94 protein-coding genes, 13 tRNA genes, 1 rRNA gene, 1 other RNA gene, 1 pseudogene and 1 riboswitch (1 of these 111 cut by a window edge) are annotated in these 114,541 nt (G+C 71.6%); of the genes and pseudogenes, 64 read left to right on the top strand and 46 right to left on the bottom strand.

Annotation, left to right across the window (positions count from 1 at the left end; genetic code table 11):
* The 6 genes in view from EOT10_RS08400 to EOT10_RS08375 are tightly spaced (at most 5 nt apart) and all read left to right on the top strand, a layout consistent with a single transcriptional unit that may run on beyond the window.
* Positions 1-138, top strand: partial view of a hypothetical protein gene (locus EOT10_RS08400; protein WP_127827451.1) — the 3' portion only. It extends 54 nt beyond the left edge of the window; the window shows 138 of its 192 coding nt (coding positions 55-192); its start codon lies off the left edge, out of view; its stop codon occupies positions 136-138.
* A gap of 5 nt (positions 139-143) precedes the next feature.
* Positions 144-389: a hypothetical protein gene (locus EOT10_RS08395; RefSeq protein WP_127827450.1), complete on the top strand. Its 246-nt coding sequence runs from the start codon at positions 144-146 to the stop codon at positions 387-389.
* Complete coding sequence (locus EOT10_RS08390; RefSeq protein ID WP_127827449.1) at positions 386-1,051, top strand: class I SAM-dependent methyltransferase; 666 nt, start codon at positions 386-388, stop codon at positions 1,049-1,051. Before EOT10_RS08395 ends, EOT10_RS08390 begins: the two co-directional genes overlap by 4 nt.
* The gene (repSA, locus tag EOT10_RS08385; protein WP_127827448.1) at positions 1,048-2,442 is read left to right on the top strand and encodes a replication initiator protein RepSA; all 1,395 of its coding nucleotides are present in this window, start codon (positions 1,048-1,050) and stop codon (positions 2,440-2,442) included. Before EOT10_RS08390 ends, repSA begins: the two co-directional genes overlap by 4 nt.
* Entirely contained in the window at positions 2,436-2,645 is a 210-nt protein-coding gene (locus EOT10_RS08380) for an excisionase family DNA-binding protein (RefSeq protein WP_189491340.1), read from the top strand. Before repSA ends, EOT10_RS08380 begins: the two co-directional genes overlap by 7 nt.
* Entirely contained in the window at positions 2,645-3,784 is a 1,140-nt protein-coding gene (locus EOT10_RS08375; RefSeq protein WP_127827446.1) for a tyrosine-type recombinase/integrase, read from the top strand. Before EOT10_RS08380 ends, EOT10_RS08375 begins: the two co-directional genes overlap by 1 nt.
* Positions 3,785-4,670: 886 nt before the next feature.
* Here the strand turns inward: EOT10_RS08375 and EOT10_RS08365 are convergent.
* Positions 4,671-5,579, bottom strand: a complete 909-nt coding sequence (locus EOT10_RS08365; RefSeq protein WP_127827444.1) for a bifunctional DNA primase/polymerase — start codon at positions 5,577-5,579, stop codon at positions 4,671-4,673.
* A 331-nt stretch (positions 5,580-5,910) separates the two neighbouring features.
* On the opposite strand from EOT10_RS08365, the gene EOT10_RS08360 reads away from it, so the two are divergent.
* The 9 genes from EOT10_RS08360 to EOT10_RS08320 all read left to right on the top strand — a co-directional run bounded on the left by EOT10_RS08360 (position 5,911) and on the right by EOT10_RS08320 (position 15,041).
* Positions 5,911-6,225: a hypothetical protein gene (locus tag EOT10_RS08360; RefSeq protein ID WP_127827443.1), complete on the top strand. Its 315-nt coding sequence runs from the start codon at positions 5,911-5,913 to the stop codon at positions 6,223-6,225.
* Between the two features lie 218 nt (positions 6,226-6,443).
* Positions 6,444-7,631, top strand: a complete 1,188-nt coding sequence (locus EOT10_RS08355; protein ID WP_127827442.1) for an acyl-CoA dehydrogenase family protein — start codon at positions 6,444-6,446, stop codon at positions 7,629-7,631.
* Positions 7,628-8,617 (top strand): bifunctional MaoC family dehydratase N-terminal/OB-fold nucleic acid binding domain-containing protein, encoded by a 990-nt coding sequence (locus EOT10_RS08350; RefSeq protein ID WP_127827441.1) that lies wholly within the window; start codon positions 7,628-7,630, stop codon positions 8,615-8,617. The genes EOT10_RS08355 and EOT10_RS08350 overlap by 4 nt, the downstream gene beginning before the upstream one ends.
* A gap of 1 nt (position 8,618) precedes the next feature.
* Positions 8,619-9,710 (top strand): acyl-CoA dehydrogenase family protein, encoded by a 1,092-nt coding sequence (locus tag EOT10_RS08345; protein WP_127827440.1) that lies wholly within the window; start codon positions 8,619-8,621, stop codon positions 9,708-9,710.
* Between the two features lie 23 nt (positions 9,711-9,733).
* Positions 9,734-10,252, top strand: coding sequence for a MaoC/PaaZ C-terminal domain-containing protein (locus EOT10_RS08340; protein WP_127827439.1), 519 nt, complete (start codon positions 9,734-9,736; stop codon positions 10,250-10,252).
* Complete coding sequence (locus EOT10_RS08335) at positions 10,249-11,415, top strand: lipid-transfer protein (RefSeq protein ID WP_127827438.1); 1,167 nt, start codon at positions 10,249-10,251, stop codon at positions 11,413-11,415. Before EOT10_RS08340 ends, EOT10_RS08335 begins: the two co-directional genes overlap by 4 nt.
* 52 nt (positions 11,416-11,467) lie before the next feature.
* Positions 11,468-12,454, top strand: a complete 987-nt coding sequence (locus EOT10_RS08330) for a glycoside hydrolase domain-containing protein (protein ID WP_127827437.1) — start codon at positions 11,468-11,470, stop codon at positions 12,452-12,454.
* 213 nt (positions 12,455-12,667) lie between these two features.
* Complete coding sequence (locus EOT10_RS08325; protein WP_127827436.1) at positions 12,668-13,282, top strand: SigE family RNA polymerase sigma factor; 615 nt, start codon at positions 12,668-12,670, stop codon at positions 13,280-13,282.
* A gap of 109 nt (positions 13,283-13,391) precedes the next feature.
* Positions 13,392-15,041: a long-chain fatty acid--CoA ligase gene (locus EOT10_RS08320; protein WP_127827435.1), complete on the top strand. Its 1,650-nt coding sequence runs from the start codon at positions 13,392-13,394 to the stop codon at positions 15,039-15,041.
* A 99-nt stretch (positions 15,042-15,140) separates the two neighbouring features.
* On the opposite strand, the gene EOT10_RS08315 is transcribed toward EOT10_RS08320, so the two are convergent.
* Positions 15,141-19,535: a PAS domain-containing protein gene (locus EOT10_RS08315; RefSeq protein WP_127827434.1), complete on the bottom strand. Its 4,395-nt coding sequence runs from the start codon at positions 19,533-19,535 to the stop codon at positions 15,141-15,143.
* Between the two features lie 287 nt (positions 19,536-19,822).
* The gene (locus EOT10_RS08310; protein WP_127827816.1) at positions 19,823-20,278 is read right to left on the bottom strand and encodes an SSI family serine proteinase inhibitor; all 456 of its coding nucleotides are present in this window, start codon (positions 20,276-20,278) and stop codon (positions 19,823-19,825) included.
* Between the two features lie 217 nt (positions 20,279-20,495).
* Between EOT10_RS08310 and EOT10_RS08305 the strand changes: the two genes are divergently transcribed.
* From EOT10_RS08305 to EOT10_RS08270, 8 genes are all read left to right on the top strand, one after another.
* Positions 20,496-20,586, top strand: a tRNA-Ser gene (locus EOT10_RS08305).
* A gap of 218 nt (positions 20,587-20,804) precedes the next feature.
* Positions 20,805-20,877 (top strand) — tRNA-Arg (locus EOT10_RS08300).
* A 121-nt stretch (positions 20,878-20,998) separates the two neighbouring features.
* Positions 20,999-21,898 carry a DUF2797 domain-containing protein gene (locus tag EOT10_RS08295; RefSeq protein ID WP_189491337.1) on the top strand — a complete coding sequence of 300 codons (900 nt, stop codon included), beginning with the start codon at positions 20,999-21,001 and terminating at the stop codon, positions 21,896-21,898.
* Positions 21,899-21,982: 84 nt separating this feature from the next.
* Positions 21,983-22,897: an amidohydrolase family protein gene (locus EOT10_RS08290; protein ID WP_127827432.1), complete on the top strand. Its 915-nt coding sequence runs from the start codon at positions 21,983-21,985 to the stop codon at positions 22,895-22,897.
* Positions 22,898-23,033: 136 nt separating this feature from the next.
* Positions 23,034-23,783 (top strand): response regulator transcription factor, encoded by a 750-nt coding sequence (locus EOT10_RS08285; protein WP_127827431.1) that lies wholly within the window; start codon positions 23,034-23,036, stop codon positions 23,781-23,783.
* Positions 23,780-25,357: a sensor histidine kinase gene (locus tag EOT10_RS08280; RefSeq protein WP_127827430.1), complete on the top strand. Its 1,578-nt coding sequence runs from the start codon at positions 23,780-23,782 to the stop codon at positions 25,355-25,357. Before EOT10_RS08285 ends, EOT10_RS08280 begins: the two co-directional genes overlap by 4 nt.
* A 26-nt stretch (positions 25,358-25,383) precedes the next feature.
* The gene (locus tag EOT10_RS08275; protein ID WP_127827429.1) at positions 25,384-26,718 is read left to right on the top strand and encodes a bifunctional glycosyltransferase family 2/GtrA family protein; all 1,335 of its coding nucleotides are present in this window, start codon (positions 25,384-25,386) and stop codon (positions 26,716-26,718) included.
* A complete protein-coding gene (locus tag EOT10_RS08270) occupies positions 26,715-28,844 on the top strand; it encodes an ArnT family glycosyltransferase (protein ID WP_127827428.1) in 2,130 nt (709 codons plus the stop codon). The genes EOT10_RS08275 and EOT10_RS08270 overlap by 4 nt, the downstream gene beginning before the upstream one ends.
* 31 nt (positions 28,845-28,875) lie before the next feature.
* On the opposite strand, the gene EOT10_RS08265 is transcribed toward EOT10_RS08270, so the two are convergent.
* Complete coding sequence (locus EOT10_RS08265; RefSeq protein ID WP_127827427.1) at positions 28,876-29,739, bottom strand: endonuclease/exonuclease/phosphatase family protein; 864 nt, start codon at positions 29,737-29,739, stop codon at positions 28,876-28,878.
* Between the two features lie 133 nt (positions 29,740-29,872).
* On the opposite strand from EOT10_RS08265, the gene EOT10_RS08260 reads away from it, so the two are divergent.
* Both EOT10_RS08260 and EOT10_RS08255 read left to right on the top strand, forming a co-directional pair.
* Positions 29,873-31,381 (top strand): MFS transporter, encoded by a 1,509-nt coding sequence (locus EOT10_RS08260; RefSeq protein ID WP_127827426.1) that lies wholly within the window; start codon positions 29,873-29,875, stop codon positions 31,379-31,381.
* 87 nt (positions 31,382-31,468) lie between these two features.
* Positions 31,469-32,263: a TetR/AcrR family transcriptional regulator gene (locus EOT10_RS08255; RefSeq protein WP_127827425.1), complete on the top strand. Its 795-nt coding sequence runs from the start codon at positions 31,469-31,471 to the stop codon at positions 32,261-32,263.
* Between the two features lie 5 nt (positions 32,264-32,268).
* On the opposite strand, the pseudogene EOT10_RS08250 reads toward EOT10_RS08255, so the two are convergent.
* From EOT10_RS08250 to EOT10_RS08230, 5 genes and pseudogenes are all read right to left on the bottom strand, one after another.
* Positions 32,269-32,367, bottom strand: a pseudogene (locus EOT10_RS08250) (PPOX class F420-dependent oxidoreductase); the annotation flags it as partial.
* Positions 32,368-32,441: 74 nt separating this feature from the next.
* Positions 32,442-32,912 (bottom strand): PPOX class F420-dependent oxidoreductase, encoded by a 471-nt coding sequence (locus EOT10_RS08245; RefSeq protein WP_127827424.1) that lies wholly within the window; start codon positions 32,910-32,912, stop codon positions 32,442-32,444.
* A 39-nt stretch (positions 32,913-32,951) separates the two neighbouring features.
* The gene (locus EOT10_RS08240; RefSeq protein WP_127827423.1) at positions 32,952-33,770 is read right to left on the bottom strand and encodes a YceI family protein; all 819 of its coding nucleotides are present in this window, start codon (positions 33,768-33,770) and stop codon (positions 32,952-32,954) included.
* Positions 33,771-33,959: 189 nt separating this feature from the next.
* Positions 33,960-36,422: an MFS transporter gene (locus EOT10_RS08235; protein ID WP_488803548.1), complete on the bottom strand. Its 2,463-nt coding sequence runs from the start codon at positions 36,420-36,422 to the stop codon at positions 33,960-33,962.
* Between the two features lie 91 nt (positions 36,423-36,513).
* Positions 36,514-37,008, bottom strand: a complete 495-nt coding sequence (locus tag EOT10_RS08230) for a MarR family winged helix-turn-helix transcriptional regulator (protein ID WP_127827421.1) — start codon at positions 37,006-37,008, stop codon at positions 36,514-36,516.
* A gap of 174 nt (positions 37,009-37,182) precedes the next feature.
* Here EOT10_RS08230 and EOT10_RS08225 point away from each other — a divergent pair, with 174 nt between their 5' ends.
* Positions 37,183-37,395, top strand: coding sequence for a hypothetical protein (locus EOT10_RS08225; protein WP_127827420.1), 213 nt, complete (start codon positions 37,183-37,185; stop codon positions 37,393-37,395).
* A gap of 31 nt (positions 37,396-37,426) precedes the next feature.
* On the opposite strand, the gene EOT10_RS08220 is transcribed toward EOT10_RS08225, so the two are convergent.
* The 9 genes from EOT10_RS08220 to EOT10_RS08180 form a co-directional block, all read right to left on the bottom strand.
* The gene (locus EOT10_RS08220) at positions 37,427-38,305 is read right to left on the bottom strand and encodes a hypothetical protein (RefSeq protein WP_127827419.1); all 879 of its coding nucleotides are present in this window, start codon (positions 38,303-38,305) and stop codon (positions 37,427-37,429) included.
* A 68-nt stretch (positions 38,306-38,373) separates the two neighbouring features.
* Positions 38,374-39,234: an RNA polymerase sigma factor SigF gene (locus tag EOT10_RS08215; RefSeq protein WP_127827418.1), complete on the bottom strand. Its 861-nt coding sequence runs from the start codon at positions 39,232-39,234 to the stop codon at positions 38,374-38,376.
* Positions 39,235-39,480: 246 nt separating this feature from the next.
* Positions 39,481-40,323 carry an RNA polymerase sigma factor SigF gene (locus EOT10_RS08210; RefSeq protein WP_127827417.1) on the bottom strand — a complete coding sequence of 281 codons (843 nt, stop codon included), beginning with the start codon at positions 40,321-40,323 and terminating at the stop codon, positions 39,481-39,483.
* Between the two features lie 162 nt (positions 40,324-40,485).
* Positions 40,486-40,779 carry a Dabb family protein gene (locus tag EOT10_RS08205; RefSeq protein ID WP_127827416.1) on the bottom strand — a complete coding sequence of 98 codons (294 nt, stop codon included), beginning with the start codon at positions 40,777-40,779 and terminating at the stop codon, positions 40,486-40,488.
* 31 nt (positions 40,780-40,810) lie between these two features.
* Positions 40,811-40,987: a hypothetical protein gene (locus tag EOT10_RS08200; protein ID WP_127827415.1), complete on the bottom strand. Its 177-nt coding sequence runs from the start codon at positions 40,985-40,987 to the stop codon at positions 40,811-40,813.
* Between the two features lie 184 nt (positions 40,988-41,171).
* A tRNA-Ser gene (locus tag EOT10_RS08195) sits at positions 41,172-41,256 on the bottom strand.
* A gap of 59 nt (positions 41,257-41,315) precedes the next feature.
* A complete protein-coding gene (gene tadA / locus EOT10_RS08190) occupies positions 41,316-41,747 on the bottom strand; it encodes a tRNA adenosine(34) deaminase TadA (protein WP_127827815.1) in 432 nt (143 codons plus the stop codon).
* Positions 41,748-41,870: 123 nt separating this feature from the next.
* Positions 41,871-42,422: a tRNA adenosine deaminase-associated protein gene (locus tag EOT10_RS08185; protein WP_127827414.1), complete on the bottom strand. Its 552-nt coding sequence runs from the start codon at positions 42,420-42,422 to the stop codon at positions 41,871-41,873.
* 164 nt (positions 42,423-42,586) lie between these two features.
* Complete coding sequence (locus EOT10_RS08180; RefSeq protein ID WP_127827413.1) at positions 42,587-42,781, bottom strand: hypothetical protein; 195 nt, start codon at positions 42,779-42,781, stop codon at positions 42,587-42,589.
* Positions 42,782-42,875: 94 nt separating this feature from the next.
* Here EOT10_RS08180 and upp point away from each other — a divergent pair, with 94 nt between their 5' ends.
* Positions 42,876-43,511 (top strand): uracil phosphoribosyltransferase, encoded by a 636-nt coding sequence (gene upp / locus EOT10_RS08175; protein WP_127827412.1) that lies wholly within the window; start codon positions 42,876-42,878, stop codon positions 43,509-43,511.
* 47 nt (positions 43,512-43,558) lie between these two features.
* Here the strand turns inward: upp and EOT10_RS08170 are convergent, their stop codons facing one another.
* Together EOT10_RS08170 and EOT10_RS08165 are read right to left on the bottom strand one after the other, a co-directional pair.
* Positions 43,559-44,206 carry a LytR C-terminal domain-containing protein gene (locus EOT10_RS08170; protein WP_127827411.1) on the bottom strand — a complete coding sequence of 216 codons (648 nt, stop codon included), beginning with the start codon at positions 44,204-44,206 and terminating at the stop codon, positions 43,559-43,561.
* A gap of 102 nt (positions 44,207-44,308) precedes the next feature.
* Positions 44,309-44,605, bottom strand: a complete 297-nt coding sequence (locus EOT10_RS08165) for a type II toxin-antitoxin system VapB family antitoxin (RefSeq protein WP_003955420.1) — start codon at positions 44,603-44,605, stop codon at positions 44,309-44,311.
* Positions 44,606-44,725: 120 nt separating this feature from the next.
* Here EOT10_RS08165 and EOT10_RS08160 point away from each other — a divergent pair, with 120 nt between their 5' ends.
* Positions 44,726-46,396 carry a helicase HerA-like domain-containing protein gene (locus EOT10_RS08160; RefSeq protein ID WP_127827410.1) on the top strand — a complete coding sequence of 557 codons (1,671 nt, stop codon included), beginning with the start codon at positions 44,726-44,728 and terminating at the stop codon, positions 46,394-46,396.
* A gap of 77 nt (positions 46,397-46,473) precedes the next feature.
* On the opposite strand, the gene EOT10_RS41210 is transcribed toward EOT10_RS08160, so the two are convergent.
* From EOT10_RS41210 to EOT10_RS08145, 4 genes are all read right to left on the bottom strand, one after another.
* Positions 46,474-46,629 (bottom strand): hypothetical protein, encoded by a 156-nt coding sequence (locus EOT10_RS41210; protein WP_189491413.1) that lies wholly within the window; start codon positions 46,627-46,629, stop codon positions 46,474-46,476.
* A gap of 58 nt (positions 46,630-46,687) precedes the next feature.
* Complete coding sequence (locus EOT10_RS08155; protein ID WP_127827409.1) at positions 46,688-47,065, bottom strand: hypothetical protein; 378 nt, start codon at positions 47,063-47,065, stop codon at positions 46,688-46,690.
* Positions 47,066-47,182: 117 nt separating this feature from the next.
* Entirely contained in the window at positions 47,183-47,785 is a 603-nt protein-coding gene (locus tag EOT10_RS08150; protein ID WP_127827408.1) for an HhH-GPD-type base excision DNA repair protein, read from the bottom strand.
* 77 nt (positions 47,786-47,862) lie between these two features.
* On the bottom strand, positions 47,863-48,624 hold the full coding sequence (locus EOT10_RS08145) for a sulfite exporter TauE/SafE family protein (RefSeq protein ID WP_127827814.1): 762 nt from the start codon (positions 48,622-48,624) through the stop codon (positions 47,863-47,865).
* Between the two features lie 108 nt (positions 48,625-48,732).
* Here EOT10_RS08145 and EOT10_RS08140 point away from each other — a divergent pair, with 108 nt between their 5' ends.
* From EOT10_RS08140 to EOT10_RS08120, 5 genes are all read left to right on the top strand, one after another.
* Positions 48,733-49,632 (top strand): LysR family transcriptional regulator, encoded by a 900-nt coding sequence (locus EOT10_RS08140; RefSeq protein ID WP_127827407.1) that lies wholly within the window; start codon positions 48,733-48,735, stop codon positions 49,630-49,632.
* Positions 49,633-49,752: 120 nt separating this feature from the next.
* Positions 49,753-50,088, top strand: coding sequence for a cupin domain-containing protein (locus EOT10_RS08135; protein ID WP_127827406.1), 336 nt, complete (start codon positions 49,753-49,755; stop codon positions 50,086-50,088).
* A 218-nt stretch (positions 50,089-50,306) separates the two neighbouring features.
* On the top strand, positions 50,307-51,134 hold the full coding sequence (locus tag EOT10_RS08130) for an isocitrate lyase/PEP mutase family protein (protein WP_127827405.1): 828 nt from the start codon (positions 50,307-50,309) through the stop codon (positions 51,132-51,134).
* A 34-nt stretch (positions 51,135-51,168) separates the two neighbouring features.
* Positions 51,169-52,002 carry a PP2C family protein-serine/threonine phosphatase gene (locus tag EOT10_RS08125; protein WP_127827404.1) on the top strand — a complete coding sequence of 278 codons (834 nt, stop codon included), beginning with the start codon at positions 51,169-51,171 and terminating at the stop codon, positions 52,000-52,002.
* Positions 52,003-52,068: 66 nt separating this feature from the next.
* On the top strand, positions 52,069-53,022 hold the full coding sequence (locus tag EOT10_RS08120; RefSeq protein WP_431313265.1) for an MASE1 domain-containing protein: 954 nt from the start codon (positions 52,069-52,071) through the stop codon (positions 53,020-53,022).
* A gap of 90 nt (positions 53,023-53,112) precedes the next feature.
* Here EOT10_RS08120 and EOT10_RS08115 read toward each other — a convergent pair.
* Positions 53,113-53,200: transfer RNA gene (locus EOT10_RS08115), tRNA-Ser, on the bottom strand.
* A gap of 121 nt (positions 53,201-53,321) precedes the next feature.
* On the opposite strand from EOT10_RS08115, the gene ffs reads away from it, so the two are divergent.
* The 6 genes from ffs to EOT10_RS08085 all read left to right on the top strand — a co-directional run bounded on the left by ffs (position 53,322) and on the right by EOT10_RS08085 (position 62,008).
* Positions 53,322-53,416, top strand: an RNA gene (ffs, locus tag EOT10_RS08110) — signal recognition particle sRNA small type.
* A gap of 67 nt (positions 53,417-53,483) precedes the next feature.
* Positions 53,484-55,736, top strand: coding sequence for a DNA polymerase III subunit gamma and tau (locus tag EOT10_RS08105; RefSeq protein ID WP_127827402.1), 2,253 nt, complete (start codon positions 53,484-53,486; stop codon positions 55,734-55,736).
* Between the two features lie 168 nt (positions 55,737-55,904).
* A complete protein-coding gene (gene purD, locus EOT10_RS08100) occupies positions 55,905-57,158 on the top strand; it encodes a phosphoribosylamine--glycine ligase (RefSeq protein WP_127827401.1) in 1,254 nt (417 codons plus the stop codon).
* Between the two features lie 247 nt (positions 57,159-57,405).
* Positions 57,406-59,280, top strand: a complete 1,875-nt coding sequence (locus EOT10_RS08095; RefSeq protein ID WP_431313264.1) for a hypothetical protein — start codon at positions 57,406-57,408, stop codon at positions 59,278-59,280.
* 184 nt (positions 59,281-59,464) lie between these two features.
* Positions 59,465-61,006, top strand: coding sequence for a N,N-dimethylformamidase beta subunit family domain-containing protein (locus EOT10_RS08090; RefSeq protein WP_223280885.1), 1,542 nt, complete (start codon positions 59,465-59,467; stop codon positions 61,004-61,006).
* Positions 61,007-61,111: 105 nt separating this feature from the next.
* Entirely contained in the window at positions 61,112-62,008 is an 897-nt protein-coding gene (locus EOT10_RS08085; protein ID WP_127827400.1) for a phosphoribosylaminoimidazolesuccinocarboxamide synthase, read from the top strand.
* A gap of 57 nt (positions 62,009-62,065) precedes the next feature.
* Here EOT10_RS08085 and EOT10_RS08080 read toward each other — a convergent pair.
* From EOT10_RS08080 to EOT10_RS08065, 4 genes are all read right to left on the bottom strand, one after another.
* Positions 62,066-62,141, bottom strand: a tRNA-Gly gene (locus EOT10_RS08080).
* Between the two features lie 295 nt (positions 62,142-62,436).
* Positions 62,437-62,512, bottom strand: a tRNA-Gly gene (locus EOT10_RS08075).
* A gap of 97 nt (positions 62,513-62,609) precedes the next feature.
* Positions 62,610-62,681, bottom strand: a tRNA-Gly gene (locus EOT10_RS08070).
* A 123-nt stretch (positions 62,682-62,804) separates the two neighbouring features.
* Positions 62,805-63,146 carry a histone-like nucleoid-structuring protein Lsr2 gene (locus EOT10_RS08065; protein WP_127827399.1) on the bottom strand — a complete coding sequence of 114 codons (342 nt, stop codon included), beginning with the start codon at positions 63,144-63,146 and terminating at the stop codon, positions 62,805-62,807.
* A 339-nt stretch (positions 63,147-63,485) separates the two neighbouring features.
* On the opposite strand from EOT10_RS08065, the gene purS reads away from it, so the two are divergent.
* The 7 genes from purS to purM all read left to right on the top strand — a co-directional run bounded on the left by purS (position 63,486) and on the right by purM (position 71,380).
* Positions 63,486-63,752: a phosphoribosylformylglycinamidine synthase subunit PurS gene (gene purS / locus EOT10_RS08060; protein WP_100598945.1), complete on the top strand. Its 267-nt coding sequence runs from the start codon at positions 63,486-63,488 to the stop codon at positions 63,750-63,752.
* Positions 63,749-64,432 carry a phosphoribosylformylglycinamidine synthase subunit PurQ gene (purQ, locus tag EOT10_RS08055; RefSeq protein ID WP_127827398.1) on the top strand — a complete coding sequence of 228 codons (684 nt, stop codon included), beginning with the start codon at positions 63,749-63,751 and terminating at the stop codon, positions 64,430-64,432. The genes purS and purQ overlap by 4 nt, the downstream gene beginning before the upstream one ends.
* Positions 64,429-66,678, top strand: coding sequence for a phosphoribosylformylglycinamidine synthase subunit PurL (gene purL, locus EOT10_RS08050; protein ID WP_127827397.1), 2,250 nt, complete (start codon positions 64,429-64,431; stop codon positions 66,676-66,678). The genes purQ and purL overlap by 4 nt, the downstream gene beginning before the upstream one ends.
* Positions 66,679-66,799: 121 nt before the next feature.
* Entirely contained in the window at positions 66,800-67,594 is a 795-nt protein-coding gene (locus EOT10_RS08045; protein ID WP_127827396.1) for a maleylpyruvate isomerase family mycothiol-dependent enzyme, read from the top strand.
* 52 nt (positions 67,595-67,646) lie between these two features.
* Positions 67,647-68,438: an META domain-containing protein gene (locus EOT10_RS08040; protein ID WP_127827395.1), complete on the top strand. Its 792-nt coding sequence runs from the start codon at positions 67,647-67,649 to the stop codon at positions 68,436-68,438.
* A gap of 307 nt (positions 68,439-68,745) precedes the next feature.
* Positions 68,746-70,272: an amidophosphoribosyltransferase gene (gene purF / locus EOT10_RS08035; RefSeq protein WP_127827394.1), complete on the top strand. Its 1,527-nt coding sequence runs from the start codon at positions 68,746-68,748 to the stop codon at positions 70,270-70,272.
* A gap of 34 nt (positions 70,273-70,306) precedes the next feature.
* Positions 70,307-71,380 carry a phosphoribosylformylglycinamidine cyclo-ligase gene (gene purM / locus EOT10_RS08030; RefSeq protein ID WP_127827393.1) on the top strand — a complete coding sequence of 358 codons (1,074 nt, stop codon included), beginning with the start codon at positions 70,307-70,309 and terminating at the stop codon, positions 71,378-71,380.
* 154 nt (positions 71,381-71,534) lie between these two features.
* On the opposite strand, the gene EOT10_RS08025 is transcribed toward purM, so the two are convergent.
* Together EOT10_RS08025 and EOT10_RS08020 are read right to left on the bottom strand one after the other, a co-directional pair.
* On the bottom strand, positions 71,535-71,792 hold the full coding sequence (locus tag EOT10_RS08025) for a DUF3073 domain-containing protein (protein WP_116512208.1): 258 nt from the start codon (positions 71,790-71,792) through the stop codon (positions 71,535-71,537).
* 290 nt (positions 71,793-72,082) lie between these two features.
* Positions 72,083-73,177, bottom strand: a complete 1,095-nt coding sequence (locus EOT10_RS08020) for a Leu/Phe/Val dehydrogenase (RefSeq protein ID WP_127827392.1) — start codon at positions 73,175-73,177, stop codon at positions 72,083-72,085.
* Positions 73,178-73,397: 220 nt separating this feature from the next.
* On the opposite strand from EOT10_RS08020, the gene EOT10_RS08015 reads away from it, so the two are divergent.
* Positions 73,398-74,279: a DUF8083 family protein gene (locus EOT10_RS08015; RefSeq protein ID WP_127827391.1), complete on the top strand. Its 882-nt coding sequence runs from the start codon at positions 73,398-73,400 to the stop codon at positions 74,277-74,279.
* Between the two features lie 489 nt (positions 74,280-74,768).
* A complete protein-coding gene (gene bldC / locus EOT10_RS08010) occupies positions 74,769-74,975 on the top strand; it encodes a developmental transcriptional regulator BldC (protein ID WP_003949541.1) in 207 nt (68 codons plus the stop codon).
* Positions 74,976-75,524: 549 nt separating this feature from the next.
* Here the strand turns inward: bldC and EOT10_RS08005 are convergent.
* The 3 genes from EOT10_RS08005 to hrpA all read right to left on the bottom strand — a co-directional run bounded on the left by EOT10_RS08005 (position 75,525) and on the right by hrpA (position 80,310).
* A complete protein-coding gene (locus tag EOT10_RS08005; RefSeq protein WP_127827390.1) occupies positions 75,525-75,725 on the bottom strand; it encodes a DUF6274 family protein in 201 nt (66 codons plus the stop codon).
* A 418-nt stretch (positions 75,726-76,143) separates the two neighbouring features.
* Positions 76,144-76,218 (bottom strand) — tRNA-Asp (locus EOT10_RS08000).
* 96 nt (positions 76,219-76,314) lie between these two features.
* Positions 76,315-80,310, bottom strand: coding sequence for an ATP-dependent RNA helicase HrpA (gene hrpA, locus EOT10_RS07995; protein ID WP_127827389.1), 3,996 nt, complete (start codon positions 80,308-80,310; stop codon positions 76,315-76,317).
* A gap of 121 nt (positions 80,311-80,431) precedes the next feature.
* On the opposite strand from hrpA, the gene EOT10_RS07990 reads away from it, so the two are divergent.
* Positions 80,432-81,583, top strand: coding sequence for an ABC-2 transporter permease (locus tag EOT10_RS07990; RefSeq protein ID WP_223280884.1), 1,152 nt, complete (start codon positions 80,432-80,434; stop codon positions 81,581-81,583).
* Between the two features lie 297 nt (positions 81,584-81,880).
* Here EOT10_RS07990 and EOT10_RS07985 read toward each other — a convergent pair.
* From EOT10_RS07985 to EOT10_RS07970, 4 genes are all read right to left on the bottom strand, one after another.
* Positions 81,881-81,954 (bottom strand) — tRNA-Phe (locus tag EOT10_RS07985).
* Positions 81,955-81,978: 24 nt separating this feature from the next.
* A tRNA-Asp gene (locus EOT10_RS07980) sits at positions 81,979-82,053 on the bottom strand.
* Positions 82,054-82,092: 39 nt separating this feature from the next.
* Positions 82,093-82,165, bottom strand: a tRNA-Glu gene (locus EOT10_RS07975).
* Between the two features lie 81 nt (positions 82,166-82,246).
* Complete coding sequence (locus EOT10_RS07970) at positions 82,247-83,836, bottom strand: metallophosphoesterase family protein (RefSeq protein ID WP_127827388.1); 1,590 nt, start codon at positions 83,834-83,836, stop codon at positions 82,247-82,249.
* A gap of 59 nt (positions 83,837-83,895) precedes the next feature.
* Here EOT10_RS07970 and EOT10_RS07965 point away from each other — a divergent pair, with 59 nt between their 5' ends.
* The 5 genes from EOT10_RS07965 (at position 83,896) to EOT10_RS07945 (ending at position 89,544) form a co-directional block, all read left to right on the top strand.
* On the top strand, positions 83,896-84,246 hold the full coding sequence (locus EOT10_RS07965) for a metallopeptidase family protein (protein WP_189491331.1): 351 nt from the start codon (positions 83,896-83,898) through the stop codon (positions 84,244-84,246).
* A gap of 176 nt (positions 84,247-84,422) precedes the next feature.
* Positions 84,423-84,953, top strand: coding sequence for a hypothetical protein (locus EOT10_RS07960; RefSeq protein ID WP_127827387.1), 531 nt, complete (start codon positions 84,423-84,425; stop codon positions 84,951-84,953).
* 359 nt (positions 84,954-85,312) lie between these two features.
* The gene (locus tag EOT10_RS07955) at positions 85,313-87,580 is read left to right on the top strand and encodes a DEAD/DEAH box helicase (protein ID WP_223280883.1); all 2,268 of its coding nucleotides are present in this window, start codon (positions 85,313-85,315) and stop codon (positions 87,578-87,580) included.
* Positions 87,581-87,794: 214 nt separating this feature from the next.
* Positions 87,795-89,339: an amino acid permease gene (locus EOT10_RS07950; protein ID WP_127827386.1), complete on the top strand. Its 1,545-nt coding sequence runs from the start codon at positions 87,795-87,797 to the stop codon at positions 89,337-89,339.
* A gap of 132 nt (positions 89,340-89,471) precedes the next feature.
* A tRNA-Lys gene (locus EOT10_RS07945) sits at positions 89,472-89,544 on the top strand.
* A 74-nt stretch (positions 89,545-89,618) separates the two neighbouring features.
* Here the strand turns inward: EOT10_RS07945 and mgtA are convergent.
* Positions 89,619-92,231, bottom strand: a complete 2,613-nt coding sequence (gene mgtA, locus EOT10_RS07940; protein WP_223280882.1) for a magnesium-translocating P-type ATPase — start codon at positions 92,229-92,231, stop codon at positions 89,619-89,621.
* Between the two features lie 212 nt (positions 92,232-92,443).
* Between mgtA and EOT10_RS07935 the strand changes: the two genes are divergently transcribed.
* The 5 genes from EOT10_RS07935 (at position 92,444) to EOT10_RS07915 (ending at position 97,092) form a co-directional block, all read left to right on the top strand.
* Positions 92,444-92,899, top strand: coding sequence for a tellurite resistance TerB family protein (locus tag EOT10_RS07935; protein WP_127827384.1), 456 nt, complete (start codon positions 92,444-92,446; stop codon positions 92,897-92,899).
* A 127-nt stretch (positions 92,900-93,026) separates the two neighbouring features.
* Positions 93,027-93,100 (top strand) — tRNA-Met (locus EOT10_RS07930).
* Between the two features lie 260 nt (positions 93,101-93,360).
* Positions 93,361-94,398 carry a PP2C family protein-serine/threonine phosphatase gene (locus EOT10_RS07925; protein ID WP_189491329.1) on the top strand — a complete coding sequence of 346 codons (1,038 nt, stop codon included), beginning with the start codon at positions 93,361-93,363 and terminating at the stop codon, positions 94,396-94,398.
* Positions 94,399-94,738: 340 nt separating this feature from the next.
* A riboswitch (cyclic di-AMP (ydaO/yuaA leader) is annotated at positions 94,739-94,884 on the top strand.
* An 11-nt stretch (positions 94,885-94,895) separates the two neighbouring features.
* On the top strand, positions 94,896-95,957 hold the full coding sequence (locus EOT10_RS07920; RefSeq protein WP_127827382.1) for a M23 family metallopeptidase: 1,062 nt from the start codon (positions 94,896-94,898) through the stop codon (positions 95,955-95,957).
* A gap of 190 nt (positions 95,958-96,147) precedes the next feature.
* Positions 96,148-97,092: an aldo/keto reductase gene (locus tag EOT10_RS07915; RefSeq protein WP_127827381.1), complete on the top strand. Its 945-nt coding sequence runs from the start codon at positions 96,148-96,150 to the stop codon at positions 97,090-97,092.
* A gap of 13 nt (positions 97,093-97,105) precedes the next feature.
* Here EOT10_RS07915 and EOT10_RS07910 read toward each other — a convergent pair whose 3' ends face one another.
* The 4 genes from EOT10_RS07910 to EOT10_RS07895 all read right to left on the bottom strand — a co-directional run bounded on the left by EOT10_RS07910 (position 97,106) and on the right by EOT10_RS07895 (position 102,206).
* Positions 97,106-98,476: a PrsW family intramembrane metalloprotease gene (locus EOT10_RS07910; RefSeq protein WP_127827380.1), complete on the bottom strand. Its 1,371-nt coding sequence runs from the start codon at positions 98,474-98,476 to the stop codon at positions 97,106-97,108.
* 54 nt (positions 98,477-98,530) lie between these two features.
* Positions 98,531-99,382: a tRNA (guanosine(46)-N7)-methyltransferase TrmB gene (gene trmB, locus EOT10_RS07905; protein WP_127827379.1), complete on the bottom strand. Its 852-nt coding sequence runs from the start codon at positions 99,380-99,382 to the stop codon at positions 98,531-98,533.
* A gap of 68 nt (positions 99,383-99,450) precedes the next feature.
* Complete coding sequence (gene lhgO, locus EOT10_RS07900; protein ID WP_127827378.1) at positions 99,451-100,674, bottom strand: L-2-hydroxyglutarate oxidase; 1,224 nt, start codon at positions 100,672-100,674, stop codon at positions 99,451-99,453.
* Between the two features lie 104 nt (positions 100,675-100,778).
* A complete protein-coding gene (locus tag EOT10_RS07895) occupies positions 100,779-102,206 on the bottom strand; it encodes an NsdA family TPR-like regulatory protein (RefSeq protein WP_127827377.1) in 1,428 nt (475 codons plus the stop codon).
* A 648-nt stretch (positions 102,207-102,854) separates the two neighbouring features.
* Here EOT10_RS07895 and EOT10_RS07890 point away from each other — a divergent pair.
* Complete coding sequence (locus EOT10_RS07890; RefSeq protein WP_127827376.1) at positions 102,855-104,960, top strand: asparagine synthase-related protein; 2,106 nt, start codon at positions 102,855-102,857, stop codon at positions 104,958-104,960.
* A 45-nt stretch (positions 104,961-105,005) separates the two neighbouring features.
* On the opposite strand, the gene EOT10_RS07885 is transcribed toward EOT10_RS07890, so the two are convergent.
* Complete coding sequence (locus EOT10_RS07885; RefSeq protein ID WP_127827375.1) at positions 105,006-106,958, bottom strand: sigma-70 family RNA polymerase sigma factor; 1,953 nt, start codon at positions 106,956-106,958, stop codon at positions 105,006-105,008.
* 278 nt (positions 106,959-107,236) lie between these two features.
* Positions 107,237-108,061: a TetR/AcrR family transcriptional regulator gene (locus EOT10_RS07880; protein ID WP_127827374.1), complete on the bottom strand. Its 825-nt coding sequence runs from the start codon at positions 108,059-108,061 to the stop codon at positions 107,237-107,239.
* A 382-nt stretch (positions 108,062-108,443) separates the two neighbouring features.
* On the opposite strand from EOT10_RS07880, the gene EOT10_RS07875 reads away from it, so the two are divergent.
* The gene (locus tag EOT10_RS07875; RefSeq protein WP_127827373.1) at positions 108,444-109,868 is read left to right on the top strand and encodes an NAD(P)/FAD-dependent oxidoreductase; all 1,425 of its coding nucleotides are present in this window, start codon (positions 108,444-108,446) and stop codon (positions 109,866-109,868) included.
* 199 nt (positions 109,869-110,067) lie between these two features.
* Positions 110,068-111,777 (top strand): ATP-binding SpoIIE family protein phosphatase, encoded by a 1,710-nt coding sequence (locus tag EOT10_RS07870; protein ID WP_127827372.1) that lies wholly within the window; start codon positions 110,068-110,070, stop codon positions 111,775-111,777.
* Between the two features lie 13 nt (positions 111,778-111,790).
* Here EOT10_RS07870 and EOT10_RS07865 read toward each other — a convergent pair whose 3' ends face one another.
* Positions 111,791-113,080: an MFS transporter gene (locus EOT10_RS07865; RefSeq protein WP_127827808.1), complete on the bottom strand. Its 1,290-nt coding sequence runs from the start codon at positions 113,078-113,080 to the stop codon at positions 111,791-111,793.
* 121 nt (positions 113,081-113,201) lie between these two features.
* Here EOT10_RS07865 and EOT10_RS07860 point away from each other — a divergent pair, with 121 nt between their 5' ends.
* Together EOT10_RS07860 and EOT10_RS07850 are read left to right on the top strand one after the other, a co-directional pair.
* The gene (locus tag EOT10_RS07860; protein WP_127827371.1) at positions 113,202-113,759 is read left to right on the top strand and encodes a MarR family winged helix-turn-helix transcriptional regulator; all 558 of its coding nucleotides are present in this window, start codon (positions 113,202-113,204) and stop codon (positions 113,757-113,759) included.
* Between the two features lie 660 nt (positions 113,760-114,419).
* Positions 114,420-114,541, top strand: a 16S ribosomal RNA gene (locus EOT10_RS07850); the annotation flags it as partial.

Here is a 114,541-nt window from a genome sequence, read left to right as displayed (position 1 = left end):
GCCTCCGCCAAGGTCACCCTCGGTGGACGCGACTGCCACGGCCACCTGCGCACGATCACGGCCCACTGCCCTGCCTGCCACGGCACCGGCACCGGCAGCACTCGCCCGGCCACTGCCCTCGTCAGCACGGGGCGGTGATCGGAATGGGACTCCTGAACTGGGGCTCCAGCCAGCACTACGACCACTCCGGCAACTGCGCCTGCACCCAGTGCGGCAAGCCCACCCCGATGCGCTCCCACGGCGGTGAGCCCGTCCACAAGGTGTGCGCGGAGGACTGGAACGACCGCAACCCGAGCGCCTCGCGCCACCAGCACGACGGCCGCGACCTGGGCACCAGCCGCTACCACTCCGACCCGCCCCGCAAGAGCCGCAAGGACGGTGCGCGATGAACACAGCTCTTCCCAACGGCCTGCGGGTCCTCGACCTCTTCTCCTGCCAAGGCGGCGCCGGCATGGGCTACCACCAGGCGGGATTCGACGTCACCGGCGTCGACCTCGCTCCGCAGCCCCGCTACCCGCTGCACTTCGTCCAGGCAGACGCGCTCGACTACCTGCGCTCGTACGGAGCGGAGTTCGACTTCATCCATGCCTCACCGCCCTGCCAGCGGTACACACTCGCCCAGCGCATCCAGGGCCGCGAACACCCCGACCTGATCGCCCCGGTCCGCGCCGCTCTCGAAGCGACCGGCCGCCCCTGGGTGATCGAGAACGTCGAAGAAGCAGCCGGCGAACTGCGCGCACCGGTGACCTTGTGCGCCGCAGCGTTCGGGATGCGCACCTACCGGCACCGGCTCTTCGAAACCGGCGGCGGCTTCACCTTCACCCCGCCCCGCCACCGCGTCCACACGACGCCGCTGACCAAGATGGGACGCCCCCGCGCCGCCGGACACTTCGCCCACTACGTCGGCAACTTCTCCGGCGTCCAGGAAGCCCGCGACGACATGGGCGTGCCCTGGATGAACCGCGACGGCATCCGCGAATGCATCCCCCCGGCCTACACCGAGTGGATCGGCACCGCCCTGCTCGCCTCCCGGCTGGCGGTTGCCGCGTGACCGACACCGCCACCATGGCGGGCCTGGACCCGGCCACCCTCGCCGACGTGCTGAGGGTTGCCGGGTCCTCCGGCTTCGACCGCCTCCAAGACCAGATCCGCCGCACCGGCGGCTGCTCCGACCCGATCCACCTGCAAGGCACCACGGTCACCCGCGACCGGACCACCGGACAGGCGCTCTTCTCGTACTCCACCGACCACGAACCCGGCGGCAAACTCCGGGTCGCGTGCGGCAACCGCCGTGCCTCGCGCTGCCCCTCCTGCGCCTGGACCTACGCGGGCGACACCTACCACCTGATCCGCGCCGGCCTCGTTGGCGACCCGGGCAAGGGCACTCCGCACACGATCCGTGAGCACCCCCGCGTCTTCGCCACGCTCACCGCCCCGAGCTTCGGCCCGGTCCACAACCGGCCCGGCAACCGCCCGTGCCGCTGCGGCACCCGACACCCCGAGGACGCACCCGAGCTGGGCACTCCGCTCGACCCCGAGTCGTACGACTACGCCGGCGCCGTGCTGTGGAACAACCACGCCTCCGAGCTGTGGCGCTACTTCACGATCTACCTGCGACGCGAGATCGCCGCCCGCGCCGGCCTCACCCAGAAAGCCGCCCGCGAACAGTCCCGGCTCTCCTTCGGCAAGGTCGCTGAGTACCAGAAGCGCGGCGCCGTCCACTTCCACGCCGTGATCCGCTTCGACGGCCCCGAAGGCCCAGACAGCCCGCCCCCACACTGGGCGAGCGTCGCCCTGCTCACCGACGCGATCCACGCCGCCGCCGCCCGCGTCCAGGTCGATGTGCCCGCCGCCGGCGACCACCCCGCCCGCGTCCTCGGCTGGGGCACACAGCTCGACGTGCGGCCCATCAAGGCCTTCGGTGACGGCTCCGAGATCACGGAACAGGCAGTGGCCTCGTACGTCGCCAAGTACGCCACCAAGGCCGCCGAGACCACGGGCACAGTCGACCGCCGGGTCGGGAACAAGGAAGCTCTCGTACTCCTCGGCGTTCCCGAGCACCCGCGCCGGCTGATCGAAGCGTGCCTCGACCTGCACTACGCCTACCCGGACCGCAAGCTCCGCGACTGGGCCCACATGCTCGGCTTCCGGGGCCACTTCTCCACCAAGTCCCGCCGCTACTCGACCACGCTCGGAGCCCTGCGCCAGGTCCGCGCCGACTACCGCGCTGCCCAGCAACGCGCCTCCCTCGGCCTGCCCGACCCCGACGACAGCACCGAGGCGACCACGCTCACGCTCGCCCACTGGACCTACGCCGGCCACGGCCACACCCCGGGCGAATCCTGGCTCGCCGCCAGCATCCGCCGCGACATCGCACAGAACCGCGAGACCGCCCGTGAAGAGCGCATGACCGACGTACCGACGACAGAGGGAGCGTGGTGACGGTGGACCGCCTGCTGACCGTGCAACAAGCAGCCGAGGCGCTCGGCACCGGAGTTCGGTTCCCGCGTCGGCTCATTGAGGAGCGACGCATCACCTTCGTGAAGGTCGGCCGGCACGTTCGTATCCCGGAGGGTGCGCTGGAGTCCTTCATCACGGAGCACACCGTCGAACCGGTCGCTGTGACTTACCGGAGGGCTGCGTAATGGCTGGTAGGCGTAAGAGTCGGCGGAACTTCGGCCGTATTCGGAAGCTGCCTTCGGGACGGTTCCAAGCTCGGTATCCGGGGCCCGATGGTGTGCTCCGCTCAGCTGGCAAGACCTTTGCCACGACCACTGATGCGGACCGGTGGTTGTCCAAGAAGCGCATCGAGATCGAAGAGGGTCGATGGCTCGATCCGGCTGAGGGCCAAACGACCGTGCGGGACTGGTCGGCTCGGTGGCTCGCTGCCGTATCCCCGCAGCTCAAGCACAAGACGCAGGCGTCGTACCGGTCATTGATCAACTCGCTGATCAATCCCACTCTCGGGGATCGTGAGCTCGCGAGCCTGCGGCCGATCGCGGTCACGGAATGGGTTGGCGCCATGAACACCAAGGGCCTCAGTGCGTCTCGGATCCGCCAGGCGTACCGGGTGCTTTCGCAGGTCATGCGGTCCGCTGTCGACAACGACATGATCGCGCAGACGCCATGCCGGGGCGTACGTCTTCCGAGGATGCCGCAGACGGAGCCGCACATCCTGACGCCCTTGGAGGCATCTCGGATCGTGCGCAGCGCGGCCAAGCCTCATGACCTCCTGATCGCGCTCCTCGCCTACGCGGGGCTCCGGGTCGGTGAGGCGTTCGCGCTCCGCCGTGCGGACATCGATGTGTCGGCCGGCCTCGTCCTGGTCGACGAGAACCTTGCCGAGGCCAACGGCAAGTTGGTGTTCGACACCCCCAAGTCTCACCAGAAGCGGCTTCTGCGTATCGGACCGTCGCTCGCAAAGCGGTTGGCCGACTACCTGGAGACGTTCGAGGGCGGGGATGACGCTCTCCTGTTCACCACGCCTGCCGGCAAGCCCCTGCGCTACAACCAGTGGCGCAAGGCGTACTTCGATCCGGCTGTCGCCGCCGCCGGCCTCACGGATGTGACTCCGCACGACCTTCGGGCGTCTCATGGGACCTGGGTCGCTGACCGCTACGGTGTCATGACGGCGGCTCACCGCCTCGGGCACTCGAACGCGAGCGTCACGACCCGGCACTACGCCCGTCCGGTCGCTGGGCGTGATGATCAGGTGGCAGAGGCCGCGGACTCCTGGCTTAGCGGCGAAGACGACGAGGATGGGTCTACCGCTGGAGCCACGTGAGGGAACGTCGGCCAATGCTCAGCAAGGAAGGAACGCCTTCGGATCAGGAGGGTCCGGAGGCGTTCCTTCGTTTTGCCCTGTTGCCGGGTGCCGCGCATGGCTACCGCGCGGATCAAGCCCCCGGCATCCTGTGCCTATGGCAAAGGGGCGGCGGCGCGCGATCGGTGGCTACAGCATGCTCACCCTGATAGGCGCCGGGGTGATGACGTGGACGGTGATCACAGGTCTCGCTCGGCTGGATTTGCTGGGCGAGGCTGTTCAGGTTCGGATCGCAGAGTGCCATCAAGAGGGCGGTGGGCGCGCAGGGAGCCACTCGGTATGCAGTGGTCCTCCGGTGGGCACCAAGACGCACATAGTGAAACTCCAGTACGAAGGCCATCAGGGGGCAGTCGTTCGAGCTGTTCGGAAGCCGTGGGGCAGCTACGAGCCTGTGGAAACAGGCTTTGTTGCGTGGGGTACTTGGGTGCTGATTCCGGTCCTTCCTCTCCTTGGGACAGTCGCGGCCGGGGCACTCACAGTCAGGGAAATACGCCGGGCTCGACGTGATGCTCAGCGGGCATGATTGCGCCTCTGGGGCACGTAGGGGGCACGACGACGATGACGACCGCTCGTCTGGCGCTCTCGCACCCGTCTGACCTGCGGCGGAGATCGAACCGCCCGTGATCGGAGAGAGGTCTTGAAAACCGTCGTGGCGCGAGTCACCGTGGGTTCAAATCCCACACCCACCGCTTGTACGCAGGCGCGTTGTAGGTAGGTGTTTGCCGCGTGGCGCTTGCTACGTGGGTGCTGCCGCGTAGCCGCTTGCTACGTAGGTGTCTGTAAGGGGCGTTCGCTATGGCGGGCGCCCCTTACGCGTGTCCGGGGAGAGGGTGGGTCGGCCCGTGTCCTAGGCGTCCGCGTTGTGCTGGGTCAGGCGGGCCGCCGAGGCGATCGTGGAGCGGGCCTCGCGTTCCGTCAGGCCCGTGCGGATCGCGGCCTCCACGAGGGCCTCAGTGAGGGTGTCGCCGAGGTCGCTCTCGTAGGCACGGCAAGCGGCCCAGAACAGACGGGTGTTGCGCTGGCCCGCGTGGGCCGCGAGCACGAACTGCACCAGGCCCTGGCCTTGTTGGCCCTGTTGACCGGGTCGGCCCTGCTGGTCGGGATGCGCCGGTGACCGGTGGTGTGCGCGTGGCGGGGGCGTGAGCAGGCGCAGGAGGGCCGGCGGGCAGGGCGCGACGGGCAGGTGGGCGGTGCCGGGGACCGCGCTGTACACGCCCTGGGCCGTGCGGGAGCCGGGGCCCACGAGGTAGCCGCCCGCACCCCGGATGTCGATGCCCGGCGCGAGGCGTCCCGCCGAGTTGGGGACCACGACGTCCGGCGGGCCGGAGAGCCACACATGGCGGCCGCCGCTGGGCGTGGCCACGACGACCGTGTCCGGGATGGTGAAGAGGTGGCGCAGGGCCAGTTCGCGCAGCGCGGCCGAGGAGTCCGTGCCGGACTTCGTGTCGAGGTCGATGCCGATGAGGTGGTGCGGGGGCAGGCCGCACGCGATGCCGTACCCGGTGGCCCGGGGCGCGGCCGCGAAGAGAGCGCGGATGCGGGCCGGGTCGGTCGTGGCGTCGTACACGCCGTGTCCGGGGCGGCCGCACTCGCCGTGGCAGGGGGCGGGGGCGGGTTCGTCGCGGTGCGGGGATCGCAGCGCGGGGAGTTTCGTGCGGGAGAGCGGGATCACGGCCAGTCCGCGCTCGGCGGCGGAGAGGGCGTGGGCGAGGGCCAGGGTCGCAAGGGGTACGGCGTGCCGGTCGGTGGTGGCCATGCCCTCCATGTTCGTACGAATGTTCGAGCAACGGAAGGGGGGCGCGCCCGGGTGAAGCGTATTTACCAAAAATGTGCCGAAACGCTTCGGCCCCTGTGGCGGCTGAACCGCCCGCGCCGGCCGGGCGCATTCCGGGCTGAGCTGGGGCTTTGGGGAGGTGAAGCAGGTTTATCGACATGTCCTCACGCTTGCGAGGGAATACCGCCTTCCGCCCTGGTTCGATGGGGATTCGGTGGGCAACTCTGATCTCGCGACGTCGTGAGCATCGACCGAGGCGGTCGGCCAACTGCCTTGGAACAACCCGTAGTTCCCGGTTTCTGGAGGAAAAGACATGGCACGTATCCGTACCGTCCGCGCCCTCGCCGCCGTTGCCGCCCTGCCCCTCGCGGCAGCCCTCTTCTCGGGGGTGGCGATGGCCGACAACGGGTCGTTCGCGGACAACGGATCGAACGCGGGTGTGGCGACCGTGAGCGGCAGTGGTGTCGGCGGCAGCAACCACGGCAACTCGTCCACCTCGCAGCAGCAGGCGGTGGGCTCCGGCGCCTCGAACCAGAACAACACGGCCCAGGTGAACGGGTCCGGGTTCACGGCGATCGACCAGTCGAACGAGAACGTCGCGGTGAACTTCTCCCCGCTCTGGTGGTGATCCGCCGGCTCCTGCAGGCCGGGGCCTTTCGAGGGGGTGGGTGACGTCTGTGCGGCGGTGCTTCGGCATCGCCGCACAGGCGTTTTCGCGTTCCCCCGACCCTCCTCGGGTGCGTACTGGTCTCTGTCCCAGGTGCGCGCTGATCTCTTGACACCCGTACCGAATCTGACGGACAGTCAGAAACCCTTGTTCGTACGAGGTCCGGGAGGGCCGCCGCCGTGTACCTCGCCCCTACCGCGCGCCAGCACGATCTCCGCGCCGAACTGCGCGCCTACTTCCGGGAACTGATGCCCGACGGGCCACCGGGCCACGACGACCGGGCGGGCCAGCGGCGTCTGCTGCGCCGCATCGGCGCCGACGGCCTCCTCGGCCTCGGCTGGCCCGTCGAGTACGGAGGCCAGGGGCGCGGGCCCGACGAGCAGTTCGTCTTCTTCGACGAGGCGTACCGCGCGGGCGCCCCGGTCTCCATGGTGACCCTGAACACCGTCGGACCGACCCTCATCAAGTACGGCACCGAGGAGCAGAAGGCGTACTTCCTGCCGCGGATCCTCTCCGGCGACCTGGTCTTCGCCATCGGGTACAGCGAGCCGTCGGCGGGGACGGATCTCGCCGCGCTGCGGACGCGGGCGGTCCGTGACGGCGAGCACTGGGCCGTCGACGGGCAGAAGGTCTTCACGTCCAATGCGCAGAACGCCGACTGGATCTGGCTGGCCTGCCGCACGGACCCCGAGGCCGCGAAGCACCAGGGCATCTCGATCATCCTCGTGCCGACCACCGCGGACGGGTTCACCTGGACGCCCATCGAGACCGTCGGCGGGCTGACCACCACCGCCACGTACTACGACGGGATCCGCGTCCCCGCCTCGAACCTCGTCGGGGAGGAGAACGGCGGCTGGGGCCTCATCACCAACCAGCTCAACCACGAGCGGGTCGCCCTCGCCGCGATCGGGATGCAGGCCGAGGACTTCTACGCGGCGGTGCTCGAAGCGGTTCGTTCACCCGATCCGGTGACAGGGGAACGGCGGATCGAGCTGCCGTGGGTGCGGTCTCGGCTGGCCGAGGTACATGCCCGTCTCGCGGCAACGCGCCTGCTCAACTGGCGTTTGGTGGGTGATGTGGGGGCCGGGCGGCTCGCGCCGGGCGACGCGAGCGGCGTGAAATTCATGGGAACGGAATCGGCGGTCGAGACGTATCGCATGTGTCAGGAGATCGCGGGGGACGTGGCGCTGGTGCGGGCCGGATCGCCGGGGGCGTTCGGGAGCGGGACGGGGAGCGGGGCGGTCGAGGGGGAGTTGGAGCGCATGAACAGGGCGGCGCAGATCAACACGTTCGGGGGCGGGGTGAGCGAGGTGCAGCGGGAGATCGTGGCGACGATGCGGCTCGGGATGCGGAGGGGGCGGCGGTGACGGGTGACCTGGCTCATGCGGCGCTCAAGGTCTTCGAAGGGCTTCCCGCGGCGACGGCGGGTGTGGGCAAGGACCTGGTCAACGAGCCGATGATCAGGCACTGGTGCGAGGCGATGGGTGACACCAGTCCCGCGTACGAGGGGCCCGACGCCATAGCGCCGCCGACCATGCTCCAGGCCTGGACGATGGGCGGGCTCTCCGGCCACCAGGGGCGCAGCGGCGCGTACGACGAGCTGTTCGCCCTGCTCGACGGCGCGGGGTACACATCGGTGGTCGCGACGGACTGCGAGCAGGAGTATCTGCGTCCACTGCGGCCCGGCGACGCGATCACCTTCGACGCGGTCATCGAGTCCGTCTCCGAGCGCAAGACGACGAAGCTGGGGACGGGGCATTTCGTCACGACGCGCATGGATGTCAGGGCGGACGGCGAGCTCGCCGGTACGCATCGCTTCCGCATCCTGAAGTACGCACCGACGGCCCGGCCACTGCCGGAGAAGAAGGCGGCCCGGCGTCCCCGGCCGGTGGTGAACAGGGACAACGCGGGGTTCTGGGAAGGCGTTCGCGAGCACCGTCTGCTCATCCAGCGCTGCTCGTCGTGCGGGACGCTGCGCTTTCCCTGGCTGCCGGGGTGCGGCGCGTGCGCCTCGCAGGAGTGGAGCACCGTCGAGGCGAGCGGCGAGGGCACCGTCTTCTCGTACGTGGTGATGCACCACCCGCCCTTCCCGGCCTTCGACCCGCCGTACGCGGTGGGCCTGATCGAGCTGGCCGAAGGCGTCCGGATCATCAGCAACGTGGTCGGGGTGCCCTACGACAAGGTCCGGACGGGGATGCCGGTGCGGCTCGAATTCATGCGGGTGGACGAGGAGTTGGAGCTGCCGGTGTTCCGGGCCGGTGATGCGGGTCCTGGTTCGGGCTGCGCTTCGGGTGTCGTGTCGGGCGGGGATTCGGGTGGCGTTTCAGGCGGCGCTTCGGGAGGTGAGGGCTGACATGGACTTCACGCCTACGCAGGACCAGGCGGCCGCCGCCGGGCTGGCCGCGCAGATCTTCGGTGACCTGTCGACGCCCGAGCGCCTCGCGGCGGCCGGCACGGGCACGGACACCGAGTTGTGGAAGGCCCTCGGCTCGGCCGGACTGCCGGGCGCGGTGGAGGAGACCGGGCTGCTCGGGCTCGTGCTGATGCTGGAGGAGCAGGGCAGGACGACGGCGCAGGTGCCGTTCGCCGCGAGTTGTGTGTACGGGCTGCTCGCGGTCGCGGGGCACGGGACCGCCGAGCAGCGGGAGCGGCTGCTGCCGGGGCTGCGGGACGGCACGGAGGTGGCCACGGGGGCGTTTCCCGGGCAGGCCGGCGTGCGGGTCGACGCGGTGGCGGCGGGCGAGGACGGGACAGGTCAGGGGCGGCTCACCGGGGTGGTGCCCTGGGTGCCGTGGCTCCGGGACGCGTCCTGGGTCCTCGTGGCGGCGGCCGACCGGAGCCTGTGGATCGTGCGCACGGCCGACGCCGGATGCGAACCGGTCGAGCTCACCGCACCCTGGTCGGCGGGCCGGCTCGTCCTCGACGGGACACCGGCGGAGAGACTCGGCGGGCCCGGCGCGTACGAGGACGTGCTGGCCTCGGCGCGGACCGCGTTCGCGGGACTCCAGGCCGGGGTCTGTGCGGGGTCGCTGGCGCGGGCCGTGGAGTACACGAACGAGCGGGAGCAGTTCGGGAGACCGCTCGCCGCGAAGCAGGCGGTCCAACTCCGGGCGGCCGACGCGTACATGGACACGGAGGCCATCCGCGTCACGGCCTACGAGGCGGCATGGCGGCGCGACGAGACGCTGCCGTACGCGAGCCATGCGCTGACCGCCGCGTGGTGGGCCTCGGAAGCGGGCCGGCGGGTGGTGCACGCCGGTCAGCATCTGCACGGAGGCATGGGCGCCGACCTGGAGCATCCCGTGCACCGGCACTTCCTGTGGGGCAGACAGCTCGACGCCTACCTGGGGTGCGGGGCCGAGCTGCTCGCGGAGCTGGGTGAGGTGATCGCGGTGGGTGAGGCGAGCGGCGCGGAGGAGGCGGGGGCGACGTGGGCGCGGGCGTGAAGGGAGATCCGGGGGGAGAGGGCATGAGTGTGGGAGTCGGTGGCGGTGCTGAGAGCGCGGTGGCGATCAGTGTGGGGGCCGAGCTGGCGCCACTGGAGATCGCGGTCACCCGGACGCTGATCGTCTCCGGGGCCATCGCGTCCCGTGACTACCAGGACGTGCACCACGACGCGGAGCTGGCCAAGGAGAAGGGCTCCCCCGACATCTTCATGAACATCCTGACGACGAACGGACTCGTCGGGCGGTACGTCACCGACCACTTCGGCCCTACGGTGGTCCTGCGCAAGGTCGCGATACGGCTGGGCGCGCCCAACTATCCGGGCGACACGATGGTGTTGACCGGGAAGGTCACCGCCGTCGAGCAAGCGGGCGGATCCGAGAGCGGATCCGAGAGCGGATCCGAGAGCGGATCCGAGAGCGGGGCCGGGAACGGGAGCGGGGGTGCCACGGCGGTGGTGCGGGTTGTCGGGGCGAACGGGCTGGGGGCGCATGTCACCGGCACGGTGACGGTCACCCTTCCGAAGTCCGGGGGGCAGGCATGAGTGTGCGGGCGAAGGACAGTCTCGGTGGGCGGGCGGCGATCGTCGGGATCGGGGCGACGGAGTTCTCCAAGGACTCCGGGCGCAGTGAGCTGAAGCTCGCGGTCGAGGCGGTGGGGGCCGCGCTCGACGACGCCGGGCTCTCCCCCGCCGACGTCGACGGCCTGGTCACGTTCACCATGGACACCAGCCCGGAGATCACTGTCGCGCAGGCGACCGGGATGGGAGACCTGTCGTTCTTCTCCCGGGTCCACTACGGCGGCGGTGCGGCCTGCGCCACCGTTCAGCAGGCCGCGCTCGCCGTGGCGACCGGGGTGGCCGAAGTGGTCGTCTGCTACCGGGCGTTCAACGAGCGCTCGGGACGGCGGTTCGGGTCCGGGGTGCAGCACCGGGAGCCGTCGGCGGAGGGGGCGGCGCTGGGCTGGGCGCTGCCGTTCGGGCTGCTCACGCCCGCGTCGTGGGTGGCGATGGCGGCGCAGCGGTATCTCCACACGTACGGACTGGGGCCCGAGGCGTTCGGTCATGTCGCCGTCATGGACCGGGAGTACGCGGCCACGAACCCGGCGGCGTACTTCCACGGGAAGCCGATCACGCTGGAGGACCATGCGGCGTCGCGGTGGATCGTGGAGCCGTTGCGGCTGCTCGACTGCTGCCAGGAGACGGACGGCGGGCAGGCGATCGTCGTCACCAGCGTCGAGCGGGCCCGCGACCTGCCCCACCGGCCCGCCGTGATCACGGCGGCCGCGCAGGGCGCGGGGCGTGGTCAGGAGCAGATGACGAGCTTCTACCGGGACGACCTGACGGGGCTTCCGGAAATGGGGGTCGTGGCCCGCCAGCTGTGGCGGTCGGCCGGGATGGGGCCGGACGAGATCGACGTGGGGATCCTGTACGACCACTTCACGCCGTTCGTGCTGATGCAGCTGGAGGAGTTCGGGTTCTGCGGGCCGGGTGAGGGGGCGGACTTCGTGGCGGAGCGGCGGCTCCCGCTCAACACGCACGGCGGGCAGCTGGGTGAGGCGTATCTGCACGGGATGAACGGCATAGCGGAGGCCGTCAGACAGGTGCGGGGCACGGCGGTGAACCAGATCGACGGCGTCGCCACCGCACTGGTGACTGCGGGGACCGGCGTCCCCACATCGGGTCTGATTCTGGGAGCGGACGGCTGAACGCGGGGTGTGTCCCGGCCGGACTCGCGCCCCCGGCCCCTTCACTCGCCGTATGCACCGCACTCGCCATATGCACCGCCGGAAGCTGGTCGTGGGTCTCGTGCTGTTCCTGACGGCGCTGACCGCTCTCCCCGCACCGGCGTGGGCCGAACCAGTCCGGCACGGGCCGGGTCCCAGCGGGGACGCCCACGCCGGTCCCCTGAGTGGCCTTGGTCTGCCCGACCTCGACCTGTCCGACGCCGTTTTCGACGAGCCGGCCACCGCCGCAGCCCAGGCCGGCGCGTCCGACGACCCGAAGTCCCTCCTGCCCGCACTCTCCGGGCCGCGGACCTTCCGCGGCCTGGCGTTCGACACCTGCACGGCGCCGTCGCTCGAGACCATGCGGCGGTGGCGGTCCTCGAAGTACGGGGCCGTGGGCGTGTACTACGGGGGCCGCGCCCGGGCCTGTCCCCATCAGCCCTGGCTCAGCCACCGTTGGATGCGCGGGGTGGAGCAGTTGGGATGGCGGGTGCTGCCGGTGTACGTCGGTTCGCAGTCGCCGTGTGTGGGCGCGGGACCCAAGAAGGGCTATCGGATCGGCCGCCACCCCTGGAGTCAGGGGGTGCGGGAGGCGCGGGACGCCGTACGCAGGGCGGCGGCCATCGGTATCCGGGCGGGCAGCCCGCTCTATCTGGACATGGAGGCGTACAGGTACCGGCAGACGAAGTGTGCTCGGACCACGCTCTCCTTCGTGCGGGGCTGGGACCGGCAGGTGAGGGGGGAGGGGTACGTACCGGGGTTCTACAGCAGCGCCGACTCCGGGGTGCGGCACATGCGGGCCGCGGCGCGGGCGGGGGTGCGGGATCTGCCGTCGGTGATCTGGTTCGCGCGCTGGCACACGCGGCCCCGGCTGGCGCGGGAGCCCGTGCTGCGACGGTCCGCCTGGAGCACGCAGCGCAGGATCCACCAGTACGCGGGGAACGTGAAGGAGCGGCACGGCGGGCGGAGCCTCGTCATCGACCGGAATCTGGTGCACGCTCCGGTGGCGCGCATCGGTTGAGCCGGAGGGAAGGAAGTCCGGGAATGGCTCTCAGGTCCGGGGAATGGCTCTCAGGCCCGGGGAATGGCTCTCAGGGATGAACCCTCAGGGGTCCGTACCGCGTCCTCCACCTTCAGGAGGTGGGGATACCACCACTCCTACAACCTGAGGCGGACACCGCTTCGGGACCTGCGGCCGATCCGCGAGGGTAGGGGTCGCTCCTAGCGTGGAGCCATGACCGCAACCTTGGCGCCTGTCTGCTCCAGTGCATCGGATGCCGCGACGCGCAGCGCGCCGCGAGCCGTGACTACGCCTCACCCCTCCCTGCCGACGCCGTACGCGCCGCACAAGGCGTATCCGTCGTTCGCGTCGTACGTGCGGGCGCGTCAGCCCGTGCTGCTGCGGACCGCCCGGTCGCTGACCGCGAACCCGTGCGACGCGGAGGACCTGCTCCAGACCGCGCTCACCAAGACGTATGTGGCGTGGGACCGCATCGAGGACCACCGGGCGCTCGACGGCTATGTGCGCCGCGCTCTGCTGAACACGCGCACATCGCAGTGGCGCAAGCGCAAGGTCGACGAGTTCGCCTGCGACGAGCTGCCCGAGCCGGAGACCGTCGAGGCGGCGGACCCGGCCGAGCACCAGGCCCTGCACGACGCGATGTGGGGCGCGATCATGAAGCTGCCGGCCCGGCAGCGCGCGATGGTCGTCCTGCGGTACTACGAGGACCTGAGCGAGGCCCAGACGGCGGAGGTGCTCGGGGTCTCCATCGGCACGGTCAAGAGCGCGGTGTCGCGGGCCCTCGGCAAGCTCCGTGAGGACCCCGGGCTGCGCCCGGCCAGGGGCTGAGCAGGCCAACGCGCTGATCGATCATTCCCCGGGCTAGTGACATACCGCGTGGTATGCGGCGAGAATCGGCGGACCCCTACTGCTCCGTAGCGCCCACCGGGAGGACGCCGTGCTGAGCACGATGCAGGACGTACCACTGCTGATCTCGAGGATCCTGACCCACGGGTCGACGATCCACGGCACGTCCCAGGTGGTGACCTGGACCGGTGAGAGCGGGCCGCAGCGCCGGAGCTTCGCCGAGATCGGCGACCGCAGCGCCCAGCTCGCCCATGCGCTCCGCGCCGACCTGGGTGTCGTGGACGACGACCGCATCGCGACGCTCATGTGGAACAACTCGGACCACGTCGAGGCCTACTTCGCGATCCCCTCCATGGGCGCCGTGCTGCACACCCTGAACCTGCGGCTCCCCGCCGAGCAGCTGGTCTGGATCGTCAACCACGCAGCCGACCGGGTGATCATCGTCAACGGGTCGCTCCTGCCGCTGCTCGCGCCGCTGCTGCCCTCCCTGACGGCCGTGGAACACATCGTCGTCTCCGGCCCCGGCGACCGTTCGCTCCTCGACGGAGCGAGCCCCCAGGTCCACGAGTACGAGGAGCTCATCGCCGGGAAGCCGGTCACGTACGACTGGCCGCAGCTCGACGAGCGCCAGGCCGCCGCGCTCTGCTACACCTCCGGCACCACCGGCGACCCCAAGGGTGTTGTCTACTCGCACCGTTCCATCTACCTGCACTCCATGCAGGTCAACATGACGCAGTCCATGGGCCTGACCGACGAGGACACCTCGCTCGTCGTGGTGCCGCAGTTCCATGTGAACGCGTGGGGCCTGCCGCACGCGACGTTCATGACCGGCGTGAACATGCTGATGCCGGACCGCTTCCTCCAGCCCGCGCCGCTCGCCGAGATGATCGAGAGCGAGCGGCCCACACACGCCGCGGCTGTCCCCACCATCTGGCAGGGGCTGCTCAAGGAGCTCACGGTGCAGCCCCGCGACGTGAGTTCCCTCGGCCAGGTCACCATCGGCGGTTCCGCCTGTCCGCCCTCCCTCATGAAGGCCTTCGACGAGCTCGGCATGCGCGTCTGCCACGCCTGGGGCATGACGGAGACGTCGCCGCTCGGCACGGTCGCCCGGCCGCCGGCCGCCGCGATCGGCACCGACGAGGAGTACGCGTACCGGCTGACGCAGGGCCGGTTCCCGGCCGGCGTCGAGGCCCGGCTCACGGGACCCGGCGGCGAACTGCTGCCCTGGGACGGCGAGTCGGCCGGCGAGCTTGAGGTACGCGGGCCGTGGATCGCGGGCGCGTACTACTCGGGCCCCGACAGCGAACCGCTGCGTCCCGCCGACAAGTTCAGCGAGGACGGCTGGCTCAAGACCGGCGACGTCGGCACGATCAGCCCCGACGGGTTCCTCACGCTCACCGACCGCGCCAAGGACGTCATCAAGTCCGGCGGTGAGTGGATCAGCAGCGTCGACCTCGAGAACGCGCTGATGTCGCACCCGGACGTCGCCGAGGCCGCCGTCGTCGCCGTCCCCGACGAGAAGTGGGGCGAACGCCCGCTCGCCACCGTGGTCTTGAAGGAGGGCGCGAGCGCCGACTTCGAGACCCTGCGCGCGTTCCTCGGCGAGAAGGTCGCCAAGTGGCAGCTTCCGGAGCGCTGGACGGTGATCTCCGCGGTGCCGAAGACGAGCGTCGGCAAGTTCGACAAGAAGGTGCTGCGCAAGCAGTACGCGGAGGGCGAGCTGGACGTCAAGAAGCTCTGAGGCTGGCTGTTTCACGTGAAACAGGGGCGGTCCCGAACGGGCCGCCCCTGTTTGCCAGTTACTGCTGCGAGCCTGAGCCCGAGCCGGGTTCCGGGTGACTCAGTTGGTGCCGATCTTCGCCAGCAGGTCCACGATCCGGCCCTGAACCTCGTCGCTCGTCGACCGTTCCGCCAGGAACAGGACGGACTCGCCCGCGGCCAGGCCGGGCAGTTCGGCCTCGTCGACGGCGGCCGTGTAGACGACGAGCGGGGTGCGGTTCAACTGGCCGTTCGCGCGCAGCCAGTCGACGATCCCGGCGCGCCGGCGACGTACCTGGAGCAGGTCCATCACCACGAGGTTCGGCCGCATCTGCGCGGCCAGCGTCACCGCGTCCTCGTCGGTGCGGGCCCGCGCGACCTGCATCCCGCGCCGCTCCAGGGCCGCGGTGAGCGCGAGCGCGATCTCCTCGTGCTCCTCGATGACCAGGACGCGCGGCGGGTGCTGCTCGCTGTCCCGCGGCGCGAGGGCCTTCAGCAGGATCGCCGGATCGGCGCCGTACGCGGCCTCGCGCGTCGCCTGTCCGAGCCCGGCCGTCACCAGGACGGGCACCTCGGCCGCCACGGCGGCCTGCCGCAGCGACTGGAGCGCGGTGCGCGTGATCGGACCGGTCAGCGGGTCGACGAAGAGCGCGGCGGGGAAGGCCGCGATCTGTGCGTCGACCTCCTCACGGGAGTGCACGGTCACCGGACGGTAGCCGCGGTCGCTCAGGGCCTGCTGCGTGGTGGCGTCGGGCGCGGGCCACACCAGGAGGCGCCGCGGGTTGTCGAGCGGCTCCGGAGGCAGCTCGTCGTCCATGGGCTGCGGCTGCGGCCGGTCGGCGATCTCGACGGCGCCACCGGGGCCGTCCAGCGGCTCGGGGCCCTCGTCGGCGTCCTGGTCGGGGGCGCCGATCGCGTACGAACGTCCGCGGCCCTCGGACGACGGCGACAGCAGCGACTGCGGCTGGCCGGGCTGCGAGGACGGGGAGGACGGGCCGGGCTGGGACTGGCCGGCCGGCGTCGTCGCCGACGGCTGGGCCTGTGACGGCTGTGAGGCGGTCTGGGGGTGCGGCCGGGCCCCGGTCTCCGGACGGCTGCCCGAGGGGTCCGGCGGAGTGGACAGCTTGCGGCGCCGACCGGAACCGCTGGGCGTGCCCTGGGCCGGAGTGGGCGTCTGCGTCGTTGCCTGAGCCTGCTCCTGCGGGGCGGCCGGGGGCTGCGGGACCTGAGGGGGCAGGGGGACCTGGAGCGACGGGTTGCCGCCGGTGGACTGCGCGGGCAGCGGCCCCGACGGCTGACCCACGGACCTGCCCACCGGCCGGCCGGGCTGCGCGCCAGGCTGGGGCTTCGCCGGAGGAGTAGCCTGCGCGCTCGGGAGCGCGGGGGTCGGCAGTGGCTGAGCCGTGCCGGGGGCCGGCGGCTGAGGCCGCGCGGGACGCTGCTGCTCGGCGATCTGACGGCCGAACGGAACGCCCTGCCCCAGCGTGCGCACGCTTATGGCGCGCCCCTGGGTCGAGTTGGGGTCGGCGGGCGCGGCCTCGGCGGGGAGGGGCTGCGCGGCGCGGGGCCCGGCACCGTTCTCGGGCGGGAGCGCGGCGCGGGCGCCCTGAGCGGCCTGTACGGGGTGCGGCTGCGGAGGGGTGTGGCTGTCGGCGGGGTGACGCGAGGCCGTGTCGTGGCGCTCGGCGTCAGCGTCGGTGCCTGCGGCGGCACCGGCACCCTTACCTGCACTCGTACCTGCACCCGTATCGGCGTCGGCAGCCGTACTTGCACCCGCACCCGTAGCCGTAGTCGTACCCGGATCCGTGCTCGTGGCAGGTTCGGGTGTCGTCCGGTCGGCTTCCGCGGGCGGCAGGGCGAACACGGGGCGTGGGGCACCGGACTGCTCGGCGGGCCGTTCCGCGGAGCTCCCGAGGGCGCGTCGCGCGCGGCGGCCTGAGGGGACGTTTTGTCCGGCCTGGGAGGTGTCGGAGGACTCGGGACCGGAAGTGCCGGCGGGCAGCGCGGCCTGCTCGGTGTCGCGTCGTGCCCGTCGGCCCGTGGCGGCTCCGGCCGGCACCCCCTGCGGCGGCACGGTCTCGCCCAGGGCGGGAGACCCAGCCGCGTGCTCGGCAGCGGTCACCACGGACCCCTCCGAGGCAGCAGCACCCGCACCCGCACCCGCGCTCGCACCAGCACCCGCACCCGCCGGAACCGCGACCTGCGCGACCTCCGCCGGATTCGGCCGCCCGCGCCGACGCCCGGTACCGGAAGTACCCGCATCGCCCGCGGCCGTCCCACCTGCCGGCGTCTCCGTAGCCTGCGCCGGCAGCTGCAGCCGCTCCTGCGCACCGGGCGCACCCGGCGTCGCGGACGCGGCTTCCGCCGTAGCTCCCTCGGCCCGCCGCCTGCGCCGTCCGGTCGGAGCGGCCGCACCGGCGCCCGTCTGACCACCGTCACCGGACGCCGAATCCGCGCCCCCAGCACCAGCACCAGCCCCAGCCGCCGTGCCCGTGCCCGTGCCCGAGACACCGCTCTCCAGGAACGAGTCCACCGACGCGCCCGAAGCCCGCCGGGCCCGGCGCCGGCCGCCGCGCGTGGCGGTCGCCTGCTCGGGCAGTTCCAGGGCGCCGGCCGCCGGAGATCCGGCGGGCGCGGCCAGGGAAGCCACCTCGACCTCGGTACCGGGAACGGTCGACGGGTCGACCGCCGCAACAACCCCGGCCCCGTCACCGATCGGCACGTCGAGGACGTACGCGCTGCCGTTCATGCCCGGCACCTCGTGCGTCTGCACGACGCCGCCGTGCGCGCGCACGATGCCGCGCACGATGGGCTCGTGCACCGGGTCACCGCCCGCGTAGGGCCCGCGTACCTCGATACGGACGCTCTCGCCGCGCAGCGCCGCCGCCACGACGATGGTCGAGTCCACGTATCCGCCGGCGCCCACGGTGGGCACGACGCCCATACGCGCGTTGCCGGTGGCGTCGATTCCGGCGACGTCGGCGACGAGGTGGGCGAGGGCGGTGGCCAGGCGTTCGGCGTCGACCTCGGCCTCGATGGGCGGGGCGTGCACGGCGAACTGCGCGCGGCCGGGCCCGATCAGCTCGACGGCCCCCTCGACGCCCGCGGCGACGACCGCGTCGAGCATCACCTTGGTGCGGGTGAGCCGCGCGTCGCCGGAGTCGAGGAGCTGGTAGCCGAGCACGTTGTCGACGAGCGTGGTCATGCGGGTGTAGCCGGCCGCGAGGTGATGCAGGATCTGGTTGGCCTCGGGCCACAGCTGGCCCGCGTCGTCGGCGGCGAGGGTGGTGAGCTGGCCGCGGAGTTCGTCGAGGGGGCCGCGCAGCGACTGGCCGAGGACGGCGAGCAGCTGCTCGTGCCGGGCGGCGAGGGCTTCGTAGCGGTCCTTCTCGCGCTCGGCGAGCGCGGCGATCCGGTCCTTCTCGGCGGAGAGTTCCTCGGTGTGCTGCTCGATGATGCCGGCGAGTTCGGTGGCGTGCTCCTCGGCGGCCCGCGCGATCTCGGCCGCGTGCTCCTCGGTGGTGCGCGTGAGGGTCTCGTCGTGTTCCTTGGTGGTGCGCGCCAGCGTCTCGGCGTGCTCCTCGGCGAGGCGCGCCGACTCCTTGTCCCGCCGGTCGATCTCCTCGGCGTGCGCGGTGACGAGCTCGTCGTAGGGCCGCCGGTCGGTGAACGTCATCACGGCGCCGACCAGTTGGTCACCGTCGCGCACGGGCGCCGTCGTCATGTCGACGGGCACCTTGTTGCCGCTCTTGGACCACAGGACCTGCCCGCGCACCCGGTGCTTGCGTCCGGAACGCAGGGTGTCGGCGAGCGGGGACTCCTCGTAAGGGAACGGCTCGCCGTCCGCGCGCGAGTGGAGGAAGAGCTTGTGCAGCTCCTGGCCGCCCAGGTCGCTCGCGCGGAACCCGAGGATCTGCGCGGCGGCCGGATTGACGAGCACGATGCGCCCGTCGGTGTCGGTGCCGACGACGCCCTCGGAGGCGGCGCGCAGGATCATCTCGGTCTGGCGCTGCGAGCGGGCGAGTTCGGCCTCGGTGTCGATGGTCCCCGACAGGTCGCGCACGACGAGCATGAGCAGCTCGGAGGCCCTGCTGCCGTAGCTCCCGCCGCCGTACGAGCTGTTGCCGTAACCGTCGACGGCGTCGCTTCCGTCGGCGAGATTGGCGCTGGTCACCTCTACGGGGAACTCGCCGCCGTCGGTGCGGCGGGCCATCATCCGGGTCGGCTTGGTGCGTCCGCGCTCGTCCGTGGTGTCGGGCCTGCGCATCGATCCGGGGATCAGCCGCGAGTCGAACTCGGGCAGCAGATCGAGCAGTCCGCGCCCCACGAGCGCGGTGCCCGGGGCCTCGAAGGCCTCCAGGGCGATGGTGTTCGCGTTGACGACGGTCCCGTTGGCGTTGACGAGCACGAGCGCGTCCGGGAGCGCGTCGAGTATGGCTGCGAGGCGAGCAGCGCCTCGGGATGGCCTGCTGCTCACGACGACGCTTCCTCCCTGGTTACCGCATCTTGCTGACCGCGCGGGCCATCTTGCTACGTGGCCCGCGGCATGTCACGGGAGGGAGTCTACGGGCAGAGGTTGCGGTCGCGACGCCGGATGAGAGGGAGGTCGCACGCGGAAGATGTGCCCTTGGAATGAAGACGGGTGGCGGCACGCCCCTCCTGAGCAGGGTGACGGCGGGGCTTGTGGGTGCATATGCCTGGTCACGGCGCCCGCGGCCACGGAACCGCGCCCGGGCCGTCACCCACGTGACGGCCCGCCGCTGTTCACCTGCCGGTCGCGGGCAGTACGGGAACGAGCCCCTGCCATCGCGAGATCTCACAGCCGTCGGTCCTCTTGTACGTCGCGTTCACGGGCCGGCCGTGCCACGTGCCGGTGATGCGGGCGGTCGCGGAGCCGCCGTACTGCATCGTGCACTGGGCGCCCTCCGGGAGCGGGGCGAACGGGTCGTGGCCGTCCGCGGACAGTTGGTCGAGGCGCGCGCAGGCGTCGGAGGGTTCCGGATGACTGCCGCCGGCGGGCCCGCACTCCAGGTCGTACGTCCCGTCCCGCCCGTCGCCCGCGTCGCTGACGGCGATCCGCAGCTGGTCCTGGCCGGCGGGCTTGCCGAGCAGCGGCAGAGAGGGGAGGCCGAGCGGTCCGGTGTCGGCGTGGGCGGCGGCGGGGACCGCGGACAGGGCGGCGGCAGAGGCGGCGACGGTGACGGCGAGGCGGCGCAGCAGCATGAGTGTTCCTCGGAGAGCGATACGGAAGAGCGGGACACCGCGTCTAACGCCGGGCGGCCCGTGATGTTGCGGTGGCCCGGGGAACACGAGGAGGAACAGAAGGGCTTTGCCCTTCGGCCTGGGCTCCTAGTACCGTGGGGGCCGATTGGTGACACCGCGCGCTGCTGTGTCATCATCTGGACGCACCACTCGCGCTCGCGCGGGGGGTCGTGCTGGAGGCGTCGCCTAGTCCGGTCTATGGCGCCGCACTGCTAATGCGGTTTGGGCCTTCAAGCCCATCGAGGGTTCAAATCCCTCCGCCTCCGCTTCACGATCGAAGCCCCGGTCCTCATGGACCGGGGCTTCGGTGCTTCCTGGCTGCTTCCCCGATGCTTCCCTGCTGTTTCCTGGCTCCAAAGTGGCGTTTGCCCAGGTCACAAGGGGTGGGGCTATCGGATTTCACATGGCGGCGGCAGTCATGTAATGTTCTTCCTGTCGCCGGGAACGGGCCGCAAGGGCCGGGAACGAGACAACAAAAGAACAAGCACTCGTAGCTTAACGGATAGAGCATCTGACTACGGATCAGAAGGTTGCAGGTTCGAATCCTGCCGAGTGCACATCATGAGAAGCCCCCCGGAGATCCTCCGGGGGGCTTCTTCGTGTCGTGCCCGGCTCCCTGTGTCGTGTCAGTTTCTCGGGGCGGCCGGGATGTCAGTGGCCGGGAGTAGCGTCCGGAGCATGACGTGGTGGTGCACCGGGGTGCGGTGGCGGGTCGGGGGCGGGCCCGCGCTGGGGTGGTACGGGGAGGGGAAGGGGGAGCGGGAGAGTCCCCTCGCCTTCGGGGACGTGCTGGCTTTCCGGGCCGTGGGCGGGCGCAGATGCCTCGGGGTGTGGCGGGGCGGGCGGCGTACGCCCTGTCCGGCGGGGGAGGCCGTGCCCGGGCGGGGGACGCGCGCGCAGTGTGCCGAGTGCGCCGGGATCGACCGGGCGCACTCCGTCGCCGCGGACACCGTGGCGGACGACCCGCGGCCGTACCACGTGTATCTCGCCTGGTTCGGGGACGGGATGGTGAAGGTGGGGATCACCGGGGTCGGGCGGGGTTCGGCCCGGCTGCTCGAACAAGGGGCCGTCGCGTTCACCTGGTTGGGGCGCGGGCCGCTGATGGCCGCGCGGCGTGCGGAGGAGCTGCTGCGCAGCGCGCTCGGGGTTCCCGACCGGATTCCGTACGCGCGGAAGCGGGCCGTGCGGGCGATGCTGCCTCCGGCCGGTGAGCGGGCCGGGGAGCTGGAGAGGGCCCATGCCACGGCGATCGCGCTCGACGGGTGGCCCGAGTCGCTGGAGCGGCTGCCCTGCGAGGTGGTCGACCACGCGGAGGTCTTCGGGCTCGCGGATGGGCTCGCGGACGGGCTCCGTGGCGGTGGCGCCGGGTGTGTGGTGAGTGAGTTGGTCGAGGGCGGTGTCGTCGCGGGGACGCTCGTCGCGGCGGCGGGGCCCGATCTCCATCTCCTGGAAGCGGGCGGGCGCGGGCTCGTCGTCGACTGCCGGCTGCTCGGCGGCTGGCGGCTGGAGCGGGTCTCCGGGGCTGTCACGTCCGTGCCGGTGAAGGAGGTGCCGGCGATGCAGGGCGGGTTGTTCTAGGCGTGGGCCGGGCCTGCTTCCCGTAGGGCGACGTCATGCGCGAAGGGTGGACACGGGACGGGGGCGGGCCCGAATGTGGGGGACATGAGTGATCAACCGGAAACTCCTGTCGGCGCCGCCGAGGTCGCGCGGTTCCGGGAGCGGCACGGGCTCGACGGGCCGGGCGGCCTGATCGACGTGCACACCCACTTCATGCCCGAGCGCGTGCTGGCCAAGGTGTGGGAGTACTTCGACGCGGCGGGGCCCCTGACCGGGATGGCCTGGCCGATCACGTACCGGGAGGAAGAGGGGCAGCGGCTCGACCGGCTGCGGGAGTTCGGGGTGCGGGCCTTCACCTCCATGCTCTATCCGCACAAGGCGGGCATGGCGGAGTGGCTCAACGGGTGGGCCGCCGACTTCGCGCGCAGGACCCCCGGCTGTCTGCACACGTCGACGTTCTTCCCGGAGCCGGGCGTGGACCGGTACGTGCGTGAGGCGGTCGAGGCGGGCACACGGGTCTTCAAGGCCCATGTGCAGGTGGGGGCGTACGACCCGAACGACGAACTGCTCGAACCCGTATGGGGCCTGCTCGCCGAGGCCGGCGTGCCCGTCGTCATGCACTGCGGCTCGGGGCCCGCCCCCGGCAAGCACACCGGGCCCGAGCCGGTCGCCCGGCTCCTCGCCCGGCATCCGCGCCTGCCCGTGATCGTGGCCCACATGGGGATGCCCGAGTACACGGACTTCCTCGACCTGGCCGAGCGGTACGGGGAGGTGCGGCTCGACACGACGATGGCGTTCACGGACTTCACCGAGGGCTTCTCCCCGTTCCCGCGCGCGGAGCTGTCCCGGCTCGCCGCTCTCGGTGACCGGATCCTGCTCGGCACCGACTTCCCCAACATCCCGTACCCGTACGTCCACCAGCTGGAGGCGCTGGAGCGGCTGGGGCTCGGGTCGGCATGGCTGCGGGCCGTGTGCCACGGGAACGGGGCACGGCTGTTCGGGCTCGACGGCACTCCGTAGGAGTTCTCGGCGGCACCTCCTAGGAGTTCTCGACGGTGCCCCTAGGAGCTTTCAACGGCACCCCCTAAGCGTTTTCTCAGGGAATTCACAGGAACGCGAAAGCCGGTTCTCAGGGCGGGCGCGCAGGGTGTGCAGCATGACCACGACCTCGCCCCAGGGGCGTACCGAACTGCTGAGGCCGGACGGGAGCCCCGTGCGGGTCCTCGTCGTGGACGACGAACAGTCGATCACCGAGCTGCTCTCCATGGCCCTGCGCTACGAGGGCTGGCAGATCCGCAGCGCCGGGGACGGGGCGGGCGCGGTGCAGACCGCGCGCGACTTCCGGCCGGACGCGATCGTGCTCGACATGATGCTGCCCGACATGGACGGCCTGTCCGTGCTCGGGCGGCTGCGCCGGGAGCTGCAGGACGTGCCGGTGCTGTTCCTGACCGCGAAGGACGCGGTCGAGGACCGGATCGCCGGTCTCACGGCGGGCGGCGACGACTATGTGACCAAGCCGTTCAGCCTGGAGGAGGTCGTCGCCCGGCTGCGCGGTCTCATCCGCCGCTCGGGCGCCGCCGACCGGCGCAGCGAGTCCGTGCTCGTCGTCGGGGACCTGACACTCGACGAGGACAGCCACGAGGTGTCCCGCGGCGGGGACGGCATCCATCTGACGGCCACCGAGTTCGAGCTGCTGCGTTTCCTGATGCGCAATCCGCGCCGGGTGCTGAGCAAGGCGCAGATACTGGACCGGGTCTGGAGCTACGACTTCGGCGGTCAGGCCAACGTCGTGGAGCTGTACATCTCGTATCTGCGCCGGAAGATCGACGCCGGGCGCGAGCCGATGATCCACACGCGGCGCGGTGCCGGATACTTGATCAAGCCGGCCGTCCCCGCGGTGACATGAGCGGGCAGCGGCAGCCGCGCGGCCCGCACGACAGGCAGCGGCAGTCGCGCGGCCCGCACGACAGGCAGCGGCAGTCGCGCGGCCCGCAACGCAGGCGGCGGCAGCCGCGCAGCCTGCGCAAACGCCTTGTCATCACGGCTGTCGCGCTGATCGCCGTCGTGTGCGCGGTCATCGGCACCGTCACCACCATTGCGCTGCACAGCTATCTGTACGCCCAGCTGGACAAGCAGGTGCGCGGCGCGGTCGTCCTGTCCACGGGCGGTCCCGGCCCGGGCCGGCAGGCGCAGGACCTGAGCTTTCTCGCCGGTCCCAGCCGCCCCGGCACCGTCGGCGCGATCGTCGGCTCCGGCGGGCACGTGACGGAGGCCGCCAGGAGCGCCGCCGACCGGGACGCCCCCATAGTCCCGTTGACCGGCGAGCAGACCACCGCCCTGCAGAGCGTTCCGCAGGACGGGGAGCCGCACAGCGTCAGCCTGCCCGGGCTCGGCGACTACCGGGTCTCCTCGAATCCGGTCGGAAACGGAAACACGCTGGTCGGCCTGCCGGAGTCCGAGGTCACGAACACGCTGAACACCCTCGTCGTCGTCGAGGTCAGCGTCACGGCCGCCGGTCTCGTCGCCGCGTCGCTCGCCGGCGCCGCCATGGTCGGCGTGGCCCTGCGCCCCCTGCGCCGCGTCGCCTCCACCGCGACCCGAGTCTCCGAACTCCCCCTGCACAGCGGCGAGGTGGCCCTCCACGAACGGGTCCCCGAGACCGAGGCCGACCCGCGCACCGAGGTCGGCCAGGTCGGCGCCGCCCTCAACCGCATGCTCGACCATGTGAACGGCGCGCTCGAAGCACGCCAGCAGAGCGAGACGCGCGTCCGTCAGTTCGTCGCGGACGCCAGCCATGAGCTGCGTACGCCCCTGGCCTCGATCCGTGGATACGCCGAACTCACCCGCAGGGGACGCGAGGAGACCGGGCCCGACACCCGGCACGCGCTCGGCCGCATCGAGTCCGAGGCCCACCGGATGACCGGTCTCGTCGAGGACCTGCTGCTGCTCGCCCGGCTCGACGCGGGACGCCCCCTGTCCTACGAGAGCACCGACGTCTCCCCGCTCGTCGTGGACGCGATCAGCGACGCGCGGGCGGCCGGGCAGACCCACACGTGGCGGCTCGAACTGCCGGACGACCCGGCCCTCGTACTGGCCGACGGGCCCCGCCTCCACCAGGTGCTCGTGAACCTGCTGGCGAACGCCCGTACGCACACGCCGCCCGGCACCACCGTGACCGCGCGCGTGCACCGGCGCGGGCCCTGGGTCTGTCTGGACGTGCGGGACGACGGGCCCGGAATTCCGCCCGAGCTGCTGCCGCACGTCTTCGAACGGTTCGCGCGCGGCGACACCTCCCGCTCCCGGGCGCACGGCTCGACCGGTCTCGGCCTCGCCATCGTGCAGGCCGTCGCGGCGGCGCACGGCGGTGCCGTCACCGTCGACAGCGTGCCCGGCCGGACCGTGTTCACGGTGTGTCTGCCGGCGCTTGCCGGACCCGTGACGCACTCACAGGCGGGCCACAGTCTCACCACACGGGCCTGACAGGGCAGTTGGTGAATGTCGGTGTCATGCGAACCGACTCTTCCCCGGACACCGACCCCTCGCCGGGAGTGCTGCCGGCGCGGGAACATCTACCGGCCGGCGCGGGCGACGCACCGGTCCTGGACGTGGTGATCCCGGTCTACAACGAGGAGCAGGACCTCGGCCCCTGCGTGCGCCGCCTGCACCACCACCTCGTCGCCACCTTCCCCTACCGCTTCCGCATCACGATCGCGGACAACGCGTCCACGGACGCCACCCCCGACGTCGCCGCGTCCCTGGCGGCCGCGCTGCCCGCGGTACGGCACGCGCGCCTGGAGCAGAAGGGCCGCGGCCGGGCGCTGCGCACTGTCTGGTCCGCGTCCGACGCGCCCGTCCTCGCGTACATGGACGTCGACCTGTCCACGGACCTCAACGCGCTCCTTCCGCTGGTCGCCCCGCTGATCTCGGGCCACTCGGACCTGGCGATCGGCTCGCGCCTCGCGCGCAGTTCCCGTGTCGTGCGCGGGCCGAAGCGCGAGTTCATCTCCCGCGTCTACAACCTGATCCTGCGCGGCTCCCTCCAGGCCCGTTTCTCCGACGCCCAGTGCGGGTTCAAGGCGATCCGGCGGGACGTGGCGAAGGTGCTGCTGCCGCTCGTCGAGGACAGCGGCTGGTTCTTCGACACGGAGATGCTGGTCCTCGCCGAGCGGGCCGGGCTCCGTATCCACGAGGTGCCGGTCGACTGGGTCGACGACCCGGACTCGACGGTGCACATCGTGAGGACGGCGACCGACGACCTCAGGGGCGTGTGGCGCGTGGGGCGGGCGCTCGCGGTCGGCGCGCTCCCCCTGGACCGGCTCGCCCGCCCCTTCGGCGACGACCCGCGCGACCGCCAGGTCCCCGGAGTGCCCGGCGGACTGGCCCGCCAGCTGGTCGGATTCTGCGTCGTGGGCGCCCTGTCGACGCTCGCCTATCTGCTGCTCTACTCGGGATTCCGTACGTTCACGGGGTCCCAGGTCGCCAACGCCCTCGCCCTCCTCGTCTCGGCCGTCGCGAACACGGCCGCGAACCGCAGGCTCACGTTCGGCGTGCGGGGCCGCGACCGCGCGGTCCGGCATCAGGCCCAGGGTCTCGTCGTGTTCGCCATCGGCCTCGCCCTGACCAGCGGCTCCCTCGCCGCGCTCGGCGCGGCCACCACGCACCCGGCGCACTCCACGGAACTCGCGGTGCTCATCGCCGCCAACCTCGCGGCCACCGTGCTGCGCTTCCTGCTCTTCCGGGCCTGGGTGTTCCCCGAGCAGTCCACTCCCCCCGCCCCCACCCGACCCACGTACGACCACGAGTCACCCACGTACGACCACGAGCTGGAGACCGGACGATGACCCTGCCCTCCCACCCGACCGAGGCGCCCCCGGTCCCCCCGCCCCCTGGCGCGCCCGCCACGCAAGGACACGGCCGTCCCCCCGAACAGCCCCCGCTCACCCGGATCTGGCGCGGGCGCGACGACGACCCGCGCTGGGCGCGCCCCGCGTTCCTCGGCCTGCTGCTCGTCGTCGGCCTCGCCTACCTGTGGAACCTGAGCGCCTCCGGCTACGCCAACTCCTTCTACTCCGCGGCCGTGCAGGCCGGGAGCCAGAGCTGGAAGGCGATGTTCTTCGGCTCGCTCGACTCGGCGAACGCCATCACCGTCGACAAGCCCCCGGCCTCCCTGTGGCCGATGGCGCTCTCCGTGCGGATGTTCGGCCTCGGCTCGTGGGCGATCCTCGTGCCGCAGGTCCTGATGGGTGTGGCGACGGCGGGCGTCCTGTACGGGGCGGTGCGGCGCCGGTTCAGCGCGGCGGCCGGGCTGATCACAGTGGCGGCGTTCGCGCTCACGCCGGTGGCCGCCCTGATGTTCCGCTTCAACAACCCGGACGCGCTGCTCGCGCTCCTGATGACCGTCACGGTCTACTGCGTGCTGCGCGCCATGGAGAACGGCCGCACGAAGTGGCTGGTGTGGGCGGGCGTCGCCGTCGGCCTCGCCTTCCTCGCGAAGACGCTCCAGGCGTTCCTGATCCTGCCGCCGCTGGCCGTCCTGTACGCGGTGTTCGCGCCGGGCAGGCCGCTCAGGCGGATCGGGCAGCTGCTGCTCTCCGGGCTCGCGACGGTCGTCGCGGGCGGCTGGTGGGTCGCGGCCGTGGAGCTGTGGCCCGCGTCGTCGCGCCCGTACATCGGCGGTTCCCAGGGCAATTCGTTCCTTGAACTGACCTTCGGCTACAACGGGCTCGGCCGCATCAACGGCGAGGAGACCGGCAGCGTCGGCGGAGGCGGTGGCCGGGCGGGCGGCGGCAGCAGCATGTGGGGCCAGACCGGCATCGACCGGATGTTCAACTCCGAGGTCGGCAGCCAGATCTCCTGGCTCCTGCCGGCCGCCCTGCTGCTGCTCGTCGCCGGAATCGTCGTCACGTGGAAGGCACGGCGGACGGACACGGCGCGTGCCGCGTTCCTCGCGTGGGGCGGCTCGCTGGTGATGACCACGGTCGTCTTCAGCTTCATGGCCGGGATCTTCCACCAGTACTACACGGTGGCTCTGGCCCCCTACGCCGCCGCGCTCGTCGGCATGGGCGCGAGCGTGCTGTGGGAGGAACGGGCCAGGTTCACGGCCTCGGCCGCGCTCGGCGTCACGGGTGCGGTGACGGCCGTGTGGTCGTACGTGCTCCTGAACCGGACGCCGGACTACGTGCCGTGGCTGCGCTGGGTGATCCTCGTCGGCGGCGTCGCGGCGGGACTCGGGGTCGCCCTCGCCGGCCGGATCAACCGTCAACTGGCGCTCGGGGCGGCCGGGTTGGGGCTCGTGACCGCGCTGGCCGGGCCGGCCGCGTACACGGTCAGCACGCTCGGCACCGGGCACAGCGGATCGATCGTGACGGCCGGTCCGGCGGGCGCGAGCATGATGGGCGGTCCCGGCGGGGGCCGCGGCGGCGTCGTTCGCTTCGGCGAGGGCATGCCGGGCGGAGGGATGCGATCGCCGGGCGGCGGTATGGGGCAGCCCCCGACCGGAGGGATGCCCGGCCAGCCACCGACCGGCCAGAACCAGGGCCAGAATCAGGGCCAGAAAACAGGCGCGCCCCGCATGGGTGAACGCGACGGCATGGGCGGGCTGCTCAACGGCGCCCAGGTCAGCGCCAAGGCCAAGGCCCTTGTAGAAAAGAACGCGGACGACTACACCTGGGCCGCCGCGGCGATCGGCTCGCAGAACGCGGCGAGCTACCAGCTCTCCACCGGGAAGCCGGTCATGGCGATCGGCGGCTTCAACGGCAGCGACCCGTCCCCGACGCTCGCCCAGTTCAAGCAGTACGTCGGAGACGGGAAGATCCACTACTTCATCGGTGGCGGCGGCATGGGCGGGGGCGGGACGGGCGGCGGCAGCGGCACCGCCTCCGCGATCCAGTCCTGGGTCGAGAAGAACTACACGAAGGTCACCGTGGGCAGCGCGACCTTCTACGACCTGACGAAACCGAAGGCCTGACGAAACCGACCTGACGAAGCCGAAGGCCTGCCTAACGCCTCGTCAGCATCAGATCCGCAACAACCGGGCGGTGGTCCGAGGCGAGCGTCTCGGCCACCGCCGCGTCGCGTACCCGCACCCCCTCGCCCACCGCGACGTAGTCGATCCGCTTGACCGGATTCAGCGCTGGGAAGGTGAACGCGCCCGGATCGGCCGGCGTCAGCTCCTTCCACAGCGGCGCGAGTTCGGGCGCCGTGGGCTCCGCGTTGAAGTCGCCGAGGAGGATCTGCCGGTCCGCGGGCGACGTGCGCTCCCCGGCCATGATCCGCCGCGTGTCGGCGACCTGCGCGGCCCGCACGGACGGGTCGGGCCGGTAGTCGAGGTGCGTCACGAACACCTGGACCGGCACCCCGCGCACCTTCAGCTCGGCCTCCCCGAAGCCGGGGGCGGGCGCCGGGACCGGGTGTGGGTCCTGCGTGGAGAGGCGGGTGATGTCGTGGTTGACGGCGGCCCGGACCGGATACCGGGACAGGACCGCGACCCCGTACTCGCGGCGCGGCCCGCCCGCCGTCACCGGGTCGAGGCTGTAGATCGGCGCGAACGACACGTACATCCCGAGGCGCGTCGCCAACTCCTGGGCCACGTCCCGGTTCTCGCTGCGCGCGCCCCAGTGGACGTCGACCTCCTGAAGCCCGATCACGTCGGCGTCGAGCGCGCGCAGGGCCGCCTCCTGCCGGTCGAGATCGAAGACGTCGTCCATGCCGGAACCGGCGTGGATGTTGTACGTGGCGATGCGCAGCGGAACGGGCGCACCCCCGGCGGCCTGGGCGGCCGGCGCGGCGGCGGCGAGGCCCGCCAACAGCCCGCCGGCGAACAGAACGTGCAGAACTCGCGGTGTACGGCGGTACGTGAACATCCGACCCCTCACTCGTCAGGTCACCCGTCAGTTTCTGGCGGGCACGCTAGCGCCGAAAAACGACTTGTACAGCGTACGAGGATGGCTTTACGGTGTACATCCCAATCGACGTACACCGTATAAGGAGTCCTGTATGACGGCGACGACCGCCGAGAGTTCTCCGGCCGCCACCGGCGGCGGCCACCCCCAGCGCTGGCTGATCCTCGGCGTCATCTGCCTGGCCCAGCTCACCGTGCTGCTCGACAACACCGTCCTGAACGTGGCGATCCCCTCCCTCACCCGGGAGCTGGACGCCTCGACCTCCGACATCCAGTGGATGATCAACGCGTACTCGTTGGTCCAGTCGGGTCTCCTGCTCACCGCGGGCAGCGCCGCCGACCGCTACGGGCGCAAGAAGATGCTCGCGGCGGGACTCGTCCTGTTCGGCGCCGGGTCGCTCGTCGCCGGAATGGCCGGATCCACCGGGCAGTTGATCGCCGCGCGGGCCGGCATGGGCGTCGGCGGCGCGCTCCTGATGACGACCACGCTCGCCGTCGTCGTGCAGATCTTCGACGACACCGAGCGGGTCAGGGCGATCGGCCTGTGGGCCACCGTGAACTCCCTCGGCTTCGCCGCGGGCCCGCTCATCGGCGGCGCCATGCTGGACCACTTCTGGTGGGGCGCGATCTTCCTGGTCAACATCCCGGTCGCGGTGATCGGCCTGATCGCGGTCATCGCCCTCGTGCCCGAGTCCAAGAACCCCCTCGGCGACCGCCCCGACCTGCTCGGCGCGCTGCTCTCCACCATCGGCATGACGGGCGTCGTCTACGCGATCATCTCCGGGCCGCAGCACGGCTGGACGTCCGCGCACGTCGGCGTCTCCGCGCTCGTGGGAGCCGCCGTGCTCGCCGCGTTCGTCGTCTGGGAGCTGCGCATCCCGTATCCGATGCTGGACATGCACTTCTTCCGCAACCAGCGGTTCACGGGGGCCGTCGCGGGCGCGATCCTGGTCGCCTTCGGGATGGGCGGCTCGCTGTTCCTGCTCACCCAGCACCTCCAGTTCGTCCTCGGCTACGGGCCGCTGGAGGCCGGACTGCGCACGGCGCCGCTCGCCCTGACGGTCGTCGTGCTGAACCTGACCGGCGTCGGCGCGCGCCTCCTGCCGAAGCTGGGCACCCCCGTGACCATCGCCTCCGGCATGACGTGCCTGGCGGCGGGCCTCGCCGCGATCGCGCTGCTCGGCGGGGACGGCTACGGGGGCATGCTGTTCGGGCTCGTCGTGATGGGCGCGGGCATCGCGTTCGCCATGCCGGCCATGGCGAACGCCATCATGGGCGCGATCCCGCCGGAGAAGGCGGGCGTGGGCGCCGGGGTGAACGGCACGCTCGCCGAGTTCGGCAACGGCCTGGGGGTGGCCGTCCTCGGCGCCGTCCTGAACTCCCGCTTCGCCGCCCTCGTGTCCGTCTCCGCGGCCTCGCTCCCGGCGGCGCTCGCCGCGGCCGGGTCGGGGGCGGAGCGGCGGCGGATCGCGGACGCGTTCGCCTCCGGTCTGGAGACCAGCCAGCTCGTGGGCGCGGTCGCCGTGTTGGTGGGCGGGCTGCTTGCCGCGGCGTTGCTCAGGCGGGCGGAGAGGGCAGACTCACGGGTGAAGGCGTCCGCATAGCTGCGCATAGCATCGGTGGTGGCGGACCGGGCAGTTCCGGTCCGCTGCCGGAACCGGGCCGGTACGAGGACTTTGGGAAGGTGCGCCATGGTGAAGGCGGGCGACGGCGCGGAGCGTGGGGAGCGTCCTGGGCGGACGAGCGTCTGGCTGGAGGGCAAGGCGCCGCGCACCCGGAGGAGCGACCAGCCCAGCACGCTCGACCGGGAGCGGATCACCGTGGCCACGGTGAAACTCCTCGACGCGGAGGGCCTCGCCAAGTTCTCGATGCGCCGGCTCGCGGCCGAGCTCGGCGTGACCGCGATGTCCCTCTACTGGTACGTGGACACCAAGGACGACCTCCTGGAGCTGGCCCTCGACCACGTCTTCGGCGAGCTGGACCTGCCCGAGCCCGGGGCGTCGGAAGGCGACTGGCGCACTCAGCTGCGGCAGCTCGCCGGGATGTACCGCGCGAACCTGGTGCGCCACCCCTGGACCTCCACGCTCACGGGCCACTTCCTCAACATCGGCCCGCACTCGCTGGCGTTCTCGCGCCATGTGCAGCGCATCCTCGCGGACACCGGTCTCACCGTCCCGGGCCAGCGGGGCGCGATCGCCGCCGTCTTCCAGTTCGTGTACGGGTACGGCACCATCGAGGGCCACTTCGTCCAGCGGTGCGCCGACGCCGGGATGACCCAGGACGAGTACTACCACCACGCGATGGGCGCGTTCAGCGAACTGGCGCCGGAGATGGCCGACGACTACGAGAACGCGCGGGCGCTGATGGCGGGGACCGAGGAGCACAAGGTGGAGGAGATCCGCGAGGGCGACTTCCAGGTCGCGCTCGACCTGCTGGTGGCCGGCATCGACACGATGGTCGCCGCCCAGCGGACCACGTCACGTTAGGAACGTCAGGCGAGCCGCGCCGGGAATCCTCCGGTGGCCACCGGACCCCACCGCTCGGGTGTGATCCGGATGATGGACTTGCCCTGCTTGACCATCGCCGCGCGGGCCGCTTCTTTTTGCGTCCCTCGCACTGCTTCGCAGGCTTCGGGGCGCTGCGTCGGACTCCGTCCGCCGGAATTTACTCGCTCGGGGCGAGAGATGCCGGGAATCCTCCGGTGGCCACCGGACCCCACCGCTCGGGTGTGATCCGGATGATGGACTTGCCCTGCTTGACCATCGCCGCGCGGTACTCGTCCCAGTCCGGGTGCTCGCCCGAGATGTTGCGGAAGTACTCGACCAGCGGTTCGACCGAGTCGGGTGAGTCGATGACCTCCGCGGTGCCGTCGACCTGGACCCACGGGCCGTTCCAGTCGTCGCTCAGGACGACCACGCTCACCCGCGGATTCCGCTTGGCGTTACGGGTCTTGGCGCGCTCGGGATAGGTGGAGACGACGATCCGCCCGGCGTCGTCGACCCCGCAGGTCAGGGGGGAGGCCTGCGGGGTCCCGTCGGCGCGGGCGGTCAGGAGGAGCGCGCGGTGGCGCGGGCGGACGAAGTCGAGCAACTCGTCCAGAGAGACACGGGTGTTGGAAGCGATGCTGGGTGCCATGCCCAGCACACTACGACCTGGACCCCGCTCCGAGCGGGTTCAGACCTGGGGCAGCGCGTCGCCCTGCACGGCCTGGATGTCGAGCTCCACCTTCAGCGTCGTGCCGATCGCGGAGATGCCCGCCTGCACGACCTGGTTGTAGTTCATCGCGAAGTCCTCGCGCTTCAGCTCGGTCGTCGCCCGGAACGCCGCCCGGGTGCCGCCCCACGGGTCCGCGCCCGTGCCGAGGTAGCTGAGGTCCAGGTCCACCTGCCGTACGACACCGTGCAGCGTCAGCTCGCCGTGCACCGTCCAGCGGTCCGAACCGGCCGGCTCCACGCCGGTCGAGCGGTAGGTGATCTCCGGATACTTCTCGACGTCCAGGAAGTCGGGCGTCTTCAGGTGCCCGTCCCGCATGCCGTTGCCCGTGTCGATGGAGGACGCCTTGATGACGGCCTCGACCCGCGACTTCTCCACGTCCTGGGCGATCTCGATGCGCCCGCCGAACTCGGTGAACCGGCCGTGCACGCTCGAAATGCCCAGGTGCTGCGCGACCGCCGCCACCGAGGAGTGCATCGGATCGATCGTCCACGGGCCGGGCGGCGGCAGTTCGGCCCCGCCCTGCCGGGCAAGCACCACCGTGCCGACGTCGGCACGGCCGCTCGCCGTCACCATCGCCGTGGAGGCCGTCGGCGCGTAACCGACCGCCGTCACGATCACCACGTACGGGCCCGGGGTGAGGGCCACCGCGTCGTGCACGGCACCCTCGTCGTCGGCCTCGGCCCGCAGCACCTGCGCACCCGTCATGTCGGTCACCGTCACGACGGCGTGCGGCAGAGCCCATCCGTCCTTCGTCCGGATCCGCGCGCTCAGTCCCATCCCGTTTCACTCCTTGCTCAAGTACATGCGAGTCATGTCCCCCACGTACGTCCCCCATGTACGCAGCGAACCCCGGCCCGGTGGCGGCCGGCCGTCCCCTGCCGTAGTGCCGCCACCGGTTCCGGGGTCCCTTTCCCACAACCGGGCGGGGGCGCGTCTCCGCTCGAAGCGCGCCCCCGCCCGGGGTCGTCACTCGCCGGGGTGGGCGAGCTCGATGTCGTGGCCCTCGACGCCGCCGCCGTTGACCGTCAGACCGGTGGCCACCGGCGGGTAACCGGTCGCGATGACCGTGTAGTCGCCGCTGTCCAGGTCGGTGAAGGCGTACGCGCCGTCGTCGCCGGTCGTCGCCGTGGCGACCACGTTGCCCGCCGCGTCGACGAGCGTGACCCGCGCGTCGTTCAGGGCGCCGCCCGCCGCGCGGACCACGCCGGTGAGCTGGGCACCGGAGTGCAGCTCGATCTCGACCCGGGTGACCCCGGTGCCGCCTACCTCGACGGGCAGGGCGATCGGACGGTGACCGGCCGCGTTGACCGCGACGGTGACCGGACCGGGGACGAGCTCGGCGAAGGTGAACTCGCCCTGCTCGCCCGAGATTCCGGTGGCCAGGACGTCACCGCGGACGTCGGTCACGATGACCATGGCGCCGGTGACCGGCTCCTTGCTGTCCACGGACCGCACGGCGCCGCTCAGCCCGCTGGTGCCGCTGAGCAGGATGTCGTACGTGACCGGCTCCTCGCCGACGACCACCGTGGAGGCCTGCGGCTGGTAGCCGTCGGCCGAGGCGATCAGGACGTAGGAACCCGCGCCGGGGGCGTCGAGGCCGTAGCCGCCGTCGCCCTGGGCGACCGCGCGGCCGAGCTGACGTCCGCCGAGGGAGATCAGCGTGATCGCGGCCCGCGGGACCGGGGCGCTCTCGGCGCCGCGGACGAAGCCGCGGACCGGGGTGCCACCGCCGGTGACGGCTGCCGGGGCGTCCCCGGCGACCGAGGCCACCGCGGCGAGACGCTGCGTCTGGTTGTCGGCGGCGGGCTCGGCGAGCGCCGGGGCACCCACCAGGCTCGGCACCTTCTCGCCGTTCGCCGAGGAGGCGGAGACGGCGGCCGTGGCGGGGGCGGCGCCTTCGCCGTCACCCTGGGCGGCCTGCTCGAGTGCGCCGGACGTACGCAGCGGAACCTCCTTGATGAAGATCGTGACGAGGAACGCCAGGAACGCGACCGGGGCGACGTACAGGAAGATGTCGGCGATGCCGTGCCCGTACGCGCTCTCCAGCCAGTTGCGGATGGGCGCGGGCAGCAGATCCATGTTCGGGATCGAGCCGCCGCCCATCGCCTTGCCGGCCGCCAGCTGGTCCTGCGGCGCGAGCGACCCGAGGCCGTCCTTGGCGTAGTGGGTGATACGGGTGGTCATCACGGAGCCGAGCGCCGAGACGCCGATCGCGCCACCGAGGGACCGGAAGAAGGTCACGACGGAGCTCGCGGAACCGAGATCCTTGGGGGCGACCTGGTTCTGCGTGGAGAGCACGAGGTTCTGCATCATCATGCCGACGCCGAGACCCATCAGCGCCATGAAGATCGCGATGTGCCAGTAGGCCGTGTCGTACCGGATGGTGCCGAGCAGACCGAGGCCCGCGGTCAGGAACGCGCCGCCGGCGACCAGCCACGCCTTCCACTTGCCGGTCTTGGTGATGACCTGGCCGGAGACCGTGGACGAGACGAACAGACCCGCGATCATCGGGATCGTCATGACACCGGACATCGTCGGCGTCTTGTCGCGCGCCAGCTGGAAGTACTGCGAGAAGAACACGGTGCCGGAGAACATCGCGACACCGACGAACAGGGACGCGATCGAGGCCAGCGTGATGGTGCGGTTGCGGAACAGCCGCAGCGGGATGATCGGCTCGCTCGCCCTGGACTCGACGAACAGGAAGATCAGCGCCAGCACGATCGAGCCGCCGACCATGGAGTACGTCTGCCACGACAGCCAGTCGTACTTGTCGTCGGCGAACGTGACCCAGACGAGGAGCAGGCAGACCGCGGCGGTGATGAAGAAGGCGCCGGCCCAGTCGACCTTGACCTTCCGCTTGGTCACCGGCAGGTGCAGGGTCTTCTGCAGCACGACCAGGGCGATGAGCGCGAACGGCACACCGACGTAGAGGCAGTAGCGCCAGCCGAGCCAGCTGGTGTCGGTGATCACGCCACCGATGAGCGGGCCACCGACGGTGGCGACGGCGAACGTCGCACCCAGGTAGCCGGAGTAACGGCCGCGCTCACGCGGGGAGATCATCGCGGCCATGATGATCTGCGCCAGGGCGGACAGACCGCCGGCGCCGATGCCCTGGATGGCACGGGCGGAGATCAGCATCGCCGGGTTCTGCGCGAGACCGGCGATGACGGAGCCCACGATGTAGACGACCAGGGCTATCTGGACCAGGGCCTTCTTGCTGACCAGGTCGGCCATCTTGCCCCACAGGGGCGTGGTGGCGGTCATGGCGAGCAGGGAGGCGGTGACGACCCAGGTGTAGGCGGACTGGCCGCCGCCCAGGTCACCGATGATCTTCGGGAGCGCGTTCGAGACGATCGTCGACGAGATGATGGCGGCGAACATGCCGAGCAGCAGCCCGGACAGCGCCTCCATGATCTGCCGGTGCGTCATCGGAGCGCTGCCGTCGGGGGCTGCGCCTCCGTGCTTGGCATGGCTGCCCCGCACACCAGCCGGTGTGGTTGTTGCCATGGGATTCCTTTGCTTAAGCGGGTGTACGGGTGGTCTCTTCGGTCGCGTCCGGGAGTGCCTGCGCGAGACGCGGTGTGTACCGGCAGTCGCCGAAGCTGTCGCGGAGCCGGCTCATCATCGAGATCAGCTGTCCGACCTCGTCGTCGGTCCAGTCGCTCAGCCGGTAGGCGAGCAGTTCGGTCGAGCGCTCCGAGAGCAGCTCGATCTGGGCCAGGCCCTTGTCCGTGAGGCTCAGGATGCGGGAGCGCTTGTCCGCGGGGTCGGGGGACCGGTCGATCCAGCCGCGGTCGGCGACGTGCGCCACGTGCCTGCTGGTCACGGACATGTCGACGGCGAGCAGTTCCGCGAGGCGGCTCATCCGCATCTCGCCGTACCGGCCGAGGAGCATGAGAACCGCGGCCGAACCGGCCGGACAGTCGTGGGGCAGGGACCGCTGGAGGTCTCGCTTGACGGCACCGAAGGCACTGAACTGTCGTGCGAGCTCTTCGTACTGACTCTGCTCCGCCACGGCACCTCCTACGTTCGTTGCTTAGGGCAACCATAGAGACAGTTGGTTGCCGCAGGCAAACGAAAAGGGACGCAGGAGGCTAAAATTCCGGTAAAGGTAAAGGGTTGCACGTGTAAAGTCGCAGCTCACCATGGGTGTGGCGTCCTCAGCACGTATTCGCTAGGGTCCTTCCCCATGGCACACAACCCCCAGGGCCCGGCCCCCGAAGGCAACTACGACCCCGCGGGGAGCACCCAGATGTTCCGCGCCTTCGTCGACGAGCCGGCCGCGCAGTCCTCCCGGCAGCAAACCGCCCCGGCGAAGTCGGGACCCGGCGCCGGCCTGATCCTCGGCATCGTGCTCGCCGTCGTCATCGTCGCGGGCGTGGCCTGGCTGGCCCTCAAGTAGCCGGTCGCTCCCCGCAGCCTTTCGATTCCCTTTACTTCCATTCGACGGAGACGTCGCGCGTCTCCACGTGCATGCCGATCGGCACCCGCCAGGCATCGACACACACGGTCCAGGTCTTCTTCTTCGTCTTCCCCGCGTCGATCGGTACGGGGAGGTCCCGGGTGGACTCGACGGTGGACCAGTCGATGCCGAGGGCGCCGATGATGTGCGTCCCGAACGTCACCTTGCCCGAACGCACCGCGGAACCACCGGAGTTGCGCAGCGTCAGGGTCACGTCCTCGCACCAGCGCTGGTCCGTGGCCTTGCGCACCGGGTCCCCGACCTTCAGTACGGCGGGACCGCTGGGCGTACCGGTGTGCGGGGCGGACGGGCTCGGCCCGGCCCCGCCCGAGGAGTCCCCGGCGGAGCCGCCGCCCGATCCACCGGCTGATCCCCCGGTCGATCCGCCGTCCCCGCCGCCGCTGCCCGGCCCCGTCACCTCGGGTGCGCCGGAGGCATCGCCCGTACCGGCCTCTGTGCCCGCGCCGGACCCCGCGCCGGACCCTGAGTCAGACCCCGAGCCCGACCCTGATCCGGCGCCCGCGTCGCTCGATCCCCCTGAGCTGTCAGCACCCGAACTGTCACCACCCGAGTTGTCGCCCGAACTCCCGCCGTCACCCGGCGACTTGGCGTCCGGTCCCGACGACCCCGCCGCGCCGTCCAGCGGCACCAGCTCCACGTCACCGGTCGGCGCCACCGTGCGGCCCGCCGCCCGGTCGGGTGTGGCCCCGGCCGCGCCGACCGCCACATAGCCGTCACCGTCCCCACCGCCCGAACTCCCGCACGCCGCAAGGAGACCGCCCAGGCACACCACGGCCGCCGTGGCACCGGCCAGGGCGCCTCGGCGGCCGCGTATCGATGCTCGTCGCATCGCGCCAGTGTGTCTGACGGTCCGTCAATTAGGAACCCCGTCAACGGCACAGGCGCCGCGTGTGACCGTCAGTCCGCGATCAGGCCTTCCCTGAGCTGCGACAGGGTCCGCGTGAGCAGGCGCGAGACGTGCATCTGGGAGATGCCGACCTCCTCGCCGATCTGCGACTGCGTCATGTTCGCGAAGAAGCGCAGCATGATGATGCGGCGCTCGCGCGGCGGGAGCTTGGCGAGCAGCGGCTTGAGCGACTCGCGGTACTCCACGCCCTCCAGGGCCGTGTCCTCGTAGCCGAGGCGGTCCGCGAGGGAGCCCTCGCCGCCGTCGTCCTCGGGGGCCGGGGAGTCGAGGGAGGAGGCGGTGTAGGCGTTACCCACCGCGAGTCCGTCGACCACGTCGTCCTCGGAGACGCCGAGCACCGCGGCCAGCTCGGGCACGGTCGGCGACCGGTCCAGCTTCTGCGCCAGCTCGTCGCTCGCCTTGGTCAGCGCGAGCCGCAGCTCCTGGAGCCGGCGCGGCACGCGCACCGACCAGGACGTGTCACGGAAGAAGCGCTTGATCTCGCCGACGACGGTCGGCATCGCGAACGTCGGGAATTCCACGCCGCGTTCGCAGTCGAAGCGGTCGATCGCCTTGATCAGGCCGATGGTGCCGACCTGGACGATGTCCTCCATCGGTTCGTTCCGGCTGCGGAAGCGGGCCGCCGCGTACCGGACGAGCGGGAGGTTCAGCTCGATGAGGGTGTCCCGTACGTACGCGCGCTCGGGGCTGTGCTCGTCGAGTGCGGCGAGCCGCAGGAAGAGGGAGCGGGACAGGGTGCGGGTGTCGAGGGCTTCGGAAGCCCTGGACACGGGCGAGCTGTGGAGCGCGTCGGGCGCGGACGCGCTCTTGCTGAGCGTGAGCACCTTCGAGCTGCCCTGGTCTGCGGACATGCCACCCCCTTGAGGTCGCGGACGGTCGCGGCGGGCGCTCCCGTCTGGAAGGAACGCAGCCTCCACCTGAATACCGGCGGCGGGGCCGCGGCAAACGCGGTTCCCGCAGAATGTCACATGTCGGCAACGCGCTGTAGTGACATGTCGACATGGATGGGGTGAATCGGTGCAGGAAAAGGGGGGTGTGGCGGAGAAGCGACGTAATTCGGCGGGGAAGTGCCGGGAAGAGCACTCCACCCGTTCCGGTTACGCTTCGATCCTGTTTGCGGATCGCAGCCGCGCGAAGCTTCTGGCCAGCAGTCTTGACACATGCATCTGGGAAACGCCCAATTCCGCGCTGATCTGTGACTGCGTCAGATTGCTGTAATAACGCAGCAGCAGAATCCGCTGCTCACGCTCGGGCAGCTGAACGAGCAGATGCCGTACGAGATCGCGGTGTTCGACGCCGTCGAGCTCCGGGTCCTCGTAGCCGAGCCGGTCGAGCAGGCCCGGCATCCCGTCGCCCTCCTGGGCCGCCTCGAGGGACGTCGCGTGGTACGAGCGCCCGGCCTCGATGCACGCCAGGACCTCGTCCTCGCCGATGCGCAGGCGCTCGGCGATCTCGGCGGTCGTGGGGGTGCGCCCGAAGGCGGTGGTGAGGTCCTCGGTCGCGCCGGTCACCTGTACCCACAACTCGTGCAGCCGGCGCGGCACGTGGACCGTGCGCACGTTGTCGCGGAAGTAGCGCTTGATCTCGCCGACGACGGTCGGCATCGCGAAGGTCGGGAACTGCACGCCCCGCTCGGGGTCGAAGCGGTCGATCGCGTTGATGAGCCCGATCGTGCCGACCTGGACGACGTCCTCCATCGGCTCGTTGCGGCTGCGGAAGCGGGCAGCCGCGTACCGCACGAGCGGGATGTTGGCCTCGATGAGGGCGCTGCGGACCCTGGTGTGCTCGGGGGTTCCCGGCAGCAGATCCTTGAGCTGGGCGAAGAGCACTTGGGTGAGCGCGCGGGTGTCGGCGCCCCGGGTCTTCGCGGGCGGTGCTTGGGGCGCTGTACTGGCCGGCACGGTCAACGCCACCTCTGTCTCCGTCAGCTCGTCCGTCAACTTATCAATCTCAAACATCCCTCAAAAGCGGTCATAGCATCACAAGACATGTGCACTGTGTGCAAGCACCGCATAACTACGTGTTGACGTGCGAGTTGGTGCATAGAGCACAGAAAGGCCCCTCACCGTTCCGGTGAAGGGCCGCTGTGCCGTGCGACAGGCTCAGAACGCGTAGTCCGCGATCACCCACGTGGCGAACTCGCGCCACAGCGCGACGCCCGCCTGATGGGCCGGGTGCTCCAGGTACCGCTTGAGCGCGTCGGTGTCCTCGACCGCCGAGTTGATGGCGAAGTCGTACGCGATGGGGCGGTCGGTGATGTTCCAGTCGCACTCCCAGAACGTCAGCTCCGGGATCTGCTCGCCGAGTGCGCGGAAGGCCTTGACGCCCTCCACGACGCGGGGCTCGTCGCGCTGGACGCCCTCGTTGAGCTTGAAGAGGACCAGGTGGCGGATCACGGGCACTCCTTGCAGACGCTTACAGGGACGTTCAGCTTCCGCCGCCGTTGACGATCCAGGTCATGAAGTCACCGACGGCCTTGGCGGCGGCCGAGACGCCCTCGAAGCCTATCTGGACGTAGTCGGCGGCCTTGGACGGGTCCGTGATGATCACGTAGAGCACGAAGACCACGACGACGAAGAGACCTATCTTTTTCGTCTGCACCACGCCCTGGCCTCCCCGTGCCCGTGTCCCGTGTGATCCCTGTGCCTGCCGGGCGTGAGTGTAACCCGCCCATCCGTTCGGCTGGTTATCGCGTTTTCGGGGCGCGCGGCGCCAACTGCCCCACGCGCGGCCGGACATGCAGAACGCCCCTCTCCCCCGGTGACCCGGGGAAGAGGGGCGTTGTCAGCGGTAGCGGAGGGATTTGAACCCTCGGTGACTTGCGCCACACTCGCTTTCGAGGCGAGCTCCTTCGGCCGCTCGGACACGCTACCGAGAGGAACTCTAGCCCAAGGTGGGCCGTGGTCTGAAATCGGTATCCGGGAAAGTGTGCTCAGCGGTCCCGGAAGAAGGACGTGAGCTGCCGCGCGCACTCGTCCGCCAGTACGCCCTCGATCACTTCAGGCCGGTGGTTGAGCCGCCGGTCGCGGATCACGTCCCACAGGGAACCGGCCGCACCGGCCTTCTCGTCGCGCGCCCCGTAGACGACCCGGTCGACCCGGGACTGCACGAGGGCGCCCGCGCACATCGTGCACGGCTCCAGGGTGACGACGAGCGTGCATCCCGTGAGCCGCCACTCCCCGAGCACCTTGGCGGCCCGCCGGATCGCGAGCACCTCCGCGTGCGCGGTCGGGTCGCCGGTCGCCTCCCGCTCGTTGTGCCCGGAGGCGAGCACGGTCGTGCCGTCCGGGCCGAGCACGACAGCCCCCACGGGCACGTCACCGCCCTCGGCGGCGAGCCGCGCCTCCCCGACGGCGAGGCGCATGGCCTGCCGCCAGGGGTCGCGTACGGGGTCCGGTGCCTGGTCTTCGGTGCTCACGGGCGGAATCTAGCCGACCGCGTACGGGCCGACCGTGACGGGCCGGCGCGCGGGCGGGGCCTACGGGACCTATCGGACCGTTTCGAGGACCTCCGCCGCTCCCAGGACCTCGGCGATCTGGCCGAGGGCGTCGTTGGTGTCGAGTGCGAGGAGCTCCTTCTCTGAGACTCCGAGGTCGGCGAGGATCCTGGTGTCCCCGATCGGGCCCACGGGCACGGCCTCGGCGGAGGATCCCGCCGTGTCGTCGTCCCCGTCGCCGTCCTCGTCGGACAGGTCGGGCTCGCCGTCCTCGGTCCCGTCGAGATCCAGGGCGTCCAGCTCGTCCTGGTCGGGATCCTTGCCGAGCAGTTCGTCGGTGAGCAGGATCTCGCCGTACGAACTCCGGGCGGCCGCGGCCGCGTCGGAGACATAGATACGAGGGTCCTCCTCGCCGTCCACACGGACGACGCCGAACCAGGCGTCCTCCTGTTCGATGAAGACGAGCACCGTGTCGTCCTCGGCGCCGGCCGAGGCCTCTCTGGCCAGGTCGGTGAGATCCGACATGGCCTCCACGTCGTCGAGCTCTGTATCGCTCGCTTCCCACCCGTCTTCGGTGCGCGCGAGCAGTGCGGCGAAGTACACCGTGACTCTCCCACTGGTCTCAGGTGTGCCGGTTGGACTTCCCCCCGGCGGACTGGGGGAGGCGGGGTGTCCGATTCCGAGCCCCGCCCAATCGGCATCGTGGCAGAAACCATCGCTTCAGGAGAGGTCTTCGGCCCGCTGTGTTCGCGTGTGTTCGCGCGTCGTCACCAGCGGAACGTCCGCATGCGCATCTGCTGCCGCATCCGGGCCGCCCTGGCGCGGCGTGGCCGGACCCGGTCGCGCAGCTCGCGCGCCTCCGCCAGGTCCCGCAGGAACTGGGCGCGGCGCCGTCGGCGCTCGGCCTCGCTCTCCGCCTGATCCGGGTCCTGTCCCCGGTCGTGCTGTCCCTGATCCGGCATAGGCACACCACCCCAGTCCGAGGTTTCACTTTCCCTCCGATGGCGGGTTTGATGCCAGCGCGGGGGTGCCTCGGGCCCGGTTACTGTTGAGGACATGCGGATCCACGTCGTCGACCACCCGCTGGTGGCGCACAAACTCACCACGCTGCGCGACAAGCGCACCGACTCCCCGACCTTCCGGCGCCTCGCCGACGAGCTGGTCACCCTGCTCGCGTACGAGGCCACCAGGGACGTGCGCACCGAGCAGGTCGACATCGAGACCCCGGTCTCGAAGACGACCGGTGTGAAGCTCTCCCACCCGCGGCCCCTGGTCGTGCCGATCCTGCGGGCGGGCCTCGGCATGCTCGACGGCATGGTGCGGCTGCTCCCGACGGCCGAGGTCGGCTTCCTCGGCATGGTGCGCGACGAGGAGACGCTCCAGGCGTCCACGTACGCGACGCGCATGCCGGACGACCTGTCCGGGCGTCAGGTGTACGTCCTCGACCCGATGCTGGCGACCGGCGGCACGCTCGTCGCGGCGATCCAGGAGCTGATCAAGCGCGGCGCGGACGACGTGACGGCCGTGGTGCTGCTCGCCGCCCCCGAGGGCGTGGAGATCATGGAGCGCGACCTCGCCGGCACGCCGGTCACGGTCGTGACGGCCTCGGTCGACGAGCGGCTCAACGAGAACGGGTACATCGTCCCGGGCCTCGGCGACGCGGGCGACCGGATGTACGGGGCGGCCGAGTAGCCACCCCGTACGCCTGCCGAGCGGTGCTCAGTACTGCTCAGCAGGGTTCAGCAGTGCTTCTTCGACGCGGCGGGCGTCGGTGAGGGCTTGGCCAGCGCGGCCAGGGCCTTGTCGGCGTCCGCCTTCGTCGTGAGCTGCTTGAACGAGGTGCCGATGATCAGGTCGACGGTGGCCGGCCTGGCGCGGCCGTCGGTCTTCAGCTCGGCCCCCGGGAGCTGCGTGCCGAGGACCGGCAGCGCGGCGTCGGTGGCGGTCTTCGCGCCGAGCAGCAGACCGGGTCCCTTGACCTTCTTGTCGTACTCCTTGGCCGCGTTCCCCACGTCGCCGATCGTGAAGCCACGTTTCTTCAGCTCGTCGGCGGTCTGCTTGGCGAGGCCGCTGCGCGGCGTGGCGTTGAAGACGTTGACCGTGACCTGGCCGGGCTTCGGCAGGACCTTCGGGCTCGCGGAGGGGCTGGGCGACGCGGACGGTCTCGTCCGGCAGTCGCCGGTGGCGCCCGCGGCCGAGGCCTTGTCGCCGCCGGTGAAGACATCGATCAGCTGGAGGGTGCCCCAGCCGATCAGGCCGACCGCCACGACGGAGGCGACGACGGCGAGCACGATCCTGCTGCGCCCGCGGCTCCGGCGCATACGCGGATACTTGTCTCCCGTGATGCGGTACTTGCCGCCCATGCCGGGGGGAGTGAGCATGCTCATGGGCGCAGCGTAGTGCGCACCGGCGATGATTCCTACTAAATGATCATCGGTCCGCGCCGGGGACTACCCGAAAGGGTCAACGCGGGCGCGGGGCCCCGTGGCTCAGCCCAGCTCGAGGACGCGGGCGTGCAGCACCTGGCGCTGCTGGAGCGCGGCGCGCACGGCGCGGTGGAGGCCGTCCTCCAGGTAGAGGTCGCCCTGCCACTTCACGACGTGCGCGAAGAGGTCGCCGTAGAACGTCGAGTCCTCGGCGAGCAGCGTTTCGAGGTCGAGCTGGCCCTTGGTCGTCACGAGCTGATCGAGGCGGACCGGGCGCGGCGCGACGTCCGCCCACTGCCGGGTGCTTTCCCGGCCGTGGTCGGGGTACGGCCGGCCGTTTCCGATGCGCTTGAAGATCACACGGAAAGCCTACCGGGCCCGGCTCTCCGGGCGCAGCCATGGAGACGGAGTGCAACGCTGGGAAATGCCGCCCTAAACAGGGGCAAACCGGGAACACTCCAGCCGGGACAGGGGCCAGAAATGAGCGACAGTGAGCCGATCCCGGCCGGGAAGGCGAATGCGGAGCCCTCGTCGGGGGTAGAAGCGGGCGCCGCGTTGACGCCCGAAAGCGCTTCCCCGCCACCGGCAAGCGCCGCCCTCCCCGCCCCCGCCGCCGAGATCGCCGCCGGGTACGCCTTCACCGGGCCCGCCCTCGACCTCGGCGCGCTCGTGTGGGACGGGCAGTGCCTGCCGGACGCGCAGATCCGGATCCCGCTCGGGATGCTCAACCGGCACGGCCTCGTCGCGGGCGCCACCGGCACCGGCAAGACCAAGACGCTCCAGCTCGTCGCCGAGCAGCTGGCCGCGCAGGGCGTCCCCGTCTTCCTCGCCGACATCAAGGGCGACATCTCGGGGGTCTCCGCCCCGGGGCAGCCGAACGCACGCGTGACGCAGCGGGCGTCCGAGGTCGGCCAGGAGTGGCGGGCGACCGGCTTCCCCTGCGAGTTCTACGCGCTCGGCGGCATCGGCCCCGGCATCCCGCTGCGCGCCACCATCACCGGCTTCGGCCCGGTCCTGCTCGCCAAGTGCCTCCAGCTCAACCAGACACAGGAGCAGTCCCTCGGCCTGATCTTCCATTACGCGGACCAGAAGGGCCTCGAACTCGTCGACCTCAAGGACCTGCGCGCGGTCGTCGCGTTCCTCACCTCCGACGAGGGCAAGCAGGAGCTGAAGACCATCGGCGGCCTGTCCACGGCGACGGCGGGGGTGATCCTGCGCTCCCTGACCGCGTTCGAACAGCAGGGCATGAGCGACTTCTTCGGCGAGCCCGAGTTCGACAGCAGCGAGCTGCTGCGCACGGCGCCGGACGGCCGCGGCCTGGTCTCCGTACTCGAACTGCCCGCCGTGCAGGACAAGCCGCACCTCTTCTCGACGTTCCTGATGTGGCTGCTCGCGGACCTGTTCCAGGATCTGCCCGAGGTCGGTGACGTGGAGAAGCCGAAGCTGGTCTTCTTCTTCGACGAGGCGCATCTGCTCTTCAACGGCGCCTCCAAGGCCTTCCTGGAGGCGATCACGCAGACGGTGCGGCTCATCCGGTCCAAGGGCGTGGGCGTGTTCTTCGTGACGCAGACGCCGAAGGACGTACCGTCCGACGTCCTCGCCCAGCTCGGCAACCGCGTCCAGCACGCGCTGCGCGCCTTCACGCCCGACGACCAGAAGGCGCTCAAGTCGACGGTGAAGACGTTCCCGAACTCCGCGTACGACCTCGAAGAGCTGCTGACCTCGCTCGGTACGGGCGAGGCCGTGGTCACCGTGCTGAGTGAGAACGGCGCGCCGACGCCGGTCGCCGCGACCCGGCTGCGGGCGCCCGAGTCGCTGATGGGGCCCGTCGAAGCGGGCGCGCTGGACAAGGCGGTGAAGGAGTCGGCCCTGTACGCGCGGTACGCCGACGCGGTGGACCGCGAGTCCGCGTACGAGAAGTTGACGGCCCGTGAGGCCGAGACGCGGGCGCGCGAGGACGCCGAGGCGGCCGAAGCGGCCGAGAAGAAGGAACAGACGGCCCACAGGGCGGACCGGGCGAAGCCCAAGGAGGAGACGTCCGTCGTGGACCAGGTGGTGGGCAGCGGGGTCTTCAAGTCCCTTGCCCGGTCGGTCGGTACGCAGCTCGGGCGGGAGATCTCGCGGTCGCTCTTCGGGACGCGGCGGCGGTAGCCCCGGCTTGTGTGGTCCCCAGCCCTGGTCCTGGTCCCGGTCCCGTAGTGCGCGCGGGGCCGGGACCGTCGTCGTTGTCAGGTGCGGTTGCGGTTGCGGTCGTGCGGGTCCGGGGCCGCGTCGTGTGGCCTGTCGTCGGTGGGGGGCTTCGGGGTCTCGGGTGCGGGATGTGCGTCCCGGGTCGCTTCGGCGCGCAGCAGGGCGCGCAGGATCGCGTAGGGGTCTGTGGGCATGGGGGTGCCGTCCTTGTCGTGCCGGCTCGGTCCGTGGGGGCGGTGGCGGACGGAGCTGTCAGCAGCGCAGGACGACGCAGCGCAGGACGTTCAGGGCGCGGAGGGCGGCGCGGGGCGCATGGGGGCGCACAGGTGGTGCGGGGGAGCGCTCGGGGAGCGTGGTGGCGGCGCGTCCGGCGCGTCCGGCGCGTCCGGTGGGGAGGCGGGTCGCATGGCCGGTCGGGAGGCGCAGGGCCGTGTCGGGGGCGTCCTGATGGAGTTCGCCGGGTCCGGTGGCGGAGGACGCGGCGGCCGGCGCGACCGTGGCCGCGGTGGCGGGGGCGCCGGCCGCGAGGGCCGTGCAGAGCAGGGTGACGAGGACGAGCAGCGCCCTGACCCAGGCGGGCGGGCGCGTGGTGCGGCGGCCCGTGCCGGTGGGGGAGGCGTGTGCGCTCATGGACGTCAATGTCCCCCGGCGACGCCCCGAGGACGATCAACGGCGCCGAGATCCGCCCTCATGGACTACGCCGGGGCTACGACCGGGGCCACGGCCGGGGCACCGGGTTACCTCCCCTTACTTCCCCGTGGCCTTGGCCGCCTTCGCCGCCTTGGCCGCCGCCTTCATCTCCTGTTTGTGCGCCCGCACCTTCGTGAGCGACGCGGGCCCGGTGATGTCCGCGACCGACCGGTAGGACTTCGCCTCCCCGTACGCGCCCGCGGCCTCGCGCCAGCCCTTGGGGCGTACCCCGAGCTGCTTGCCGAGCAGGGCCAGGAAGATCTGGGCCTTTTGCGTGCCGTAGCCGGGCAGGTCGCCCAGGCGCTTGAGGAGTTCCCGGCCGTCCGTGACGCCTTCCCAGACGGCGCTCGCGTCCCCGTCGTAGTGCTCGACGAGGTACTGGCACAGCTGCTGGATCCGCTTGGCCATCGAGCCGGGGTAGCGGTGCACGGCCGGTTTCGTGGACAGCAGCGCCGCGAAGGCCTCGGGGTCGTACGAGGCGATCTCGTGTGCGTCCAGATCGTCGGCGCCCATGCGCGTGGCGATCGTGTACGGGCCCGCGAACGCCCACTCCATCGGCACCTGCTGGTCGAGCAGCATGCCCACGAGGGCGGCCAGCGGGCTGCGGCCGAGCAGCGCGTCGGCCTCCGGCTCCTGGGCGAGGTGAAGGGTGACGTCCATACGTCGATGATCGCGCGGCGGGGGCCGGGCCGCAGTTCCGGGCCGCCCGTCCCCGGGCTCGCGTACTGCTCACGTGATCAGCCGCGTACGAGAAGGATCACCGAGGCGGTGACGCCGACCACGACGATCACCGCCCGCAGCGCCGCCGGGGGCAGTCTGCGGCCGTACCTCGCGCCCACCAGGCCGCCCAGCGTGGAGCCGACGGCGATCACGGCGGCGGCCACCCAGTCGACGTCGGCGACGGCGATGAAGACGATCGCGGCGACGCCGTTCACGATCGAGGCCAGGACGTTCTTCGCCGCGTTGAGCCGCTGGAGCTCGTCCTGGAGGAAGCTGCCGAACATGCCCATGAGCAGCACGCCCTGCGCGGCCCCGAAGTAGCCGCCGTACACGCCGGTCCCGAGCACGCCGAGCCACATGGGGACCCCGCCGTCGGAGCGCCTCGCGGTGGCCTGGCGCCGCTTCGACCAGGCGCTGAGCCGGGGCTGGAGCACGACGAGGACGCACGCGGCCAGGATGAGGACGGGCACCACCGCCGTGAACGCGCGGGCCGGCAGCTTCAGCAGGAGCAGCGCGCCCGTGAGCCCGCCGATCAGCGAGGCCGTGCCGAACCGGAGCAGCCGCTTCCGCTGCCCCTTCAGCTCGCGCCGGTAGCCGTACGCGGCGCTGAGCACGCCCGGCACGAGCCCGATGTTGTTCGACACGTTGGCGAGCACCGGCGGATAGCCGAACGCGAGGAGCGTGGGAAAGGTGATGAGTGTGCCGGAGCCGACCACGGCGTTGATCGCGCCGGCGGCGACACCGGCCGCGCCGATCGCCACTGCTTCGAGTGCATCCACGCCCGAGATCGTTTCGGAGCCCGACATCCAAGTCAATCCTCGGAAATTATTGGAGAGTTGCAAGGTCTGGCTTGGGGAGCGGGCTTGCGGTCTGGTTACGTTGGCGCGGTGACCCTCGACGATCTCCGTGTCTACGTAGCCGTGTGCGCGGCGGGCAGCCTCAGCGCCGTCGCCCGCGATCTCGCCTGTACGCAGTCGGCGGTGAGCCAGCACATCCGGCGCCTCGAACGCGAGGTGGGCGTCACCCTCCTCGAACGGCACGCGCGCGGTGTCCTGCCGACCGCCGCCGGACGCATCCTCCAGAGCGCGGCCGCGGAAGGCATCGGCGGCATCGACGTCGCCCTGCGCCGCCTGCGTGACCTGGCGCGCGGCGAGAGCGGCACGGTGCGCGTCACGACGGGCGCGACGACCGTGCGCCACTTCATGTCCGAGGCCATCGTCGGCTTCCGGCGCCGGCACCCGCAGGTGAGCCTGGAGTTCCAGACGGTCTCCTCCAGCCACAGCGCCTACGAGGCGCTCGCCGCCCACGACCTCGACCTCGCCTGGGTCACCATGGGCGCGCCCGAACGCGGCATCGAACAGCGCCCCGTGGCCGAGCTCCCCTGGGTCCTCGCGGTCCGCGCCGACGACCCGCTCGCCGCCCGTGAGCGCATCGAGCCCGACGACCTGGCCGCCGCCCACCTCATCAGGCCGCCCGAAGGGTCTACGTCCCGCGCGCTGCTCGACCGCAACTTCGCCGCACTCGGCATCGTCAGGACGGACGGGCCCGACGCGGGAGTCGCCGACTGGGCCACCGCCGTGCACCTCGCCGAGCTGGGCCTAGGCCACGCGGTCGTCCCCGAACTGCCCGGCTGGCGCGACCGGGACCGCGTCGGCCCCGCCCTCGTCCCCGTACCGTCGCTGCCGCCGCTCGCGGTGGGCTGGGCGGTGCGGCGCTGGTCCACGCTGACGCCGGTGGCGAAGGGCTTCGCCGACCTGGTGGCGGAGCACTGCCGGGCCGAGGGGTAGGGCGGGGCGGCCGCCTGCTGCGGCCGGAGTGCGGGCGGCGGGCGCCCTTTGTGGCGGGGCCGGGTCGCAGGGTGGACGCCCTTTGTGGCGGGGGCCGGGTCGCAGGGGGACGCTGGAGTCATGACCACGACCTCTGTGACCTACGACCTGAACGCTCTCGCCGACAAGCATCTCGCCGCCGCGCGGAGCGCCGCCCACGGCCGCAGCGCTCACCTCCTGCTCCGTGAGGAACCCCTGCGGCAGAGCGTGATCGCCCTGACGGCCGGATCCGCTCTGGAGGAGCACAACGCCCCGCCCGCCGCGACCCTCCAGGTGCTGCGGGGCGAGGTCGTCCTCACGGCGGTGTCGGGTGACGTGACGCTCAAGGCGGGCCGGCTCCACGCGATCCCTCAGGAGCGGCACGGGCTCCGCGCCGTCACGGACGCGGCGGTGCTCCTGACGGCGGTCAACGACTGACGTGCCGCCGGGCCCTCCGGACATGCGGGCGCCAACGATGGGCATGCGCCCGCGACGTCCCGGACAGGGACATGCCGGCGCCAACGACCGACGCGCGCGCCCGCGCCCTCCCGGACATGTCGGCGGACACCGAACCGTTCCGCGCCTAGCGTGCGCCGTATGACGGGACGACGGGGCCGACGGGGCCCACGGCCGGCCCCCCTCGAAGGGAACCCCCGATGAACCGCCCCTCCCCGGCGAGCCCGTTCGCGGCCCTGCACCACGCCCCCGGCGCGCCCCTGCTCCTCCCCAACGCCTGGGACCACGCCTCCGCCGCCGCGCTGGCCGGACAGGGGTTCGCGGCGATCGGCACGACGAGCCTCGGCGTGGCCGCCGCCGCCGGGCTGCCCGACGGCGCCGCCGCCACCCGCGAGGAGACCTTGCGCCTGGCCCGCCGCCTGGGCAGGGGAGCGTTCCTGCTGTCCGTGGACGCCGAGGGCGGCTTCAGCGACGACCCGGCCGAGGTCGCCGGGCTCGCCCGCGAGCTGGTCCGGGCGGGCGCGGTCGGCATCAACCTGGAGGACGGCCGCCCCGACGGCACCCTCACCCCGGCCCCCCTCCACGCCGCGAAGATCGCCGCGGTCAAGGCCGCCGTACCCGGCCTGTTCGTCAACGCCCGCACGGACACGTACTGGCTCCCGGACCCGGACACCGCCCCGGAGCCGGAGACGCGGCGCCGGCTCGACGCGTACGCCCGGGCGGGCGCCGACGGCGTCTTCGTGCCGGGCCTGAGCGACCCGGCCGCGATCACCGCCCTGGTGACGCACCTGCGCCCCTCCGGTCTCCCCCTGAACATCCTCTACTCCCCCAAGGGCCCCACCGTCCCCGAACTCACCGCACTCGGCGTACGCCGGATCAGCCTCGGCTCACTCCTCTTCCGCGTGGCACTCGGCGCGGCGGTCACGGCGGCGCTCGACGTACGGGCGGGCCGGGACACGGGCCGCGCGGCGCCGGCGTACGGCGAGGTCCAGGAACTGAGCAGCGGTGGGGGCGAGGCGGAAATATGATGAATCCGGGGTTTTCCGTAGCGCGGAGCGGTCCATGACGCAGCGTCGTCCGAGCGAGTCCGAGAGCGCCGACGACCTGCTGACCAGGCTCGGGCGGCTCGCGGCACAGGCGCGGGCCGGGGCGGAGCTGCAGCACGCCCGGGTGGAGCTGGCGGAGGCCCTGCAGCGCGAGATGCTCCCCGCCTCCCTGCCCGCCCTGCCCGGCCTGTCGACGGCCGCCTGTTACGCCCCGGCCCGAAACGGCCTGGACATCGGCGGCGACTGGTACGACGGCTTCCCCTCCGCCGACGGCACCCTCGGCTTCTCCATCGGGGACGTCCAGGGCCACGACGTCGAGGCCGCCGCCTTCATGGGGCAGATCCGTATCGCCCTGCGCGCGGTGGCCGCCTTCGCCACCGACCCGGGCGAGGCACTCGGCCAGGCCAACGACCTGCTCCTCTCGATGCACCGCGACCTCTTCGCGACCTGCAGTTTCCTCCGGTTCGACCCGGAGACACGGGTCCTGGAGAGCGCCCGGGCGGGCCATGTCCCCGCGATCTGGGCCACGGTCGACGGCCGGTTCGGCATCTGTGAGGACGCGGGCGGGCTGCCCCTGGGCATGCTGCCCGCCACGGGGTACCCGGTCACCCGGCACCGCCTCACGACGCCGGGCGCCTTCGTGCTGGTCACCGACGGTGTCGTCGAAGGGCCGTCGTTCCCGATAGAGGCCGGCCTGGAGTGCGTGGCCCGGGTGGTCGCGGCGGGGGCGGGCGCCGACGCGGCGGAACTGGCCGCCGAGGTGATGAAGGTCGCCGACTGCACCGGCCACCAGGACGACGCGGCGGTGCTCGTGCTGCGTCATGACGCGCCATCGGTCCTGGCAGGGTGACAGCGGGCCCCCGGCAGCGCGTGTCACGCTCCGCCGCGGGACGGGGACTGATTATGTGATGCGGTGGTGCGCACCGAGGAATCCCGACGTCTTGCCGAAGACCTGCTGCGGATTCTCGTGGTCGCCGCCGCCTACTACGTGACCGGACGGATCGGCCTCATGCAGGAGGTCGTCCTCCAGGGCGCGACCGTCACCCCCCTCTGGCTCCCGACGGGCATCGCCGTCAGCTGCCTGCTCTGGTGGGGCCCGCGGATCTGGCCGGGCATCGCGATCGGCGCCTTCTTCCTCGTCGAGACGATCACCGGCTTCTCCCTGAAGCCCGTCGACACGGTGATCGTCGCCGCGAACACCCTCGCGCCTCTGTGCGCCTGGCTGCTGCTCCGCCGGGTGGGCTTCCGCGTCGAGCTGGACCGGCTGCGCGACGGGGTGGCCCTGGTGTTCCTGGGCGGTCTGCTGCCGATGCTGCTCAGCTCCACCGTCGGCGTGTGCGTACTGGCGTTCACCGGCAACCTGGCGTGGAGCGCCTTCGGGCCGGTGTGGGCCGCGTGGTGGGCCGGCGACACGATGGGCGTACTCGTGGGGACCCCGCTGCTGCTCGTACTGCGCCGGGCCCGGCCGCCCTGGGACATGAGCCGGTGGCCGGAGGCCGCGGCCCTGGCGGTCACCGCGTGCGTCGTCGTCCCCGTGGCCACGAGGAGCCCGCTCGCGCTGCTCTTCCTCGTCTTCCCGCTCCTCACCTGGGCGGCGCTGCGGTTCCAGCTCGCGGGGGCGGCGCCGTGCGCGCTGCTGGTGTCCGTCCTCGCGATCTCGGCGGCCAACCACCGCATCGGCCCCTTCTCGGACCACTCGCTCTTCGAGGTCATGGTCACCCTCCAGGCCCTCAACGGCTCCGCGGCGCTGACCGCACTCCTGCTCGCGGCCATCGTCACGGAGCAGCAGAGCGTCAAGCAGAAGATCGAACAGGCGGTCAGGGACCTGACGGAAGTGGTCGAACACCTGGCACCACGTCGCAACGGATGACCCCGCCCCCGGTACGACGAAGGTCCCGGTACGACGAAGGCCCCGGCCGCTGAGCGGTCGGGGCCTTCGTTTATTGCCCGGTGAGAGCAATGGCGGAGGATACGAGATTCGAACTCGTGAGGGGTTGCCCCCAACACGCTTTCCAAGCGTGCGCCCTAGGCCACTAGGCGAATCCTCCGCCGCAAACAATACAAGACGTTGGGGGGTGCTCGCGAACATGATCCGGGGCGGAGGCCGAGGCGGGGATCGGGCCGGGGGCCGGGCTCGTGATTCGGGCCGGGCATCCGCTACTGTGGAGCCCAGCCCCTCACGTGGCGCTATCTGACTGAACTCCCCCAGGGCCGGAAGGCAGCAAGGGTAGGTCGGCTCTGGCGGGTGCGTGGGGGGCCCTTTGCGTTCCCGGACCGCACGTTCCCCCTCGGCGGCCGTGGTTGTCAGTGGGCGCCTATAACCTCGTATACGTGTCGTCTCTCGCGCTCTACCGCCGCTATCGCCCGGAGTCGTTCGCCGAGGTCATCGGGCAGGAACATGTGACCGACCCGCTGCAGCAGGCGCTGCGGAACAACCGGGTCAATCACGCGTACCTGTTCAGTGGCCCGCGCGGCTGCGGCAAGACGACGAGCGCGCGCATCCTCGCGCGGTGTCTGAACTGCGAGCAGGGCCCCACACCGACGCCCTGCGGCGAGTGCCAGTCCTGCCGCGACCTGGCGAGGAACGGGCCGGGTTCGATCGACGTCATCGAGATCGACGCCGCGTCGCACGGTGGTGTCGACGATGCCCGTGACCTGCGAGAAAAGGCCTTCTTCGGGCCCGCGAGCAGCCGGTACAAGATCTACATCATCGACGAGGCCCACATGGTCACGCCGGCGGGGTTCAACGCTCTGCTGAAGGTCGTCGAGGAGCCGCCGGAGCACCTCAAGTTCATCTTCGCCACGACCGAGCCCGAGAAGGTCATCGGGACCATCCGGTCGCGTACGCACCACTACCCCTTCCGGCTCGTGCCCCCCGGGACGCTCCGCGACTACCTCGGAGAGGTCTGCGGCAAGGAGGACATCCCGGTCGAGGAAGGCGTGCTCCCGCTCGTCGTGCGGGCCGGTGCCGGGTCCGTGCGTGACTCGATGTCCGTCATGGACCAGCTGCTCGCCGCCGCGGCCGAGCACGGTGTGACGTATGCCATGGCGACGTCACTGCTCGGGTACACGGACAGTTCGCTGCTCGACTCCGTGGTCGAGGCCTTCGCCTCGGGTGACGGCGCCGCCGCCTTCGAGGTCGTCGACCGCGTCATCGAGGGGGGCAACGACCCGCGCCGGTTCGTCGCCGACCTCCTGGAGCGGCTGCGGGACCTGGTGATCCTGGCCGCCGTGCCGGACGCGGTCGAGAAGGGCCTCATCGACGCCCCGGTGGACGTCGTGGAGCGGATGCAGGCCCAGGCCGGTGTCTTCGGCGGCGCCGAGCTCAGCCGCGCCGCCGACCTGGTCAACGAGGGGCTCACGGAGATGCGCGGCGCCACCTCGCCCCGCCTCCAGCTGGAGCTGATCTGCGCGCGCGTGCTGCTCCCCGCCGCGTACGACGACGCCCGCTCCGTCATGTCCCGGCTCGACCGCCTGGAGCGCGGGGGGAACTTCGTACCCGGCGGCCAGGGCGCCGGACCCGCGATGGGGTACGTGCCCGCGCCCGACGCCCATCCGGGCGCGGCCGCCGCGCAGGTCCCTCCGGGCGGCGGACCGGCCGCTGCCCGGGCCGCGGTACGGGGGCCCGGCCCGGAGCCCGCCCCGGCGGCTCCCGCGCCCGTACCTCAGGCTGCGCCCGCGCCCCCGGTGTCCGCGCCGCCGGTCGCGCCCGCCGCTCCGGTCGAACCCGCGCCCGCCGCGGCCCCGGCCGCGCCCGCACAGCCCGCGCCCGCTCCCGCGACCACCGGGTCGGCACCCGGAGCCTGGCCCACCGCCGCCCCGGCCGGCGGCGGCAGGCGTCCCGGCGGCTGGCCCACGGCCGCGCCCGCCGGCGGCGGAGGCCAGGCCGCCGGCCCAGTCGGCGGCGGAACTGTGCAGCCTCCCGCCGCGGCGCCCCCCGCCCAGCCTCAGCACCAGGCCCCCGCACAGCCCCCCGTCGCGGCCCCGCCCGCCGCCGGCGGTCTCGACCCGCGCAGCCTGTGGCCGAACATCCTCGAGGTGGTGAAGAACAAGCGCCGCTTCACCTGGATCCTGCTCAGCCAGAACGCGCAGGTCACCGGCTTCGACGGGACGACCCTCCAGCTCGGCTTCGTGAACGCGGGAGCGCGTGACAACTTCGCGAGCAGCGGCAGCGAGGACGTCCTGCGGACCGCGCTCGCCGAGCAGTTCGGCGTGCAGTGGAAGGTCGAGGCGGTCGTCGACCCCTCGGGCGGCGGCGGTGGTGGCCAGGCCCCGCCTCCCGCCCCGGGCGGCGGGTACAACCCGGGCGGCGGTGCCCCCGCGGCCCCCGCCCCGCAGTACCCGGCGGCCCCGCAGGCCCAGGCCCCCGCCGCGCCCAGGCCCCCGGACCGGCCCGCCCAGGCGTCCGCCCCCGCCCAGGCCCCCGCGCCGAGACCGTCGGCCCAGGAAGCGCCCCCGGTCTCCATCGAGGACGACATCCCGGCTGACGACGACCCGGATCTCGACGAGTCGGTCCTGTCGGGCCACGACCTGATCGTCCGCGAGCTCGGGGCGACGGTCGTGGAGGAGTTCACGAACGAGTAGGGCTAGGGCTCAGGCTGGCGCGGCCAGTTGGGCCTGCCCCGCCCGCCCGGGCGTGAGTACGGGGCCACCCGCTCGCGCCGCCGGATGGAGAAACGCACGAACGCGGACCGCCCCCGCTCTCGGCGGCCCGTACAAGAGCACACCGGGCCGCCGCCTATGCTGGCTGGCGTGAAGGTCCTCGTCATCGGTAACGGCGCCCGCGAACACGCCCTGTGCCGCTCACTGTCCCTCGACCCCGACGTCTCCGCGCTGCACTGCGCGCCCGGCAACGCAGGAATCGCCGAGGTCGCCGAGCTGCACCCGGTCGACGCCCTCGACGGCGCCGCCGTGGCCCGCCTGGCCGGTGAGCTGGCCGCGGACCTCGTCGTGGTCGGCCCGGAGGCACCCCTTGTCGCCGGGGTAGCCGACGCCGTACGCGCCGCGGGCATCCCCTGCTTCGGCCCCTCCGGGGAAGCCGCGCAGCTGGAGGGCTCGAAGGCGTTCGCCAAGGACGTGATGGCGGGCGCCGGTGTGCCGACCGCCCGCTCGTACGTGTGCACCACCCCGGCCGAGGTCGACGAGGCGCTCGACGCCTTCGGCGCCCCGTACGTGGTCAAGGACGACGGGCTCGCGGCCGGCAAGGGTGTCGTCGTGACCGACGACCTCGAGGCCGCCCGCGCGCACGCCAACGCCTGCGACCGCGTCGTCATCGAGGAGTTCCTCGACGGCCCGGAGGTCTCCCTCTTCGCGATCACCGACGGCGTCACCGTCGTCCCGCTCAAGCCCGCGCAGGACTTCAAGCGCGCGCACGACGGCGACGCGGGCCCGAACACCGGCGGCATGGGTGCCTACTCGCCGCTCCCGTGGGCCGACCCGAAGCTCGTCGACGAGGTCATGGAGACGGTCCTCCAGCCGACCGTCGACGAACTGCGCCGCCGCGGCACGCCCTTCTCGGGCCTGCTGTACGCGGGGCTCGCGATCACCTCGCGGGGCGTCCGGGTCATCGAGTTCAACGCCCGCTTCGGCGACCCGGAGACCCAGGTCGTCCTGGCCCGCCTGAAGACCCCGCTCGCGGGCGTCCTCCTCGCCTCGGCCAACGGCACGCTCGCGGACCTGCCGCCCCTGCGCTGGAGCGACGAGGCCGCCGTGACCGTGGTCGTCGCCTCCTACAACTACCCGGGGACGCCGCGCACCGGCGACCCCATCACCGGGCTCGACGAGGTCGCGGCGCAGGACGCGCCCTACGCGTACGTCCTGCACGCCGGGACGAAGCGGGACGGGGACGCCGTCGTCAGCGCGGGCGGCCGGGTGCTTTCGGTGACGGCGACCGGTTCGGACCTCACGCAGGCCCGCGAGCGCGCGTACACCGCCGTGGCCCGCATCGGTCTCGACGGCTCGCAGCACCGCACCGACATCGCGGCGAAGGCGGCCGCGGAGGCCTGATCGTCAGCCTCACGTGCGTGAACCTCAGGCCCTGGATCCGAACCGGATCCGGGGCCTGAATGTCATCTACCTCTGCCCAAAGCCATTCCATCGAGTGACCGCTGGCCCATCCGGCTGACGATGCGGTGCGCCCCAACTAGGGTGCGGCGCAAGCGTTCCGGCACTTGGCCCACCGGCATTGCGATGTCAGTGACGGGTGCCACAGTGGGGGAGTGGACAACGCCATGGGTGCAGGCAACACAGGCAGATGGGGGTGACGTCGGTCGTGTCCGGTATGGGTGCGGAGATGGGCGCGCAGGCCGCGCGCTCCCGGGCGCTCGCGGTGCTGCGCATCCGCGGCAGGGCGCTGGCCGTGGCCCTGCTGCCCGCGGCCGTCGCGGTCGTGCTGGCCGCGGGCGCCGCCACCGGTCACATGGTCGGTGGCGGCTGGCGCGCGGCGCTGTGGATCATGACGGTCGTCGCCCTCGTCGTCCTGGCCGCGGCGGTGGGCATCGCCCTCGTGGTGGCCCGCGCCCGCCCGGCGGTCAGCCCGACGGTGGCGATCGCCGAGGAGCGGGCCCCCGATCTGTACCGGCTCGTGCGCGATCTCGCCGACCGGCTCGAAGTCCCCGCCCCCTCGGCGATAGCGCTCACCCCGGACTGCGACAGCTGGCTTGAGGACCGTACGCATCCCGCGCACGGGCCGCCCAGCTCCAAGGGCGGCGACGGCCGGGTCCCCGCCGCGCCCGTCCTGGTCATTGGCTCCCCCTTCCTGTGGTGGATGCGCGTGGGCGAGCTGCGCGCCGTACTCGCCCCGGTCGTCGCCGGTACGGGGCCCTCCGCGCACCCGGACATAGCCGCCGCCCGGCGCTTCGTGCGGGGCCTGGACGCGGCGGTCGCCGTCGCGTCGGCGCCCGGCCGCGGACCGCTCGGGCGGGTGGTGCTCGGCGGCGTCGGCTGGGTGGTGCGCCTGCTGCTGCGCGGCTGCCGGGGGCACGCGGGCGAGATGGAGCGCGGGGTCGCGGCGGCCGCCGCCGAGCGGGCGCAGGCCGTGGACTACGGCGTGCGGATCGTCGCCCAGGAGCAGGTCGGCCTGGCCTACGCGGGCTGGGACCGGCTGCTCACCCGGGTCGCGCTGCCCGCCTGGCGCATGGGGCGCTGGCCCTCCCGTCTGGACGCGGGCGTCGTGGCCGCCCTCACCGAGCTGTCCCGGCGCGACCGCCTCGCCGAGGGGTTCGCCTCCCGGCTCGGGGAGCGGCCCGCCTGCGATCTGCTTGAGGAGCCGGGCACGGTGGACGAGGCGGCGTCGCTGCTCGCGGCCCGGCTGTTCCACGGCGGCCCCGCCGAGCAGGGTGCCGACTGGGCGCCGGTGGGCTGGGACGAGTATCCGGAGGAGGTCGTGGACCGCAAGTGGCGCATGGACGCGGCCCGTCTGCACCGCGTTCTCGACGCGCTCGGTGTCCGCGGCTCGGCGGATCCCGCGGTCCCCGGCCGGGAGGGCCCGACACTCGCCCGGGTGATGGACCACCTCGCGACGGTGACCCGGCCCACGCCGCAGCCCACCGCTCCGACGCCGGAGCCGGCCTCCGCCCTCCCCACCGCGGACGAAGCCGCCACCACTCCGGAAGACACCCCCCAAGCCGCCCCCGAAGCCGACCTCACCACCCCAGAGGCCCCTGAGGGCGCCCCCGAATCGAACCCCGAATCGGACCCCGGATCCGACCCCGAAGACGGTCCCGCCGGGCTGCTCGCCGCCGGGCTCAGCGCCGAGTCCGCCCGGGAGGAGAGCGAGGCGGCCGCCCTGCGCCCCGCTCCGCCCGCGCCCACCGCGGGACAAGGCCCCGCCGACGCCCTGTGGGACGAGGGCATGCTGCCGCTTTTCCCGCTCCAACCACCGCGTACCGGCCGCGAGTTGGTGGCCGACCACGTGACGGCGATGGTGTGCTGCGCCGCGGTCGACACCGCCGGGGCGGCCCCCGGGCTCGACTGGCTGGACGGCCCCTCGCTCCTGGTCGACGGCGAGCGCACCAAGGACCTCGCCGCGCGCGTCCTGAGCCTCGTGGAAGAGGGTGACCCGGAGCCGCTGCGGGCCTGGCTCGTGCGCCTGGGCATCCGCCCCGAGAAGCCGGTCCGGCTGGTGTAGGCCACGCCGCGAACACCCGCCACCCGGACCCCTCAAAACCCTCAACCCCCGGAGGGATACGTTCCGTTCACGTCAATTCGCGACGAACGGTGACGGAGTGCATGCGTAATGTGATGTGCTGGGGTCAGTAGCTGAACAGACGGCGCGCCAAGAAGGCTCGGGGGAGCGAGGGAGGGAGGCGGGCATGGGGCCGGAACGGGAGGACCAGCAGGCCGCACGGCCGGAGCGCGCGCGCTCCCCCCGCACCATCCGCCGCTGGGAGTCCGGCGCGCTCGCCCACGCCGTGAGCGACCCCTTCGGCCAGGGCCCCCTGCCGTGGCTGCGCGGCAGCGAGCACTACTTCGACGACACCGGCCAGGTCGTCCCTTGGTACGTCGACCACGCCCCTCAGCCCGGCGCGAGCACCCTCGCGACCACCATCCCGAGCCCCCGTGCCGGCGGCCCCCGCATGGCGGACGACGTGCACCGCCAGATCAAGGGGTTCACGTCGACCGGTGCGGCCGCGCCCGGCGAGGCGATCGACTTCCACATCACCGTGGACCCGCCCCAGCAGTTCAGCGTCGACATCTACCGGATCGGCCACTACGGCGGCGACGGCGCCAGCAAGATCATCACCAGCCCGCGGCTCTCCGGCATCGTCCAGCCGCCCCCGCTCACCGCGGACCGCACGGTGTCCTGCCACCACTGGTGGCTCTCCTGGCGCCTCCAGATCCCGTCGTACTGGAACGTGGGCGCGTACGTCGCCGTCCTCACCACCGTCGACGGTTACCGCTCGCACGTCCCCTTCACCGTCCGCGACAGCCGCCCCGCCGATCTCCTCCTGCTCCTGCCGGACGTGACCTGGCAGGCGTACAACCTCTACCCGGAGGACGGGCACACGGGCGCGAGCCTCTATCACGCGTGGGACGAGGAGGGGCGGTTGCTCGGCGAGGGCGACGCCGCGACGACGGTCTCCTTCGACCGCCCGTACGCCGGCGCGGGCCTCCCCCTGCACGTCGGCCACGCCTACGACTTCATCCGCTGGGCCGAGCGGTACGGCTACGACCTCGCGTACGCCGACGCCCGCGACCTGCACGCGGGCCGCGTCGACCCCACCCGGTACCGGGGCCTCGTCTTCCCCGGGCACGACGAGTACTGGTCGACACCGATGCGCCGCACGACGGAGCTGGCCCGCGAGCACGGCACCTCACTCGTGTTCCTCTCCGCCAACACCATGTACTGGCAGGTGGAGTTGGGCCCGTCCCCGTCGGGCGTGCCGGACCGGCTGCTCACCTGCCACAAGCGCAGGGCCCCCGGGAAGTCCGCCCTGTGGCGCGAGATCGACCGCCCCGAGCAGCAGCTCATGGGTATCCAGTACGCGGGCCGCGTCCCCGAGCCGCACCCCCTCGTCGTGCGGAACGCGGACCACTGGCTGTGGGAGGCCACGGGCGCGCACGAGGGCGACGAGATCGACGGTCTGGTCGCCGGCGAGGCGGACCGCTACTACCCGCGCACGGCGCTGCCCGAGCACGAGGACCGGATCCTCCTCGCCCACTCGCCGTACCGCGACAGCGAGCGGGCGCCGCGCCACCAGGAGACGTCGCTGTACCGGGCGCCGTCGGGTTCGCTGGTCTTCGCGTCGGGCACGTTCGCCTGGTCACCGGCCCTCGACCGCCCCGGCCATGTCGACCCGCGGATCCAGCGCGCGACGGCCAACCTCCTCGACCGGATCTGCAAACGCGACTGACCCGCCGCGCCCCCACCACCACCGCCCCCGCCGGACCCGTGGCCAAAACTCGTCCCCGTATGAGCGAGAATCAGGTGCACTCGTACATATCCACGGGGAGGAACCGTGTCCGGATTCGTCGAAAAGCCCGAACCGCTTCAGGTGCCGGGCCTGGTACACCTCCACACCGGAAAGGTGCGGGACCTGTACCGGAACGAGGCGGGCGACCTCGTGATGGTCGCCTCCGACCGCATGTCCGCCTACGACTGGGTACTGCCCACGCTCATCCCGGACAAGGGCCGCGTCCTCACGCAGCTCTCGCTGTGGTGGTTCGACCAGCTCACCGACCTGGCCCCCAACCACGTCATCTCCACGGAGCTGCCGGCCGGCGCCCCCGCCGACTGGCAGGGCCGCACCCTCATCTGCAAGTCGCTGGACATGGTGCCCGTGGAGTGCGTGGCCCGCGGCTATCTGACCGGCTCCGGCCTCGTCGAGTACAACCAGTCCCGCACGGTCTGCGGCCTCGCCCTGCCCGAGGGCCTGACCGACGGCTCGGAGCTGCCCACCCCGATCTTCACGCCCGCCACGAAGGCCGAGGTCGGCGAGCACGACGAGAACGTGAGTTACGAGGAGGTCGTGCGCCAGGTCGGCGAGGAGACCGCCTCCGCGCTGCGCGAGGCCACGCTCGCCGTCTACAGCCGGGCCCGGGACATCGCGCGTGAGCGCGGCGTGCTCCTCGCGGACACGAAGTTCGAGTTCGGCTACGACGGCGAGACGCTGATCCTCGCCGACGAGGTCCTCACCCCCGACTCGTCCCGCTTCTGGCCGGCCGGCGAGTGGCAGCCGGGCCGCGCCCAGCCGTCCTTCGACAAGCAGTTCGTGCGCGACTGGCTCACGTCGGCCGAGTCCGGCTGGGACCGCAAGAGCGAGCAGCCGCCGCCAGCGCTGCCGCAGGAGGTCGTGGACGCGACACGCGCCAAGTACATCGAGGCGTACGAGCGCCTGACCGGCGTCAGCTGGTAACCACGGCGCGGCAGACACGCGAAAGCCCCCGGCACCTGAGGTGCCGGGGGCTTTCTGTGGAGCGAACGACGAGGTTCGAACTCGCGACCTCAACCTTGGCAAGGTTGCGCTCTACCAACTGAGCTACGTTCGCACTGCGCCGTGGCGCGAGGCCAACTATACCCAACCTCGTGAGTGCCCGGGACACACCCGAGGGGCCGCCGATTCTCCGTGCGAGCGCTGTGCCGGCCGGAGCTGTGAGGGGGGTCCGCCGCCAACTCCGTACCCGGGCAGCGGTTTCCCGCGGGCGCGGTGCGGATGATCTCGTGAGCCCGCCGGCCGGGTTCGCCGCGGCATTGTGGCGTCCTTCACACAGCCGGCGGGATAGGGGAGCGGGCATGAGGATGGGCATGAAAAAGGCCCCGGTCCACTGGACCGGGGCCTTCATCTGGAGCGAACGACGAGGTTCGAACTCGCGACCTCAACCTTGGCAAGGTTGCGCTCTACCAACTGAGCTACGTTCGCACTGCCTCCGACGGCCACGCTTCCAAGCAGAAGCGACCACCGATCGGTGCGAGCACCAGCCTACCGCACTCCGGGGAGTGATCGGTACGCGATGCAGAGCGGGTGACAGGAATTGCACACTGCGCCTTCCCCCTGGAAGGGGGATGTTCTACTACTGAACTACACCCGCACGACTCGTGAGGTCCGGCCTGTCGGCCTCGCCCCTCGGCGTGTTCCAGACTCTAGCTGATCAACAGGGGTGCAGCGCAAGTCGCCTGCTCCGCGGGCCGGGAGGCCGGGCCGGTGGCCCGGGTCAGTTGGCCGCCTCGAAGGCCTCGTAGACCTTCTTGGGGATGCGGCCGCGCGGCGGGACGTCCATCTTGTGCGAGCGGGCCCAGGCGCGGACGGCCGCCGGGTCGGCGGACACCGCTGTGTGCTTGAAGCTCCGGACCGTCTTCCCCGCGGAGGCCTTGCCCGTGCCGGTCTGCTTGCGGCCGGCCTCGAGGTAGGGGGCCAGCGCCTTGCGCAGTTTCTTGGCATTGGCTGGATTCAGGTCGATCTCGTACGACTTGCCGTCGAGACCGAAGACGACCGTTTCTGCGGCTTCTCCGCCGTCGATGTCGTCGGAGAGAGTGACCACGACACGCTGCGCCACGAATATCGGTCCCTTCGTGCGACCTCGCCGCTTTGACGTGCGCCGATGTCGACTGTCCGGCTGTTATGGGGCAAAGCTCAGTGTAAAGCTCAGGCGAACCGACCGCTTTCGCATTTCCTTTTTACCTTGCCGAGTATTGCATTGTGAAGACCGGCTAAATCGCCCCGCGTGTCCGTGCCGCAATGGGTATCCGAAGTCTTTCCCCGAATTTTCCGCGGGAGTACCGTCCTGTTGCGGTAACGTGATCCGGCTCTCGTAGCTTCCTACGGTCTACGCGAGTAGAAATTTTGTCCGGGTAGTCTGAAGGGACCTGCTCAGCACCACACACCGGGAGTGCCAGTGGCACGCGTCGTAGTCGACGTCATGCTCAAGCCGGAGATCCTCGACCCCCAGGGCCAGGCGGTGCAGCGTGCACTGCCGCGCCTCGGTTTCGAGGGCATCTCCGACGTACGTCAGGGAAAGCGTTTCGAACTCGAAGTGGACGGGCCTGTCGACGACGCCGTCCTCGCCCGTATCCATGAGTTGGCCGACACGTTCCTCGCCAACACCGTGATCGAGAACTTCACCGTGAAGGTGGAAGAGCCCGCGGTGGGGGCAGAAAAGTGACCGCTCGTATTGGAGTCGTCACCTTTCCTGGTTCCCTCGACGACCGGGACACGCAGCGCGCCATCCGTCTCGCCGGCGCTGAGCCCGTCGCCCTCTGGCACAAGGACAAGGACCTGAAGCAGGTCGACGCCGTCGTCCTGCCCGGTGGATTCTCCTACGGCGACTATCTGCGGGCGGGTGCCATCTCCCGGTTCTCGCCGGTGATGGAGACGGTCATCGAGCAGGCCAAGGCCGGTATGCCGGTCCTCGGTATCTGCAACGGCTTCCAGGTCCTGACCGAGGCGCACCTGCTGCCCGGCGGGATGCTCGGCAACGACCACCTCCACTTCATCTGCCGTGACCAGAAGCTGCGGGTGGAGAACGCGGACACCGCCTGGACCGCCGACTACGTGTCCGGCCAGGAGATCCACATCCCGCTGAAGAACATGGACGGCCGCTACGTCGCCGACGAGCGCACCCTCGACATGCTGGAGGCGGAGGGCCGGGTCGTCTTCCGTTACATGGACTTCAACCCGAACGGCTCGCTCCGCGACATCGCCGGCATCACGAACGAGGCGGGCAACGTCGTCGGTCTGATGCCGCACCCGGAGCACGCCGTCGAGCCGCTCATCGGCTCCGGTCGCACCGACGGCCTCCCCTTCTTCACCTCGATCCTCAAGAAGCTGGTCGCCGCCTCATGAGCCTCGACACCGTTGAGAACGCCGCACAGACCCCCGACGTCGAGCTCCCCTGGGCCGAACTCGGCCTGAAGAAGGACGAGTACGAGCGCGTCGTCGAGATCCTCGGCCGCCGCCCGACCGGCGCCGAGCTCGCCATGTACTCGGTCATGTGGTCCGAGCACTGCTCGTACAAGTCGTCCAAGATCCACCTGCGCCAGTTCGGTGAGAAGGCGCCGCAGTCCGACGCCATGCTCGTCGGCATCGGTGAGAACGCCGGTGTCGTCGACGTCGGCCAGGGCTACGCCGTGACCTTCAAGGTCGAGTCGCACAACCACCCGTCGTACGTCGAGCCCTACCAGGGCGCGGCCACCGGCGTCGGCGGCATCGTGCGCGACATCATCGCGATGGGCGCCCGCCCGGTCGCCGTGGTCGACCCGCTGCGCATGGGCGCCGCCGACCACCCCGACACCAAGCGCGTCCTTCCGGGCGTCGTCGCCGGCATCGGCGGCTACGGCAACTGCCTGGGCCTGCCGAACATCGGCGGCGAGGTCGTCTTCGACGCCTGCTACCAGGGCAACCCGCTGGTCAACGCCGGCGCCATCGGCGTCATGCGGCACGAGGACATCCACCTCGCGAAGGCCTCGGGCCCCGGCAACAAGGTCATCATGTACGGCGCCCGGACGGGCGGCGACGGCATCGGCGGCGCCTCGATCCTGGCCTCCGAGACCTTCGACGACGCCAAGCCGTCGAAGCGTCCGGCCGTGCAGGTCGGTGACCCCTTCCAGGAGAAGCTCCTCATCGAGTGCACCCTGGAGGCCTTCGCCGAGAAGCTCGTCGTCGGCATCCAGGACCTCGGTGCCGCCGGCATCTCCTGCGCGACCTCCGAGCTCGCGTCGAACGGCTCGGGCGGTATGCGCGTCGAGCTGGACGACGTACCGCTGCGCGACACGACACTCTCCCCCGAGGAGATCCTGATGTCGGAGTCGCAGGAGCGCATGTGCGCCGTCGTGGAGCCGGAGAAGGTCGACCGCTTCCTCGAGATCTGCGAGAAGTGGGACGTCATCGCCACCGTCATCGGTGAGGTGACCGACGGCGACCGCCTGGAGATCTTCTGGCACGGCGAGAAGATCGTCGACGTCGACCCGCGCACGGTCGCCCACGAGGGCCCGACGTACGAGCGCCCCTACGCCCGCCCCGAGTGGCAGGACGCGCTCCAGGCCGACGACGCGAACAAGCTGCCGCGCCCGTCCTCCAAGGACGAGCTCAAGGCGCAGGTCGTCGCCCTTGTCTCCTCGCCGAACCAGGCGTCGAAGAAGTGGGTCACCTCGCAGTACGACCACTTCGTGCAGGGCAACACCGTCCTCGCGCAGCCCGAGGACTCGGGCATGATCCGCATCGACGAGGAGACCGGGCTCGGCGTCGCCATCGCGACCGACGGCAACGGACGTTTCGCGAAGCTCGACCCGTACCACGGTGCGCAGCTCGCCCTCGCCGAGGCGTACCGGAACGTCGCGACGACCGGTGCCAAGCCGCTCGCGATCTCCGACTGCCTGAACTTCGGTTCGCCCGAGGACCCGGACGTCATGTGGCAGTTCGTCGAGGCCGTCCGCGGTCTCGCCGACGGCTGCCAGATCCTCGGCACCCCGGTCACCGGCGGCAACGTCTCGCTGTACAACCAGACGGGCGAGGCGGCGATCCACCCGACCCCGGTCGTGGCCGTGCTCGGCGTCATCGACGATGTCGCCCGCCGCACGCCGGCCGCCTTCAGGGAAGAGGGCCAGCTCCTCTACCTGCTCGGCGAAACCCACGAGGAGTTCGGCGGTTCGGCCTGGTCCCAGGTCGTGCACGACCACCTCGGCGGTCTGCCCCCGAAGGTCGACCTGGAGCGGGAGCGGCTGCTCGGCGACATCCTGATCTCGGCGTCCCGTGACGGCATGATCGACGCCGCGCACGACCTGTCCGACGGCGGTCTGATCCAGGCCGTGGTCGAGTCCGCGCTGCTCGGCGGCAAGGGCGCCCGCCTGGTCGTCCCCGACGGCCTGGACGCCTTCACGTTCCTGTTCTCCGAGTCGGCGGGCCGCGCGGTCGTCGCCGTCCCGCGGAGCGAGGAGCTGCGCTTCACCGACATGTGCGGCGCGCGTGGCCTGCCGGTGACGCGCATCGGCGTGGTCGACGGCGACGCGGTGGACCTCCAGGGCGAGTTCGCCCTCTCCCTGGACGAACTCCGCGAGGCCCACGAGGGCACGATCCCGGCCCTGCTGGCGTAAGTCCCGCCGGCCGTAAGCACGGTCGCGAAGTCCCCGTCTGCTGCGGCAGACGGGGACTTCGCGTTGATGCCCCTCGCCCGTCCCCGCCTCCTCGACGTTCCACGCGGAATAGGCTCAGCCCATGCCTCCCGCCAAGAAGCGTGCACGCGCCTATGACTCCGCCAAGATTCGGGCGGCGGTGCTCGCTCAGTTCGCGCTCGTGCGGGACGCGGTGGCGGGGCTCACGGAAGAGCAGTTGAGCGCGCCGACGCGGCTCGGGGACTGGCGTGTGCGGGAGCTTGCCGCGCACTTCACCATGGCGGTCGGCGCGGTGGCCAGGGGGCTGGAGGCGCCGGAGCCGGCGAAGCATGAAGTTCCGCTCCTCGACTGGCCGTTCGGGACGGTGACCGAGTCCGCCGCCATCGCCGACGGCACCCGCGAACTCGCTGAGAGCGCCCCGCCCGCCGAGCTCTTCGCGCGCGCCACGGCCCGCGTCGAGGCCGCCCTGGCCGACGCCTCCGACACCCGCCTGGTGCCCACCCGGTTCGGCGCGATGACCCTCGCCGACTTCCTCGTGACCCGCACCGTCGAACTCGTCGTCCACACCGACGACCTGAACGACGCGCTGCCCGGACTCGACGTCCCGTACGAGCGTCAGGCCCTGGCCGCGTGCACCCGGCTGCTCGCCGACGCGCTCGCCGTGAAGGCGCCCGGTGCGTCGACCGAGGTGCGGATTCCGCCGTTCGCCGTCGTCCAGTGCATCGAGGGCCCCCGGCACACCCGCGGCACCCCGCCGAACGTCGTCGAGACGGACCCGCTCACCTGGATCCGTCTCGCCACCGGACGCGTGGAGTGGCGGGCCGCCCTGGACGACGCCAAGGTCAGCGCGAGCGGCGAGCGGTCCGACCTCGGCGGACTCCTGCCCGTCATGAGCTAGGGCCCCACGGACGGGGTGGAACCGATCACCCCACCCCGCCCGTCCCATCGTCATGCACACGCGATTCCGGCACGTCACCGTCCTGGCCGCGCTCCTGCCCCTCGCCGCCGTCGCCGCCTGTGGGGCGCAGACCGTGTCCGTCGGGGGCACCCCCGTCACCGGTGTCCGCTGGAACGTCGAGAGCGTCACCGTCGACGGCACGAGGACGCCGGCGCCGCAGAGCGCGTACGTCGAGTTCCCCTCCGCGGACCGGGCGCGCGGCAACAACGGCTGTAACCACTTCGACGCCGAGGCGGAGATAGCAGGCGGCACGATCCGTGTCGGCCAGAGCAACGTGACGATGATGTGGTGCGAGGAGAAGGAGCAGCGGGACTTCGAGAAGACGTTCGCCCGTGCGATCGGTGGCACCAGCAAGGCCAGGACCGACGGTGACCGTCTCACTCTGACCACCGACGACGGCGACACGATCGCCCTCGTCAAGGAACGCCCCGCCCCGCTGACCGGCACCGAGTGGACCGTCACGAGCCTGCTCTCCGGCGACGTGGCGGCCTCGCTGCCCGAGGAGGCGGCGGGCAGGGCCCGGTTCACGTTCGGCAAGGACGGCGTGGCGACCGGCAGCCTCGGCTGCAACCGTTTCCGCGCGAAGGCCGAGATCCGCGACGGCCACCTCACGCTCGGCAGGCCCGCCACCACCCGCATGCTCTGCCAGGGCCCGCGCATGGACACCGAACGCGCCCTGCTGAAGCTCTTCGGACAGAAGCTGTCCTACGAAATCCGCGGCCGCACCCTCACGCTCACGGCCCCGGACGGCGCGGGACTCGCGGCGGGGGCCGGCCGGGGCTGAGCCGGCCCGCAGCGAATTCCGTCACACTCGCCCCCGCGCTCGCGCCGGGCGCCGCCCCCCTCGGGGAGGACCACCGCGGACCGGCCACCGATGTTCTCGAGGGGGCCCGCCCAGATCGCGCGACGCGAACAAAAGACCAGTTCAGAGGCGTGATCGCGGCGGCCTGGCGGTCCGTGGTGTGGGCGGCGCCGCAGTCGCGCGTATCCCGGAAAACGAGGCCCCCGGAGCTCGCCACGCCACCCCCGCCCGCCGCCGGCGGACGTTCCCCAATTCGGACCAGTGGTCGATCTCGCCTACACTCGGTGGCGTGCCACGTGGTGACGGTCGACTCAATCATGATCTGCTCCCCGGCGAGAAAGGCCCCCAGGACGCTTGCGGCGTCTTCGGTGTCTGGGCTCCCGGTGAAGAGGTCGCCAAGCTCACTTACTTCGGGCTCTACGCCCTCCAGCATCGAGGTCAGGAATCCGCGGGAATCGCGGTGAGCAACGGCTCCCAGATTCTCGTCTTCAAGGACATGGGCCTCGTGTCCCAGGTCTTCGACGAGACCTCTCTCGGTTCGCTCCAGGGTCATATCGCGGTCGGTCACGCCCGCTACTCGACCACCGGCGCCTCCGTCTGGGAGAACGCCCAGCCGACGTTCCGTGCCACCGCGCACGGCTCGATCGCGCTCGGCCACAACGGAAACCTGGTCAACACGGCGCAGCTCGCCGAGCTGGTCGCGGCCCTCCCCAAGGAGAACGGCCGCAACACCCAGCTCGCGGCGACCAACGACACCGACCTCGTGACCGCGCTCCTCGCGGGTCAGGTCGACGACGACGGCAAGCCGCTGACCATCGAGGAAGCCGCCCACAAGGTCCTCCCGGACGTCAAGGGCGCCTTCTCCCTCGTCTTCATGGACGAGCACACCCTCTACGCGGCCCGCGACCCGCAGGGCATCCGCCCGCTGGTCCTCGGCCGCCTGGAGCGTGGCTGGGTCGTCGCCTCCGAGTCCGCCGCCCTCGACATCTGCGGCGCCAGCTACGTGCGCGAGATCGAGCCGGGCGAGTTCGTCGCCATCGACGAGAACGGCCTGCGCACCTCCCGATTCGCGGAAGCGAAGCCGAAGGGCTGCGTCTTCGAGTACGTCTACCTGGCCCGCCCCGACACCGACATCGCCGGGCGGAACGTGTACCTCTCCCGCGTGGAGATGGGCCGCAAACTCGCCAAGGAAGCCCCGGTCGAGGCCGACCTGGTCATAGCGACGCCGGAATCGGGCACCCCCGCCGCGATCGGTTACGCGGAGGCCTCCGGCATCCCGTTCGGCGCGGGACTGGTCAAGAACGCGTACGTCGGCCGGACCTTCATCCAGCCCTCGCAGACGATCCGCCAGCTCGGTATCCGGCTCAAGCTGAACCCGCTCAAGGAAGTCATCAAGGGCAAGCGGCTGGTCGTCGTCGACGACTCGATCGTGCGCGGCAACACCCAGCGCGCCCTGGTCCGCATGCTCCGCGAAGCGGGCGCGGCCGAGATCCACATCCGGATCTCCTCTCCCCCCGTGAAGTGGCCGTGCTTCTTCGGCATCGACTTCGCGACGCGCGCCGAGCTGATCGCCAACGGCATGTCGATCGACGAGATCGGCAAGTCCCTGGGCGCCGACTCCCTCTCCTACATCTCCATCGACGGCATGATCGAGGCCACGACCATCGACAAGCCGAACCTCTGCCGCGCCTGCTTCGACGGCGAGTACCCGATGGAGCTTCCCGACCCCGAGCTGCTCGGCAAGCAGCTCCTGGAGACCGAGCTCGCGGCAGGACCGGCGAACACCGCCGCCGCCGACGCCCTCCGTCGTCCGTAAGACCCCCGTCGTACGACACGAAAGTTCTCAAGCCATGTCTGAGACACCTGGTGCCAGCTATGCGTCCGCGGGCGTCGACATCGAAGCGGGCGACCGCGCCGTCGAGCTGATGAAGGAGTGGGTGAAGAAGACGCAGCGCCCCGAGGTCGCCGGCCTCGGCGGTCTCGGCGGATTCGCCGGCCTCTTCGACGCCTCTGCCCTCAAGCGCTTCGAGCGTCCGCTGCTCGCCACCGCCACGGACGGCGTCGGCACGAAGGTCGACATCGCCCGCCAGATGGGCGTCTACGACACCATCGGGCACGACCTCGTCGCGATGGTCATGGACGACATCGTGGTGTGCGGCGCCGAGCCGCTGTTCATGACCGACTACATCTGCGTCGGCAAGGTCCACCCCGAGCGGGTCGCGTCGATCGTGAAGGGCATCGCCGAGGGCTGTGTCCTCGCCGGCTGCTCCCTCGTCGGCGGCGAGACCGCGGAGCACCCGGGCCTGCTCGGCCCGGACGACTTCGACGTCGCGGGCGCCGGTACGGGCGCCGTGGAGGCGGACCGGCTGCTCGGCGCGGATCGTATCCGTACGGGTGACGCGGTGATCGCCATGGCGTCCTCGGGTCTTCACTCCAACGGGTACTCGCTGGTGCGCCACGTCCTCTTCGACCGGGCGGGCCTGAAGCTCGACCAGCACATCGAGGACCTCGGCCGGACGCTCGGCGAGGAGCTCCTGGAGCCCACCAAGATCTACTCCCTGGACTGCCTGGCGCTGACCCGCACCACGGACGTCCACGCCTTCAGCCACGTCACGGGCGGCGGTCTCGCGGCCAACCTGGCCCGCGTCATCCCCGACGGCCTGCACGCCACCGTGGACCGCTCCACGTGGGCGCCCGGCGCGGTCTTCGACCTCGTGGGCAACTTGGGCTCGGTGGAGCGCCTGGAGCTCGAGAAGACCCTGAACATGGGCGTGGGCATGATCGCGATCGTCCCCGAGGACTCGGTGGACTCCGCGCTCGCGACGCTGGCCGACCGCGGCGTGGACTCGTGGGTCGCCGGTGAGATCGGCGAGCGCGGCGAGCACACCACGGGCGCGACCCTCACGGGTGACTACAGCAAGTAAGGCCCGCGAGGCAGCAGGGCAGCACAAAACCCGGTCCGGCGTGGTGACCACCCCGGACCGGGTGAAGTGCAGTTGCTATAAGGCAGTCGCTACGCAAAAGAGAACTGCGAAGAACTGCCGCTGAAACTGCTGGAACTGCAGACTGACTGCGAGGTCAAGCGCCGCGGCGCTGCGACGAGGGACCGGACTCGTCGGAGTCCTCGTCATCCTCGTCGTCGTTATACAGATCCGCGTACTGGGCGTACGGGTCGTCTTCCTCGTCGTCGTCCTCGAAAGGCTCGCCGTTCGGCGGCTGATTCGAGGTCGAAGCGCCCAGCTCATTGGCCAGACGCGACAGGTCAGTCCCGCCGCTGCTGTACTTCAGCTGGCGGGCGACCTTCGTCTGCTTGGCCTTTGCCCGGCCGCGCCCCATGGCTCGACCCCCTCGGTGACGGGGCTCGACGGCCCCAGAGTCTTGACACGCGTTCATGATCTCGAACGGGCTCTCCGCAGAGAGACCCGTCCTTAGGGCTTCCACGGTACCTGCTCCTGCGGCCATACGGTACGTCGCCCGCAGGACGCGCCTGGGCGCAGGACCAGCAAGGAGCCCTGTCCTCGCTGGTCAGCTGCGATTTTAACCTCTTCTGGGCGGGCGACCCGCCGACGGGCGTGAGTCTTCTCTCCCGCGTACGCCGACGGGCCGCCCCGTGATGCCGGTGAACGTCAGGCCCGGCGGGCCTCCGCCATGCGCTGCTCGGCGATCCGGTCGGCCGCGGCGGCCGGCGGGATCCCGTCCGCCTTCGCACGAGCGAATATGGCCAGCGTGGTGTCGAAGATCTTCGCGGCCTTGGCCTTGCACCGCTCGAAGTCGAAGCCGTGCAGCTCGTCGGCGACCTGGATCACTCCGCCGGCGTTCACCACGTAGTCGGGCGCGTAGAGGATCCCGCGGTCGGCGAGGTCCTTCTCGACGCCCGGGTGGGCGAGCTGGTTGTTGGCCGCGCCGCAGACGATCTTCGCCGTGAGGACCGGCACCGAGTCGTCGTTGAGCGCGCCGCCCAGGGCGCAGGGGGCGTAGATGTCGAGGCCTTCGGTGCGGATGAGGGCCTCGGTGTCGGCGACGGCGGTGACGCGCGGCGCGTGCTTGTCCAGAATCCGCTGTACGGACTCCTGGCGCACGTCCGTGATCACGACCTCCGCGCCGTCCGCGAGGAGGTGCTCCACGAGGTGGTGGCCGACCTTGCCGACGCCCGCGACGCCGACCTTGCGGCCGCGCAGTGTCGGGTCGCCCCACAGGTGCTGGGCGGAGGCCCGCATGCCCTGGAAGACGCCGAAGGCGGTGAGGACGGACGAGTCGCCCGCGCCGCCGTTCTCGGGCGAGCGGCCGGTCGTCCACTGGCACTCGCGGGCGACGACGTCCATGTCGGCGACGTACGTGCCGACGTCGCACGCCGTCACGTAGCGCCCGCCGAGCGAGGCGACGAAGCGGCCGTAGGCGAGCAGCAGCTCCTCGGTCTTGATGGTGTCGGGGTCGCCGATGATGACGGCCTTGCCGCCGCCGTGGTCGAGCCCGGCCATGGCGTTCTTGTAGGACATCCCGCGCGAGAGGTTGAGGGCGTCCGCGACGGCCTCCGCCTCGCTCGCGTACGGGTAGAAGCGGGTGCCGCCGAGGGCGGGGCCCAGGGCGGTGCTGTGGATGGCGATCACGGCCTTGAGGCCACTGGCGCGGTCCTGGCAGAGGACGACTTGCTCGTGGCCCCCCTGATCCGACCGGAACAGGGTGTGCAGAACATCGGCAGGGGCGCCGGTTACATCGGTCACTGTGGTGACTCCCAGGTAAGGAGCGGCGGTTGGAGACGGTGCCCGTGCGGGTGGCGGGCCCCGATGGGCAAGAGACTAGAGCCTGCGCCGACCCGCCCGAGGCGCAGTGCCGAGGATCACCCTCTCCCGGAGTATGCGCGTGTCCGGCCAGGTGCGATCACGTTCGGCCATGGGACGATTTGGAGTGTTTTCCAGGCGCAGGCCGGGGGAGGGAGCAGCCGTGCCCAAGGTGTCTTCGGTGACCGTGCCCTACGCGTCGTACCTCCGTGTGTACGAGCCCCTCGCGGCGTTCCCCGAGCCCGAGCGGAGCCATTGGGAGCGCTACGCGGAGCGTCGCGAGCGCCCCTCCTACCAGGATGAACTACGCCGGTCGCTGGCCGACCTGCTGCCGACGCCGCCGGTGCCCGTGCCGGTGCACGAGAGCGACGACGCGTTCGTCATCGAGGTGGACGGGGTGGTGTGCGTCTGCCCGTGGCGCACCCGGCTGCGCGGCTGGCAGGCGCTCGACGAGCTGCCCGGGCGGCTGCCGACGCCGGTGCTCGACGCGGTGCTCCCGCCGGTGGTGCGCCGGCAGTCCGCCGCGGACTACGAACGCTGGCTGGAACGCAACCCCGACGCCCGCCCCTGGATCCGCACGTCCACCTGGCAGATCCCGCTGAACTGGTTCGTCCTGGTCTCGGACGAGGAGCGCGAGTACGGCGGGGGCGGCGACGGGGACGCGGGGGGCGAGGCCACCGGCGGCTGTGCGGACGGGGCGGCGCCGGTGCTGCGCTACCGGACGCCGATGGTGCAGGCGCGCCGCCGGGTCGCGCGGGGGCTGCGGACGCTGCGGGACGCGATGGACGAGGGGCCGCTCATCGACGGCCTGGTCGACGTGGGGCGCTGGCTCGAAGAGTTCCATCCGCGTTCATTCGTCGAACTCGACTACGGCGGTCTGGTGCACGCCCTGCCGTCCGAGGATCTGGACGGTGATCACTCCGCCGCGGACGTGGCCGAGGGGATCGAGGCGTTGCGCCGCGGTGACGGCGACGGGGCCGAGGCGGCGTACGCGCGGCTCGTGGAACGCTGGCGTGCGGTGCGCGACCGTCAGTTCGCGAACTGAACGCAGGGGCTCCACGGAGTTCTTGGGGTGGTACGGGGACGTAGGTCCCGATCCGGGCGTATGTCTCAAGCGTGACGGACCGCACTAACTGCGCCCTTGCGCCCATCACCCCCCCTCGTGCCAAAATAGGACAAGGAGTCCGGGGAGGGCTCCGTCTGGCTGCTTTCGTCCGCGTGCAGCCAGAAATCTCAGCATTGCACGCTATGGGGGGTCTCGTGACTCCTGGCGCCACTGTGACTGATCGTCACAGTGGCGTGACTGTCCGCTATGGCATGGTCCATCGGCTTCCGTCGGTGATGAACGCCTGGGGGGGCAATTCCATCGGTTTGGCCGACGCGGCTGGACGGATGGTGTAGTTGTAGTGCCGAGGACAAGCCGTTCGTCCTATAACCGACTCGACTCGCGTCCGCCATTTCGGGCAACGCGGGTCAAGGTGCAGAATTTAGAGGAATGAACCGAGAAGGTTCGGTTCTCCCGAGGAGGCCGCTCATGACCGCTCGCACCCCTGATGCCGAGCCGCTGCTGACCCCGGCTGAGGTCGCCACGATGTTCCGCGTCGACCCGAAGACGGTGACGCGCTGGGCCAAGGCTGGCAAGCTCACGTCGATTCGCACGCTCGGCGGGCACCGCCGCTACCGCGAGGCTGAGGTCCGCGCACTGCTCGCGGGTATTCCGCAGCAGCGCAGCGAGGCCTGAACAACTGAATAAACCGGGCGTTCTGGGCCCCCCAGCCCTTTGTAGCGCCTGATCTGCAGCTCCATACGACGCGGGTCCTGCCCCAACAGGCCCACGCCTGCTCCTGCTTCAAGGGTGCGTCGTCGATCGCGCTGGACTCCGCCGGGTCCAGCGCGATTTTTTTATGCGCGGATCCGTGCGGGTGCGGGGGCTCCGGCGGGCCGGCCGGGTGGGTCTGTGGGCGGGCTTGTGGCTCTCTGATCGGTTCCCGTGCGGCGGTCCGGTGTCCGCTGGGAGGACGTCTCGGGGGGTCCGTGTCGCGACCTCCGGAGTGGTCGCGCGAGTGGCACGCGTAGACCTCCCGGGGTGGTGCAATTGCACATATTAAATTGAGGCGTTGTAGGGAGGGGGTAAGAAACGCTGTTTCCAAAACTGATGTGGTGACACCCGTCACACGATCGAACGCTTGTTGCCGGTGCGGCCCCTGGGTTAGAGGGGATTCGCGCGGGGAGCTTCACGCGTACTTCCCCCAGGCTGCCATCAGTTGAGGGCGCCGTCCGGCGGCTTTGGTCACGCGGTCGGGGGACTTTCGTCCTCGCATGCCCCGCAGTCCGCCTGAGGGCCGCCTGTGGGCTCTCTGTCGGGTTCCAGGGCGAGACGCAGGAGTCGGTGGCAGACGGGGCAGTGCCGGGTCAGATGGCGGTGGCCGGAGGCGGCGGAGAGGTGGGCGCGCAGCAGGGCGCGCGTCTCGTGCCGGGCGGATGCCGCCATGCGTCACCTCCGGGTCGGGAATCCCTGCTGCCTGGGTACCGGGGGAGTGAGACTCCGTCAAGAAGCGGGAGCGCGCCGGGGGAGGGGCCGGGTACGGGCCGCGCACACGACTGAGGCCCGCACCCTTGTGGGATGCGGGCCTCAGTTTTACTGCGGTCCTGACGGGATTTGCTGTGTCTGATTGCGGCTCCGCCGCGGGCGCGGCCTCTTGTCTCCGCGCATGCGTGTCCCCATGCACACGACTGAGGCCCGCGCCCTTGTGGGATGCGGGCCTCAGTTTTGCTGCGGTCCTGACGGGATTTGCTGTGTCTGATTGCGGCTCCGCCGCGGGCGCGGCCTCTTGTCTCCGCGCATGCGTGTCCCCATGCACACGACTGAGGCCCGCGCCCCTTGCGGGGTGCGGGCCTCAGTTTTACTGCGGTCCTGACGGGATTTGAACCCGCGGCCTCCACCTTGACAGGGTGGCGAGCACTCCAAACTGCTCCACAGGACCTTGCTTTTGCGGCACTTGGTGTTGCGCTGTGCTGCGATACGAGACTGTACAGCAGCGCAGGCCCGGCGGTCGAACTCACCCAGTGTGCCGGGTCCGTTACGGCGCCGCCGCGTCGATCGCCTTCACGATCCGCTTGTCGGAGACGGGGTACGCCGTGCCCAGCGCGTGCGCGAAGTAGCTGACCCGCAGCTCCTCCAGCATCCAGCGGATGTCCAGGACCTCCTGCGGCACGGGCCGTCCCTGCGGCAGCTGTTCGAGCAGCCAGGCGTACTCGTCCTGCATCTCGTGGACCTTCTCCATGCGCGACGTGTCCCGCTGGACGTTCGTCGGCATCTGCGTCAGACGCCGGTCGGCCGCGACCAGGTAGCGCACCAGGTCGGGCAGGCGCCGCAGGCCGGTCTCCGTGACGAAGCCCGGGCGGATCAGGGCCGTCAACTGGGCGCGGACATCCGTGAGGTTGGCGAGCAGCGTCGGGCTCTTCGTCGACTTCAGGCGGCGCTCACAGGCCTGCCACGCCGCGAGGACCTGCTGCACCTGGCCCACCGTGCGTACGGTCGTGTCGACGATCTCGGCGCGCACCTTGTCGTAGAGCTTGCGGTACGACTCCTCGTCCCAGGCCGGGCCGCCGAAGTCCGTGATGAGCTTGTCGCAGGCGGCCATGGCGCAGTCCTCGAAGAGCGCCTGGACCGAGCCGTGCGGGTTCGCGGACAGGGCGAGTTTCTGGGGGTTGGTCAGCTTGTCCGAGGCGAACTTGCCCGGGTTGACCGGGATGTTGCGCAGGATGAGCCGGCGCGTGCCCCTCCACATGGCCTGCGCCTGCTCCGCCTCGGTGTCGAAGAGGCGTACGGAGACGGTGTCGCCGTCGTCGACGAGCGCCGGGTACGCCTTGACCGGCTGGCCGGCGCGCCGGGTCTCGAAGACGCGGCTCAGCGTGCCGATCGACCAGTCGGTGAGGCCCTTGCGCTCCAGGGACTCGCCGCCGGAGCGTTCGGCCGTCGCCGCGGCCGCCTTGGAGATCGCCTGCCGGGCCTTCGGCTTCAGCTTGAGCTTCAGCGCCTCCAGGTCCTTGTCCTCGGCGAGCGTCCTGCGCCGCTCGTCGACGATCCGGAAGGTGACCTTCAGGTGGTCGGGTACGCGGGACAGGTCGAAGTCGTCGGCCTGCACCGGCACACCGACCATCCGCTGGAGCTCCCGCGCCAGCGTCAGCGGCAGCGCCTCCTGGAGGGGCACGGCCCGCTCCAGGAACGCCTTCGCGTAGTTCGGCGCCGGGACGTAGTGCCGGCGGACCGGCTTGGGCAGCGAGCGGATCAGCTCGACGACCACGTCCTCGCGCAGGCCCGGGATCTGCCAGTCGAAGCCCTCGGACGTGACCTGGTTGAGCACCTGGAGCGGCACGTGGACGGTCACGCCGTCCGCGTCGGCGCCCGGCTCGAACTGGTACGTCACCCGGAACTTCAGCGGGCCCTGGCGCCACGAGTCCGGGTAGTCGTCCTTGGTGATGGCCTCCGCGGACTCGCGGATGAGCATGGAGCGCTCGAAGTCGAGGAGTTCGGGCTCGTCGCGCTTCTTGTTCTTCCACCAGGAGTCGAAGTGCGCGCCGGAGACGACATGGGCCGGGACCCGCTGGTCGTAGAAGTCGAAGAGGGTCTCGTCGTCCACGACGATGTCGCGGCGGCGGGCCCGGTGCTCCAGCTCCTCGACCTCGGTGAGCAGCTTGCGGTTGTCCGAGAAGAACTTGTGGTGCGTGCGCCAGTCGCCCTCGACCAGAGCGTTCCTGATGAACAGCTCGCGGCTGACCTCGGGGTCGATGCGCCCGTAGTTCACCTTGCGCTGGGCGACGAGCGGGACGCCGTACAGCGTCACCTTCTCGTACGCCATCACGGCCGCCTGGTCCTTCTCCCAGTGCGGCTCGCTGTACGTGCGCTTGAGGAGGTGTTCGGCGAGGGGCTCGACCCACTCCGGCTCGATCCGCGCGTTGACCCGGGCCCAAAGGCGCGAGGTCTCGACGAGTTCGGCGGACATGATGAAGCGCGGGGGCTTCTTGAAGAGGGCGGAGCCGGGGAAGACGGCGAACTTGGCGCCCCGGGCGCCCAGGTACTCGTTCCGGCCGCCGCGCTGCTTGGGGTCCTTGTCCGTGGACTCCTTCACGTCCTTCATCCCGATGTGGGAGAGCAGGCCGGCGAGGAGGGAGATGTGGACCTGCTGCTCGGGCGCGTCAGTACCCGCCGCAGGCTCCTCCAGATGTAGGCCCATCTGCTTGGCCACCGTGCGGAGCTGCGTGTAGATGTCCTGCCACTCGCGGATGCGCAGGAAGTTCAGGTACTCCGACTTGCACATACGCCGGAACGCGGAGGAACCGAGAGCCTTCTGCTGCTCCCGGATGTAGCGCCACAGGTTGAGGAACGCCAGGAAGTCGGACGTCTCGTCCTTGAAGCGGGCGTGCTGCTGGTCGGCCTGCGCCTGCTTCTCGCTGGGGCGCTCGCGCGGGTCCTGGATGGACAGGGCGGCCACGATCACCATGACCTCGCGCACACAGCCGTTCTTGTCGGCCTCCAGGACCATCCGGGCGAGGCGCGGGTCCACCGGCAGCTGGGCGAGCTTGCGGCCCTGCTGGGTGAGGCGCTTGCGGACGTCCTTCTCCGCCGGGTTCAGCGCGCCGAGCTCCTGGAGGAGCTGCACGCCGTCGCGGATGTTGCGGTGGTCCGGCGGGTCGATGAAGGGGAACTTCTCGATGTCGCCGAGCCCGGCCGCGGTCATCTGGAGGATGACGGAGGCGAGATTCGTCCGGAGGATCTCCGCGTCCGTGAACTCGGGACGGGCGAGGAAGTCGTCCTCCGAGTACAGGCGGATGCAGATGCCGTCCGACGTACGGCCGCAGCGGCCCTTGCGCTGGTTGGCGCTGGCCTGGCTGATCGCCTCGATGGGGAGGCGCTGCACCTTCGTGCGGTGCGAGTAGCGCGAGATGCGGGCGGTGCCCGGGTCGATCACGTATTTGATGCCGGGGACGGTCAGCGAGGTCTCCGCGACGTTCGTCGCGAGGACGATGCGGCGGAGCGAGCCGGTAGGGCGCTGGAAGACGCGGTGCTGCTCCGCGTGCGACAGGCGCGCGTAGAGGGGCAGGACCTCGGTGAAGCGGAACTTCTTCTTCTCCAGCGCGTCCGCCGTGTCGCGGATCTCGCGTTCTCCGGAGAGGAAGACGAGGATGTCGCCCTTGCCCTCGCCCTGGAGCTCCTCGACGGCGTCGGTGATCGCGGTGATCTGGTCCCGGTCGGAGTCTTCGGAATCCTCTTCGAGGAGGGGCCGGTAACGCACCTCCACCGGGTACGTACGGCCGCTGACCTCGACGATCGGGGCGTCGCCGAAGTGCCGGGAGAAGCGCTCGGGGTCGATCGTCGCCGACGTGATGACGACCTTCAGGTCCGGGCGCTTGGGGAGCAGCTGCGCCAGGTAACCGAGCAGGAAGTCGATGTTCAGGGACCGCTCGTGGGCCTCGTCGATGATGATCGTGTCGTACGCGCGCAGCTCGCGGTCCGTCTGGATCTCGGCGAGCAGGATGCCGTCCGTCATCAGCTTCACGAACGTGGCGTCCGGGTCGACCTGGTCCGTGAAGCGGACCTTCCAGCCGATGGCCTCGCCGAGCGGCGTGTCCATCTCGTCCGCGATGCGCTCGGCGACCGTGCGGGCCGCGAGCCGGCGGGGCTGGGTGTGGCCGATCATGCCGCGCAGGCCGCGGCCGAGGTCGAGACAGATCTTGGGGATCTGGGTCGTCTTGCCGGAGCCGGTCTCGCCCGCCACGATCACGACCTGGTGGTCGCGGATCGCGTCGGCGATCTCGTCCTTCTTCTGGCTGACGGGAAGCTGCTCGGGATACGTGACGTCGAGCGCGTCGAAGCGGCCGCGGCGCAGCGCGGTCCTGGCCTCGGCCTTCTCGGCCTCCGCCTCGATCTCGGCGAGCACGGCGGCCCGGGCTTCGGGCTTACGGATGCGGCGCGCGCCTTCGAGCCTGCGGCCGAGCCGGTGCGCATCGCGCAGGGACAGCTCGGACAGGCGCTGGGCGAGGGAGCCGAGGACGGGGGCAGGCTGCGTAGACATACGCGGTCCAGGATCTCACCTCGGGGAAATTGGTGGCGACTGGTTTTGACGTGGGCCGGTTTCGGCCGGTGATCTCGCGTTTGGCGGTGTAGGTCCCTTATGGGTGTTTTAACGTGTTCGTATGCCGGATCTGAGCGACGAAGACAGCGGCGGCGGCAGCGGCGGCGGCAGCGGCAGAGCCAGTGGCGGTGACAGCGGGGGCGGCGGCGACCACGGGCACGGCGCGCACGGGCGGGTGCCCACGCGCCGGGAACGCTGGGAGGACTTCAAGAAGTCGCCGTTCCTGCCCGCGACCGTCCTGGTGTTCATCCTGGCCGCCGCCGCGGGGCTCTTCGCCGGGTCGTACACGTACACGATGGCGAACCCGACTCCGCACCGGATTCCCACGGCCGTGGTGGGGGCGGCGAACGCCTCTCACGGCGGGGAGTTCCTCGCCGGCATGGAGCGGGCGCTGAACGCTTCGCTCCAGTTGCATCCGTATCCGAACCTTCCGGCGGCCCTTGCGGGCGTGGACCAGCAGAAGGTCTTCGCGGTCCTGGACGTGCGGGCCGGCGACCGCGTCTCCCTCGTCGTCTCGGGGGCGTCCGGTGCCTCGGTGGCGCAGGTCCTCGCGGAGACGGCCCCGAAGGTGGGCGCCGCGCTCGGGGTGCCGGTCACGGTGACCGACGCCAGGCCGCTGCAGAAGGGCGACCCGCGTGGTCTCGCGATCTTCTACATCTCGCTGGCCGCGGTCATCATCGGCTTCGTCGGCGCGATCCAGCTGAGCGTGCACGCGCGGGCACTCAACCCGTGGGAGCGGATCGCCTACACGGTCGCGTACGCGATGGCCGGGGCCTTCGTGATCGCCGCCGTCGTGGACTGGTGGCTCGGCGCCCTCGACCTGCCCTTCGCCGAGTCCTGGGCCATCCTCGCGCTGACGATGTTCACGTCGGGGATGGTCTTCACGATGTTCAACACGCTCTTCGGCCGCTGGGCGATGATCCCGACGTGGGGGCTGATGGTGCTCCTCGGCAACCCGTCGTCGGGCGGCGCGGTGTCGTGGCCGCTGCTGCCGTCGGTACTCGGCCGCATCGGCCGCTGGCTGCCGCCGGGCGCGTCCGTGAACGCGCAGCACACGGCGGTGTACTTCGGCGCGTACCAGCACGCGTTCCCGTTCCTGGTGCTCGCGGCCTGGGCCCTGCTGTCGTGCGGCGTCTTCTGGTTCTGGCGCCACCGCCACCCGGGCGGCCGAACGAGCGAACCGGCACACGCGGCACCCCAGGGGGAGGCGTGACGGCGCCTGGGGGGTGGGGCTGAGGGTGGGGGCGCGGGTACGGGACCGGGTGCGGGCCTGGTCTGGAGACGGGGCGCGTCTGTTGTGGCTGGGCGGGCCGTCTGCCCGGTGCCGGCCCTGATGGCGGCCGTGCGAGCCCGTCGGGACCGCCCGTGACGTGGTTCGCGAACGAATCGCAGCGGTCCTGACGGGATTTGCTGTGTCTGTCGGCGGCTTCGCCGCGGGCGCGGCCTCGGGGGCAGGGTGTGCCGGGAGGGAACGCAACAGGCCCCATCCGGAGACGGGGCCTGTTTGTTGTGGCTGGGGCCGGGATCGAACCGGCGACCTATCGCTTTTCAGGCGATCGCTCGTACCAACTGAGCTACCCAGCCACGCGGTTCGCGAACGAATCGCAGCGGTCCTGACGGGATTTGAACCCGCGGCCTCCACCTTGACAGGGTGGCGAGCACTCCAAACTGCTCCACAGGACCAAGCTGTTGTGCGACACAAGTGTCGCACAGGGTGTTACGTGCCCCCAACGGGATTCGAACCCGTGCTACCGCCTTGAAAGGGCGGCGTCCTGGGCCACTAGACGATGAGGGCTAATTGGCCCGCCTGGGCGCTTCGCAGCGCGTCGGGGACGTGAGAAGCATATGGGATGCGGGGAGGGATCGCCAAAACGGTTTAAGGCGAGGGTGAGGGCGAGCCCTTGGGCGGCGTCCGTGAGGGGTTCGGCGAGGGGGTGGGGGAGGGGGTCGCGCCGGGCTGGTTCTCCTTGGGCAGGTGGCGGCTCACTTGCGCGGTCGTCAGGCCCAGGCCACCCAGTTCGATCTCGTCCCAGGCCTGGAGGCGGCGCGTGTCGCGGTCCAGATAGAGGACCGACGCCTGCACCGGGTCGGGGGACGCGTCGTCCACCGCGCGCAGCCCGCTGCCGCCGGTCGAGCCCTCGACGCGCAGCCGCGTGCCCAGCTTCATCACCTCGGTCTCCTCGTGATGGATGTGGCCCGCGAGGACCAGCGGCACCGTGCCGTCCGTCTCGCGGGCGGCCACCGGGTTGTGGGCGATCGCGATGTCCACCGGCGTGCCCGCCGCACGCTGGTCGCGCAGCGCCGAGGCCAGCCGGATGCCGGCCATGCGCTCGGCCGGGTCGCCCTGCGCCTTGACCGCCCGGTCCGGCGTGAACTGGGGGTCTCCCGTGCCGGCGAAGCGCAGCCCTGCGACGGAGACCGCCTTGCCGTCGTCGAGGACGTGGACGTTCCTGAACCGTTCGAGGTAACGCTGAGTCGTCGCCGAGTCGTGGTTGCCGCGGACCCAGACGTACGGGGCGCCGAGGTCCTTGATCGGGTCGAGGAACGCGTTCTCGGCCGCCGAGCCGTGGTCCATCGTGTCGCCGGAGTCGACGATCACGGAGATGTCGTACTGCTCGACGAGCGAGGCGATGATCTTCCAGCTCGCCGGGTTCAGATGGATGTCGGAGACGTGCAGGACGCGGATCGTGGACGGGTCGGGGCGGTACGCGGGGAGCGTCGACGTCACGTCGTACAGCTTCGTCACATTGGTCACCAGGCGCGCCAACTCCTTCTGGTAGACGTCGAATTCGGTGACGATCGATCGCGCGTTGCCGACGACGGAGGGGGCCGAGGAGAGCAGTCCGGAGAACTTCGGCTCCAGGACCGACTTGGGGTTCCAGGTCGCGTACGCCGCTCCTCCCGAGGCCGCCAGGAGGGCGAGCGCGAGGGCGCCGGCGCCGAGTGCGCGGCGCGGGCGGCGGTAGACGGCGAGGCCCAGCGCGGTGGCGCCGGAGACGACGGCGACGCAGGAGCGCACGGCGAGGTCGAGGGTGCCCTTCTCGACGTCGCGGGTGATCTCGCTCTGCAGGCCGGAGATGCGCTCGGGGTGGTTGACCAGGGCTTCGGAGCGGACCGGGTCGAGACGGTCGACGTCCACGTCAAGGCGGATGGGGGCGGTGTGCGACTTCAGTTCCAGGGAGCCGAGCGGCGAGACGTTGATCTTCGTGCCGCCGGTCAGGGACGGGCGCAGCGTCATCCGGGTGTCCATCGGGCCCACCGGGACGCGCACGCTGCCGACGACGAGGAGGCCGAGCCAGGCGCCCAGGAGGACGACGGCCGTCATGCCGAGGGCACGGACGTACGGGTGGGGCTGGTGGGTGAGTTCGCCGGTGGGGCGGGGGCGCCGGGCGCGGAAGAGGCGGCCGGCCGCGGAGGTGACGTTCCGCAGGACGGACCGGACGGCGGCAGCGGTGACGCGGGCCATTGGTCCCGTATGCCCAGGAGGACAGGTGGATATGCGGGGGCGTGGCCGACAATGGCCGTGTGCTGGAGATGACGCGCGAGGAGTTCGAGGAACTGGTCGCCGAGGCCCTGGACCGGATTCCGCCCGAGCTGACGCGGCTCATGGACAACGTGGCGGTGTTCGTCGAGGACGAGCCTCCCGCCGGGAGCCCCGAGCTGCTCGGCCTCTACGAGGGGACGCCGCTGACCGACCGGGGCGAGTGGTACGCGGGCGTGCTGCCCGACCGGATCACGATCTACCGGGGCCCGACGCTGCGGATGTGCGAGTCCCACGAGGACGTCGTCGCGGAGACGGAGGTCACCGTCGTCCACGAGATCGCCCACCACTTCGGCATCGACGACGCGCGGCTGCACGCCCTCGGTTACGGGTGAGCGCCGGGCAGCGGTGACGCGGTGGGCGTGTCCTCTTGCGGGGGACGGGAGTTGGGAACGGTGACGCCGGTTTTCGGCGGCCCCTTTTTCTTCCTTTTTCTTCCTTTTCCGTCTCGGTTCCGGCTTCAGCCCCAGCTCCCGCTCCCCGCATTCCAGCGCCCCGGAGGTGCTCGCCCGTGCGCCAGCTGTCCCTGCCCCCTCGTCTGGTTCGAATGGCCGCGACGGTGGTGGCCGTCACGGCGGCGGCCAGCGGCTGCGTGAGCGTCGCGCACGACGGGGGCGCCGCCACCCCGTCGCACTCGGCCGGGCGGCACGGCGGGGTGGCGCCCGACGGCGGCGCGGTGGTCCCCGGGGGCGCCGGAACGCGGGCGGGGGCCCGGGGCGGCGGGGACGACGGGGCGACGTCGCCCGGGCCGAGCGGGACCGCGTCGGACGGGGCCTCGGACGCCGCGTCCTCGCCCTCGGTGTCGCCCTCCGAGCGCGGGGCCCCGGGTCCGGCGAAGCCGTCGGCGAGCGGGCGGACCACGCCGCCCACGCGGCCGTCACCGACGCGCCCCACCCCGGACTCGCCGACGCCGACCGAGGACACCCCCACGCCGACGCCGGACCCGTCCACCGCCGAGCCCTCCTCGTCGGCGCACGAGCAGGCGTCGGGCCGGGTCAGGGTCGTCCGGGAGCCCGCGCCGACCGCGGGGACGCAGGCGTAGCGACAGGGCGGTGCGGTGCGGGGGCGGCGGCCTGCGCGGCGCGAGGGTGGTGCCCTGCGCGGCGCGGAGTGCGGCACCCGGGTACGGCGCTGGGTGCGGCACCGGGGTACGGCGCGGGGTGCGGCATCAGGCACGGCGCCCCGGTGTGAGCGGGGTCTCACGGAGCGGGTTTGCGCAGGGGGGTGGTGGGTGCGTATGGTGGTAGATCGTTTGATCCCATTTGCCCGGCGCCGAAAAAGAAGAGCGCCGCGTGGCGCGTTCTCTCCCCAGCCGTGGCTGGACCGCATTGAGGCGGTCGATTGCGAAATTCACGGAGTTGACGGGCGCGTGCCGAGACTCCGGAAGGTTTCGCATTTCGCATGTCCATTTCCAGTTCTGACCACTCCGTCATGCCCGAGAACGTCGAGAAGGACGAGGCCGTTCAGGTCCTCGCCGTCGACGAGGACGTGACGACCGTCGCCGTCGGAGAGGTCGTCGAAGACGCCTCCGCCGAGGCCGACACCCCCGACACCCCCGCCGAGCCTGCCGAGCCTGCCGAGCCCACCCTGACCTTCGGCGACCTCGGTCTGCCCGAGGGCATCGTCCGCAAGCTCGCGCAGAACGGCGTGACCGCGCCGTTCCCGATCCAGGCCGCGACCATCCCGGACGCCCTGGCCGGCAAGGACATCCTCGGCCGTGGCCGCACCGGCTCCGGCAAGACCCTGTCCTTCGGTCTGCCGACCCTGGCGCGTCTCGCCGGCGGTCACACCGAGAAGAAGAAGCCTCGCGCGGTCATCCTGACCCCGACCCGCGAGCTGGCGATGCAGGTCGCCGACGCCCTCCAGCCCTACGGCGACGTCCTCGGCCTCAAGATGAAGGTCGTCTGCGGCGGTACGTCCATGGGCAACCAGATCTACGCGCTCGAGCGCGGCGTCGACGTCCTCGTCGCCACCCCGGGCCGCCTGCGCGACATCATCAACCGCGGCGCCTGCTCGCTCGCCAACGTCGAGATCGCCGTTCTCGACGAGGCCGACCAGATGTCCGACCTGGGCTTCCTGCCCGAGGTCACCGAGCTGCTCGACCAGGTCCCGGCCGACGGCCAGCGCATGCTGTTCTCGGCCACGATGGAGAACGAGATCTCCACGCTGGTCAAGCGCTACCTGACCAACCCGGTCACGCACGAGGTCGACGCCGCCCAGGGCGCCGTCACGACCATGACCCACCACATCCTGATCGTGAAGCCCAAGGACAAGGCGCCGGTCACCGCCGCGATCGCCTCCCGCAAGGGCCGCACCATCATCTTCGTCCGCACCCAGCTGGGCGCCGACCGCATCGCCGAGCAGCTGCAGGACGCCGGTGTGAAGGCCGACGCGCTGCACGGCGGCATGACGCAGGGCGCCCGTACCCGCGTTCTCGCCGACTTCAAGGACGGCTACGTCAACACGCTCGTCGCCACCGACGTCGCCGCCCGCGGTATCCACGTCGACGGCATCGACCTGGTCCTGAACGTGGACCCGGCCGGTGACCACAAGGACTACCTGCACCGCTCGGGCCGTACCGCGCGTGCCGGCAAGTCCGGTGTCGTCGTCTCCCTGTCGCTGCCGCACCAGCGCCGTCAGATCTTCCGGCTGATGGAGGACGCGGGCGTCGACGCCTCGCGTCACATCATCAACTCCGGTACGGCCTTCGAGCCCGAGGTCGCCGAGATCACCGGTGCCCGGTCCATGACCGAGGTGCAGGCCGAGTCCGCGGGCAACGCCGCGCAGCAGGCCGAGCGCGAGGTCACCTCGCTCACCAAGGAGCTGGAGCGTGCCACGCGCCGCGCCGGCGAGCTGCGCGAGGAGGCCGACCGCCTCACCGCGCGTGCCGCCCGTGAGCGGGGCGAGGACGCCGAGGGTGTCGCCGCCGCCGTCGCGGCCGCTGCCGAGAAGGCCGCCGAGGCGTCCGTCCCGGAGCAGTCCGCCGCCCCGGCCGAGCGCCAGGAGCGTTCGTCCTACGAGCAGCGCCCGCAGCGCCGTGACGAGCGGGGCAACTACGAGAAGCGCGACCGTCGCGACGACCGTCCGTCGGGCGGCTTCAACCGTGACCGTCGTGACGACCGTGGCGGCTTCGACCGTGACCGTCGTGACGACCGCGGTGGCCGTTCGTTCGAGCGCCGTGACAACGACCGTGGCGGCTTCCGCCGTGACGATCGTCCGTCGGGCGGCTTCAACCGTGACCGTCGTGACGACCGTGGCGGCTTCGACCGTGACCGTCGTGACGACCGCGGTGGCCGTTCCTTCGAGCGTCGCGACGACCGTCCGTCGGGTGGCTTCCGCCGCGACAACGACCGTCCGTCCGGTGGCTTCAACCGTGACCGTCGTGACGACCGTCCCTCCGGGGGCGGCTTCAACCGCGACCGTCGTGACGAGCGCCCCTCGGGCGGCGGCTTCCGCCGTGACGACCGCCCCTCCGGCGGCCACCGCGGCAGCGACCGTCCGTTCAACCGCGACCGTCGTGACGACCGTCCCACCGGCGGCGGCTTCCGCTCCGGCGGCCACGACCGCCCGTACGGCCGCCGTGACGACCACCGTGGTGCGGGCTCCGGCTCGACCGGCGGTTCCTCGTTCCGCCGCGACGAGAAGCCGCGCTGGAAGCGCAACGGCTGAGACCTTGTGAAGTGAGTGAAGGGCCCGGGAGACGATCGCGTCTTCCGGGCCTTCCGCGTTCCGCTTCCCGGGCCTTCCGGGTTCCGCTTCCCGGGCCCTGGTCGCACGCGTTCCCGCCCCGGTCACCCGGCGGTTTCCACCCCCGGTCACTCAAGGGCATTTTTTGGCCAACTCCCGTGCATGGCCAGCCCGTTGGCCGGGCATCGCTGGGGGCATGACAAGTGACCCAGCGGTGCAGCAGCCGCCGCCATCGTCCGACGAGGAGCGCCTCGCGCAACTCGGCTACACCCAGGTCCTCGCCCGCCGGATGTCGGCGTTCTCCAACTACGCGGTCTCCTTCACGATCATCTCGGTGCTCTCCGGGTGCCTGACGATGTATCTGTTCGGGATGAACACCGGCGGTCCCGCCCTGATCACCTGGGGGTGGGTCGGGGTCGGACTGATGACGCTGTTCGTCGGGCTCGCGATGGCGGAGATCTGTTCGGCGTATCCGACGTCCGCGGGCCTCTACTTCTGGGCGCACCGGCTCGCGCCGCCGAGGTCGGCCGCCGCGTGGGCGTGGTTCACGGGGTGGTTCAACGTCCTCGGGCAGGTCGCGGTGACCGCCGGGATCGACTTCGGTGCCGCGTCCTTCCTCGGCGCCTACCTGAACCTCCAGTTCGGCTTCATGGTGACGCCGGGCCGCACGATCCTGCTGTTCGCGGCGATCCTGATCCTGCACGGACTCCTCAACACCTTCGGCGTCCGCATCGTCGGACTGCTCAACAACGTCAGCGTCTGGTGGCACGTCATCGGCGTCGTCGTCATCGTCGGAGCCCTCGCCTTCGCGCCCGACAGCCACCAGTCGGTGTCGTTCGTCTTCACGAAGTTCGTGAACAACACGGGGTGGGGCAGCGGCCTCTACGTCGCCCTGATCGGGCTGCTCATGGCCCAGTACACCTTCACCGGCTACGACGCCTCCGCGCACATGACCGAGGAGACCCACGACGCCTCGACGGCCGGGCCCAAGGGCATCGTGCGCTCCATCTGGACGTCCTGGATCGCCGGGTTCGTGCTGCTCCTCGGCTTCACCTTCGCCATCCAGTCGTACAAGGGCGCGCTCGGCTCCGCGACCGGGGCGCCGCCCGCGCAGATCCTGCTCGACGCGCTCGGCGCGACCGCCGGGAAGCTGCTGCTGCTCGTCGTCATCGGCGCGCAGCTCTTCTGCGGCATGGCCTCCGTCACCGCCAACAGCCGCATGATCTACGCCTTTTCACGCGACGGAGCGCTGCCGTACTCGCACGTCTGGCACACCGTCAACCCGCGCACCCGCACCCCCGTCGCCGCCGTGTGGCTGGCCGCGCTCGGCGCGCTCGTGCTCGGACTGCCGTACCTGATCAACGTCACGGCGTACGCGGCCGTGACCTCGATCGCCGTCATCGGCCTCTACATCGCGTACGTCGTCCCGACGCTGCTGCGGGTGCGCAAGGGGGATGCCTTCGAGCGCGGGCCCTGGCACCTGGGCAAGTGGTCGCGGCCCATCGGGATCGTGGCGGTGGTGTGGGTCGGCGTCATCACGGTCCTGTTCATGCTGCCGCAGCTCGCGCCGGTCACGTGGGAGAACTTCAACTACGCGCCGATCGCCGTGCTCGTGGTCCTCGGGTTCGCGGGCGTGTGGTGGCTGGCGTCGGCCCGGCACTGGTTCCTCAACCCCGAGCACGCGCGGACCGTCGCGCGGGAGGCGGGGCGAGTGGGAGCGCCCGAACCGGTCGATCCGTGACCGGCGGACGCGCCGCCCGGCCGCCCGTGTGACGGCCGGGTGACGTCCGACAGGCCGTGGAGGCCGATACCCGATCGGCCTCCCGGCCGCGGCGGGCTATGCTCGGGGAAGCGTCGGCGCCGTCCGGCGCGTGGACCCTTAGCTCAATTGGCAGAGCAGTGGACTTTTAATCCATTGGTTGTGGGTTCGAGTCCCACAGGGTCTACAGAGAAAGCCCAGGTCGGAAGTCATCCGATCTGGGCTTTCGGCGTACGGGGGGCGGCCGTTCGTGGCGCGGCGTCAGTCCTGGCGCAGGTAGCGCCTCTTCACCGCCGTCAGCGCGAGGGCGTACAGGGCGAGGACCGCCGCGAGCAGCGCGTAGTAGAACAGCGGCAGCGGGGTCATGCCGAGCGGGCCGGCGACGGGCGTCAGGGGCAGGGCGATGCCGACGACGGCCAGCGCGGCCACCGCCCAGCGGACCGGGCTCGGCGTGCGGGGGAGGGGGCCCGAGCCGTCCCGGCCGGTGCGCAGGAGCAGCATCACCAGACCCTGCGTCAGCAGGTTCTCGGTGAACCAGCCCGCGTGGAACGCCGCCTCGCCGGGCCCCGCCCGCGTGTGCAGGGCCAGGGCGAGGGCGCCGAAGGTGGCGAGGTCGGCGGCGGCGTTGAGGACGCCGAAACCGGTGATGAAGCGGAGGAAGTCGCGGGGGCGCAGCGTGCTGGGCCGGCGCAGGGCGGCGGCCGCCGGGCGGTCGAAGGCGAACGAGAGCTGGGCCGCGTCGAAGCACAGGTTCTGGGCGAGTACCTGGGCCGGGAGCATCGGCAGGAACGGCAGCAGGAGGCCCGCGGAGAGCATCGCGATCACGTTGCCGAGGTTCGAGGACAGCGTCACGCGCAGATACGTGGCGATGTTGCCGCTGCTGTGGCGGCCCGCGCTGATCGCGTGGCCGATCGCCGTGAGGTCCTTGCCGGGGCGGTCCGCCGGGCCGTCGCCCCGCCGTGCCTCGGCCAGCACGATGTCGGCCGTGTCGCGGGCCACGGGGACCGCGTCGCGCGGGCAGATCCCGACGTCGGCGGCGCGCAGCGCGGGCAGGTCGTTCACGCCGTCGCCGAGGAAGCCGACCGTCGTCTCCCCGCCGGCCCGCAGGGCGGTCACGATGCGTGCTTTGTGCGCGGGGGCGCAGCGGGCGAAGACGGTGGTCCGGTGGGCGAGGCGGGCCAGTTCCGCGTCGGTGAGCGCGTCGAGGGAGTCCGCGGTGCGGACGTCGCCGGGGTCGAGGCCGAGGTCGCGCAGGGCGCGGGCCGCGGTGCCGGGGTGGTCGCCGGTGATCACCTTGACGGTGACACCGCGCTCGCCGAGGTCGCGCAGGGCCTGGGCGGCGGTCGGCACGAGGGCGTCGGTGAAGGCGACGAAGCCGGTGAAGGTGAGGCCGCGCTCGTCGGCCGTGCTGTACGGGCGGTGCCGGGCGGGGCGCTCGGCGGTCGCCACGGCGAGGAGCCGCAGTCCGTCGCCGGACAGCTCCGCGGCCCGGGCGAGCAGGCGCGCGCGTTCGGCGTCGTCCAGCGCGCACCGCTCGAGGACGTTCTCGACCGAGCCCTTGACGGCCAGGGTGACCGTGCCGAGCGCGCCGGGCCGCCGCACGACGGCGGTGGCGAGGCGGCGTACGGGGTCGAAGGGGAGGGCGGTGACCCCGTCGTACGCGTCGATGAGGTCCGGGTCCGCCGTGAGCGCCTCGTCGATGACCGCCTCGTCGAGCGCGTCCGGGGCCGGCAGCTCGGCGAGCTGGAGCGTCCACCACGCGGAGACGGCCGCCCAGTGCAGGGCCTCGGGGTCGGTGCGGTCCGGGTCGACGTCCGGGCGGTCCTGCGTGAGGGTGCCCGTCTTGTCGACGCAGAGGATGTCGACCGCGCCGATGTCGTGCAGCGCGGGCAGCCGCTTGACGATCACCCCGTGGGTGCGGGCAAGCAGCGCCGAGCCGCGGGCGAGCGCCGTCGTGACGATCACCGGCAGCATCTCGGGGGTCAGCCCGACGGCCACGGCGACCGCGAACGGCAGCGTCTCCAGGCCCCGGCCGCGCAGCGCCGCGCCCGCCATCAGGACCAGCGGCGGCGTCAGGAGCATGAAGCGGATCAGGGTCCACGAGATGCCGTGCACCGAGCGGTCGAACGCGCTCGCCGCACGCCGTGCGCCGGCCGTGCGGCGGTCGGCGGCGAAGCGGGTGTCCGCGCCGGTCGCCAGCACCACTGCACTCGCGCTCCCGGAGGCCACGCTGCCGCCCTGGAAGCACAGATGCGCCGACTCGCCGTCCGCGGGCAGGTCCACGGGATGCTTGCCGACGGGCACCGACTCCCCGGTGAACGCGGCCTGTTGCACGGTCAGCCCCTGCGCCCGCAACAGGCGTACGTCGGCGGGGACCAGGTCGCCGGGGCCGAGGCGGACGACGTCCCCGGGCACCAGCTGGCCGACCGGGATCTCGCGTTCGCCGGGCGGGCCCGAGGCGTCGTCGCCGGGGCGGCGCAGCACGGTCGCCGTCGTGGCCACCAGGTCGCGCAGGCCCGCCATGGCGCTGTCCGCGCGGCGCTCGCCCGCGGAGCGCAGGCCGCAGCTGACGGCGACCAGGACCAGGATCACGCAGGCGGTGCCCCAGGCGGCGACGGTCGCCGAGACGAGGCCGAGGCAGAGCAGGACGGCGGTGAACGGATCGCGCAGGCTGCGGGCGGCGAGCCGGGGCCAGGACAGGGGGCGCGTGCCGGGCGGCACGTTCTCGCCGTGCCGGGCGAGGCGCCGCTCGGCCTCCGCCTCGGTGAGCCCGCGCGGGCCGCTGCCGAGGGAGCGCAGGTGCTGCAGCGTCGTACGTCCGGGGGACGGGGACGGGGCCGGGGCGGCGGCGTGGGCCGGGGCGGTGTCGGTCACTTCGGGCGCCGTCAGGGCTTCTCTGGTGTCGGCACCGTCGTCTTCTCCCGTTCATCGGACCGCGAATCCCGTTCACCGGACCGCGAAAGGCTCCCCGGCGGAGGGTTCAGGCCTTCAGTTTAGGGGCGGAACTTTTGCCGCTCTCCGCTAGTTTCTACAGAGCTGTAGAAGATCAGTACGTGCCGATGAATACGTGCCGAACAAGGAGAGTCATGGCCCTGTGGGATCGCTTCAAGGAGTCCGCGTCGACGATGCAGACGCAGCTCGTGGCGAAGAAGAACGACCTCAAGAGCGGCGCCTTCCGTGACGCGAGCATGGCCATGTGTGCGCTGGTCGCCGCGGCCGACGGGACCGTCGACCCGTCCGAGCGCCGCCGCGTGGCCCAGCTCATCACCACCAACGAGGTGCTGCAGAACTTCCCGGCGGACCAGCTCCAGACCCGCTTCGACGCCGCCCTCGACAAGCTGACCGCCGACTTCGACTTCGGCAAGGTCAGCGTCCTCCAGGAGATCGCCAAGGCGAAGAAGAAGCCGGCGGAGGCGCGCGCGGTCATTCAGATCGGCATCGTCATCGGCGGCGCCGACGGCGACTTCGACAAGGACGAGCAGGCCGTCGTCCGCGAGGCCTGCCTGATGCTCGGCCTGCCCCCGCACGAGTTCGACCTCTAGTTCCGGCAGTCCGGCAGTCCGGCAGTCCGGCAGTCCGGCAGTTCCGGTGGTTCCGGTGGTTCCGGGCTGCCGCAGGACGGCCGATTCGCGTTCTGTCCCCGCAATGGCGTAGAGTCGTGTTTACCGACGCGGGGTGGAGCAGCTCGGTAGCTCGCTGGGCTCATAACCCAGAGGTCGCAGGTTCAAATCCTGTCCCCGCTACTGAAACCGAAGGCCCGGAAGCATCAGCTTCCGGGCCTTCGGCGTATCCCGGCACTTTCAGCGTGTCTCCGTCACGCCGTCACCCGGTCGGTCCCGCCGGGTCGCCCGCCGTCCCGCCCCGGGGAACCCTGGGGTGGGGCGCGATGACGTGCGCCGACCGGACCGACACGGACGGTGGCGGGAGACGAGCGGTGGGGCAGCGAGGAGGGCAGAGACACGAAGCGGGACCGCGCCCGTCCAGGGCACGTTCCTTCGTGCGCGTGCTGCCCCCGCTGCTCATCGTCGCAGGGGCGATCTACGACTACATGACCCTGTCGACGTTCACCGGAGTGCCGCTCTTCACCGCCGCCCCGCTGATCGCGGCCCCCTTCTTCTCGCCCCGCGGCACGCTCCTGACCGGCCTCGCGACCGTCGCCGTCGTGCTCGGGGTGCATCTCAGATACACCCGCAGTTACAACACCGACTCCATCACCGAACTCATCACCGTCGTCACGGTCTGCATCCTCGCCTGCTTCATCAACCGCGTCGTGCGGCGCGGCTCCGAGCAGCTCACCTCCGTACGCGAGATCGCCGAGGCGGCCCAGCACGCCGTCCTGCCCGAGCCCGCCGCCCACATCGCGGGCCTGCAGATCGCGGCGCGCTACGAGGCCGCCCAGGCGGGCGCCTTCATCGGGGGTGACCTGTACGCGGTGCAGGACACCCCGCACGGCGTGCGGCTCGTCGTGGGCGACGTCCGAGGGAAGGGCATGGGCGCGGTCGCCGCCGTGGCCGTCGTCATCGGGGCCTTCCGGGAGGCGGCCGAGCAGGAGGCGACCCTGGAGGCGGTCGCGCAGCGCCTGGAGCGGGCCCTCGCGCGGGAGGGGATGCGGCGCCACGGCCTCGACGAGTACGAGGGCTTCACCACGGCCGTCCTCGCCGAGATCCCGCACGGCGACGGCGTCGTACGGATCGTCAACCGCGGCCACCCCGAGCCGCTGCTCCTGGGCGGCGACGGCGCGCTGCGGGTCCTGTCGTCGCCGGAGCCGGCGCTGCCGCTCGGGATGGGCGACCTCGGCACCTGGCCCGACCGCGCGTCGGAGGTGGCGTTCCCGGGCGGGGCGACGCTGCTGCTGTACACGGACGGGCTCTCCGAGGCGCGCAACGCGCAGGGCGAGTTCTACGACCCGGCGAAGCGGCTCGCCGGGCGGATGTTCCCCGGGCCGGACCCGCTCCTCGCGACGCTCACGACCGAGGTCCGCCGGCACACCGGGAGCGGCACGACGGACGACATGGCGCTCCTCGCGGTGAGACGGCCGTGAGACGGCCGTGAGGCGGCCTTGAGGTGGGCGTGAGGCGGCCTTGAGGTGGGCGGCCGTGAGACCGGCGTGAGACGGCAGTGAAGCAGCAGTGAAGCAAAGGTAAGGGGGATCCTCACCTTCTGTAGTCGAACGGCGTCGCTGTGCATAACATTTGACAAACCGTCAGAAGATGAGCCCCTCCCGACGGGCGGTCAACTCGCCCGATTCCGCCCGCTCGTGCCCCGTTAAGTCCAGGCCAAAGGCCTTAACGATCAGTCGGAACGGCTTGGAATCGGACCCCCGAGTCTATTAACGTTCGATAACGCAGCGCGGTCGTCCCAGCCGTCACAAGAGACGGCTCCGTGCGCACGCGCCTAATCCCGCAAGGGAGCCGGGGAACCACCAACTTGGGGTGAATCGGACGTCTTTCCTCGTGAAGGACGTCGGTAGGAGACCTTCCTGCTCCGAACCCGTCAGCTAACCCGGTAGGCGAGAAGGAAGGAAAGGAGCGCGCCCCCGTGGCGTCCAACCGGCCTGCCCCAGAGTTCTCCCGTGCCCCGAACGACGAGTTCGGCTACGCGGACGAGCAGCCCTGGGAAGAGTGGAACCCCACCGAGGAATCCGTCCGGCCCGTACGCGGCCGGCACCGCGTCGCCAAGCAGCGCGGCGGACTCGCCCGCAGCTCCACCGTCCTCGGTGTCGGCGTGATCGCGGCCGTCGGCGCGGGCGGCATCGCCACCGCGCAGGGCGGCAAGCCCCCGGTACACATCTCGATGCCCGACCTGTCGGCCGTCAAGGACGCGCTGCCCGAGGCCAAGTCGCTGCCCGGCGTGGGCGCGCTGATATCCGGCTCCTCCGACAGCGACTCCGGCACCAACGCCGCGCCGCTGACCGGCGCCGGCGTCACCACGGCCGACGCCCAGCAGGGCACGACCGACGCCGGCGAGGCTCTGCGTGCCCGCATCCTCCAGCAGGCCGAGCAGCAGCAGGACCAGGCCGCCGACGCCGAGGCCGCCGCCGCCGAGGAGGCCGCCGCGAAGAAGGCCGCCGAGGACGCGGCCAAGGAGCAGGACGCCGCGCAGGCCAAGGTCGACGCCAAGGCCGCCGCCGACAAGAAGGCGGCGGAGGAGGCGGCGAAGAAGAAGGCCGAGGCCGAGCGTCTCGCCAGGCTTGCCAAGAGCTTCACGCTGCCGGTCGCCTCGTACACGATCACCGGCACCTTCGGTCAGCCCGGATCCATGTGGTCCTCCGGCTACCACACGGGCCTCGACTTCGCCGCTCCGACGGGTACGCCGCTGAAGGCGATCCACTCCGGCACCGTCAAGGAGGCCGGCTGGGCGGGGGCGTACGGCTACCGCACCGTCCTGGAGCTGCCGGACGGCACCGAGCTCTGGTACTGCCACCAGTCGTCCCTCAATGTCAGCGCCGGTCAGAAGGTGACCAGCGGCGACGTCATCGGCCGCGTGGGCGCCACGGGCAACGTGACCGGGCCGCACCTCCACCTGGAGGTCCACCCCGGCGGCGCGGCGACCGCCGTCGACCCCGCGCCGTGGCTGCGCTCCAACGGCCTGTCGTTCTGACGTTCTGACACAGCACACCGCACCACGCGCACAGCGCACCGCACCACGCGCACAGCACCACGCGCACCGCACCCCGGATCCCGGCGGCCCTGACGGCAACCCCCGACGTCAGGGCCGCCGTTCCGGGCATGCCCGGAACTCCGTCTTTCGGATAGGAATAACTCCGTCCGCCGACGTGTTCTGACAGGCCATGACTTCCCTTCGCAAACTTGGCTCGTCCGACCTCGAGGTCTTCCCGCTCGCCCTCGGCGGCAACGTGTTCGGCTGGACCGCCGACGAGGACCAGTCCTTCGCCGTTCTCGACGCCTACGCCGCCGCCGGCGGCAACTTCGTCGACACGGCCGACGCGTACTCGGCCTGGGTCCCCGGCAACAAGGGCGGCGAGTCCGAGACCGTCCTCGGCAAGTGGCTCGCCGCGCGCGGCAACCGCTCCGACGTCGTCGTCGCCACCAAGGTCGGCGCCCACCCCGAATTCCGCGGCCTGTCCGCGAACAACATCAAGGCCGCCGCCGAGGAGTCGCTGCGCCGCCTCGGCACCGACTACATCGACCTGTACTACACGCACTTCGACGACCCGTCCGTGCCGGTCGAGGAGATCATCACCGCCCTCGACGGCCTGGTGAAGGCGGGCAAGGTGCGGGCCATCGCCGCGTCGAACCTGAGCCCGGAGCGGCTCCAGGAGTCCCTGGACTTCTCCGACCGCGAGGGTCTCGCCCGTTACGCCGCGCTCCAGCCGCACTACAACCTCGTGTCCCGCGACACCTACGAGGGCCGTCTCGAGGCGGTCGCGTCGCGCGGCGGTCTCGCGGCCGTCCCGTACTACGCCCTGGAGTCCGGGTTCCTGACGGGCAAGTACCGGCCGGGTGCCAAGGTCGACAGCGTGCGGGCCGAGGGCGCCGCCAAGCACCTGGAGACCGAGCGCGGTGTGAAGGTCCTGAAGGCCCTCGACGAGGTGGCGCAGGCGCACGACGCCGAGGTCGCGACGGTCGCCCTCGCCTGGCTCGCGTCCCGCCCGACGGTGGCCGCGCCGATCGCCTCCGCGCGCGTCGTGGAGCAGCTGCCGGCGCTGGTGGCCGTGGCCGACCTGGAACTGACGGACGCCGACCTCTCGAAGCTCACGAAGGCGTCCGCCTGATCCGGAGGCGTTCTCAGTAGCGGTACGGGTTGTGGGTGCTGGGCGCGTGGTGTGTGTGAGGCGCGTGGGGCGTGTTGTGCGCGGGGAACGGGGCGACCGGCCCCGCGTACACCGGCCCCGCGTACACCGGCGGTACCCACACGGGGGCGACGGCGTGGGCCGCGTAGGCGAGTGCGGGGCGGGCCGCGTGGCGCCGCGCCCACAGCTCGTCGAGCAGCTCCCGTTCCCGTGCGACGTAGAGCACGCCGGCCCGGCCGCGCCGGCCGCGGTGGCGCAGGAACGCGAGCGTCGTCGCGTACTCCTCGTACTCGGCGACCGCCTTCGCCGTCTCCTTGCCGCCGTGGTGCTGCGCGAACTCGCGTGCCAGGCGGCGGGCCCGCATCGAGCCGAGGGCGAACGGTTCGGCGGGGCCGAGCCAGCCGGCCGCCACGTACGCGGGCAGCTCGGAGCGGATCGTGCGCAGTTCGCGCTGGCGGGTCCAGATCGCGAGCCAGGTGAGCACGGCGAACACGGGCATCATGAACAGCGCGTAGACCGCGAAGAACCCGTACCGGCCGAACACCGCCGAGCCGTTCCACGTGGCGTGCATGCCCATCGCGAGCAGGAGTCCGGCGAGCGGCAGGAGGACGCGGCGCACCGGGCCGCGGCCGGGCGCCGTCCAGGCGGCGAGGCCGAAGCCGATGCCGGTGAGCACCGTGAACAGGGGGTGCGCGAACGGCGACATGACGATGCGGACGAAGAAAGTGGCGGCGGTGACCGAGGCGATGCCGGTGCCGCCGCTGAGCTGGTCGGTGCCGAAGGCGTTGCCCAGGTAGAGGATGTTCTCGGTGAAGGCGAAGCCGGTGGCGGTGACCCCGGCGATCACCACGCCGTCGACGATCCCGGTGAAGTCACGGCGGCGGAACAGGAAGATGAGCAGGACGGCACAGGCCTTCGCGGACTCCTCCACGATGGGCGCTATGACCGTCGCGCCGAGGGTGTCGGCGTGCGAGGGGTCGGCCGAGTTGGTGGCGATCCAGTGGGTCGCGAAGCTGTTCGCGACGATCGCGATGAGGGCGGCCGCGCAGGCCCCCCAGGCGAAGGAGAACATCAGGTTCCGCCAGGGTGCCGGTGCGACCCGGTCCAGCCAGCGGAAGGCGGATATCAGGAGCGGCACGGGCAGCACCGCGAGGCAGAGCCCGACCAGGAACCCCTTGGTGCCGGTCTGTTCGCGCACGAGGGCGAGGATCACGAGGCCGGAGAGCGCGAGGAGCGAGGCGAGCGCCCACGCGTGCACCGCCCTCCGCTGCCACCAGCGCGGATGCCGCAGCGTGCCGGGCCCGGGAGCTCCTGCTCCGGGCTGCGCGCTCGGAAACGCATTCGGATACGAGGGATAGGTGGCCACAGCGTTGACCCTAACGAGGGACAGCCCCGGCCGCGACGGGATGTCCCTCGGGCGTCAGTCCTGGGTCGTGTCCTTACGGCGGAAAAGCAGGTCGTGGACCACATGTCCCTTGTCCAGGCCCTGGCCCTCGAAGCGGGTGAGGGGGCGGAACGCGGGCCGGGGCGCGTATCCGCCGTCGGGCTGAGTGTTCTCGTAGTACGGGTGTGCGCTCAGGACTTCGAGCATCTGCTCGGCGTACTCCTCCCAGTCGGTCGCGCAGTGCACCAGGGCACCCGGCCTGAGGGGGACCGCGGCGAGGCTGAGGAACTCCGGCTGGATCAGGCGCCGCTTGTGGTGGCGCTTCTTCGGCCAGGGGTCGGGGAAGTAGACGCGCAGCCCGTCGAGGGAGGCCGGGCGGAGCATCTCGCGGAGCAGGATGATCGCGTCGCCGTTGGCCACGCGGACGTTCGTCAGGCCGTTGCGCTCGGCGAGGCCGAGGAGGTTGCCCTGGCCCGGGGTGTGCACGTCGACCGCGAGGATGCCGGTGTCCGGGTCGTCGGCGGCCATCTGCGCCGTCGCCTCGCCCATGCCGAAGCCGATCTCCAGGACGACGCGCTTCCGGCCCTCGAACAGCTCGTCGAGGTCGAGGACGCGCTGCCCGTCGATGTCGAAGCCCCACTTGGGCCACAGCCGCTGCAGGGCGTCCGCCTGGCCGGTCGTGACGCGGCTGCGGCGGGGCTGGAAGCTGCGGATGCGCCGCTCGAAGTGCGACCCGGCCGGATCGGGCGCGGGCCCGTCGGGAAAGCGCGGCTCGCCCTTGGGACGCGCGGGACCGGAGGCGTCGGGACCGAGGGCGTCAGGGCCGAGGGCTTCGGGACCGGAGACTTCGGGGCCGGGGGCTTCGGGGGTGTGGGGTGACTCAGACACAGTAAGGCGATTTTACGTGCCCGGTCCCTCCCTCACGCCCGCCCCTTACGCCCCCTCACGCCCTCCCCTTACGTGCCTGGTCCCCGCCCGAGCGCGGCCAGGGCCCGCCGGGCGACCTCGCGGCCGATCGGGAGCGAGGCCGTCGCCGCGGGGGACGGAGCGTTCAGCACGTGGACCGTGCGGGGCGCCTCGCGGATCAGGAAGTCGTCGACCAGCGTCCCGTCCCGCAGGACCGCCTGAGCCCGGACACCGGCCGGCGCCGGCACCAGGTCGTCCGCGGTCACCGCGGGCAGCAGCCGGCGCACCGCCGACGTGAACGCGGCGCGCGACACCGACCGGCGCAGCTCCCCCGCGCCGTACCGCCAGTGCCGGCGCGCTATCCGCCAGGAACCCGGCCAGGCCAGCGTCTCGCCGAGCTCGCGCGGTCTGACCGTCGACCAGTCGTAGCCCTCGCGGGCGAGCGCGGGCACCGCGTTCGGTCCGACGTGGACGGTCTTGTCGATGCCCCGCGTGAGATGGACGCCGAGGAAGGGGAACGCCGGGTCCGGCACCGGGTAGACCAGGCCGCGCACCAGCTCGGGGCGGGCCAGCTCGAAGTACTCGCCCCGGAAGGGCACGATCCGCATGCCGGGGTCGTCCCCCGCGAGCCGGGCGACGCGGTCGCAGTGCAGCCCCGCGCAGTTCACCAGGACGCGCCCCCTGACGACGTCCCCCGCGGCCGTGCGCACCGCGACGCCGCGGTCGGGGCGGCGGTCGACCTGGACCACCTCCGCGCCGTACCGGATGTCCGCGCCCGAGGACGCGGCGAGCTGCCGGGCCACCGCCACGTAGTCCGCGACGCCCGTCGTGCCCACGTGGATCGCGGCGAGGCCGCGCACGTACGGCTCGTACTCGCCGATCTGGGCGGGGCCGAGCTCCCGCACCGGAATGCCGTTCTCCCGGCCGCGCTGGACCAGGGCGTGCAGACGGGGCAGCTCGTCGCGCTCGGTGGCCACGATCAGCTTGCCGGTGACCGCGTGCGCGATGCCGTGCTCCGCGCAGAACTCGACCATCTCGGCCGCGCCCTCGACCGCGAACCGGGCCTTGAGCGAGCCGGGCCGGTAGTACACACCGCTGTGGATGACCCCGCTGTTGCGCCCCGTCTGGTGGCCGGCGGGTACCCGCTCCTTCTCCAGGACGGTCACGCGGGTGCCCGGCACCGCGCGCGTGAGGGCGTACGCCGTCGACAGACCGACGATCCCGCCGCCGATCACCAGCACATCGCAGTCGTACCCGCTCGTCCCGCTCGTCATCACCGTGCCTCACCTCCCTCCCCCGATACTGCACTGCGCCACTGACAACGCGTTCAAACCAGGGGGTGGATGTCGGCTACGCCGGTGCCATTACGCGGGTGCCATCAAGCCGGTGCCATCAGAAGGGGCCGCGCCCGCTCCCGCAGCTCCACCACCCGGGGCTCGTCCCCGTACGGTTCCAGGCGGTGCAGCAGATCCTTCACGTACTCGGTGGTCCTGGCCGACGAGATGCGGCCCGCCACCTCAAGGGCGCGCGTGCCCTGCTCGCACGCCGCGTCCAGGTTCCCCGACTCCAGCTCGGCGACCGCCGACACCACGAGGCGTAACCCGTGCGAGCGCACGAACTCCTCCGTCGGCCTCGACAGCGCCTGCTCCGTGAAGCGCCGCACCTGACGGGGCGCCTTCAGGTCCCGGTAGCACTCGGCGGCGTCGGCGGCGAAGCGGTCGTACGAGTAGAAGCCGAGCCACGACGGGTCGTTGTCCCCGTCGCGGGCCCGCTCCAGCCAGCCCTCCGCGGCCCGCAGCGCGGCCCCCGCGGCCTGCGCGTCACCGGCGCGCGCGTGCGCGCGTGCCTCCACGAGCCGGAAGAAGCTCATCGTCCGCGCGGTGGCGAGCCCGCGATTGCGCTCCACGGCGGCCTGCGCCAGATCCACGCCCTCGTCACCGAAGCCGCGGTACGTCGCCTGCAGCGACATCGACGCCAGCACGTATCCCCCGAGGGGCACGTCGGCCGCCGCGCGCGCGAGACGCAGCGCCTGGATGTAGTACCGCTGCGCCGCCTCCTGTTGCCCCGTGTCGAAGGCCATCCACCCGGCCAGGCGCGTCAGTTCGGCACTCGCCCCGAACAGGGCGCGTCCCACGTCGTCCGAGTACGCGCCGAGCAGCAGCGGCGCGGCCTCGACCCGCAGGCACTCGGGGACCATCGACGAACGCCAGTCGCCGCCCCCGTACTTGGAGTCCCAGCGCCGCGCGTCCTGGGCGGCCTCGCGCAGCTTCTGGACATCGCTGTGGCCGACCTTCTGCGGGGCGTTGTCGCCGCCGCTCTCCGGCGGGTGGACGTCGCGCGCGACCGAGGAGTCGGCCGGCGTTATCAGCCACCGGGAGGCGGGCGTCGCGTACGCGCTCACCGAGAAGGACCCGGCCAGCGACTGCCAGATGCCGCCGCCCGTGCGGCGGCCCGCGAGGTCGAGGCGGTACAGCTCCGTCGCCGACTTCACCGCCGCCCCCACGTCGCGCGGGAAGGCGAGACCGACCTCGGGCGCGGGATCCGCGTCCGCCAGGCCGATCTCGTGGAGCGGCACGGGCCGGCCCAGCTTCTGGCCGATGGCGGCCGCGATGAGGTGCGGTGCGGCGCCCTGCGGCACCATGCCCTTGGAGACCCAGCGGGCCACCGAGGTCTTGTCGTAACGAAGCGTCAGACCGCGCTGTGAGCCGAGGTCGTTGACCCGTCGCGCCAGACCCGCGTTGCTGATTCCCGCGAGGGCGAGAACGGTGCCGAGTTTCTCGTTCGGCCCGCGTTGCTCCCTGGACATGCGCCACCCCTCGACACAGACGGCTGCCGCGCCCGGCCCACGCCGACCGGCTCGGCCTGGCATAACCGCGCGGCATTCGTGCACCCAGCGTAGTTCGCCGGATCCCAAGCGTTAAGGGGCATAGTTCCGGATGGCGGGATTATTGTCCGTACGCGAGTACGTGCCCGGGCGGCGGCGCCGGGGTGCGCTCCGGCCGTGTGGCCGTGCGCCTGTGCGTGCGCTCTTCTGCGGTGGTGGGGGCGGCGTTTCCATGGATGCTGCGTGGGTCGGCCCGCTGTACTGGATCCAGCGGGCTGGGGGAACACCGCCGCCTTCATCCCCGCGGGTGGCGGACCGGTCCGGGAGACGAGGGTGTCTCCCGGACCGCGCGTTGCGCGCGGTGGCCGACGGGGTGTGCCCAGGTCTGGCCATCCGCAGCCGATTTGGCCGAATATCGACGTCGGCGTTCCGCGTCCGCGGCGCCCCCGGCAGCACCCCGAGGGGTGCAACTGCCGCTCACAAGGGGCGCATTCGATGGCGCGCGTGCCGCCCCGTCGCCTCTCCCGTACGTCTCCTTCGTGGCAGCATGGGGATCCTGTTCCTCGGAATTCCTCTGGACACCTCCGCATTTCCGCGACGAGGTTCTGTCCACAGCCTGTGGAGGCGGCGATGCGGTGGTTGGTGGGGTGGAGCAGTACCGCCGCCGGGCCCGTGCGGTTCGGGTCCGCGGGTTCGACCGGAACCGACGGGGAGACCGTCCACCCCGTGGGCTCCCAGCTCCTGTGGGGTGACCCCGATCCCCTGTGGGCGGTCGGCGACTGGCGCCCCGACGAGGTGCGCGTCGTCAGCGCCGACGAACAGACCCGGATCGCCGTACTCGGCACCTGCGGCGCCACGGACGAGCAGCTGAGGGTCGGCCTGTTCGCCGCGCGCGGCGGCGCCCTGCGCCACCTCACCGCCTGGCCCGGCAGCTACACGGCCGTCGTCCAGGTCGGCCGCCGCCTCATGATCGCCGGTGACCTCGCGGGCGCGCGGCCCGTGTTCTACACCCCCTGGGCCGGCGGCACCGCGTACGCGACCGCCGCCCTGCCGCTCGCCGACCTCATCGAGGCCCACCTCGACATCGGCCACCTCGCGGCCCTGCTCGCCGCGCCCGACGTGCCCGAGGCCCTGCACGACTCGACGCCGTACCAGGGCGTCCGCCGCATCCCGCCCGGCCACGCCCTGATCCTGCGCGCCGGCGCCCGCGAGATCGCCGGCTACGAACCGGTGGCGTCGCTCGCCGTCGCCGCGCCCTCCGCGGACCCCGCCCACGCCGTGGACGCCCTGCGCGACGCGCTCGTCGAGGCCGTCCGCACCCGCCTCGCCGCGCCCCGGCACGTCCCCGGCGCCGACATCGACCCCGGACCCGTCCCCGGCATGGGCCCCGCCGAGCGGCGCGCGGCCCGCGGCATGCCCGTCCCCGGGATCGGCGCCGACCTCTCCGGCGGGCCCGCCTCCGCGACCCTCGCGCTGCTCGCGGCCGGCCTGCCGGGACTGCCCGGCACGGTCCTCGGCCATGGCACGGGCGCGGGCGAACGGCTCCTGGCCGTCACCTTCAACGACCTGACCGCGGGCGCCGCCGGACGCGAGGCCGAACTGCGGCGCGCGGGCGCCATCGCCGCGAACCCCCGGCTGCACCACGTCGTCGTCACCGCGGGCGAAGAGGCGCTCCCCTACGCCGAGTTGGACGGCCCCCTCACCGACGAGCCCGGCCCCTCCCTGGTCACCGCCGCCCGCCACCGCGCCCGCCTCCTGTCGGGCAGCGCCGACCACTTCACCGGACACGGCGCCCGCCAGGTCCTCGACGCGCACCCGGCCCGCCTCGCCGACCTCCTGATGGACCGTCGCCGGCGGCACATGGTCAAGCCCGTCGCCGCGCTCGCCAAGGCGGACGGCGGCTCGGTGCTTGTCCCCGCGCGCGTGTACGGCGCGGCGCGCAAACTCGCCCGCACGTCCTACCGGACCGGTGTCGAAAGCCTCGCGGACGGGCTGTTGCGCCGAAGTTTCGAGACCCCCGACGCCGATGCCGGGGCCGTCGGCGCGTCCCTCGCGGCGCTCGCCTGGGCCAGACCCGGGCCCGCCGCGCGCTGGCTGACGGGCGAGGCCCTGGCAGAAGTATCGGTTCGCCTCCAGGACGGCGCCACGCGTCCCGGGCCGGGTCCAGGCCAGCGGCCCGGCGCGTTCCGGGCCCGCGCCGCGCTCGCCCGGCACGCCGCCGACCTGCGCGTCCTCGAACAGGCCGCCGAGGTCCGCTTCCAGCGCCTGCACGCCCCGTTCCTCGACAACCAGGTCGTCCGCGCCGCCCGCGCCCTCCCCGAGGCGCTGCGCGTCCGGCCCGGTGCCCGCGCCGACATCCTGCGCGCCGTCCTCGAAGGCGCCGGCGTCAGCGAACTCCCGGCCGGCTGGGGCGCGCCCTCGCAACGCTCGTCAGCGGCGGCCGCCCGCACGGGCCTGCGCGTCTCCGCCGACCACCTCGTCCAGCTCTTCGACACCCCGCTGCTCGCCCAGACCGGTCTGATCGAGGCCCGCGTCGTCCGCAAGGCCCTGCGCGACGCGGCCGACGGCGAACCCCTGCCGCTGGACGGCCTCGCCGACCTGGTCTCCCTCGAACTCTGGCTACGCCGCCTGCTCGCCCGCCGCGGCACCTGCTGGACGGGCACCCCGGCCCGCCAGAGGGCGGTCCCCACGGGGAGCGTCGCGCCTCAGCGGGGGGCGCTGGGCGCGGGGCGCTGAGCCTGCCTGCCCGGTGAGTTCAGTACTTTGCTTGCCGTGCGGCGCTCACGAGCAGGTGAAGCCGGACAGGGCCCAGTCCGCGACGGCCATAGAGTCGAACTGCGTCTGCGGCTCGGTGACCAGCCGGATCGCCTTGTGCCCGGTGAGATTCACATGGACCGGCACGGCCGGGTCGCCGCCCCGCATGACCTGCGACTTCCACACGCGCACCCCGTCGGCGTACACGGAGAACCGCACCGCTCCCGTCCCGAGCGTCATGTCGTCGACACCGGCGAAGGCGTCGTACGCCGTGCAGGTGCGGTTCAGGTCGATGGTCACGGAGGACGTCGCGTTGACGGTGACCCCGTTCGCGTAGTTCTTCTTCGCGATCTTCAGGTCCTGCCGCTGCCACACGAAGCTGCTCTCGCCCGGCCGGATCTCCGGCTTGGTGCCGTCACCGAGGCCGCTGTACGACAGCTGGCTCAGCTGGTAGACGGCCGGGGCGGGCGGCGGGGGAGGCGTCGGCTTCGGGGTGGGCGTGGGCTTCGGCGTGGGCTTCGGCTTCGGAGGAGGCGTCGGCTTGGGCGTGGGTTTCGGCTTGGGGGCCGGCTTCGGCGCGGGCGCCGGGGGAGGCGGCGGCTGCGGGGCCGGCGGCTTGGGCGCCGGCTTCGGGGGAGGCGTGGGCTTCGGCGGGGCGACGGGCTGCGACACCGGCGGCTTCGCCTTGTGGGCCTGCGGCTTGGGCTGCGGGTCGCCGACGAGGGCGATCGCCACCGCCACGGCCACACCCGCGGCCACCACACCGGCGGCGATGCCCGCCTTCACGGGCGCGCCGAGTCCCTCGGACGCCGCGGCGCCACCGCCTGCGGCCCCTCCGGAGCTGCCGCCCGCCGCCGCGGCCGCCGCACCGGCACCCGCCGCGCTCGCGGCGCCGCCCCCGATGAGCGCCGCCACCTTCGCGTACCCGGCGGCACCGAACCAGCCGATGACCGCGATCGGCACGACACCGGGGATCCCGCTGGCGACTTCCTTGATCTGACCGGCGGCGAGCCGGCACTTGGCGCACTCCTCCAGGTGCTTACGAAGACCGCGCTCGGCCCGGGTGCGCAGGCTGCCACGGGCGTACGCGCCGAGCCGGTCGGCGTAGCGCGCGCACTCCTCGTCCTGGGTGAGGGTGATGCTCACATGGGCCTGGAGGTAGGCCTCCTTGAGGCCTTCGCGGGCGCGCTTGGCCAGCACGCGCGTGCCGTTGGCGTCGAGTCCGAAGAGGGTGGCGACCGCGCTGGGTGACTCGTCCTCGACCTCGGTGTGCCACAGGACGGCCTGCCAGCGCTCCGGCAGGGACCGGAAGGCCTGCATCGCCATGGACTGCTCGGCCTCGTGCATGGCGAGGACGTCGGCGCCGAGATCCAGCGTGTCGTCGTCGGACACCTCGCTGGAGCGGGCGGCCTGCTGAGCGAACACCGCGAAGTCCTCGACCAGGTGCTCGCGCTTCGCCGACTTCGTCCAGCCCGCGGCGACGCGGCGCACGGTGGTCAGCAGATAGGCGCGCACCGCGTGCTCGGGCCCGCGGCCGCCGCGTACGGCCTGCAGCATGCGGGCGAACACCTCGGCCGTGAGGTCGTCGGCGGTGTGCCCGTCCCGGCAGCAGGTACGGGCGTAGCGGTGCACGGCCTCCGAGTGCCGGCGGTACAGCTCCTCGTAGGCACTGTCGTCGCCGGACCGCATACGGGCGATCAGGTCGGCGTCCCCCGGGGGCGTCTCGCGCGGGGGCGGCAGGACGGAGGCGCCCGAATCCGCGCCGGGCTCCCGCTGCTGCGGGACGCTCACGTCCGCGAGGTCCTCGCCCGGGGGGCCGGAAGGGCCGGAGGGAGCGGGGGCGTCGGACGCGGCGGAGGCGGATGAGCCGCCCTGGAGCGCGCCGCCCTGGCTCGGCACCTGCCGCGCGGGCAGCCCGCTGGTATCGGTGTCACTCGCGCCACTGTTCTCGAGTGGCTCGTCCCGCCCGTCAACGCTCATCGCGGAAAGCCCCCGACCGCACACTCAGACCCGAACACCGGGAAAGAGTGCCACACGCACGGCCGACCCCGCCCGCCAGTGCCTGTCAACCACTCATCCGTGGTCACTTCGTAAAGCGAAGTACTAGGATTCACTCGAACGGGTAATGGTCAACGGACGTGTCAGAAACGGGAGTTGGCCGCGCGCGACACGTCCGCGCCACCCACGGCCATTCCCTCACCGCCCGGCACCGCTCCTCGGGCGGCCGAGCCACTCCCTGCGTCCCAGACCCCAGCCTCCTAGGCAGGCCGCGAGCGCAGCCCCTCCAGGAGGATGTCGAGGAGCCGTGACGACGCCGCGGCCTGCTGCGCCGGGTCCGGCAGCGACGGTGCCGCCGTGGCGATGACAAGCAGCACGTCCGCCACCGTCACGTCCTCGCGCAGCTCCGACGCCGCGCGCGCCCGGTCCACCAGCTGCCCGACGACCTCAAGCAGGTCGGCGGCGCCCGCGTCGTCCGCGGGTCCCGCGTCGGCCTCGGCCGCCGGGGACGTGCGCTGCCCCATGAGGCGCGACTCGGGCGGGACGACGGCGAGCCGCTGCTGCGGCACCCGCGTCTCGTCCCGGCCGGCGCTGCCCGGGCCCGCCTGGCCCGCCGCGTCGTCCGGCTCGTCGGCGACGCCCACGCGCAGCACGTGCGGAGGCAGCAGCCGGCCCGCGCCGGAGGCGACGGAGGTCCGCAGGAAGCGCGACAGCGCCGACCACGGCTCCTCCTCCTGGCCCAGGGCGGCCCGCGCCTGGTCGGTGAGCCGGGAGGTCTCCTCCTCGGCTATGCGCCGCACCAGTACGTCCTTGCTCGGGAAGCGCCGGTACACCGTGCCGACGCCCACCCGGGCCCGCCGCGCCACGTCCTCCATCGGCGCGCCGTATCCCAGCTCGCCGAAGACCTCGCGTGCCGCGCGCAGGACGTGCTCCAGATTGCGCTGGGCGTCCACGCGCAGCGGCGCGGCGCGCGAACTGTCGCCCGCGGCACGTCCGTTACCGCCACTCGTGCCACCGGCCGGTCCGCCGGCCACGGCCGAAGCGGAAGCAGCCGTGGAAGTCCAACGAGAGTCCTGAATGTGCATATGTGTTCCCCCGGTAATGACGTCTCCCCCCGGAGACTCTCCCCGCCATCGGTCACCGGAGCATGAGGAACGAGCCACTTCCACGGACCCGGTCCGCGGGTCCGTCAGCGCATCCCCCGACACCCCGACAGCACACGAACATAGTTGAGCCGGAGTCAATTCAGAAGGGGCAGGTTCCGCACGGAGCGCCCCCCGAACGGAGTACGCGGCGATTCCACCCCGATTGCACCCCCGTACCTCACCCATGACATCCGGGCTGACCTGCGGACCTTTCCCGTACTCCGGCAATTCGCCCACCCGGCGCACGGCCCCGCCGCCGGTCACACAATTTGCCGGGGCTGTGGACAAACTCCGGTGGCCGATGCGTCATGGGATGGTGCCGATGCCGAAGACTGCCTCCTCCCGGGGGACGGACCCTGACGTCCCGCGTACGCGTGTCCTCGTCGTAGGAGGCGGTTATGTCGGGATGTACACCGCCCTGCGCCTCCAGCGGAAGCTCAGAACGGAGCTGAGGAGCGGCCGGACCGAGATCGTCGTCGTCACCCCCGACCCGTACATGACCTACCAGCCGTTCCTGCCCGAGGCCGCCGCCGGATCCATCTCGCCGCGCCATGTCGTCGTGCCGCTGCGCGGCGTCCTGAACAGGTGCCGTGTCGTCGTCGGCGAGGTCCGGTCGGTCGACCACGCCAAGCGCACCGCCACCTTCACCACCCTGGCCACCGAGGAGCAGGGCACGGGCGACGCCGAGATCACGTACGACGAACTCGTCCTGGCCCCCGGCTCCGTCTCGCGCACCCTGCCCGTGCCGGGGCTCGCCGACCACGCCATCGGCTTCAAGACCGTCGAAGAGGCCGTCGGACTGCGCAACCACGTGATCGAACAGATGGACATCGCCTCCTCCACCCGTGACCCCGCCGTCCGCGACGCGGCGCTCACCTTCGTCTTCGTAGGAGGCGGTTACGCCGGTGTGGAGGCACTCGGCGAGCTGGAGGACATGGCCCGCTACGCCGCGCGGTACTACCACAACGTCACCGCCGACGACATGAAGTGGATCCTCGTCGAGGCCAGCGACCGCATCCTCCCCGAGGTCGGCCCGGAGATGGGCCGCTACACCGTCAGCGAGCTCCGCCGCCGCAACATCGACGTACGCCTCGAGACCCGGCTCGAATCCTGCGAGGACAGGGTCGCCGTCCTCGACGACGGGTCCCGCTTCCCGACCCGCACCGTCGTGTGGACCGCCGGCGTCAAACCGCACCCCGTCCTCGCCGCCACCGACCTGCCGCGCGACGAACGCGGCCGCCTGAAGTGCACCGCCCAGCTCGTCGTCGACGGCGCCCCGCACGCGTGGAGCGCGGGCGACGCGGCCGCCGTCCCCGACCTCACCGCCGGCGAGCCCGGCAAGGAGTGCGCGCCCAACGCCCAGCACGCGGTGCGCCAGGCCAGGGTCCTCGGCGACAACATCGCGGCCTCCCTGCGCGGGGAACCGCTCACGGACTACGAACACGAGTACCTCGGCTCGGTCGCCTCGCTCGGCCTGCACCAGGGCGTCGCGCACGTCTACGGGCGCAAGCTGAAGGGCTACCCTGCCTGGTTCATGCACCGCGTCTACCACCTGAGCCGGGTGCCGACCGTGAACCGGAAGGCCCGCGTCCTGAGCGAATGGATACTCTCCGGGCTCTTCAAGCGCGAGATCGTCTCCCTCGGCTCGCTGGAGCGTCCCCGTGCGGAGTTCGAACTCGCGGCCGGGGGAACCGCAGGGGGAACGCCCCCCACGAACCCGCCGCACGACCCGAAGGGGTCGACCTGACCACCCTCAGGAACTCCCCCTCCAGAACCGGCGTCTGACGGATGTCGGTCCGGTCGGTCAGACTGGTCCACGGCCCTGTCCATGCCCCTGGCCCGCCCATGACCGTGGGCGGACCGACCGCCACGTTGCCCTTCCCCGAGTTCCCGGTCCCGGCCGAGCAGGGGAGAACCCCACCCGACCTCACGAGGCTTGCCCCACAGTGAACTTCACGCGCTGGAGCGCCCGGCTCCCCGGAACGCAGCGCCGCGCCGCAGCGCGGTCCGACCTCGGTGTCTCCAAAGGCCTCGGCGTCTCCCCAGGCCATGGCGTCCCCCAGAACCAGCGAGGGGAAGGCGCCGTGCCCGCCGCCCGCCACGAACACGCGTCCGATGACGAGGCGGGCGTGCCCCCCGTCGGCATCGACGAACTGCCCGCACGCGACGTCCTCGACCGCGTCCCCGCCCTCGTCGCCCTCCTGCACGGCCCCGACCACCGCGTGGCGTACGTGAACGACGCGTACGCCGCAGCCTTCGGCGACCGCCCCGCCGGCGCCCCCGCGCGCGAGGCGCTCCCCGAGCTCGGGGAACTCGGCCTGCTGCCGCTCCTCGACCAGGTCCTGCGCAGCGCCCGCCCCCGCACGGTCAAGTCCCGCAAGGTGGCCGGCGGCCGCTCGTACACGTTCACCTGCACCCCCGTCACCGTGCCGGGCCCCGACGGGTCCGGCGGCCCGGGCGTCCCCGGAGTGCTCGTATTCGCGACCGACGTCACCGACCACGCCGAGGCCGCCGAGCGCCTGCGCGCCAGCGAGCGCCGCCAGCGAGAGACCGCCGTCACCCTCCAGCGCTCCCTCCTGCCCCAGGAGCTGGAGCAGCCCGACGACCTGCGCATCGCAGCCACGTACCAGCCGGGCGGCACCGAGGCGGCGGTCGGCGGCGACTGGTACGACGTGATCACCCTCGGCGGCGGCCGCACCGCCCTCGTCATCGGCGACGTCATGGGCCGCGGGGTGCGCGCCGCCGCCGTCATGGGCCAGCTGCGCACGGCCGTACGCGCGTACGCCCGCCTCGACCTGCCGCCCCACGAGGTGCTCCAGCTCCTCGACGGCCTCGCCATCGAGATCGACGCCAACCAGATCGCCACCTGCGTCTACGCGGTCCACGACCCGAACGAGGGCCGCCTCGTGTACGCGTCGGCCGGACACCTGCCCATCATCGTCCGCGACGAGAGCGGCACGATCCACCGCGCTGAGGAGCCCACGGGACCGCCTCTCGGCACCGGCGGCTGGCTGCACGCCTCCGGCTCGGTGCCGCTCGGACCCGGCTCCACCGCCGTCATGTACACGGACGGCCTGGTCGAACGCAGGGACGAGGACATCGACGAGGGCGTGGCCGCCCTGGAGCGCGCGCTCGCGGGCGCCACCGGCACCCCTCAGGTCGTCTGCGACCGCCTCATCCGCGCGGCGGGCGTCACCGCCGACCACGACGACGACGTGGCGGTCCTCGTCCTCCAGCACCCGGCGCGCACCGGCCCCGATGGGGAGCTGTTCCGCAACGCCGCCCTGGAACTCCTCGGCGGCGTCGAGGCGGCCCCACGCGCGCGTGCCTTCGCCTCAGGCGTCCTCGCCAGCTGGCGCTTCTCGCCCGAGCTGCACGACCTCGGCGTCCTGGCCGCCAGCGAACTCGTCGCGAACTCCCTCCAGCACGGCACCCCGCCCATGCGCCTCAGGCTCCGCCGCACGGACCGCCGCCTGATCGTCGAGGTCACGGACGGCGACGACCATCTCCCGCGCCGCCGCCGCGCGGAACCCGCGGACGAGGCGGGCCGGGGCATCGCGATCGTGGCCACGATCGCCTCGAACTGGGGCTCGCGGCGCACCCCGGGCGGCGGCAAGGCGGTCTGGTGCGAATTCGCCCTGCCGCGCACGCCTTAATCCGGACGGATCCTCAGGCGGACGCGGTCGCCGGCTGCGGCTCGGCCGGAGCCCCGCCCTCCGCCACGATCCGGCTCTTCGCGAGCGACGGCTGGTCCTGTACGGGCGTCAGGTGCCGCCCGAGCCGCACCGCGAGGAACGTGATCCCCAGCGAGAACAGCACGAACGTCACGATGTACGGACCGTGCAGCGCGGCACCCATGGGCCCGCCGACGGCAGGCCCGACGGCCAGCGCCAGCTGCTTGACCAGCGCGAACGCAGAGTTGTACTGACCGACCATGCCGGCCGGCGCCAGATCGGCGACCAGCGGCGCCACGGTCGGCGACAGCATCGCCTCACCGAGACCGAACAGCGCGTACGTCGAGATGAACGCGGCCGTGGCCATGGCCATGCTGCCGTGCCCCACACCCGCGTACCCGGCGGCGAGCCACGCGACCGCCCACACGATCCCGACCGCCGCGATCACACGGGACCGCCGGCGCCGCTCGACGAACTTCAGGACCGCGAACTGCGCGACCACGATCATCGCGGTGTTGGCGGCGAGCGCGATGCCGAGCGTCGACGGCGAGATCCCGGCGGCCTCGACGCCGTACGCGCTCAGGCCCGACTCGAACTGGCCGTAGCAGGCGAAGAAAAGGACGAACCCGAGGACGCACAGCTGCACCATCGCCCGGTGCCGGAACAGCGCCCGCAGCCCGCCACCGGCCCCGGAGCCGCCCTTCGGCACGGCCCCGCCGAGCGCCGGCGCGTACGGCATCCGCACGAAGCCCACGATCGCGGCGAGCACCAGGAACATCACGGCCTCGATGGCGAAGAGCATCGTGAAGCTGGACGGACGGCTCTCGTCGACGATCTGGCCCCCGATGAGCCCGCCGATGCCCAGGCCGAGGTTCTGCAGGAAGAACTGCGTGGCGAAGGCGCGCGTACGGGTGTCCGGCGTGGACGTCCACACGATCATCGTGGCGAGCGCCGGCTGGATCACCGCCGTACCCGCACCGAGCACGGCGGCCGACAGGATCGCGGTCGGCTCACCGGCGGCGAACCCGAGCCCGAGGGCACCGACCGCCGCCACCAGGGTGGCGACCACGAGGACGGGCACCGGACCGCGCCGGTCGATGGCCCGTCCGGTGAACGGCAGGACGACCAGAGCGGCCATGGCGAACGCGGCGAGCACGATGCCCGCCGCCGCGGCCCCGAGACCTCGCACCTCAGCGACATACACATAGAGGAACGGGACCGTGAACCCGACGCCGAACGAACTCAGCGCACTGCCCACCTGGATCCGACGCATCGCTGCGCCCATCGCCCTGGTCACTTTCACTTCCTTAGGAGTTAGGGGTGAAGACTTCGAAGCTAAAGTTAGGATCTAAACTATACACATCGAAGGACTTCAACGCCAAGCGCCCCGTGCCATACTTCCGGCCATGGCCGACAACCCCGCCGACGCAGCTGACGCCGAGCCGACGCTCGAAGAGCAGATCGCCGCGTACCAGCGCGAGTTCCAGGACCTCGACCCCCAGGTCGAGCAGATCGTCTCCGCGCTCGGCCGCCTCAACAGACGTATGAACGTCGCCTACGGCCGCCAGACCGCGAGCCTCGGCATCACGAACGCCGAGTGGGAGGTCCTCAAGGCCCTCGTCCTCTCCGGCGCCCCGTACCGCATGGGCCCCGGCGACCTGGCGAAGCGCCTCGGCCTCACCCCGGCCGCCATGACCCACCGCATCGACCGCATGGTCGCCGAGGGCCTGGTCACCCGGGACCGCGACGAGTCCAACCGGGTACGCGTCATCGTCGAGCTCACCACCGAGGGCCGCGCCAAGTGGCTCGAGGCGATGCGCGCCGCGTCGGGATTCGAGGAGGACCTGCTCCAGGACCTCTCCCCCGAGGAGCGCGGCGTCCTGGGCGAGGTCCTGACCCGCCTGCTGCGCCGGGTCGAGGACGCCCAGCCGGACGCCGGCGGCCGCCTCACGGATCTCACCTGAAAAGAAGTTGCCAGGAGGGTGTTGACATGCCCCTCCTCGATACGTAAGGTTCTTCGAGTTGCCACGGAGCCGTAACGGTTCTGCGACAGCACCTCCGCCGCTCAAGCGGCACCCCCACCACCAGCACGATCTCCCTCCGGGATCGAATTCGGCATGCCCGAATTCAATTCGATTCCGGGTCGGCGGCCCGATTAGGAACCGCCGGGGAAATCCGCTAATGTTTGGGACGTCGGAACGGCCCAACAGCCGGGAAGACAAGCCCCCTCTGACTGGGAATCAGGCCCGAAAGGATCTGATAGAGTCGGAACCGCCGGAAAGCCGAAAGGCCGGAAAGCGGAGCAAGACCCCGAGGAAATCGGATCGGAAAGATCTGATAGAGTCGGAAACGCAAGACCGAAGGGAAACTGCCCGGAGGAAAGCCCGAAGAGATTCGGGTGAGTACAAAGGAAGCGTCCGTTCCTTGAGAACTCAACAGCGTGCCAAAAGTCAACGCCAGATTGACAACCCCGGCCCATCTTCTCGATGGGTTGGAGGTTCCTTTGAAAAAGTCCTCGCCCCCACACCGGGGTGAGGCGCACTAGCGAGGACGCAGTGAACCGGAAGGATTATTCCTCCCGACGGTTCCGCTCTCGTGGTGTTCACCGGGATTACCCGGAAACATTCACGGAGAGTTTGATCCTGGCTCAGGACGAACGCTGGCGGCGTGCTTAACACATGCAAGTCGAACGATGAAGCCCTTCGGGGTGGATTAGTGGCGAACGGGTGAGTAACACGTGGGCAAT

Origin of the sequence: Streptomyces antnestii, assembly GCF_004005495.1 — a bacterium.
In the GTDB taxonomy this organism is placed as follows: domain Bacteria; phylum Actinomycetota; class Actinomycetes; order Streptomycetales; family Streptomycetaceae; genus Streptomyces; species Streptomyces antnestii.
This window is presented reverse-complemented; position numbering and strand designations above follow the sequence as displayed.

What these genes read in the sequence shown, in the direction of transcription:
- EOT10_RS07990 (WP_223280884.1), top strand. Translation starts at nt 80,432, where the DNA reads ATGCCGGATCTGAGCGACGAAGACAGCGGCGGCGGCAGCGGCGGCGGC.
- purL (WP_127827397.1), top strand. Translation starts at nt 64,429, where the DNA reads ATGAGCCTCGACACCGTTGAGAACGCCGCACAGACCCCCGACGTCGAG.
- EOT10_RS08395 (WP_127827450.1), top strand. Translation starts at nt 144, where the DNA reads ATGGGACTCCTGAACTGGGGCTCCAGCCAGCACTACGACCACTCCGGC.
- EOT10_RS08005 (WP_127827390.1), bottom strand. Translation starts at nt 75,725, where the DNA reads ATGGCGGCATCCGCCCGGCACGAGACGCGCGCCCTGCTGCGCGCCCAC.
- EOT10_RS08090 (WP_223280885.1), top strand. Translation starts at nt 59,465, where the DNA reads ATGGGGCCGGAACGGGAGGACCAGCAGGCCGCACGGCCGGAGCGCGCG.
- EOT10_RS08280 (WP_127827430.1), top strand. Translation starts at nt 23,780, where the DNA reads ATGAGCGGGCAGCGGCAGCCGCGCGGCCCGCACGACAGGCAGCGGCAG.
- EOT10_RS07895 (WP_127827377.1), bottom strand. Translation starts at nt 102,206, where the DNA reads ATGTCCAGGGAGCAACGCGGGCCGAACGAGAAACTCGGCACCGTTCTC.
- EOT10_RS07880 (WP_127827374.1), bottom strand. Translation starts at nt 108,061, where the DNA reads ATGCACATTCAGGACTCTCGTTGGACTTCCACGGCTGCTTCCGCTTCG.
- tadA (WP_127827815.1), bottom strand. Translation starts at nt 41,747, where the DNA reads ATGCGCCTCGCCGTCGGGGAGGCGCGGCTCGCCGCCGAGGGCGGTGAC.
- EOT10_RS07860 (WP_127827371.1), top strand. Translation starts at nt 113,202, where the DNA reads ATGGCCGACAACCCCGCCGACGCAGCTGACGCCGAGCCGACGCTCGAA.
- EOT10_RS08325 (WP_127827436.1), top strand. Translation starts at nt 12,668, where the DNA reads ATGACCGCAACCTTGGCGCCTGTCTGCTCCAGTGCATCGGATGCCGCG.
- EOT10_RS07885 (WP_127827375.1), bottom strand. Translation starts at nt 106,958, where the DNA reads ATGAGCGTTGACGGGCGGGACGAGCCACTCGAGAACAGTGGCGCGAGT.
- EOT10_RS08335 (WP_127827438.1), top strand. Translation starts at nt 10,249, where the DNA reads ATGAGTGTGCGGGCGAAGGACAGTCTCGGTGGGCGGGCGGCGATCGTC.
- lhgO (WP_127827378.1), bottom strand. Translation starts at nt 100,674, where the DNA reads ATGACGAGCGGGACGAGCGGGTACGACTGCGATGTGCTGGTGATCGGC.
- EOT10_RS07915 (WP_127827381.1), top strand. Translation starts at nt 96,148, where the DNA reads ATGACTTCCCTTCGCAAACTTGGCTCGTCCGACCTCGAGGTCTTCCCG.
- EOT10_RS08330 (WP_127827437.1), top strand. Translation starts at nt 11,468, where the DNA reads ATGCACCGCACTCGCCATATGCACCGCCGGAAGCTGGTCGTGGGTCTC.
- bldC (WP_003949541.1), top strand. Translation starts at nt 74,769, where the DNA reads ATGACCGCTCGCACCCCTGATGCCGAGCCGCTGCTGACCCCGGCTGAG.
- EOT10_RS08360 (WP_127827443.1), top strand. Translation starts at nt 5,911, where the DNA reads ATGGCACGTATCCGTACCGTCCGCGCCCTCGCCGCCGTTGCCGCCCTG.
- EOT10_RS07935 (WP_127827384.1), top strand. Translation starts at nt 92,444, where the DNA reads ATGGCCCTGTGGGATCGCTTCAAGGAGTCCGCGTCGACGATGCAGACG.
- EOT10_RS08275 (WP_127827429.1), top strand. Translation starts at nt 25,384, where the DNA reads ATGCGAACCGACTCTTCCCCGGACACCGACCCCTCGCCGGGAGTGCTG.
- EOT10_RS08025 (WP_116512208.1), bottom strand. Translation starts at nt 71,792, where the DNA reads ATGGGGCGCGGCCGGGCAAAGGCCAAGCAGACGAAGGTCGCCCGCCAG.
- EOT10_RS08160 (WP_127827410.1), top strand. Translation starts at nt 44,726, where the DNA reads ATGAGCGACAGTGAGCCGATCCCGGCCGGGAAGGCGAATGCGGAGCCC.
- EOT10_RS08240 (WP_127827423.1), bottom strand. Translation starts at nt 33,770, where the DNA reads ATGGGACTGAGCGCGCGGATCCGGACGAAGGACGGATGGGCTCTGCCG.
- EOT10_RS08095 (WP_431313264.1), top strand. Translation starts at nt 57,406, where the DNA reads ATGGGGGTGACGTCGGTCGTGTCCGGTATGGGTGCGGAGATGGGCGCG.
- EOT10_RS08125 (WP_127827404.1), top strand. Translation starts at nt 51,169, where the DNA reads ATGACGCAGCGTCGTCCGAGCGAGTCCGAGAGCGCCGACGACCTGCTG.
- EOT10_RS08130 (WP_127827405.1), top strand. Translation starts at nt 50,307, where the DNA reads ATGAACCGCCCCTCCCCGGCGAGCCCGTTCGCGGCCCTGCACCACGCC.
- EOT10_RS08180 (WP_127827413.1), bottom strand. Translation starts at nt 42,781, where the DNA reads ATGCCGGATCAGGGACAGCACGACCGGGGACAGGACCCGGATCAGGCG.
- EOT10_RS08345 (WP_127827440.1), top strand. Translation starts at nt 8,619, where the DNA reads ATGGACTTCACGCCTACGCAGGACCAGGCGGCCGCCGCCGGGCTGGCC.
- EOT10_RS08040 (WP_127827395.1), top strand. Translation starts at nt 67,647, where the DNA reads ATGCACACGCGATTCCGGCACGTCACCGTCCTGGCCGCGCTCCTGCCC.
- EOT10_RS08225 (WP_127827420.1), top strand. Translation starts at nt 37,183, where the DNA reads ATGGCACACAACCCCCAGGGCCCGGCCCCCGAAGGCAACTACGACCCC.
- EOT10_RS08255 (WP_127827425.1), top strand. Translation starts at nt 31,469, where the DNA reads ATGGTGAAGGCGGGCGACGGCGCGGAGCGTGGGGAGCGTCCTGGGCGG.
- EOT10_RS08340 (WP_127827439.1), top strand. Translation starts at nt 9,734, where the DNA reads ATGAGTGTGGGAGTCGGTGGCGGTGCTGAGAGCGCGGTGGCGATCAGT.
- EOT10_RS07875 (WP_127827373.1), top strand. Translation starts at nt 108,444, where the DNA reads ATGCCGAAGACTGCCTCCTCCCGGGGGACGGACCCTGACGTCCCGCGT.
- EOT10_RS07950 (WP_127827386.1), top strand. Translation starts at nt 87,795, where the DNA reads ATGACAAGTGACCCAGCGGTGCAGCAGCCGCCGCCATCGTCCGACGAG.
- EOT10_RS08135 (WP_127827406.1), top strand. Translation starts at nt 49,753, where the DNA reads ATGACCACGACCTCTGTGACCTACGACCTGAACGCTCTCGCCGACAAG.
- hrpA (WP_127827389.1), bottom strand. Translation starts at nt 80,310, where the DNA reads ATGTCTACGCAGCCTGCCCCCGTCCTCGGCTCCCTCGCCCAGCGCCTG.
- EOT10_RS08245 (WP_127827424.1), bottom strand. Translation starts at nt 32,912, where the DNA reads ATGGCACCCAGCATCGCTTCCAACACCCGTGTCTCTCTGGACGAGTTG.
- EOT10_RS08215 (WP_127827418.1), bottom strand. Translation starts at nt 39,234, where the DNA reads ATGTCCGCAGACCAGGGCAGCTCGAAGGTGCTCACGCTCAGCAAGAGC.
- EOT10_RS08295 (WP_189491337.1), top strand. Translation starts at nt 20,999, where the DNA reads ATGACGTGGTGGTGCACCGGGGTGCGGTGGCGGGTCGGGGGCGGGCCC.
- EOT10_RS08220 (WP_127827419.1), bottom strand. Translation starts at nt 38,305, where the DNA reads ATGCGACGAGCATCGATACGCGGCCGCCGAGGCGCCCTGGCCGGTGCC.
- EOT10_RS08390 (WP_127827449.1), top strand. Translation starts at nt 386, where the DNA reads ATGAACACAGCTCTTCCCAACGGCCTGCGGGTCCTCGACCTCTTCTCC.
- EOT10_RS07970 (WP_127827388.1), bottom strand. Translation starts at nt 83,836, where the DNA reads ATGGCCCGCGTCACCGCTGCCGCCGTCCGGTCCGTCCTGCGGAACGTC.
- EOT10_RS08235 (WP_488803548.1), bottom strand. Translation starts at nt 36,422, where the DNA reads ATGACGCACCGGCAGATCATGGAGGCGCTGTCCGGGCTGCTGCTCGGC.
- purM (WP_127827393.1), top strand. Translation starts at nt 70,307, where the DNA reads ATGTCTGAGACACCTGGTGCCAGCTATGCGTCCGCGGGCGTCGACATC.
- EOT10_RS08270 (WP_127827428.1), top strand. Translation starts at nt 26,715, where the DNA reads ATGACCCTGCCCTCCCACCCGACCGAGGCGCCCCCGGTCCCCCCGCCC.
- EOT10_RS08155 (WP_127827409.1), bottom strand. Translation starts at nt 47,065, where the DNA reads ATGAGCGCACACGCCTCCCCCACCGGCACGGGCCGCCGCACCACGCGC.
- EOT10_RS07865 (WP_127827808.1), bottom strand. Translation starts at nt 113,080, where the DNA reads ATGGGCGCAGCGATGCGTCGGATCCAGGTGGGCAGTGCGCTGAGTTCG.
- EOT10_RS08375 (WP_127827446.1), top strand. Translation starts at nt 2,645, where the DNA reads ATGGCTGGTAGGCGTAAGAGTCGGCGGAACTTCGGCCGTATTCGGAAG.
- EOT10_RS08170 (WP_127827411.1), bottom strand. Translation starts at nt 44,206, where the DNA reads ATGAGCATGCTCACTCCCCCCGGCATGGGCGGCAAGTACCGCATCACG.
- EOT10_RS41210 (WP_189491413.1), bottom strand. Translation starts at nt 46,629, where the DNA reads ATGCCCACAGACCCCTACGCGATCCTGCGCGCCCTGCTGCGCGCCGAA.
- EOT10_RS08260 (WP_127827426.1), top strand. Translation starts at nt 29,873, where the DNA reads ATGACGGCGACGACCGCCGAGAGTTCTCCGGCCGCCACCGGCGGCGGC.
- EOT10_RS07890 (WP_127827376.1), top strand. Translation starts at nt 102,855, where the DNA reads ATGCGGTGGTTGGTGGGGTGGAGCAGTACCGCCGCCGGGCCCGTGCGG.
- upp (WP_127827412.1), top strand. Translation starts at nt 42,876, where the DNA reads ATGCGGATCCACGTCGTCGACCACCCGCTGGTGGCGCACAAACTCACC.
- EOT10_RS08290 (WP_127827432.1), top strand. Translation starts at nt 21,983, where the DNA reads ATGAGTGATCAACCGGAAACTCCTGTCGGCGCCGCCGAGGTCGCGCGG.
- EOT10_RS08265 (WP_127827427.1), bottom strand. Translation starts at nt 29,739, where the DNA reads ATGTTCACGTACCGCCGTACACCGCGAGTTCTGCACGTTCTGTTCGCC.
- EOT10_RS08045 (WP_127827396.1), top strand. Translation starts at nt 66,800, where the DNA reads ATGCCTCCCGCCAAGAAGCGTGCACGCGCCTATGACTCCGCCAAGATT.
- EOT10_RS08365 (WP_127827444.1), bottom strand. Translation starts at nt 5,579, where the DNA reads ATGGCCACCACCGACCGGCACGCCGTACCCCTTGCGACCCTGGCCCTC.
- EOT10_RS08285 (WP_127827431.1), top strand. Translation starts at nt 23,034, where the DNA reads ATGACCACGACCTCGCCCCAGGGGCGTACCGAACTGCTGAGGCCGGAC.
- EOT10_RS08150 (WP_127827408.1), bottom strand. Translation starts at nt 47,785, where the DNA reads ATGGACGTCACCCTTCACCTCGCCCAGGAGCCGGAGGCCGACGCGCTG.
- EOT10_RS07955 (WP_223280883.1), top strand. Translation starts at nt 85,313, where the DNA reads ATGTCCATTTCCAGTTCTGACCACTCCGTCATGCCCGAGAACGTCGAG.